Below are 112673 nucleotides of genomic sequence, written 5' to 3'. Positions count from 1 at the left end.
CTCGATCTCCGGCGCCACGCGGTTCGGGTGCGGGCCCCGAGCTCCAGGCAGTTTATCGAGCAGTCCTGCCGAGCCAAACGTCTGATAGTTGCGGCGAATCTCATAGAACTGTTGGCGGCTGTAACCCATGCCCTTGCATGCCTTGCTGACATTGCGCAGTTCCTGGGCCAAGTCCAACAGACTGAGTTTGCGACGTGCTACTTTTTCTTCCGTGGTCATACGTACTCTCCGGATCATGCAACAGGTAGGGGTACCCGTTTCATAACCCGGCTTGGGGTCGTATGACCACGCCCCAACGCGGTCAACTGTCAGGTGAATACTGTCTCAATTCACACTACAAGGGCGCGCGCGAGGAACTGGCGGGACGGCTGAACTATTGGAACGAACCGCTATACACCGAGATATTCCGATTTTCCGACGCCGATTCCGCCGCGGTGAAATAGCACGTCGTCAAGGCTCCTCGGTGTACTGCTCCGCGCGGATATGGAAGGTCGGTATGCGCGACCACTGCGCGCGCGCCGACAACAGCGTTTCCTCCGACGCGAACACTAGGTTCCAGGCATGGCCGTCATCCACCCAGGAATGCGGCGTCGACTCCCAACCGCAGCACACAAAGCGCAAAGGCTGGATGCCGTAGCGCCGGCGCAGGAAGTCCTCGGCTTCGGCCGCGTGGGTTCCGTCCAGCCGGTAACGCGCCACCAGCGGCTTGCCCTGCCCTTCGTATTCCGAGTGACAGCCCTGGTATTCGATGTAGGCGGGCTTGTCGCCCTGCTTGTCCAGGAAATCGCCGCAGGCGGGCGCGGACGTCGCCTTCGCCGTGACGCAGGCCGACAAGATCAGGCACAGGGGCGTCAGCAGCGCGGCCAGACGCAGAACAGCTTCGGGATGGATCACGGCTTGCCTCTATTTATCAGTGTTCCGGTCGCGCCCCGCGGCCGCCGGAAACGGATCAGCCTTATTGGCGGGTCGTGCGCTTGCGCGCCGGCGTGTCAGCCGATGTGGCGTCGGCGGGGACGCCGGCGTCGAGGTTGAGCACGCGGTCCTGATCCGGCTTGCCGACGTCGGCGACCTCGACGTAGGTGCCGGGCTCGAGGATGCGCGCGATGTCCTCGGCCGACTTGCCGCCGAAGCCCTGGCCCCCGCCGAACATGCGCAGGCCGGACGTGTCGATGGCGCCCTGCACCGTCACCACCGTCAGGACCCGGTCATCGACGCGGAACTCGACCCGCTTGCCGACGCGCGTGCGCGTGAACTCCGCCAGCGGACCACGGCTGCCCGGCGTGAAGGTCACGTCGACATACTCGCCCTGCCCCGCCTCGCCTTTGCCCGCCACGGCCTGCACGACCTGCAGGTAGGCGCTGTCGGCCTGCGCCAGCGGACTGAAAAACAAGGCCAGGGCCAATACCGACAGCCCCTTCGTCAATCGCGTCATGCGCTTTCTCCTTCTGTTCGTGGCGCCGGCGCCGCCGGCGCGCCAGGATCAGCCTGCTTCCTGCGCCAGATTCTGCCATGCCCCGGGACTGCGCCCTTCCTCGGCCAGGAATTCCACCAGCGCCGGCAGCGCCGCGTCCATCGGCCGGTTGGGCTGCATGCGCATCACATAGCCCCAGGATCCGGCCAGCTTCAGGCGCGGCATCAAGGGCACCAGCCTGCCGCTGGCCAGTTCCTCGTCGACCAGCGGCGCGCGGCCCAGCGCGATGCCCACCCCCGCCGCGGCGGCGGCCACCACGGTGCTCAATCCGCTCAGGACCAGCGGCTCCTGCCGCTCCGACGGATCCAGGCCCAGCCGGGCGCTCCAGGTGTCCCAGGACGTTTCGGGACTGTCGACGTGCTTTTCCTCCAGCCAGCGGTGGCGCGCGAAGACGCGCGGATCATCGCGCTCGCCGGGCGGCACCAGCGCCGGGCTGCACACCGGCACCACGGTCTCGCTCATCAGCCGGATGTCGCCGGGCTGCGGCAGGTGCGGGCCGTGCTCGCGCACGTGCAGGAAGGCCAGGTCGATGTCCTGGGCCTTCCAGGCCGGATCCTGGCTGGCGTGCAGGAATACCTGCACATCGATGTCCGGATGCAGCTCGATGAAGCGGCCGATGCGCGGCGCCAGCCACAGCGCGGCCAGCGAGGGGTTGACCGACAGGTTCAGGCTATGACGCCGCTTGCTGCGCACGGCCACGCGGACGTTGCGGCAGGCGGTCTCCAGCAGGGTCAAAGCCTGCTGTACGGATACAAGCAAAGTAGCGCCGGCCTCGGTCACCTGGGCCCGCCGCAGGGTACCGCCCCGGTGCAGCAGCGTGGCGCCCAGGTCCGATTCCAGCGCCCGCAACTGATGACTGACCGCGCTTTTGGTGACGTTCAGCTCGACCGCGGCGCGACTCAGGCTGCCGAGCCGGGCGACGGCCTCGAAGGCGCGTAGCGCCGCCAGCGGCGGGGTATGGGTGGGCAAGTCGGGCATGGGTTGAGTTTATCTCAACTGTGTATTGAAAAACCATCGCTTTCTCGTTCGCGCGCGATCGGGGACCATGAGCCGCATGGACCGTATCCTGGCACGCATCGCGCGGGCGATCCGGTCGCTCATACGAAGGACAACGAAGGAACATCGATATGTATTTCGACGCGAGACTCTGGCGCCTGACGCGCGGCCTGCGCGCCGGCATGGCGGGCGGCATCCTGCTGGGCCTGCTGGCGCTGGCGGCGGGCATTGCCCGCTATGTCTTCCTGGGCCTGATGCTGGCGCGCGTGTTCGACGGCGCGCCCTGGAACGACTGGGCCTGGCCGGCCGCCGGCGCGGCGCTCATGGTGTTGCTGCGCTCGCAGCTCGACCACTGGCGCACGGTGCAGGCGCAGCGCGCCTCGGCCGCCATCCAGCTGTCGCTGCGCGGCCGGCTGTACGACCGCATCGTGGCGCTGGGACCGGCCTGGTTCGCGCGCCAGCGCACCGGCGGGGTGATGCTGACCGTGGTGGACGGCGTCGAGCAATTGCAGACCTTCTTTGGTCAGTACCTGCCGCAGCTGGCCATCGCCGCCGCCGCGCCCTTCGCCATCTTCGCCGTGATCGCGTTCTGGGACGTGCCCACGGCGCTGGTGCTGCTGGCGGCGGCGCTGTTCGCGCTGGCCGGCCCCATGGCCGTGCACATGCTGGACCGCCGCGCCAGCCTGGCGCGCACCCGCTCGCTGAACGAGTTCGGCGAGGACTTCCTGGACGCCATGCAGGGCCTGCCCACGCTCAAGTCCTATGGCCAGGGCAAGGCCTGGGGCGAGCGCCTGGCCGAGCGCGCGCGCAAGCTCTCGGACAACACTTTCTGGGTGCTGTCGGTGAGCCTGCTGACGCGCGGCATCACCGACCTGGGCGTGGCCCTGGGCGCCGCGCTGGCGCTGACGCTGGGCGCCTGGCGCGTGGCCGCCGGCGACATGAGCGTGGAAGCGCTGCTGATCGTGCTGATGGCCGGCACCGAGATCTTCCGTCCGCTGCGCGACCTGCGCTCGGTGCTGCACCAGGGCATGCTGGGCCAGTCGGCCGCCGCCAGCATCCACATGCTGATGGACGCGCGGCCGCTGACCCCGCCGCTGTCCGCCGACAGGGCCACCCCCGCCACGCTCGCGCCCACCATCGAATTCGACAACGTCGCCTTCGCCTACACGCCCGAACGGCCCGCGCACCGGGGCCTGAGCTTTCGCATCGCCGCCGGCGAACGGGTCGGCGTGGTGGGTCCCAGCGGCGCCGGCAAGTCCACCATCGTGCGCCTGTTGCTGCGCGAGTGCGTGCCGCAGTCCGGCACGGTGCGCGTGGGCGGACATGACCTGAACCAGCTCGACGCCGACACGCTGCTGTCGCAGATCGCGCTGGTGAGCCAGGACATCATGCTGTTCCACGGCACCATCGAGGACAACCTGCGCCTGGGCCGCCCCGACGCCAGCCGCGAGCAGCTGCGCGCGGCCGCCAGCGCCGCCAACATCGACGACTTCATCATGGCGCTGCCCGACGGCTACGCCACCCGCATCGGTGAACGCGGGCTGCAACTGTCCGGCGGCCAGCGCCAGCGCCTGGCGATCGCCCGCGCGCTGCTGCGCGACGCGCCCATCCTGATCCTGGACGAGGCGTTGTCCTCGGTCGACGCCGAGAACGAAGCGCTGATCCAGCAGGCGCTGGACCGGCTGATGGAAGGCCGCAGCACGCTGATCCTGGCGCACCGGCTGGCCAGCGTGATCGGCGCCGACCGCTGCCTGGTGCTGGACCAGGGCCGCGTGGTCGAGTCCGGCAGCCATGCCGAACTGATGCGCCAGGGCGGCCTGTATCACCGGCTGATGCGCGAACAGGCTGCGACGCTGGCGCGTCCGGCCGACGCGCAAGCCGATGTGCAGGCCGATGCGCAGGCCGACGCGCGGACCGACATGGCGGACGCCGGCGTCGCGCGCGCCCAGACCTTGACCGGCCACGCCGGCGCCGCGCCCTCGCCCGCCGTCTCGGCGTCGACGCCTGTGTCCACCACTGTCACGCGTGACCCGCGCGAAGATGGCCGGGACGAGCCGGACCTGGACAATCCGCAAGCCCCCGACGCGCGCCCGCTCGACGCGGACGCCGCCCAGGTGGGCTGGCGCGACACGCTGGGCACGCTGCTGTCGGTGGTGCGGCCCTGGCGCGGCACGCTGGTCGCCACCATCCTGCTGGGCGTGGCGCGCGTGGCCGCCTTCATCGGCGTGGGCGTGCTGAGCGCGCTGGTCGTGGCCGCCATCCGCGACGGCCGCGAAATCCAGGCGCTGATCATCGCCCTGCTCGCCACCGCGCCGCTGGCCGCGCTGTTCCACTGGCTCGAATCCTGGCTGGCGCATGCGATGGCGTACCGGCTGCTGGCCGACATGCGCGTCAAGCTCTATGACAAGCTCGAACGGCTGGCGCCCGCCTACCTGCTGCAACGCCGCTCCGGCGACCTGGTGGCGCTGGCCACGCAGGACATCGAGATGGTCGAGTACTTCTACGCGCACACCATCGCCCCGGCCATCGTCTCGCTGGCGGTGCCGCTGTCGGTGCTGGGCTTCCTGGCGTTCTACAGTTGGCCGGTGGCGCTGGCCCTGCTGCCCTTCCTGGCCTATGCCTTGCTGTCGCCGGTGCGCGGCCGCCGCCGCATCGACGCGCTGGGCGACCGCGCCCGCCAGGCGCTGGGCGAGATGAGCGCCCACACCGCCGACACCATCCAGGGCCTGGCCGACCTGACGGCCTTCCAGGCTACCGGCCGCCGCCGCGACGAGTTCCTGCAGGCCGCCGACCGTTATCGCGAACGCCGGCTGTCCATGCAGCGCGACCTGTCGCGGCAGAACGCCAACTTCGAACTGGCCGCCGGCCTGGGCGGACTGGCCGTGGCCGTCACCGGCGGTCTGCAGGTCGCCGCCGGCACGCTGTCGGCCGGCATGCTGCCGCTGCTGGTGCTGATCGCGCTGGCCACCTTCCTGCCGGTATCGGAGATCTCGCAGGTCAGCCGCCAGCTGGCCGACACCATCGCCGCCACGCGCCGGCTGCACGTGGTCAGCCACGAACCGGTGCCGGTGAACGATGGGCCGGCGGACGCGCCGGTCTCGACGCAGGGCCTGTCGCTGGCCTTCGAGCACGTCAGCTTCGCCTATCCCGGCAAGCGCGACAACACGCTCAAGGACCTGAGTTTCACCGTGCCCGCCGGCGCCACGGTGGCCGTGGTGGGCGCGTCCGGCGCGGGCAAGAGCACCGTGGCCAGCCTGCTGCTGCGCTTCTGGGATCCGCAATCGGGCGCGGTCCGGCTGGACGGCGCCGACCTGCGCGGCCTGAAGCTGGACAGCCTGCGCGAGCGGGTCGCGCTGGTCACTCAGGACACCTACCTGTTCAACGACACGCTGGAGGGCAACATCCTGCTGGCCCGCCCCGAGGCCAGCCGCGAGGAACTCCAGCGGGCGCTGGAACAGGCCGCGCTGGCGGATTTCGTCAAGGCATTGCCCGACGGCCTGCGCACCCGCGTCGGCGAACGCGGCATGCAGCTGTCGGGCGGCCAGCGCCAGCGCATCTCGATCGCGCGGGCGTTCCTGAAGAACGCGCCGGTGCTGATCCTGGACGAGGCCACCTCGCAGCTGGACACGCTGTCCGAGATGCAGGTGCGCGGCGCGCTGGACACGCTGATGCGCCATCGCACCACGCTGGTGATCGCGCACCGGCTGTCCACCATCCGCGATGCGGACCTGATCCTGGTGCTGGACCAGGGCGCGCTGGCCGAGGCCGGCACGCACGAACAGCTGCTGCGCGGGCAGGGGCTGTACGCGCGGCTGGCCCGGCGCCAGGGCGGACAGGCGCTCAGTAGCGCAACGTCTCTGTCGACCTAGCGTGCTCACGGACCTCGGCGTCCGTGAACCACACCCGCTTGCTGCCGAAGCCCGTGTACAGGTCGAGCTGGTCGCGGGCGTGCGGCGACAGCGCGCCGTCCGGCGCCACGAAGCCGCTCTGCCCCGGCGCGACCACATCCACCGCGCGCACCGTCCTGCCGTCGAACACGGTCATGTTGTTCTCGGTGCCCCGGTTCTGCGCGACCGGATAGGTCAGCGTGGCCTTGGCATCGGCCTGGGGCACGCCCAGGAAGTTCTTGGGCGCGAAGACCATGGGGCCGGCGGGCACTTTCCAGGCCGCCTGGTCGGGCCCGTAGGCCTGCTTGAGCGCGGCCAGCGCATCGTCCAGCGCCGCCAGCGTGACCGTCTCGGGTCGCTGCCCGTTGAAGAAGTCGTAGCCTTGCGGCACGCCGGCGTCCGGCCCGGCCAGCGCATTGAACAGGACCTTCACGCCCACGGTCAGGTTGATCGAGCCCGTGGACGGCGCGGCCGTGGTGGGATAGCCGGTGGCGCTGTACCACTTGAAGAACTCGGCCGGCATCGCGTCGGCCAGCGTGCGCTTGAGCATGGCGCGCAGCCAGGCATCCATCACCGCCGGCCCCGCGTTGTCGTAGTAGCCCGGCGTGCGCTCGGCGGTGTTCATGCCGTCCCAGGCCGCCAGCCCGGCCACCAGCCGCGCGCGCTCGTCGCCGGCAGGCAGCCCCGCCACCGCGCGTTGCAGGAAGGGCAGGAAGTGGCGACGGTTGACGTCGGCGTAGCTGGTCGTGCGGATCAGGTCCCACATCTGTTGCGGGCTGACCCGGCCGCCCTGCGCGGTCATGGCCTTCAGGCGCGTCTCGATCTCGGCGTAGCGGTCGGCCTGGCCCCAGACGATGGCGAACAGGTCGGTGGACGGATAGCCGCGCATGGGCTGGTTGTTCCAGTTGGCGATGAAGCCCTGGCGCGGGTTGTACACCTGCGGATTGGTGGAGAACGGCAGCATGCCGTCCCAATCCATCTCGCCGGTGCCTGGCACCGGCAGGCGCGGATCGTGGCCGGGCTTGCGCTTGGGATAGAAGCCGGTGTGCGCGTAGCCGATATTGCCGCGATCGTCGGCGTAGTACCAGTTGATGGTCAGCGCGTGACGCGCCGCCTGGGTCTTCCACTGGTCCCAGTTGGCCGACTGCGTCTTGCGCACCCAGGCCAGCAGCGACTGCATCTCATAACCCTCCCAGGCACGCGCCTTGGCGTAGGCGACGTGCTGCGACTCATCGAACTTGACGATCAGGCCGTGCACGCTGCGGTACACATCCATCAGCACCGGCTCGCCGCCCTTGACCAGAATGAGTTCGCTGCGTTTCTCCATGCGTTTCCACTGGCCGTCGTGGAAGTAGCGCGTGCGGTCGGCGGGGTCCAGCTTCTCGGCGTAGATGTCGACGTCGTCGCCGAAACCCGCCGTCGACCCCCAGGCCACGTGCGCGTTGTGGCCGAACAGCACGCTCGGATAGGCGAAGGGCGTGTTGCCCACCACATCGAAGCCCGCGCCGTGCAGGCCGATACCGTAGGTGTAGGCGGGGTTCCACCAGCCGAACTGGGGCCCGTTCAGCAGGATGGCGCGCGCATCCCGGGCGTGGTCGCGCCCGACGAGCCAGATATTGCTGGTGGTGGGCCAGCCCGCGATGCCCGGCTGGCCGGACTCGGCGAACTGCGCCAGCAGCCGTTCGCGCAGCGCGTCCGGCGGGCCGTCCAGCACGCCGCGCGTCTGCGGATCGCGCGGCACGCGCTCCAGCATGGGCGGCGTGCCGTCGTAGCGCGGCAGCGCATAGGACAAGGCCGACGCGCCCGGGGCGGCGGCGCCCGATGTGGCGACGCCCGGCCGGTAGCTGCCCTCTTCCTCCGGCACGGTGACCGGCGCGCGGCTGTCCGTCATCCAGCGCAGCTGGTTGAAGATCTGCATGGCCCGCGCCTCGCCGTGCCGGTCCTTCAATGCGGTCAGCAGCGCCAGGTTGTCGATCTCGCTGTTGGCATCGGAAAAGCGGTTGGCCATGGTGCCCACGTACACCATCGCCACGTCATAGGCGGTCCAGTCCGACGGCTGGAATTCCAGGTCGTTGAATTCCTTGGGCATCAGGCGGCCGGGCTCGGCGCGCACCCGCGCGATCCAGGCATTCATGCCGGCGGCGTAGCCGTCCAGAATCTGGCGATCTTCCGGCGACATCGCGGCCAGCTGGCGCTGGATGCGCTCGGGCGAGAAGTTGCCGCGTATGGACTTGTCGAACGCCACCATCGACGGCCCCAGCACTTCCGCCGTCTTGCCCTGCGTGGCGCGGCGGGCCATTTCCATCTGGAACAGCCGGTCCTGGGCCACGGCGTAGCCGTAGCCGTAGAAGATGCCGTGCACCGTGGCGGCATAGACATGGGGCATGCCGTATTCATCGCGGCGGATGGTGACCTGGCCGCTGGCGGCGGGCCGCGAGGCGGAAACGGCGGCGGAAACGGGGGGCGACGATTGCGGTGCCGGCGCGGCGTGAACGCCCGCGTGCGCACAGGCCGCCAGGATGGCGGCCGACAGGAATTGCTGCTTCATTTGAATCTTGTCTCCATGAACAGTGACGCCGGGCCATGCCGGCCCCGCGCGCCGCGCGGCGCCTCTGCGGACGCCATCGCGGCTTCATGATACGGAGAGCCAATTTATAATTCCAATGCATTTATTTCATACATTTCATGCGTTCGAATTATGGATTTCCAGAAGCTCAAGCACCTGCTCGCCGTGGTCGAACACGGCACGTTCTCGCGCGCGGCGGAAGCGGTCAACCTGTCGCAGCCCGCGCTCAGCCGCAGCATCCAGGCCCTGGAAACCGAGCTGGGCCTGCCGCTGCTCGACCGCGGCACGCGCCGGCTACGCCTGACCGCTTACGGCGCCTGCGCCGTGGAGCGCGCGCGCCGCATGCGCCACGAAGAGACCGAGCTACAGCGCGAACTCAAGCGCATGCACGGCGGCGAATCCGGCAGCATCAACATCGGCCTGAGTCCCACTCCAGCTTCGTTGCTGCTGTCTCCCCTGCTGGCCCATATGACGGCGCGCCATCCGCAGGTGCGCGTCAGCGTGGAGCTGGGCGCGACCGATGCGCTGCTGGCGCTGCTGCGCGCCGAACGCATCGACGCGCTGGTCTGCGACGCGCGCCTGCTGCACGACGCGCCGGACATCGACGCGCAGCCGCTGGCGCCGTTGCGCGCCGGCCTGGTGTGCCGGGCCGGACATCCCATCCTGGCGCATCGGCGCGTCGGCGTCGCGCAGATCCGGCAATACCCGGTCGCGTCCACCTCGCTCAGTCCGGAAGTCTCGCTGCGGCTGGCCGAGACCCTGGGCCCCGGCGGCGCGCCCGAACAAATGGTGACCGTGCGCTGCGAGAACCTGGAAGCGCTGACGCGCCTGGCGCTGGACAGCGACGCGCTGCTGCTCGGCGTGATCAGCGTGACCCGCCGCGAGCAGGAAGCCGGCCTGCTGCGGGAAGTGCCCATCGCGCCGGACCGCGAGCGGCGCGGCCACTATGCGCTGGCGCGCCTGGCCGGCCGCACGCCGTCGACGGTGCTGGATGCGTTCCATGCCTACACGCGGCAGCGCTGGACCGACCTCGCGGCCTACGCGCAACGATCGCGTTGAAAAAAACCGACAGGGTCCACGCGCGCGGTTGATTCACATGTGTCCGTTCTATAGAATCATTCGTTCGGGCATTCGTCCTATTTTCTTTTCTTCATCCAACACACCACTGGGAGGCGCAAGATGATGAATCCGCATACCGCCATCCCGCGCGTGTCTCCGCGACGCTCCTAAGTCGTCGCCCGCGCGGACCCATCGCCTGACGCGTATCAGGCGACTGGTCCTCCGCGCCTGTCACCAACCCAAAACGCAATGCCCGCGCCCACCCGGCGCCGGGTCGTTTTTCCTCCTTTACACAAGGATTCCTGGCGCGTCCCGTGGCGTCAGGCCATTGCATATGGCTATCAAAAAATCGAATCAACGAGGACAGGCCTTCACGGATGTCCTGGGCTATACCTTCCGCCACTGGGCCCGGCAGCCCCTGCGCACGCCGCTCATCATGGCGCTGGCGCTGCTGGCCGCCGTCGCCGACGTGCTGACCCCGCTGTACGCCGGCAAGCTGATCGACGCCGTGGCTTCCGGCGCCGCCGGCGACGCGCAGGTCTGGCACGCGGCCATGACGGCATTCTGGCTGCTGGTCGCGTTGGGCCTGGGCGCCATGCTGCTGCGCCAGGCCGTGTACTACAGCATCATCGGCTTCACGCTGCGCATGATGAACGGCATGATGTCCAGCGCCTTCCACCGCGTGCAGCGCCTGTCCACCGACTGGCACGCCAACAGCTTCGCCGGTTCGACCGTGCGCAAGATCACGCGCGGCATGTGGGCGGTCGACCAGCTCAACGACACGCTGCTGATCGCCCTGCTGCCCTCGGTGGTGATGCTGGTGGGCGCCACCGCGCTGCTGGGCTGGCACTGGCCGCTGATGGGGCTGGTGGTGGGCCTGGGCTCGGTGATGTATATCGCGTTCACCGCGCTGCTGTCGCTGCGTTACGTGGCGCCGGCCGCGCGCCTGGGCAACGCCTGGGACACGCGCATGGGCGGCGCGCTGGCCGACGCCGTGACCTGCAACGCCGTGGTCAAGGCCTTCGGCGCCGAACGGCGCGAGGAAGCGCGGCTGGCGCGCGTGGTCGACAAGTGGCGCCGCCGCACCCGCCGCACCTGGATGCGCGGCACGCTGAACGCCGGCGTGCAGGGCGCCATGCTGGCGCTGATGCAGGTCGCCATGATCGGCGCATCGCTGTGGCTGTGGGCGCGCGGCCAGGCCAGCGTGGGCGACATCACCTTCGCGCTGACCATGTTCTTCATGCTGCAGGGCTATCTGCGCGAAGTGGGCACGGACATCCGCAACCTGCAACGCTCGATCAACGACATGGAGGAACTGGTGACGCTGGAACGCCAGCCCCTGGGCGTGGCCGACAAGCCGGGCGCGGGCGCGATCCGCATCACCGAGGGCGAGATCCGCTTCGACGACGTGACCTTCCGCTACGGCGCGCACGACACGCCACTGTACGAGCATTTCTCGGCGCGCATCGCGCCGGGCGAGCGCGTCGGGCTGGTGGGCCATTCGGGTTCGGGCAAGACCACGTTCATCAAGCTGATCCAGCGCCTGTACGACGTCAACGAAGGCCGCATCCTGATCGACGGACAGGACATCGCCCAGGCGCAGCAGGCCTCGCTGCGCCGTCAGATCGCGATCGTGCAGCAGGAGCCCATCCTGTTCCACCGCACGCTGGCCGAGAACATCGCCTACGGCCGGCCCGGCGCGACGCAGGCCGAGATCGAGCACGCGGCGCGGCAGGCCAGCGCGCACGACTTCATCATGCGCCTGCCCAAGGGCTATGACACGATGGTGGGCGAGCGCGGCGTGAAGCTGTCCGGCGGCGAGCGCCAACGCGTGGCGATCGCTCGCGCCTTCCTCGCGGACGCGCCCATCCTGATCCTGGATGAGGCCACGTCCAGCCTGGACAGCGAAAGCGAGGTGCTGATCCAGCAGGCCATGGAGCGCCTGATGGAAGGCCGCAGCACGCTGGTGGTGGCACACCGGCTGTCCACGGTGCGCGCGCTGGACCGGCTGCTGGTCATGGACCATGGCCGCGTGATCGAGGAAGGCAATCACGAGACGCTGATCCGTCGTCCCGGCGGCGTCTACCGCCGCCTGTTCGAGCGCCAGGCGTTGGAGCTGACCAAGGGGATGTCGCTGGAGGAGCTGCGCGGCGACGCGTCGCGCTTCGTCGACGAACCCGAGGACAGCGACCTGGCGCTGGATCCGCGCTGAGGCCGCGTGGCGCCGGCCGCCAGCGGCGGTCGGCGCCAGACGCCGCCAGCCGCTGGCGCGTACCGGGGGGCCGCTATCAAGCCGGCCGCTCGGCCAACGTCAGGCGCAGGCCGAAGCCGATCAGCGCGGTGCCAAAGACCAGGCTCTGGATCTTCTGCGCCTTCGGGCTGGCCGACAGCCAGCGCCCCATCGCGCCGCCCGCCAGCGCGCACAGCACATCGAACGCCAGCCCCAGGCTGACCAGGATCACGCCCAGCACGGCGAACTGCCGGCCCACCGGACCGCTCGCCGGCGACACGAACTGCGGCAGCAGCACCGAGCAGAACAGCAAGGCCTTGGGATTGAGCACATTGGTCAGTACGCCGGACATCAGCGCGCCGCGCCAGCTGGTCGTCTTCGCGGCGTCGGCCGCGCCCCCCGCCTCGTAGGACATGGGACCGGCGCGCAGCAGCTTCACCCCCAGCCACATCAGATAGCAGCCACCCGCCAGCCGGGCCGCGTCGAAGGCCCAGGGATGCGCGCGGAACAGCGCGGCCAGCCCCAGCGCCGCCAGCGTGACGTGCGCGGCGCGCGCGATCGCCAGCCCCAGCGCCACCGCCAGCGCGGGCGCCCGTCCGCGCAGCAGCCCGGTTTCGAGCAACAGGATCATGTCCGGACCCGGCACCACATAGACGATCACCAGTGCCCCTAGAAACAACGCCATATCGGCCATGACGGCCCTCCTTCGATCTTGCTGCGCAGGGCGTCATTCTAGGAAAATCGGGCTGGCATGTGCTTGCGATTCATGCCAATGAGACTATCATTATTGGCACGAATGACTATCGAAAAAACAGTTTCTTCAATTCCATGCCAAACCCATCGCCCAAGCATCAACTGGACGGCTACGACCGCCGCATCCTGGAAGCCCTGCAGAAGAACGGCAGGCTGAGCAATGTCGAGCTGGCCGAGCAGATCGGCCTGTCGCCCTCGCCCTGCCTGCGCCGGGTGCGCATGCTGGAGGACGCGGGCGTGATCCAGGGCTATGAGGCCCGGCTGGCGCCAGACGAGGTCGGCCTGGGACTGACCGTGTTCGTGGGCGTCAAGGTCGAGCGCCACCACGAGCGCGACGCCGCCCGCTTTCGCAAGGAGGTCAGCGCGCTGCCGGAAGTGATCGCCGCGCACCTGGTGTCAGGTGAGTCCGATTTCCTGTTGCAGGTGGTCGTGCCGGACCTGCGCGGCTACGAACGCTTCCTGCTGGACACGCTGCTCAAGCTGCCGGGCGTGAAGGACATACGCAGCAACTTCGCGATCCAGACCGTCAAGCCGCAAAGCCCGCTGCCGCTGGATCATCTGGCGCGCTGAGGCGCGCGGGGCGGCGCGCTGCCGCCCTTGCCCGCCGCCAGCGGCGGCCGTGCCGCGCCGTCAGCCCGGCATCGCCGCCGCGGCGCGCGCCACCTTCGCCGACCGGCTCTCGAAGCGCGCCTGCGATTGCGCCAGGTAGCGCTGCACGATGGCCGGGTCCGAGGTTTTCGGAGTGCCGCCGGGGAACGGCGGCTCGGGGTCGTACTCGACCTGCAGCTGGATCAGCTTGGCGACGTCCTCGCCGCACAGATCCGCGACCACCCTCAAACCCATGTCTATACCCGAGGTGACGCCGCCCGCCGTGTAGATATGGCCGTCCACGCACATTCGTTCGTCGCTCGGAATGGCGCCGAACCGCGACAGCAGTTCACGCGCGCGCCAATGGCTGGACGCGCGCCGGCCGCGCAGCAGACCCGCCGCGCCCAGCAGCAGCGAACCGGTGCAGATGCCGAACACATACCTGGCGGCCAGCCCCTGCCGGCGCGTGAAATCCACCCATTCGGCGTCGATGATGGCATCATCCGTGCCCGGCCCGCCGGGCGCCACCAGCAGGTCGCAGGGCGGCGCATCGGCCAGGGTGCGCGTCGGCACGAAGGCCAGTCCGTGGTCGGATCGCACCGGGTCCCGCGTTTTTGCGACAAAATCAACAGTGAAGCCCGGCGCGCTCGCCAGCACTTCGTAAGGCCCGGTCATGTCGAGCTGGGTCAGTCCTTCGAACAAGAGAATATTGACATGCATGACGATGCTCCATCGGAAAAGCCAGACCCGAGCTTATGCGGAGCAACCGGCCCGCGCGTGCCAATCATCGCGCCGATTGCGCCAAAACGCGTCGTCTTCGTGCTGTACGACGGCTTCCAGCCGCTGGATCTGGCCGGCCCCTGGCAGGCGTTCAGCTCCGCCAACGAGGAAGCCGAGGCCGCGCTGTACCAGCTGGGCACCGTGGCCGCCGAACCCGTGGTCGCCACCTGGGACCAGGGCCTGCGCATGCAGGTGGACTGCACCTTCTCGGAAGACGGGGATGGTCCGGTGGACATGATCGTGGTGCCCGGCGGCCCCGGCGTGGAGCGCGCCAGCGCCCATGGCGAGACGCGCGCCTGGCTGCGCCGGCGCGACGCCGGCACGCGCCGCACTTGCAGCGTCTGCACCGGCGCCTTCCTGCTGGCTTGCGCCGGCCTGCTCGACGGCCGCGTCGTCACCACGCACTGGCGCTCGGCCGACCGGCTGCGCCAGCTGTACCCCGCGCTGCGGGTGGAGGACGACCGCCTGTACGTGGACAGCGGCAAGTACTGGACCTCGGCCGGCGTCTCGGCCGGCATCGACCTGGCCCTGGCCCTGATCGAGCGCGACCACGGTCCCGAACTGTCGCAGCAGGTGGCGCGCCGGCTGGTGGTCTTCATGCGCCGCGGCGGCGACCAGCGCCAGTACAGCCAGACCCTGCGGCTGCAGGACCGCGCCGGCGCGCCGTTCCGCGAGCTGGTGCAGAAGATGGAGGCGCGACTGTCGGCCCGCTGGTCGATCGACGACATGGCCGACGCCTGCGGCATGTCGCGCCGCACCTTCCAACGCAAGTTCATCGCGCATTTCGGCGTGGCGCCCACGGAAGTGCTGCGCATGCTGCGGCGCGAGCGCGCCGGCGCCGTGCAGGCGACCGGCAAGATGTCGAAGAAGGAAATGGAAAGGCACCTGGGGCCGATGGGCTGACCGGCCCGCCGCGCTTGCCTGCCGGCGGCATGGCCGCCTTACCCCGCCACCCCCACCGACACCCCGCCGCACACATGGATCAGCTGCCCGGTCACGAAGGCGGCGCGCCGGTCCATGAACATGGCCACCACGTGCGCCACTTCTTCCGGCAGACCGCTGCGCCCCACCGGGATCGCGGCCTCCAGCGCGCGCGTGCGCGGATCGCCGGGGGGATTCGACGCGTTGAACAGTTCCGTCGCCACCGGCCCCGGCGCCACGGTGTTCACCGTGATGCCGTCGGCCGCCAGCTCCAGCGCCCAGGTCCGCGTCATGGCCGCCAGCGCGCCCTTGGACGCGCCATAGGCCGTGCGCCCAGGCTTGCCCAGCGCGGCGCGGCTGCCGATGTTGACCACTCGTCCGTGGCGGGCCGCGCGCATGCCCGGCAGCAGCGCCTGCAGCAGCACGACGGGCGCCACGAGGTTGACGGCCATGGTGCGCGCCAGCGCGTCCTGCGTGACGGCCTCGATGCCGGCGACCTCGATCATGCCGGCGTTGTTGACCAGATGCAGCACGGGGCGCGACGCGGCCAGTTCGCGCGCGGCCTCGCCCGCCGCCCGCGCGTCGGCCAGATCCACCGAGCGGAAGGTCTCGCCCGGCAACAGGGACTCGGGCGCGCCCCGGCTGAAATTGACGGCCTCGTAGCCGTCCTCGATCAGCCGCGCGACGATGGCGCGGCCGATGCCCCGGCTGCCGCCAGTGACCAAAACGGTGCCGTTTTTCATTGCGCGGTGATGCCCTTGTCCTTGACCAGCCCGCCCCATTTGCGCCGCTCGTCCTGCTCGAACGCGGCCAGTTCCGGGCCGAACAGCGCGCCGGGCTTGGCGCCCTGCGCGGCGAAGCGCGCGGCCAGATCAGGCGAGCGCAGCCCCTCGCGGGCCGCCTCGATCAATTGCCTGACGACGGGTTCGGGCGTGCCGCGCGGTGCGTACAGGGCAAACCAGGCGGTCACGTCGAAGCCCGGCAGCCCCGATTCCGCGACGGTCGGCAGCGCCGGCGCGGACGGATCGCGCGCCGCCGACGTCACGGCCACGCCGCGCACCAGTCCGCCGTCCTGGATCTGAGCCAGCGCGCCCGGCAGGTTGTCGAACAGCAGATCCACCTGGCCGCCGGCCACCGCCGGCAGGGAAGCGGAGGTGCCCTTGAACGGCACATGCAGCATCGAGATGCCGGCCATGGCCTCGAAATAGGCGCCGGTCAGGTGCACCGACGAACCGACGCCCGGCGAGGCGTAGGTCAGCTTGCGCTCCGGATTCTGGCGCGCGGCCTGGATGATGTCGGCCACCGTGCGGTACGGCGACCTGGCGCTGACGGCGATGACGTTGGGCGTGGTCGACACCAGCGCGATCGGCACGAAGTCGCGCGCCGGATCGAAGGTCATGTTGGCGTACAGGAAGGGATTGATGCTTTGCGTGCCGATGGTGCCAAGGCCCAGCGTGTAGCCGTCGGCCTTGGCCCGCGCCACGTAGGCCATGCCGATATTGCCGCCCGCCCCCGGCCGGTTCTCGACCAGCACGGTCTGTTTCAGGCCCGGCTCCAGCGCGCGGGCGATGGCGCGGCCGAACAGATCGGCCCCGCCGCCCGGCGGATAGGGCACGACCACGGTCACGGGATGTTCGGGATAGCCGGCCGCGGCGGCCGGCCCCGTCGCCACGGCCAGCGCCGCGATGGTGAAGGCGAATGCGGCCCGCAGGGCGCGCGCATGCTGTTGTTGCGTCATGAGTCTGTCTCCTTGAGGGCCTGTGGCCCTGCCCCCGCTTTGCCGCGGGTGTCTCATGCGCGCAGCCTGCCTGCGCGCCCGATACGCACATACAAAACCACTGCGAACCCACTTTGAACCAGGCCGGCCATGCCGCGTGACGCGCCCGCCGCCAGCCGCATGCCGTCGCGCGCCGGGGCGGCCCGGCGTCAGATGACGGCAATCGGAAGAATGCCGATGGATCAAAAGTACATAAATACGTACTATATTCATATAAACACGAAAAACCGACCGGAGACAAGCCCATGAAACGCTGGACCCGCCGGCCCGAGGGATCGACCTGGGGCGATTTCGGACCGGACGACGAGATCGGCCGCCTGAACCTGCTGACCGAAGAAAAAGTGCTGCAGGCCGTGCGCGAAGTGCGCGCCGGCAAGGTCTTCTGCCTGTCGCTGCCGCTGGACCTGCCGGGCGGCAACGTGCTCAATCCGCGCCGCCATCCGCCGGCGCTGGCGCCCACGCGCCGCGACGGCCAGCCTTACCTGAACTTCCAGATGTCGCGCCTGCAGGAAGGCGCGGTCGACGTGCTGTCGGACGACCAGGCCACGCTGTCGCTGCAATACTCCACGCAATGGGACGGCCTGAGCCACGTGGGCGCGCTGTTCGACGTGCAGGGCGACGGCCAGGCCCGGCGCGTGTACTACAACGGCTATGCCGCCGGCGTGGACGTGCTGGGCGGCGGCGATCCTGGCGCCGATGCCTGCTGCCCGCCCGGCGCCTCGTATGCGCGCCGGCTCAGCGTCAGCCGCTACGCGGAAAAAGGCATGCAGGGCCGTGGCGTGCTGCTGGACCTGGCGCGCGCCTTCGGCACCGGCCGCACGCCGGTCGGCCTGGCGCAGTTGCAGGCCGCGATGCACGAACAGCGGGTCGCGGTGGAACCCGGCGACATGCTGGTGCTGCGCACCGGCTTCGCCGAGGCGCTGGTGCAGATGGACGGCAAGCCCGACGCGCATCGCCTGGAACAGACGGGCGCGGTGCTGGACGGCGCCGACGCCGCATTGCTGGACTGGATCACCGACAGCGGCGTGGCCGCGATCTGCGCCGACAACTACGCGGTCGAGGCCTACCCCGCGCGCACGTCCGGCCCCGGCCATTCGATCCTGCCGCTGCATCATCACTGCCTGTTCAAGCTGGGCGTGCCGCTGGCCGAACTCTGGTACCTGAAGGATCTGGCCGACTGGCTGCACGCGCAGGGCCGCAACCGCTTCCTGCTCACCGCTCCGCCGCTGCGGCTGCCGGGCGCGGTCGGCTCGCCGGTGACGCCGATCGCCACAGTCTGATACCACCATCCTTCGAACCATCGCCGGCGGACTTCCGCCCCATCCGCCACCGCGCCAGCGCCCATCGAATCATTTCAATGAACACCGTGCCCGTATCCACCGCTATTGCCGACACCTTCGCCGCTCACCTGGATGCGCTGGCCGCCGCCGATCCCGCGCGCGCCCTGCTGATCGACCCGGACGGCGCCGTCAGCGCCGCCGAGCTGCGCGCGCGCGCCGCCGCGCTGGCCGCCGGCCTGAGCCGCCTGGGATTGCAGCCCGGCCAGCGCGTGGCCATCTGGCTGCCCAACTGCGCCGCCTGGGTCGAATCCTTCCTGGCCTGCGCGCGGCTGGGCGCGCTGGCGCTGGCGGTCAACACTCGTTTCCGCGCGCTGGAAGTGGCCGACATCCTGGGGCGCGGCAAGGCCGACTGGCTGATCTTCTGGCCGGGCTTCAAGGGCATCGACTTCCAGGGCGTCCTGGACGACGTGCCGGCCGAGGCCCTGGCGCGGCTGCGCGGCGTGATCGCCATCGACGCGCCTGACGCTGCGGCGGCCGGGTTGACGGCGCCAGAGGCGTCCACCGCCACCGGCGGCGGACATGCCCTGCCCCGACACCGCTACGCCGACCTGCGCGCCTGCGCCGACGCGCCGCCGCCCGCCCAGGCCAATGCCGGCGTGCTGTGCTTCACCACGTCCGGCACCACTTCCCGGCCCAAGTTCGTGCTGCACGACCAGCGCACCCTGCTGGCGCACGGCGCGGCGGTGGCGCGAGCCTTCGGCTACGGCCCGGCCACCCGCGTGCTGGCCAGCGCGCCGTTCTGCGGCGCATTCGGCTTCTCCACGCTGGTCAGCGGGCTGGCGCAAGGCGCGCCGGTGGTCTGCTCCCCGGTGTTCGACGCGGCGGCCTCGGCGCGCGAGATTCGCGAACACGCCATCACTCATACCTACGCCAACAACGAGGCCCTGACCGGCATCATGCGCGCGGCCGCGCCCGGCGACCTGGCGTCGGCGCGGCTGTTCGGCTTCGCCAGCTTCACCCCGGCGCTGGACGGCATGCTGGACCTGGCGCGGCAGCAGGACGTGCCGCTGACGGGCTTGTACGGATCGAGCGAACTCCAGGCGCTGGCCGCCGGCCAGCCGACGACGCCGGCCCGGGGCGATGTGTCGGCGCGCCTGCTGCCGGGCGGCGCGCTGGTCCATCCCGAGGCGCGGGTACGCGCGCGCGATCCGGAAAGCGGCGCCGTGCTGCCGCCGGGACAGTCGGGCGAATTGGAAATCCGTTCGCCCAGTCTGATGCTGGGCTACCTGGACAATCCCGAAGCCACCGCCCGCGCGTTCACGGACGACGGCTACTTCAAGACCGGCGACCTGGGCTATGCCTTGAGCGAGCAGCAGTTCGTGTTCCAGGCGCGCATGGGCGACTCGCTGCGGCTGGCGGGCTTCCTGGTCAATCCGGCCGAGATCGAGCAGGTGGTCGAGTCGCTGCCCGGCGTGCGCGCCTGCCAGGTGGTGGGCGCGACGCGCGCGGACAAGACCGTGCCCTACGCCTTCGTGCTGCTGCAACCGGGCGCGCGGGCCGACGCCGCGGGCTGGACCGCCGCCTGCAAGGGCGTGATGGCGGGCTTCAAGGTGCCCGCCGGCTTCACCGCGCTGGATGCCTTCCCGTCCATTGAAAGCGCCAACTCGGTGAAGATCCAGAAGCACAGGCTGCGCGAGATGGCCGAGGCCCTGCTCGCCGCCCCCTGATCCGAACCCGCCCACGACCGACGCCCATGCCCGCGCCCAAGCTCTTCTCGCACAGCCCGCAGCCGCTCTACCTGCAGGCGGCCGCCCTGTTCCGCAGCCATATCCAGAACCGCAGCTGGCGGCCCGGCCAGCAGATCCCGCCGCTCGAAGCGCTGGTGGAAACCTACGGCATCTCGCGCGCCACCATCCGCCAGGCGCTGGGCCAGCTGGAGCAGGACGGGCTGATCCGCCGCTCGCGCGGCTCGGGCACCTTCGTCAACGCCGAGCTGCCCGAAACGCCCACGCTGCTGATCCCCAAGACCTGGGCCGAGACGGTCGAGCTGAGCAACCAGCTGGGCACCGTGTCGCTGGTGGAGGCCGAGGCCGGCCTGCCCTTGCCCGACCCGCTGGGCATGCCCTGCGACGCCGGCCGCGACGGCAGCTTCCAGTACCTGCGTCGCGTGCACACCACCGAGGGCGGCCCCTTCTGCTACAGCGAAGTGTTCCTGGAAAGCGCGCTGTTCCGCAAGCACCGCGCGCAGATCAACAAAAGCACCGTGGCGCCGGTGCTGGACCGCTACTACGGCGCGCGCCTGACGCAGGCGCGCCAGGTGCTCAACGTGATCGAGGCGGGGCAGGAGTCGGCCGAGGCGCTGCAGATTCCCGTGTCCTCGCCGGTGGCCGAACTGCGCCGCTACGCCTGCATCGACGACAACGTGGTGTATTACGCGCGGCTGGAGTTTCCGTTCCGCAAGGTAAGGATGGAGTTCGACCTGCTGGCCGGCCGCTGAGACACACGAACGAATGAATAACAGAGCGCCGCAGCAATCAGCCCCAGGCGCCATACGAAGACCGACGACACCCGGCACCCAAGAGGAGACCCCTTCCATGAAGTCCCAACCGCAATTCCGTCCGGCCGCGATCCCGCGCCGGCCGCTCACCCGCCTGTGCGCCGCCCTGGCGCTGGCCGCCATCCCCGCCCTGCCCGCGCTGGCCCAGGCCCCCGCCATCTCCGACGATATCGTCCGGCTCGGCCTGATCCTGGACATGAGCGGCGTCTACGCCGACGTCACCGGCAAGGGCAGCGCCACCGCCGCCGAGATGGCCATCGCCGATTTCGGCGGCCAGGTGCTGGGCAAGAAGATCGACCTGCTGGTGGCCGACCACCAGAACAAGGCCGACATCGCCGCCGCCCGCGCGCGCGAGTGGTACGACACGCAGAAGGTGGATGCCATCATGGACGTGGCCGGCTCCGCGCCGGCGCTGGCGGTGCTGGAGGTGGCGCGCGAGAAAAAACGCATCGTGGTCTACAGCGGTCCCGGCACCGAGCGCATCACCAACGACCTGTGCTCGCCCTATTCGGTGCACTACACCTACGACACCTGGTCGCTGGCCAACACCACCGCGCGCGCCACGGTGGAGCAAGGCGGCAAGAGCTGGTATTTCCTGACGGCGGACTACGGCTTCGGCTATACGCTGCAAGCCTCGGCCACCGAAGTGGTCAAGGCCAATGGCGGCACCGTGCTGGGCGCGGCGCGCCATCCGCTGGGCTCGTCGGACTTCGCCTCTTATCTGCTTCAGGCCCAGGCCAGCCGCGCGCAGGTCATCGGGCTGGCCAACGCGGGCGGCGACACGGTCAACGCGATCAAGGCGGCCAGCGAATTCGGGCTGACCCGCGGCGGCCAGAAAATGGCCGGCCTGCTGCTGTACATCAACGACATCCACGCCATCGGCCTGGAAGCCGCCGCCGGCCTGACGCTGACCGAGGCCTTCTACTGGGACCTGAACGAGCAGACCCGCGCCTGGTCCAAGCGCTACTACGACAAACTTGGCAAAATGCCCAACATGAGCCAGGCGGGCACGTATTCCTCGGTCATGCACTACCTGAAGGCGGTGCAGGCCGCCGGCACCGACGACGCCGCCGCGGTCATGAAACAGATGAAGGCCATGCCCATCAACGACTTCTTCGCCACCAACGGCCGCATCCGCGAGGACGGCCGCATGGTGCATGACATGTACCTGTTCGAGGTCAAGAAGCCGTCCGAGTCGAAGCAGCCTTGGGACTACTACAAGCTGCTGGCCACGCTGCCGGGCGACCAGGCCTTCATGCCCCTGTCGAAATCCTCGTGCCCGCTGGTCAAGCAGGCCGGGGCAGCCAAGGACTGACCATGCACACCCAGCGCCCCATCCCCGCCACCATCGCCGCCGTCATCCGCGACGGCCAGGTGCTGCTGGTGCGCCGCGCCAATCCGCCGGACCAGGGGCGCTGGGCTTTTCCCGGCGGCAAGATCGAGATGGGCGAACGCATCGAGGACGCGGCCGCGCGCGAGCTGTTCGAGGAAACCGGCGTCACCGCCGAGCCGCTGACGGTGTTCGACGCGGTCGACGTGTTCGACCACGACGCCGACGGCCTGCTGCGCCGCCACTACATCCTGGTGGCCGTGCTGTGCCGCTGGATCTCGGGCGAGCCGGTGGCCGGCGACGACGCCAGCCAGGCGCGCTGGGTGCCGCTGGCCGAGCTGGACGCGCAGGCGCTGGCCCTGAGCTTCGGCGTGGCGGACGTGGCGCGCAAGGCGGCGGCGCTGGCGGGCTGAACCGCGCCGCGCCTCCCGTCGTCCCCGCCGCGCATTCCCCTATGATGGACGACCACGCCGCTCATCCCGCCCGCCCCATGTTCGACGCTTACCTGCAACGCTGGAACCTCGCGCCCGTCGGCGCCCCGATCACCACGCCGGCAGCCCGCCTGCTGCCCGTGCTGCACGAGGGCCAGCCCGCCATGCTGAAGATCTCGCACGAACAGGACGAAAGAGAAGGCGGCGTGCTGATGCGCTGGTGGGACGGCCAGGGCGCGGCGCGCGTGCTGGCGCATGACGACGACGCCATCCTGCTGGAACGCGCCACCGGCACACGCTCGCTGGCCGAGTACGCCCGCAACGGCCGCGACGACGAGGCCACGCGCATCATCTGCGATGTGCTGGCCCGCCTGCACGCGCCGCGCGCCAAGGCCCCGCCGCCGCTGCGCACGCTGGAATCCTGGTTCGTCGATCTGTGGCCCATGGCGCAGGCGCAAGGCGGCGTCCTGGCCGACTGCGCCCGCCACGCGCGCGCCCTGCTCGACGATCCGCGCGACCCGGCCGTGCTGCATGGCGACGTGCACCACGACAACATCCTGGACTTCGGCGAGCGCGGCTGGCTGGTGATCGACCCCAAGCGCCTGCATGGCGAGCGCGCCTTCGACTACGCCAACATCTTCTGCAATCCGGATCTGGCCGACCCCAGGCCGCCGGTCGCCATCGTGCCGGGCTGCTTCGACCGCCGCTTCGCGCTGATCGCGCACGCATCCGGCCTGGAACCCCGGCGCCTGCTGCAATGGATCGCGGCCTGGTGCGGCCTGTCGGCGGCCTGGTTCATGGGCGACGGCGACGACGCGGCCATCGACCTGAACATCGCCGGCCAGGCGCTGGCGCGGCTGGCGCGCTGAGCGCCGCCACGGCCGCCATTCGCGCGCTCGGGGCACGCTACCTGACCGGCATGTCCGCGCCAAAGGCCGCCTCGAATCGTTGCGCCAGCCATTGCGTGAACACGCGCACCCGCGCCGACACCTGCCGGTTCTGCGGATACAGCACCGACACCGGCATGGGCGCGGGCGGCAGGTGCGGCAACACGACCTTGAGCTGGCCGTCCGCCAGCTCCCGCGCCACGCGGTAGCGCGGCACCTGGATCAATCCCAGCCCGGCCAGGGCCGCGCCCGTGTACAGCTCGGCCCCGCTCACGCTGACCGCCGCGCGCGGCGCGGCCTGCACGCTGCGGCCATCGACCAGGAAATCCATGGTCATGGCGCGGCCCGTGGCGCTGGACTGGTAGTTCACCGCCCAATGCGCGTCCAGGTCCTCCAGTCCGGCCGGCTCGCCGTGCCGCGCCAGATAGGCCGGGCTGGCCACCGTCACCTGCGGCATCAGTGCGATGCGCCGCCCCGCCAGCGACGAGTCCTGCAGTTCGCCGGCGCGCAGCACGCAGTCCACGCCTTCACGCACCAGGTCCACGTAGCGGTCGTCCTCGCCCAGGTGCAGCGTGATGTCGGGGTAGCGCGCGAGGAAACCGGGCAGCCCCGGCATCACGAAATACCGCGCCAGCGTGCCTTGCGCGTTCACTCGCAGCAGGCCCTTGGGCGCCTTGTCCAGGAAGGCGCCGTCGGCTTCCTCCAGGTCGGCCAGCAGGCGCACGCAGCGCCGGTAGTAGATCTCGCCGTCGTGGGTCAGGCGGACCTGGCGCGTGGTGCGCTCCAGCAGCCGCGCGCCCAGGCGCTGTTCCAGGCGCTTGATCAGGTTGGTGACGGTGGCGGGCGGAATCCGCAGATCCTCGGCCGCCTTGGAGAAGCTGTGGCGCTCGGCGATGCGCGCGAACACCTGCATTTCCTGGAAACGGTCCATGGGGCTCGGCCTTTTATTTATGCAAATGAAATTATGTCTGCAAATATAGGCTGATTATTTTTCCAGTGGAATAGCGGATCATGGCAAGCATTCCCTCATGACACGGAGCATTTCCATGACCCAGCAGACTTCCCGGCGCGTCGCCCTCGTCACCGGCGGCTCACGCGGCATCGGCGCGGCGATCGCGCTGCGCCTGGCCCGCGACGGCCACGCCGTGGCCATCAACTACGCGTCCAGCAGCGCCGCCGCCGAAGCGCTGGCGGCGCAGATCCGCCAGGCCGGCGGCCAGGCCGCCGCGTTGCGCGCCGACGTGTCCGACCCCGCCCAGGCCAACGCCCTGTTCGAAGCGGCCGAAGCCGCGCTGGGCCGGGTGGACGTGCTGGTCAACAACGCCGGCGTGCTGCATGTGCAGCCGCTGGCGCAGACCAGCGACGAACAGTACGAGCAGATGTTCAACATCAACACGCGCGGCACCTTCAACATGCTGCGCGCCGCGGCGACCCGGTTGGCCGACGATGGTCGCGTGATCAACCTGTCCAGCACCACGATCGCGCTGAACCTGCCCGGCTATGCCGCCTACATCGGCAGCAAGGCGGCGGTGGAAGGCTTCACCCGCGTCTTCGCCAAGGAGCTGCGTGGCCGCCGCGTCACTGTCAACGCCGTGGCGCCCGGGCCGGTGGCCACCGAACTCTTCATGACGGGCAAGAGCGCGGAACTGGTCGAGCACTACGCCAAGCTGCCGCCGCTGGAGCGGCTGGGCCAGCCCGACGACATCGCCGGCGTGGTGGCGTTCCTGGCCGGACCGGACGGCGGCTGGGTCAACGGCCAGGTGCTGCGCGCCAACGGCGGCGTGGCCTGACGCGGCGCGGCGGGCGGATGGAAGCGCTCCCGTCCGCGTTTACGTTCAGGGACGGCGCGCCTGGCCGGATGCCGCGCCCGGCTCCGGCATGGCGTAACCCTGCGCGCGCAGGAAATCGCGCACCAGCGGCTTCCATTTCTCGGGCGCATGCGTGAACAGCGAATGGCCGTTGTCGCCGTCCGGCCCCAGGCGTTCGAATTGCGCATGGCCGCCGGCGGCGTTGTAGGCCTCGGCCCAGCGTTGCGGCCATTCCGGCCCCCAGTACAGGTCGTTCTCGGTATAGATCCAGAGCATGGGCATGCGGGTGGTCGCAGCGTAGCCGGCATAGGTTTCCTGCAAGCGCTCGGGCCCGCAGGGCTTGCCAGGCGATTTGACCGGATCCCCGCCCGAACCGCCCGCGAAATTGATGGCGGCGCGCACGCCGGCCGGCCCGGCCGCCGCCAGCGCCACGGTCGAGCCGCCGCCCACCGACTGGCCCAGCGCCACCACGTTGGCCGGATCCACGTCCGGCCGCCGCGCCATCGCCTCGATCACCTGCGCGATCTCGCTCGCGGCACGGTTGAACATGGGCGTGAAACGCCGGTCGCCGCAAGGGCCGCTGTTTTCCAGATCGGGGCCTCCAGTGGCGCCATAGCCCAGCCGCACCGGCACGGCCACGACGAAGCCAGCGTCGGTGAAATAGCGGGCCGCCGTCGCATAGCGCGCGCGGCCCAGCTTGGCGCGGCCGGCGGCGTCGCCGGCCCGGCCGTGGCTGATCACCATCAGCGGATGCCGGCCCTCGCCCTGGGGCGTGAACACGGTGACGACCAGCTCGCCCCTGGCCTGACCGCCGTTCTCCAGGTCGACCTGGACCGGCACGCGCACCACGCTTTCGTTGGGCAGCATCTCGGCCTCGGCCTTCGCGCCCTGTCCGGCGCAACCGGACAGCGCGGGCAGCGCCCCCGCCGCACAGGCCAGCAGGACAGCCTGGACCAACCCGCGCCGAAGGCGCGATGCCCGGAATGCGGGCCGGGATTCGGGTGTGTTCGACGGGTCGCGCGTGTCTCGCATGGCGAAAGCCTCCGGGCTGGCCGCGGCGGACGGCCCGCGCGCGACAGCAGAAGCCTACCCCTGCCCCTGCTGATTGCAAGCCGGGACTTGCCCGGCTTGGAACAGCGCCCCGCTCAGAACCGGTACTGCGCGGTCGCCACCACGGTGCGCGGTTCGCCGATGCGAATCTGGCCCGCGCTGGTGGCCGACGCGTAGTAGGTCTTGTCGGTCAGGTTGCGCACCGCCAGGCGCCAGTCCCACTGACCCGTGCGATAGCCGACCAGCGCGTCCCAGCGCGCATAGCCGGGCAGCACCGCCGTGTTGGCGTTGTCGGCATAGCGCTGGCCGACAAAGGTGACGCCGGTTTCGCCGTACAGGCCCTCGGCCGGCTTGTACGTGAGGAACACGCTGCCATTGCGGCGCGCCACGTTGCCGACGCGGTTGCCGGCCAGGCCGTTGTTGTCCTCGACGATCGACGCGTTCTGCAGGCCCAGCCCGCCGCGCAGATACCAGTTGCCCTGCAGGCGGCCTGCGGCGGTCAGCTCCACGCCGCGCGAGCGTTGCAGGCCGGTCAGCAGCACGATGCCGGGGTCGTTGGGATCGGTGGTGCGGCGGTTGTACAGCTCCAGGTTGTAGAACGCCAGCGTGGTGCTCAGGCGGCCGTCCAGCCAGTCGCTCTTGACGCCCACTTCGTACTGGCGGGTGCGCTCCGGGTCCAGCTCATTGGTGTTGCCGCGCGCGTTGGGCGTGATGCCGATGAGGCCGCCGCCGGTGGGCGAGAAGGTCTTGCTGTACGAAGCGTAGAAGGAATGGTCGCGCAGCGGCGTCCAGACCACGCCGGCGCGCGGGCTGACGCCGCTGCTGCTGCGCGAGGCCGAGGCGTCGAGCAGGCGGTTGGTCGAATCGATGTTGAAGCGGTCCAGCCGCAGGCCCAGCAGCACCAGCCAGGCCTCGTTCAGCTTGATCTGGTCCTGCACGTAGTAGCCCTGGGTGCGGACCTTGTGGCGCGCGTCGCTGTTGATCGTCATCGCGCCCTGGTGCTGGCGCGACAGGTCCGGGTCGTACAGGTCCAGCGTCGGCACGGGCTGCGCGCCGGGGCCGCGCGTGGCGGCGGTGTACAGCCTGGGCGAGCGGTCCTGGTTGGCGAATTCCATGCCGAACAGCACGCGGTGTTCGATGGCGCCGGTATGGAACAGGCCCTCGGCCTCGAAGTTGTTGCTGATGTTGCGCGTGCGCAGGTCCTGCTGCCAGCGCGTGCGGCTGACCTTGCCGGTGGCGGCGTTGTAGCCGGTCAGGTAGGTGTTGTCGAACTCGCTGTCCAGCGCGAACACGCCCAGCGTGTGGCGCAGCTGCCAGCCCGGCGCCACCGTGTAGGCCAGGCGCGAGCGGAAGGACTGGGCGCGATCGTCGATGTAGTCGCGGTCCGGGTCGCCATAGACGGTACGGCGGCCCACGTCGGCCGGACGGCCGTTGACGCTGGGGATGCCGCGATCCGGCGTGCGGTCGTAGCGGCTGTATTCATACTGCACCAGCCAGTCCAGGTCCGGCGTGATGCGCCAGTTCAGCGATGGCGCCAGCAGCTGGCGCTTGCCGCCGATCTTGTGGCTGAAGCTGTCGGCGTCTTCCTGGCCCACGTTCAGGCGCACGCTGACCTTGTCGCTGGGGTCCGCGCTCAGATCGCCGTAGAAGCTGCGCAGGTCCCAGCTGCCGCCTTGCGCTTCCAGCGTGGACTCGCGGCCCGGCTGCGGCGCCTTGCTGACGCGGTTGACGATGCCGCCCTGGCTGCCGCGACCGTACAGCACGGCGGCCGGGCCCTTGAGCACCTCGATGCGCTCGATATTGTGCAGGTCGCGCACGTACTGGCTGTCGTCGCGGATGCCGTCCAGGTAGAAGTCGTTGCTGGCGTCGAAGCCGCGGATGCGCAGCGAATCGAAGCGCGTGTCCTGCGCGCTGGAGACGTTGGGAATGCCCGAGAGCGCCTCGCCCAGCGTGCTGACGCCGTAGCTCTGGACGTTCTCGACCTTGACGCTGTCGATGGCCTGCGGCACGTAACGGGCCGGCGTCTGGGTACGGGTGGCGGTGGTGACCTGCGGCACGCGCGGATCGTCGACGCTCTGGCCTTCGACGCTGATGGGCTGCAATTGCGCGGTCTGCGCGTGGACGGAAACAAAGGGGATGGCGTGCAGAGCCAGGGCCACGCCCAGGGTCAGGGCGCGCGGCTTGAAGAGAACGTGCATGGTGCGAGCTGCGGTGGTGAGTAGGTCTTATCGAGACGGAATATTATCGAGAATCACTTTCATTCGTAAATAAGAACCTTCTCATAACCAATACCCGCGCGCGCCTCGTTGCGGATGGACAACAGCCGTCCATCCTCCTCCCGGCCGTCGATCGTCGGGCGCGGCGCGGCACTCCCCCATCCGCACGAGTGCGCCGCCGATGCCCGCCGCGCCCTTCGATACCCGCAAACTCGCGAGGGCCCTCATCCCTTGCGCCCAGGCCGTCCTCGTCCGATCGGCCGAGCCTGGACGCAACGAGGCCGGCACGCGCCGATGCACTCGGGTCTTTGGCCTACACGCAAGCATGGCCACACGGAGGAGCGAAGCATGAGGCGGGCGGGAAAGGCTCTGTATTAGGCTGGCCCCGCAGTACTCCGACTCACCTTCATCGATTGGACGACAGCAATGAATCAACTCATGCATCCGGACTGCCATCCTTTTGCCCAAGCTGGCAACCTGAAACAGATCTCCGCCTACTACGAGGAGGGACGACGCGTCATATGGATGATGCTGCGGGCCCAGCCGCGGCCCTGCTTCAACCATGAATTGATAGACGAGATCATGACGCTGGCCCGCGCCGCCAAGGACTCCGGGCTGCCCATCGACTTCTGGGTAACGGGCTCACTGATCCCGCAGATCTACAACGTGGGCGGCGACCTGAACTTCTTTTCCGAAGCGATCCGGGGCGGCCGGCGCGAGGCTTTGCGCGCCTACGCGCGCGCCTGCGTCGATTGCGTGCACGCCGCCAGCCGCGGCTTCGACACCGGCGCGATCTCGCTGGCCATGATCGAGGGCACCGCGCTGGGCGGCGGCTTCGAGGCCGCGCTGGCGCACCATTTCGTGCTGGCGCAGAACAATGCCCGCATGGGCTTTCCCGAAATGGCCTTCAACCTCTTCCCCGGCATGGGCGGCTATTCGCTGGTGGCGCGGCGCTCGGGCATGCGACTGGCCGAAGAACTGATCGGCACCGGCGAGTCGCACACGGCCGAGTGGTTCCAGGCGCGCGGCCTGGTCGACGTGCTGTTCGAGCCGGGCGACGCCTACAAGGCCACGCGCACCTTCATCGACGTGCTGCGGCCCAAGCTCAACGGCACGCGCGCCATGTTGCGCGCGCGCCAGCGCGTGCTGCGGCTGTCGCGCTCGGAACTGATGGACATCACCGAGGATTGGGTCGAGGCCGCCTTCTCCATCGACCCGAAGGACCGCGCCTACATGGAGCGGCTGGTCATTGCGCAGAACCGGCGCAGCGCCGCCGGGCCGGAGGCCGGCATGGAAGCCACCATGCATTGAGCGCCCGCGCGGCGGCGGGCGCGTGCAGGCGCCGGGGCGACCCGGCGCACGCGCTCAGGCGATCAGGTGCAGCCGACGCCGCCGCGCCAGCCATTCGGTGAACTCGGCCGCCGGCATGGGCTTGGTACAGATAGCCCTGCTTTGCATCCACGCCCAGGGTGTCGAGGAAGGCGGTTTCCTCGGACGTCTCGACGCCCTCGGCGATCACCTTCAGCTCCAGCGTGCGCGCCACCGCCACGATGGCGCGCGCCAGCGCCTGCGAGACCGGGTTCTCGTTGACCCCGCGCACGAAGCTGGCGTCCAGCTTGATCGCGTCCAGCGGGATGCGCGCCAGCTGCGACAGCGAGGAATAGCCGGTGCCGAAGTCGTCAAGGTGCACCCGCGCGCCCAGCTTGCGGAACTGCTTGATCAGCTCGATGGCCGAATGCTCGTCCTCGATCAGGCAGCTCTCGGTGAGTTCGATGTCCAGCATGCAGGGATCCAGGCCGGCGTCGGACAGCGCGCTCATGAACTCGCTGACCAGGCCCTTGTCCTCGAGCTGGCGCGCCGAGACGTTGACCGCGACGCGGATGTTCAGGCCCTCGCGCTTCCAGGCGGCCGCCTGGCGCGCGGCCTCGCGCATGACCCACACGCCCAGCGGCGCGATCAACCCCGAATCCTCGGCGTAGGGAATGAAGGCGCCGGGGCCGACCATGCCGCGCTCGGGCGACTTCCAGCGCAGCAGGGCCTCGACCCCGTCCAGCTCGCCGGTGCGGCCGGACAGCTTGGGCTGGTAGTGCAGCATCAGGTGGCCGTCGGCCATGGCCTTGCGCAGATTGGTGTCCAGCCACACGTAATCGGCGTTGCGGCGGTCCATCTCGGGCAGGAACACGCGATAGGTGTGGCGCCCCGATTCCTTGGCCACGTACATGGCGATGTCGGCGCTGCGCACCACGCTGTCCAGGTCGGCGCCATGTTCGGGATACATGGCGATGCCGATCGAGCAGCTGGTGTAGACCTCGATCAGCCCCTGGCGGAACGGCTCGCGCAGCCGCTCGATGATGCGTTGCGAGGTCGCCTCCAGCTCGTGGACTTCGGCGCCCTCCTGCAGCACGATGAACTCGTCGCCGCCCAGCCGCGCCAGCGTCTGTCCTTCGGCCAGGCAGCCGGAAATGGCCAGCGCCACCGCCTTGAGCAGCTGGTCGCCGAAGCCATGGCCGTAGTGGTCGTTGATGCGCTTGAAGTTGTCCAGGTCCAGGAACAGCACGCCGCCGCGCCCGCCCTCGCCCGCCGACAGCGCCGCCTGCAGCTGCGCGGTGATGGCATGGCGGTTGGGCAGATTGGTCAGCACGTCGGTGTTGGCCAGCACGCGCAGGCGTTCCTGGGCCTGCCGCTCCTCGGTGATGTCGGTGCCCGAACAGATCAGATAGACGCGCTTTTCGCCGCTGCCGCTGGTGACGAACTTGTTGCGGAACAGAAACAGCCTCGGGCCCTTGACCGTGTTGATCAGGCGCTCGACCTCGTAGGACTGGCCGTTGCGGTAGAAGGCGGCGATGTTGCGGCGGGAGGCCGAGGCCTCCTCGCGGGTCATGAACATGTCGAACACGCTGCGCCCGACGATGTCCTGCTCGCGCTTGCCGGTGTATTCCTCGCTCAGCTTGTTGAAGCGCTGCACCCGGCCGTGCTGGTCAACGATGACGATGACCGAGTTGGCCTGCGACACCACGGTCTCGGCGAAGGACAGGCCCTCGACCAGGTCCTTGGCCACCGATTCGGTGTCCGAGTAGGCCGACGCGGTGCCGGCCCATTCCTTGGGATTGATCTTGCGCCCGACCAGGTGCAGGCCGATGGGCTCGCCATACAGCTTGACCTCGATGCGCAGGCTGGAGGTGATGCCGGTCAGGTCGCGGATGGCGGCGGCCTGCTCCGGGCTCAGCGCCGTGGCGATATTGGCCGCGCCCTTGATCGCGGACAGCTCGAAGGCATCGCTATCGCTCGCCAGCCGCCAATATGGGCTGTGCGTGCCGAAGTATTGGTACAGGAGCGACCTGTCGTCCTGATTGTCGTCCTGGAAATCGGCCATTGTCTTCCCCCGCGCCGTCTTGGAATGGCTCGCAAAATACATTACGGCCTAGCCAAGCCGGGGTCAACCACTATATGAGAAAGCAACGCTTCCGGCCAGCCTCGAGGGGGGTGCGCGAGAGCCGGCCCGGGCTTGCGCCTAACACGAACGTGTTGCAAGCCTTTGCTGGCGGACGCCGCCGGAAGCCCCGGAAGCACCCGCCGCGATCCGCCTATTCCGGCTTGACGCCGGCTTCGTCGATCACCTTGGTCCAGCGCGCCACTTCGGCCGACACCCGGGCGCCGGCGTCGGCCGGCGTGGTCCAGGTGGCGATCGCGCCCTGGTTCAGCAGCGAGGCCTTCACGTCCGGCTTGGCCAGGATCTTCTTGAGCTCGCCGTTCAGGCGCTCGACGACCGGCGCCGGGGTGCCGGCGGGCGCGACGATGCCGAACATGGAGCTGACTTCGAAATCCTTGAGCCCGGCCTCGGCGGCGGTGGGCGTGTCGGGCAGCGCCGGCACGCGCTCGGCCGAGGTCACCGCCAGCGCGCGCAGCTTGCCGGCCTTGATGCTGCCCTGGGCGGCGGGCACGGTTTCGATCATGCTCAGCACCTGGCCGCCCATCAGGTCGGTCATGGCCGGGCCGCTGCCCTTGTACGGCACGTGCAGGATGTCCACGCCGGCGGCGCGCTTGAACATCTCGCCGGCCAGGTGCTGGGGCGAGCCGTTGCCGGCCGAGCCCATGGTGATGTAGCCCGGCTTGGACTTGGCCAGGGCGATCAGCTGCGACAGGCTGGTGGCCTGCACGGAAGGATTGACCACGAACACCAGCGGCACGGTGCCGACGATGGACACCGGCGCGAAGCTCTTCTCGACGTCGTAGGTGACGCGGCCGCGATACAGGGCGGCATTGATGGAATGACTGGTCAGCGCGCCCATCAGCAGGGTGTAGCCGTCGGCCGGCGCCTTGGCGACCTGATCGGCGCCGATATTGCCGGCCGCGCCCGCGCGGTTCTCCACGACCACCGTCTGTCCCAGCGCGCCGGTCAGCTCCTGGGCCAGCACGCGGCCGATCACGTCGGTGGCGCCGCCGGGGGGATAGGGCACGATCAGCCGTATCGGCTTGTCCGGGTAGGCGTCGGCGGCCAGGGCCGGGACGGACGCGCCGGCGCACACGGCCAGCAGGGAAAGCAGCACGGCGCGGCGCGCGCCGCTGGCGATAACGGGCATGTAGGTCTCCTGCCGGGATGGGTATAAGAATTGGAACGGACGCCCGGCTCGTCAACCGCGCCAGTGTAGGGGCCGTGACCTGATTGAAGAATCAGAATTTTTCTATCGACTGATCTACCAATCAAATCAATAAAAAGACCGCATCAAAGCGCTTGCGGCCTGGTTTCCCAGGTGGCTATGATCTCGGACTCAGATTATCAATAATATTATTGAGATCAAAACTCCGGCCTGACAGAGAACGACGATGACGGACAAGACCAAGGGAACGACCACGCCGGCGCAGGCGCAAGCCGCCGGACAAACGCCCGCGCAAGGCCCCCAGGGCGTGGCGCGCGGCCTGACGAACTACGGCGACACGGGCTTTTCCCTGTTCCTGCGCAAGGCCTTCATCAAGGGCGCCGGCTATACCGACGACGCGCTGTCGCGCCCCATCATCGGCATCGTCAACACCGGCAGCAGCTACAACCCCTGCCACGGCAACGCGCCGCAGCTGATCGAGGCAGTCAAGCGCGGCGTGATGCTGGCCGGCGGACTGCCGATGGACTTCCCCACCATCTCGGTGCACGAGAGCTTCTCGCAGCCGACCAGCATGTACCTGCGCAACCTCATGTCCATGGACACCGAGGAAATGATCCGCGCGCAGCCCATGGACGCCGTGGTGCTGATCGGCGGCTGCGACAAGACGGTGCCGGCCCAGCTCATGGGCGCGGCCTCGGCCGGCGTGCCGGCGATCCAGCTGGTGACCGGCTCGATGCTGACCGGATCGCATCGCGGCGAGCGCGTCGGCGCCTGCACCGACTGCCGGCGCTACTGGGGCCGCTACCGCGCCGAGGAGATCGACGCCGAGGAAATCGCCGACGTCAACAACCAGCTGGTGGCCAGCGTGGGCACCTGTTCGGTGATGGGCACGGCCAGCACCATGGCCTGCCTGACCGAGGCGCTGGGCATGATGGTGGCCGGCGGCGCGTCGGCCCCGGCCGTCACCGCCGACCGCGTGCGCGTGGCCGAGCACACCGGCGCCAGCGCCGTGGCGCTGGCCCGATCACGCCTGACGCCCGACCGCATCATCACCGGCAAGTCCATCGAGAACGCGCTGCGCGTGCTGCTGGCCATCGGCGGCTCGACCAATGGCATCGTCCACCTGACCGCCATCGCCGGCCGACTGGGCATCGACATCGACCTGGCCGGCCTGGACCGCATGAGCCGCGAGACGCCGGTGCTGGTGGACCTGAAGCCCTCGGGCCAGCACTACATGGAAGACTTCCACCACGCCGGCGGCATGCCCGCGCTGCTGCGCGAGCTGCGGCCGCTGCTGCACCTGGACGCGCTGACGGTCTCGGGCCGCACGCTGGGCGAGGAACTGGACGACGCGCCGGCGCCCTTCCCCCAGGACGTGATCCGCAGCCCGGCCGCGCCCATCTATCCGGTGGGCGGCCTGGCGGTGCTGCGCGGCAACCTGGCGCCAGGCGGCGCCATCATCAAGCAGTCGGCCGCCAACCCGGCGCTGATGGAACACGAAGGCCGCGCGGTGGTGTTCGAGGACGCCGAGGACATGGCCCGCCGCATCGACGACGACGCGCTGGACGTGACCGCCCAGGACATCCTGGTGCTCAAGCGCATCGGTCCGACCGGCGCCCCCGGCATGCCCGAGGCCGGCTACATGCCAATCCCCAGGAAGCTGGCGCGGGCCGGCGTCAAGGACATGGTGCGCATCTCCGACGGCCGCATGAGCGGCACGGCGGCCGGCACCATCGTGCTGCACGTCACGCCCGAGGCCGCCATCGGCGGGCCGCTGGCCTATGTGCAGAATGGCGACCGCATCCGCCTGTCGGTGGCGCGTCGCGAGATCGCGCTGCTGGTGGACGACGCCGAGCTGGCGCGCCGCATGGCGGCCGCGCCCGTCACGCGTCCCACGGCCGAGCGCGGCTACCGCAAACTCTTCATGCAGACCGTGACGCAGGCCGATCAGGGTGTGGATTTCGACTTCCTGCGCGCCGGCGCCACCCGGGATACCGTACCCAAGCCCTGACGTCCGGCGCGCGCCGGCAAGCCCCGCGCAACCGGTAAGATCATATCCCCGCAGCCCGACCGCCGATCATGAACGCCATCTCCCCCGACGACCACGCAGAACCCGCCGCCGACGCGCTCGCGGACGCCCAGGCCGAACTGGAAGAGGACATCGTCTTCGGACGCCTGCACCCGCGCCAGCGCCTGACCGAGGACGAGCTGATGGAGCGCTTCGGCCTCAAGCGCCACGCGGTGCGCCAGATCCTGGCCGAGCTGGAAGCGCTGGGCGCGGTGGAGAAAAAGCGCAATATCGGCGCGGTGGTGCGCGCCTTCTCGGCGCGCGAGGTCATGGAGCTGTACGCGCTGCGGCAAGTGCTGGAGGTGCATGCCGCCAGCCAGATCCCGCTGCCCGTGCCGCAGGCGCGGCTGGCGGCGCTGGTGGCCGTACAGCGCGAACACGATGCGGCGGTCGCCGACGGCGACGCGCGCCGCGTGTTCCGCAGCAACCAGCGCTTTCATCGCGAGCTTTTCGGCTTGCTGGACAACACGGTGCTGGGCCAGGCCATCGAGGAATACGCGCGCCGCACCCATCCCATCCGCTTCGGCTCGCTGGCATCGCCCGGCTATCGCGAACGCGCGCGCCAGGAGCACTGGGCCATGATCCACGCCCTGCGCGATGGCGACCGCGACGCCTTGATGGCGCTCTGCCGCGACCACCTGCTGCCATCGCGGGACGCCTATCTGGCGTCGGAACGGGCCCGGCTCGGCGCCTAGTGTGCTGTCCCGCAGATACGCCCGCACGAAATCCACCCCTAGCCGCCATGGCGTCGTTGCAAATCCTCGCGATACCTACGGGTATCGCTGCGGTTTGCGCCTAGCCCTGACGTCTATGGATGAATTTCGTCATGCGGACGTACCTACGGGACAGCACACTAGCCCGCCCCTGCCCTGTTACTTGAACGGACTGGCGTCCGTCCCATAGGCGCTGGCGCCATCGCCGCCGCCCACTTCCAGCGACACGGAATTCGGATCGACGATGGCGGCGTCGGCCTTGTAGTGCATCACCATGCCCGGGAACGCCATCACCGCGCCCACCATGAGCAGCTGGATCACGATGAACGGCACCGAACCCCAATAGATCTGCCCGGTGGTGACAGGCTCGATCATCTTGCCCGTCACCCTGTCCTTGTAGCGTTCGCGGGGCGCCACCGAACGCAGGTAGAACAGCGCGAAGCCGAACGGCGGATGCATGAAGGACGTCTGCATGTTGACGGCCAGGATCACGCCGAACCAGATCAGGTCTATGCCCAGCTTGTCGGCGACCGGCCCCAGCAAGGGCACGATGATGAACGCCAGCTCGAAGAAGTCCAGGAAGAAGGCCAGCACGAAGGTCAGGATGCTGACCACGATCAGGAAGCCCCACTGCCCGCCGGGCAGGCCCGTCAGCAGATGCTCGACCCACAGATCGCCATTGACGGCGCGAAAGGTCAGGCCGAACACGGTGGAGCCCACCAGGATGAACACCACGAAGCAGGACAGCTTGGTGGTCGTGTCCATGGCCTGCCGCAACAGGTCCAGCGACAGCCGGCGGCGCGCCACCGCCATCAGGATGGCGCCCACCGCACCCATGGCGCCGCCCTCGGTCGGCGTGGCCACGCCGATGAAGATGGTGCCCAGCACCAGGAAGATCAGCGCCAGCGGAGGGATCATCACGAAGGTCACGCGCTCAGCCAGGGCGGACAGCAGCCCCAGCCCCAACGCCTTGTTGACCAGCGCGATGACGAAGGCGGTCGCGCCCCAGAACAGCAGCGCCACCACGATGCGCTCGTACAACGGCGCGGTGTTGTTTTCGACCCAGAGGCCCAGGAAGTACGCCGACACGGCGGAGATCGCCATCAGCACCAGCAGCGAGCGCCCGCCCCGGCCGCCATTCGGAGCCTGGAAACGACGCGCCTCTTCGGGCAGCGCCGGCGCCGAGTCCGGCTTGAGCAGGCTCATGATGACGATGTAGACGATATACAGCCCCGCCAGGATGAAACCCGGCACCATCGCCGCGCGGTAGATGTCGCCGATGGAACGGCCGAGCTGGTCCGCCAGGATGATAAGCACCAGCGAGGGCGGGATGATCTGCGATAGCGTGCCAGAAGCCGCGATGATGCCGCTGGCCAGCCGGCGGTCATAGCCATAGCGCAGCATGATGGGCAGGGAGATAAGGCCCATCGAGATCACCGAGGCCGACACCACGCCGGTCGTGGCGGCCAGCATGGCGCCCACGAACACGACCGCGATCGCCAGGCCGCCGCGCAGCGTGCCGAAGAGCTGGCCGATGGTCTCCAGCAGGTCCTCGGCCATGCCTGAGCGCTCCAGCACCAGACCCATCAGCGTGAAAAACGGCACCGCCAGCAGCGTGTCGTTGGAAATGATGCCGAACACCCGCTGAGGCAGCGCCTGGAACAGCGAGGAGTTGAGCAGGCCCAGCTCCATGCCGACCAGGCCGAACAATATGCCGTTGGCCGCCAGCGCGAACGCCACCGGAAAGCCCAGCAGCAGGAAACCGATCAGGGTCGCGAACATGATCGGCGCCAGATTGGCGATGAGGAATTCCATGGTCAGCGGCCCTTCTCGTTCAGTTCGTTCTGTGCGGCGGCTTCGCGCGCCTGCGCTTCGCGGGCAATTTCCTCGGCCAGTTCTTCCTCGGCGCTCTTCGCGCCCTCGCGCTCGCGCGGGTCGCGGCAGCGCCCGGCCAGGAAGCCCACGCACTTGATCAGGTGCGACAGGCCGGCCAGCGCCAGCAGCGCGAAACCGACGGGAATCAGCAGCTTGACCGGCCAGCGGATCAGCCCGCCGGAGTTGGATGAATACTCGTTGCTGAGATACGAATCCATGAACACCGGCCAGGACAGATACATGATCAGCAGGCAGGCCGGCATCAGGAAGAACAGCACGCCGAAGATCTCGATGCCGATCTGCGCCCGGCGCGACAGCTTCGAGGCGATGATGTCCACCCGGACATGGTCGTTCTTCAGCAGCGTGTAGCCCGCGGTCAGCAGGAACATGGCGCCGAACATGTACCACTGCAGCTCCAGCCAGGCATTGGAGCTGTCGTGAAAGAACTTGCGCATGATGGCGTTGCCGGTGCTGACCAGGACCACCAGCAGCGTGACCCAGGACACGGCCCGGCCCACGCGCAGATTGACCGCGTCTATGCCACGCGACAAGGCGAGTAGTGCTTGCATCTGTTTTCCCCTGTATCGATTCCAATCAGGCGCCTGCCCTGCGGGCTTCCCGGAGCGCCCCGGGTTTGCATCTTTCAGCCGTCTTCCCGGTGATGCCGCAGCCACGGCGTCAGCCGCCGCTCCAGCCACACCAGCAAGGAGAACAGCGCCATGCCCATGAGCGCCAGCACGAAGATCGCCGCGAACACCCGGACCGTGTCGAAGGTGCCCTGGGCGCTCATGATCACGTAGCCCAGGCCGCGCTGCGAGGACACGAACTCGCCGACGATGGCGCCGACCAGGGCCAGTGAGATCGAGACCTTCATGCCGGCCAGGATCGAGGGCAGCGCGCTGGGCAGCCGCACCTTGAAGAAGAAATCGCGGCGCGAGCCCTTCAGCACGCGCCCCAGATCCAGCACGTCCTGCGGCACCGAGCGCAGACCGTGGACGGTGTCCACGATCATCGCGAACACCGCGATCAGAAAGGCGATGGCGATCTTCGGCTCGGCGCCGGTGCCCATCCAGATCACGAACAAGGGCGCGATGGCGACCTTGGGCACGCTGTTCAAGGCCACGATCAAGGGGTAGATGAAGCGCTCGAACCAGCGCGATCCCACCAGCATCACGGCGGTCAGCACGCCGAACACCACCGCCAGCGCGAAACCCGCCAGCGTGGTCATCAGCGTGTACGCGGCGTGGCCGGCGTACCAGGCCCACTCGGACGCCAGCTCCAGCGCCACCTGGCCCGGCAGCGGCAGCATGATGGCGCGCACCTGGAACAGCCGGGCGGCCGCCTCCCACAGCAGCAGAAAGACCAGCACCGACGCCAGCCCGGCCATGCGCCGGCCCGCGCCTTTCAATAGCCTGATCATCGGATGGCCTCCGGACCCGGCGCGGCCGCGCCGCCCTCATCGATCAGGCCCATGCGCTGGAACATGCCACGGATGTGCCGCACGTATTCGCCGAACCGGGGTGTTTCGCGCAGCGCCAGCGGCCGTGGCCGGGGCAGGTCGATCTCCATGGTTTCCAGGATGCGGCCCGGACGCGGCGAGAACACCATGACCACGTCGCCCAGGAAAACCGCCTCGGCGATGCCGTGCGTGACGAACAGCACCGTATTGCGCGTTTCCATCCAGATCCGCTGCAGCTCCACGTTCATCTGGTCGCGCGTCAGCGCGTCCAGCGCGCCGAAGGGCTCGTCCATCAACAGCAGCCTGGGATCGTCCACCAGGGCCCGGCAGATCGCGACCCGCTGGCGCATGCCGCCGGACAGTTCGCGCGGGTAGCTGCCGGCGAACTTTTCCAGGCCCGTCAGGGCCAGCAGCGCGCTCACCTTGTCCGCGTAGGCCGCCGCCGGCTTGTGCGCGAATTCGACGGGCAGCAGGATATTGCGGCGCACATCGCGCCATTCCAGCAGCGCATCGCGCTGGAACACCATGCCCATGCCGTCCGGCGGTCCCTGCACCGGCACGCCCTCGACCCGCAGGTCGCCGGCGGAAATGGTCTCCAATCCCGCCACGCAGCGCAGGAACGTGCTCTTGCCGCAGCCGCTGGGTCCCAGGATGCTGACGAAGCGCCCGCGCGGCACCTCGACCGACACCGAGGCCAGCGCCTCCACGCCCGCCGAGCCGGGGTAGCGCTTGCGCACGCCGTTCGCCGCCACGGCCCATTGCGTCATGGCTGCACCAGGCTGTCGTAGCGTTCCGCGTGCACCAAGCCGGGCTCGTAGAACGAAGCGGCCTGGGCGTCGGCGCCGATCAGCCCCACGGTCGACAGGGTCGCGACGGCCTGCGTCCAATCCTGCGGCACGATGGCGCCCAGGCGCGCGTCGGCCGCCGGCTGGCCGAAGTACGGCTGCAAGGCGTCGATCTGGCCGCGCAGCACCTTCCTGTCCAGCCTGGACTGCGGACGCTGCGCCAGGATGGCGGCGACCGCCTCGTCCTGATGCCCCGCATAGATGTACTCCCAGGCCCGCGCGCTCACGCTGGCGAAGCGCGCGATGGCGTCGCGCCGCTGAGCCAGCTTGGACTCGTTGGCGAACAGGCCGAAGCTGGGCATGTTCAGGCCGAAGTCGGCGAAGCGCACCGCGTTCGACGGCCGGGTCTGCGACACCACCGGCAGGAAGAACGGGATGGTGGAGAACGCCGCGTCCGCCCGCCCCACCGCATAGGTGGATGCCTTGCTGGCGGCGTCGACATTGATCAGCTCCAGATCGCTTTTCTTGAGCTTGCCCGCCGCCAGGAAGGCGGCGATGAAAGGCGCTTCCAGCGAACCGGCGGTGTAGGCGACCTTCTTGCCTTTCAGCTGCGCGGGCCCGCTGATGCCGGCGTCGGCCGGCACCAGCAGCCCGATGTCGCTCTGTCTGGCGAACACGGCCACCGCCTTGACCGGCATGCCCTTTTCACGGGCGATCATGGCCGAGGCCAGCGCCGCGTGTCCCAGGTCGAAGCTGTCGCCGGCGCCGACGATCTGCACCGTCGTCACCGAGCCGTTGCCGTCCTCCAGCGACACATCCAGGCCGGCCTGGCGGTACCAGCCTTTCTGCTGCGCCAGGTGGAAAGCGCCGTGCACGCCCCAGGGCGTCCAGTCCAGCCGCACACGCAAGGGCTCCAGCGCCTGCGACCAGGCGGGCGCGCCCAGCGCGACAGCGGCCAGGCCCAACAAGGCGTTGCGCCAGTATTTTGCGATCACCGCGAACATGGTTTTCCCCGTTATGTGTCGACGCCGGACGCCGCCGGCGCCTCTTCCCGCTCAGCCGCCCCGGCCGAACCACCGCTTGATGCGCGCCCACAGCACGCTGAAGAACATGGCCGTGGGATTGAAGCTGGCCTGGACCGGCGCCTCGCCCGCGGCGGCGGGCCGGCGCAGCCGGGCGGTGACGTTGTTGCCGAAGTCCGCGATCATGCGGCGCACGAAGTCCTGCACCAGCCCGGACCGCGAAAACTGCGCCAGGGGCCCCTGCAGCGAATACAGCAGGTTCACGTCCACCTGCGTCTCGCCGGGCGACAGCGCTTGCAACCGGTAAGTAATGTCGCCATTGGCGCGCGACTGGCTGAGCGAGTCCTGCCCGGCGCCACGGAACACCGCCTGCATGGCGGCGTCGTCGCGCTCCAGGCGGGCCGCACCGTTGAAGGCGGCGGACATGGGTCCGAACTTGATGGCGATCTTGCCCTTGACCCGGTCGCCTTCATGCTCCTCGATCGAAGCGCCGGGCAGACAGCTGGCCAGCGCCGGCAGGTCCACCATGAAGGCCCAGACCTCGGCCGCCGGAAAGGGCACGGTGAAGCCGCCATCGATCTGGCTGCCCCGGCCTTCCTTCTTGCCGGCCTGCGCGGCGGCGGGAACGGGCGCGGGCTTGGCCGCTGCCCCGGCGCCATCCGCCACCGGCGTGAATCCCGCGAATGCCGCCTGCCGCACGGCCTCGGGCGCGGCGCCCCGGCCCTGCGCCAGGGCGGCCCGCAGCGCATCCACGGCGGGATCCGGCTGCGCCCGCAGCTCCGCCAGCACGGACATTACGGCGGCCACGATGCCCATGTAGCCGGTACAGCGGCACAGATTGCCGGACAGTTCCACCCGCACCCTGCCCTCGTCCGCCTGCGGCAGCCGCAGCACGATGTCGCGCGACGTCGCCAGCATGCCGGGCGTGCAGTAGCCGCATTGCAGGGCGTGGTGCCGCGTGAAGGCGGCGCGCAACCGCTGCATGATCGGATCGGCGTCGTAGCCCTCGATGGTGGTCACCTGCCGTCCCTCGCAGGCCACCGCGAAGGAGATACAGGACCGCACCGGCGCGCCATCCACCAGCACCGTGCAGGCGCCGCAGACGCCGTGCTCGCAGCCGAGATGGGTACCGGTCAGGCGCGCCTGGTCCCGCAGGAAATCCCCCAGATGCATGCGCGCGGGCGCCTCGTGCGATACGCGCTTGCCGTTCACTTCCAATGTCACCTGAACCATGGCTATTCCCGTCAACCCAATGCCTGCGCCAGGCAGCGCGTCACCGCGGTCCCGTGCAGCTTGCGGTGGTGTTCATCCTTGCCCGGCATGACGCCGGCCAGCTCGTCGGCGAGCAGGACGGGGTCCAGGCCCGCCAGTCCTTGCCGCGCGATGCTCGCGGCCAGCCGGGGCAGCAATCCGGGCGCGCCGTCCAGCGCGCCCACCGCGATCCTCGCCGTCTTCGACGCGGCATCGAACCACGCGGCGCAGCTGGCCTCGGCGAATTCGCCGGTCTTGCGGCAAAACTTGTAATAGCCCCAGCGCGCCGCCGGACCCGCCTCGGGCACATGCACGGCGGCGATCAGCTCGTCCTCGCGCAACCCGGTGGTATAGGCGCCCTGCATGTAGTCCTGCGCCGGCAGCATGCGGACCCCGTCCGGGCCGGCGACCTCCAGCGTCGCGCCCAGGCCGACCATGGTCAGCACCCAGTCGGCCGCCGGATCGGCATGCGCCAGGCTGCCGCCCAGCGTGCCGCGATTGCGGATGGCGCGGTAGGCGATGCCCGGCGCCACCTGCTGCAACGGCGTGCCGCGCAGCAGTTCGTGCACGCCATCCTCGATCTCGGCGTGGGTCACGGCCGCGCCCACGCGCAGCCCGCCGTCCTGCCGCGTGACGGTGCGCAGTTCGGCCAGGCCGGAGATGTCGATGACGACGGGCGGACGCGCCAGCCGCAGGTTCAGCATGGGTCCCAGCGATTGTCCGCCAGCCATGAGCTTGGCGCGGCCTTCGTGCGCGCGCAGCGCCCGCAAAGCCTCCTGCAGCGAGCCCGGACGCGTGTATTCGAACGCGGCGGCCTTCATGCCGTCACCTCCGCGCTGGCGGACGCGGGCTGGCGGCTGCCCTGCGCGATGGCGGCGAGCACCCGCGTCGGCGACAGCGGCGTGCGCAGCAGCTCGGCCGCACCCAGCGGACGCAGCGCGTCGTTGACCGCGTTGAACAGCACCGCCGGCGGCGCGATGGCGCCGCCCTCGCCCATGCCCTTGGCGCCGAACTCGGTATGCGGTGATGGCGTCTCGAAGTGATGCAGGCGCATGTTCGGCACCTCGGTGGCGCCGGGCAGCATGTAGTCGGCCAGCGTCGACGCCAGCGGCTGGCCGTTGTCGTCGTAGGGCGTTTCCTCGTAGAAGGCGGTGCCGATGCCCTGGGCCACGCCGCCGATGGTCTGGCCTTCGACCACCATGGGATTGATCATGGTCCCGCAGTCCTCCACCACCACATAGTCCAGGATCTCCACGCCGCCGGTGCCGGGGTCCACCGCCACCACCGCCGCGTGGGTGGCGTAGGTAAAACAGCCGGTGTCGACCTTCGGCTTGTAGCCGACGGTGACTTCCAGTCCGGCGGGATCCACGTCGGGCGGCAGCAACTGCGGCCGCAGGTACCAGGCGTCGGCCACGTCCTTGACCGACACCGACTTGCCGCCCGCTTCCAGCCGGTCGCCGTTCCAGGCCACGCTGGCGGCATCGGCCTGCAGCAGGTGCGCGCCGATATGCGTGAGCCTGGGCAGCAGGCGCTTGCAGGCCTGCGACACCGCGCCGCCCGACATCACCAGCGAGCGCGAGGCATAGGTGCCGGTGGAAAATGGCGTCTGCCCGGTATCGCCATGCAGCAGCTTGATGCTGGCCACGTCCACGCCCAGGATCTCGTTGGCGATCTGGGCAAAGGTCGTTTCCATGCCCTGCCCGTGCGAATGCACGCCGACCCGCAGCTCCAGCCCGCCATCGGGCGTGACCCGGGCTGTGGCCTGGTCGAAGCCCGGAATGACGGGCGTGCCCCAGGCGGCGAACACCGAGGTGCCGTGCGCGGCCTGCTCCGTATAGGTGGCCAGGCCCACGCCGATGAGGCGGCCGTCGGCCTCGCCGCGCCGCTGGCGCTCGCGGATAGCGTCCACGCCGATCATGTCCATGGCCTGCCGCAGGCTGGCCGGATAATCGCCGCTGTCCAGGTGCTTGCCGGTGACGTTGACGTAGGGCATCTGTTCGCCCTGCACAAGGTTCTCCTGGCGGATTTCCCAGGGTTCGCGTCCGACCTCGCGGGCGATCGCGTCCATCGTCAGCTCCATGGCGAAACAGACGCCGGTGCGCGCCACGCCCCGGTACGGCACGAAGCCCGGCTTGTTGGTGGCCACCGCCTTGGTCTCGCAGCGATAGCCCTTGAACGCATACGGCCCCGGCAGGTTGCCGATGGCCTGGCCCGGCTCCAGGCCGATGGTGAACGGCCAGACCGAATAGGCGCCGCCGTCGATGCTGATCCTGGCGTCCAGCGCCAGCAGCTTGCCGCGACGGTCGGCGTAGGCCACCATTTCATAATGGTGCTCGCGCGAGTTCGCGCCCGCCGTCAGGTGCTCGCGGCGGTCCTCGATGAAGCGGAACGGCCGCTTGAAGGTCTTGGCCAGCCAGGCCACGCACAGTTCTTCCTGCTGCAGCACGCACTTGTAGCCGAAGGCGCCGCCCACGTCCGGCGACACCACCCGCACCCGACCCTGTTCCAGGTCCAGGCACTGGGCCAGCACGCTGCGGATCATGTGCGGCACCTGCGTGGCGCTGACCACCACCAGCTGGTCAGCCTGATGGTCCCAGTAGGCCAGCACCGCCTTGCCCTCCATCGGCACCATGCATTGCCGCGCCAGGTCGATCTTGCGCCGCACCACCACGTCCGCCTGCGCCGCCAGTTCGTCGAACTGCTTGTCGACATTGAGCGTGACGAAGACGTTGTCGCGCCATTGCTCGTGCACGAAATCGCCTTGCGCCGCCTGGGCGCTGGCAACGTCCGCGTACACCGGCAGGTCGTCGTAGTCGACCTCGATCAGTTCGGCGTAGTCCTCGGCCTCGGCGCGGGTCGGCGCGACCACCATGGCGACGGGTTCGCCCACGAACCGCACCTTGCCCGATGCCAGCGGCGGCTGGGCCGAGACCTGGTAGCTCGGCAGCGTCGAGTCCGCCACGATGTCGCGCGCGTCCGCCATCGCCTGGCGCACGAACGCCTTGTCGGCGATCTGGCTGGCCACGCGCACCGAGGCGATGCGCGCATGCGCCAGCGGGCTGCGCAGGAAAGCGACCTCGCTCAGTCCGGGCATGGCCATGTCGGCCACGAAGTTGCCCTTGCCATGCAGGTGGCGCGCGTCCTCCTTGCGCGGAACCCGCGCGCCCACCCCCTGCGGCTTGCCCGGCCGGCCGTGCGTATCGGCGTCTGCTGTCGTCATGACTCCCCTCTGTCCGGAGTGGCTCACTTGGCCTGGGCCTTCGCCACGGCGGCGAAGGTGTAGTTGTCCAGCGGGCTTTCGGCCACCCGGAACCAGCCCGCCTGCTCGGCCTGGAATTTCTTCCAGTCGGGGAAGATCGCCGCGAAATCCGGATTCTTGGCAGAGAGCTCGGCCCACAGTTCCTGCGAGGCGTTGTACGCCGCGTCCATCACTTCCTTGGGAAAGAAGCTGACCTTGGCGCCGCCGGCGATCAGCTTGCGCAGCGCCAGCGGATTGCGCGCGTCGTAGTGGGCCAGCATGCGCATGGTCTGTTCGCCCGCCGCGGCCTCGAACGCGGCCTGATAGGCCGGCGGCAGGGCCTCCCAGGCCTTGTCGTGCACCATGCTGGTGATGGACGCGCTGCCCTCGAACCAGCCCGGTGAATAGTAGTAAGGCGCCACCTTGTTGAAGCCCAGCTTCTCGTCGTCGTAGGGCCCGATCCATTCGGCCGCGTCGATGGTGCCTTTCTCCAGCGCCGGGTAGATGTCGCCCGGAGGAATCTGTTGCGGCACCGCGCCCAGCTTGGACAGCACCATGCCGCCGATGCCGCCGATGCGCATGTTCAGGCCCTTCAGGTCGGCGACCGACTTGATTTCCTTGCGGTACCAGCCGCCCATCTGCACGCCCACGTTGCCACAGACGTGATTGACGATGTTGTACTTCTTATAGAGCGCGCGCAGCATCGCCATGCCACCGCCGTAGTGGATCCAGGCGTTGTGCTGGCGGGCGCTCAGCCCGAAGGACAGACCGGTATCGAAGGTCAGCGCCGTGTTCTTGCCGATGTAGGCGGTGCTCAGCACGTGATTGCATTCGACCGTGCCATTGCTGACCGCGTCCATGTTCTGCGCCGCCGGCACCAGCTCGCCGCCCGGAAAGGCGCGGATCTCGAACCTGCCCTCGGTCAGCTGCGCCACGCGCTTGCAGAAGTCTTCGGCCGAACCGTAGATGGTGTCCAGGCTCTTGGGCCAGCTGGTGGACATGCGCCAGCGCACCGCCGGCGCGGATTGCGCGACGGCTGGCATGCCCACGGCGGCAAGGCCGGCGCCGGCTGCGCCGGCGGCTTGTGCGAGGAAACGGCGTCGTTGCATTGATTGCTCCCGATCTGGTTCGATTGAGTCCCCTTGGACCCGTTTCTACTCGTGCCAACGCCGCGCTCGCGCAACCAAAAAAACGTTAGCACACTGAATTTTTGGTCAGCATACTGACAGTAATTTTGAGTGTCAACAAGGTAAACCCCCACTGCTGTCAGCCGCGAAACGCCTGGGTTTTCACCGATTCCGCCGAAATTTCGGCAGCGTCTTCCAGGCAATTTGCGGGTACTCCTTTCATATAGCGGGCACCCAAAGACGCAGGCGGCAAGCCACCACCACAACGCTCCCGCGACGCCGTACCGCTGCTGCCTGAAAGTCGGGGAAATCCCTAGCTCCTGGCTTGATTTTTTAACCAGTACACTGACGACAATTACTCAGCATACTGACTAGCGAGTTGATATGAACTGGATCCGCATCGCCTCCACCAACCAACTGACCGACGACGACGAGGTGATCCCCGTCGCGGCCGGCGACAAGCAGCTTGCGCTGTATCGCAGCGAGGGCGAGTTCTATGCCTCCGACAACGTCTGTACGCACGCCTACGCGCTGCTGTCCGACGGCTACCTCGAAGACGGCTGCATCGAATGCCCGCTGCACCAGGCCCGCTTCGACATCCGCACCGGCAAGGCCATGTGCGCGCCCGCCACCACCGGCATCCGCGTCTACCCCGTCAAGGTCGAAGGCCAGGACATCTACGCCGATCTGCAGGGCTGACCATGGCCGACGCGGATACGATCCTCATCATCGGCGCCGGCCAGGCCGGCGCGGTGGCGGCGGCGACGCTGCGCGAGCTGGGCCACGAAGGCGCCATCACGCTGGTCGGCCAGGAAGCGCACGCGCCCTATGAACGCCCGCCCCTGTCCAAGGATGCGCTGCAGACGGTCGACGCAAGCGGCCGGACCCCGGTGCATCCCGACGACTTCTACGAACGCCAGCGCATCACGCTGCTGACCGGCGCCGAGGTCGTGCGCATCGACGCCGGCCGCCGCATTGCCCGACTGGCCGACGGCCGCGATCTGCCCTACAGCCGCTGCCTGCTGGCGACCGGCGGGCGGGCGCGCGAACTGCCCGGCCTGCCGCGCGGCACGCCCGGCGTGCATTACATCCGCACGCTGGACGACGCCGCCGCGCTGCGCGCGGGCCTCGCGCCCCAGACACGCGTCGCCGTCATCGGCGGCGGCTTCCTGGGCCTGGAAGTGGCGTCCACCGCGCGTGCGCTGGGGGCCGAAGTCACCGTCCTGGAAAGCGCGCCGCGCCTGCTGGAGCGCGTGCTGCCCGAGGCATTGTCGGACTGGCTGGCCGAACGCGCCCGCCACGCCGGCGTGGACCTGCGCCTGGGCGCGCGCATTGCCGGCTGCGACCGCCAGCCGCAAGCGGACGCCGCCGTCCGGCGCCAGGCGCGCTTTCTCATCACCTTGCAGGATGCCGCCACCGTGGCGGCCGACATCGTGGTGGTGGCCATCGGCCTGACGCCCGAGGTGTCGCTGGCAGTCCAGGCCGGCCTGGCGCTGGACCCCGCCAACGGCGGCATCGCGGTGAATGCCGCCTGCCGCAGCAGCGATGCTCATCTGTACGCCGCCGGCGATTGCGCCAGCCAGCATCGCTCCCGCCTCGGCATCGCGTTGCGGCTGGAATCCTGGCAGAACGCCAATGAACAGGCGCGCGCCGCCGCCGCGGGCATGCTGGGCCAGCCCGCTCCCGCCGAACCCTATCCCTGGTTCTGGACGGATCAGTATGGCTGCAACGTGCAGATGCTGGGCCTGCCCCAGCCCGGCCTGGTCTATGCCTGCCGCGGCGTGCCGCAAGCACAGGCCGAGACGCCCCGATTCATCTGGCTCGGCCACCGCGACGGCGTGCCGGTGCACGCCATCGCGGTGAACGCCGGCGGCGACCTGCGCCAGCTGCGCGTGCTGTTCGAGCAAGCCATCGCCATCGACCCGCAGCGCTATGCCGACGAAACCGTGGCGCTCAAGCCGCTGGTGAAGGCATGCCAGCAGCGCGCCGCCACGACCTGAAACCGATTGCCGCCCCGTATCGACTGGAGCTAGTCATGTATCAATCACAAACCGTCATCGGCCTCACGATGGCATCCAAGAACACCGCGCTGACCGACTGTGTCTGGCCGCAGGACGCGCTGCATTACATCCCGGACTGGGTCTACACCAGCCGCGCCGTCTATGACCAGGAAATCGAGAAGATATTCCACGGCAAGACCTGGAACTACGTGGCCCTGGAAGCCGAGCTGCCCAACCCGGGCGACTACAAGCGGTCCTATGTCGGACCGACCCCGGTGGTGGTCTCGCGCGCCGAGGACGGCTCGGTCAATGTCTTCGAGAACCGCTGCGCCCACCGTGGCGCGGAGTTCTGCCGCAACAGCCAGGGCAACGCCAAGGAATTCGTCTGCCCCTACCACCAGTGGTCCTACGACCTGAAAGGCAATCTGCAAGGCATCCCGTTCAAGCGCGGTGTGAACCGCGAGGGCGGCATGCCCAAGGACTTCAAGAACGAGGAACACGGCCTGCGCAAGTTGCGCGTCGCCACCCGCAACGGCGTGATCTTCGCGTCCTACAGCGACGAGGTCGAGGCCCTGGAGGAATACCTGACGCCCGCTATCCTGGCCGATTTCGACACCGTCTTCCCCGGCAAGAAGCTCAAGATCCACGGCTACTACCGCAATGAGCTGCCCTGCAACTGGAAGATGTATCACGAGAACCTGAAGGATCCCTACCACGCCACCCTGCTGCATTCGTTCCTGGTGGTGTTCGGCCTGCTGGTGGCGGGCAACAAGTCCGCCATGCTGGTCGACACGGTGCATGGCCGCCACGGCACCATGGCCTCGGCCAAGAGCGAGGACAAATACGCCAGCGTCAGCGAAGAAAACAAGAAGGAAATGCGCTCGTTCCATGATGGCCTGCATCTGCAGGACGACCGCTTCCTCGAATTCGTCAAGGAGTTCGATTCGCCCTGGTCCGTCACCATGCAGACCATCTGGCCCAACCTGATCGTGCAACGCGAGATGAACACGCTGGGCGTGCGCCAGATCGTGCCCAACGGGCCCGACAGCATGATCATGCAATGGACCATGTTCGGCTACGAGGACGACACGCCCGAGATGGAACGCCATCGCCTGCGCCAGGGCAACCTGATGGGCCCGGCGGGATTCCTGGGCCTGGAGGACAACGAAGCCATGAAGTTCGTGCAGGAAGGCGTGCGCCGCGCCAGCACCGACGTCAACGTGCTCAAGCTGGAATCCGGCAAGCAGGGCACGTCCAACACGCTGATCTCGGAAGCCGCCATCCGCTCCATGTACAGCTACTACCGCGGCGTGATGGGCTTCTGAGGCAGGAACACCAAGACATGAGAACCCGATTCGAATTTTCCCCCCGACAGATCGATCCCGCCCGCGCCATCGCGCTGCGTCTGGAGATCGAGGAATTCCACGCTGACTACTGCGCCGCCCTGGACGCGGGCCAGGTCGAATCCTGGCCGGATTTCTTCACCGAGGATGGCCTGTACCGCGTCACCGCGCGCGAGAACGCCGACCTGGGCTTGCCGGTCGGCCTGGTCTATTCCGAGGGCCGCGCCATGATGCATGACCGGGCCGTGGCCATTTCCCGCACCCAGATGTTCGCCCCGCGCTACATGCTGCACATGGTCAGCAATACCCGCGTCATCAGCGAATCCGCCGACGGCGAGATCCAGGCGCAGGCCGCGTTCCTGCTGATGCAGACGCTGGTGGAAGGCCCCACCACGCTGCACCTGGCCGGCGCCTACTACGACCGCTACACCCGGCAGGACGGCGTGCTCAAGCTGAAGGAACGCCAGGTGGTGTATGACACCACCATCCTCGCCAACGACCTGGTCTATCCCGTCTAGGCCCGTCCCGCCCCGGCAAGGAAAAGGGGTTGCGCCTCGCGGCGCAACCCCTTTTTTCTCACCGCGAACCGACTAGGCCCGCGTCGCCCGCAAGGCTTCGTCCCGCGTCAGCACGGTGGCGTACTTCTGCCGCATGTCGAAGAGATTGGCCTCGTGCGGGCCGATGGCGCGGTCGCCCACGCAGTCCGACACCACCAGCGGGCGAAAGCCGTACTGCATGGCGTCCACCACGCTGGCCCGCACGCAGCCGCTGGTGACCGCGCCGGCGACCAGCAGCGTCTGCACCCCGCGCTGTGACAGCCAGGCGGCCAGGCTGGTGCCGAAGAACGCGGAAGGCACCGTCTTGCGCACCACCAGCTCCCCGGAAGCGGGCGCGAGCTGCGGCACGATGGCGCTGTTGTGGTCCGCTTCCTTCAAGGTCAGCATGCCTGGCACCTTGAGCGTGAAGATGTTGTGGTCGGCGTCGTCGTCGGCGAACACGATGCGGCTGTGGGCCACCGGCCAGCCCTGCTGGCGCGCGTGCGCCAGCAGGCCCACCGTCCGCGCGATGGCCTCGGGGATATTGCCGCCGCCGAACACCGCCGGATCGGCGAAGCCATTGACCAGATCCACGATCAGCAGACCGTAGGGCGCCTTGGGCGCCATGGCCGCGCCGAAGCCTTGCCGTTCATAGGCGGAGATATCGTCATTCATGTGCGGAATTCCTGTAGCGGTCATGGATTGAGCCCTGGACTAGTCCCTCGGGCCGGCGCCATCCAGCACCCTGCCCTGGCGCACCACGTCCTCTCCGTCCAGCCGCACGGTGCAGCCGCGCAGCGGGATGTCGATGTGGCAGGTGGTGCAGCGGCTGCCGCCGGCTTCGTTGTTCGGTCCCAGCGAGAACAGGAAATTGCCCTCGTAGGCCCGCGCGTCCATGCCGATGGTGGCTTCGCGGTCGTACAGGCCCAGCGTGGTCCAGTGCGCGCGCGGCTGCAGACCCCAGCCGATGTGCGAAATCGCGTAGGCTTCCGGATCCTTGAACGACGCCATGTACTCGCGCAGCAGTTCCGCGTCCACGCCGCCGTCGATGCGCGTGGCGTAGCCGTTCTCGACGGTCAGCTCGATGGCCGAGCGCACATAGAGTTTCTGCGGCAGCAGGATGTCGCCCACATCGATCACGATCTTGCCCCGCGCGCCACCTTCGTTCGGCCAGGTCAGCACGAAGCCGCTGGGCCAGTGGTCCCAGCGCCCGGGTTCATCGACGAAACCGTATTCGCTGATGGCCGGGAATTCGCCCAGCGGGCAGCGCAGGTCCGTGCCCGCCTCCGACACGACGCTCATCTCGCGCGCCGCGCCGATGCGCGCGGCGGCCGCCTTGACCCGGGCGCGGTCGGCCTCGGTCGGCACCAGCCGCGCCAGCACCTCCGGCGGCTCCACCGCCAGCAGGATCTTGGTTCCCGAGGCCAGGATCTCGTGCTGTTCCGGCGAGAACAGCAGCGTCATCAGGTCCAGCACCAGATCGCTTTCCTTCAAGGCCGCGATCGCGGCCTTGTTGCCGGTCAGCGGAGTCGTGCCCAGATAGGCCAGCGCGTCCCGGCTCAACGCGCGCTCGCCATTGACGGGCGGCAGGTCCAGCCGGTTGACCACGGCGCCCATGGCCTGCGTCGCGATCAGCGCCGTGGCCAGCGTTTGCGGATGGGTGGCCGCGCTGGTCAGCACCGTGACCGTCTGCCCCGCCTGCAGCCTGGACAGGGTCAGCACCTGCTGCCAGGCCTTCACCATTTCATAGTCACTGATAGGCATGATGCCCTCCTTGCTTGGCGAACCCCGCCTCAGGCGCGCGCCAGCGGCGCGCCCAGGAAGTCGCCGAAGGCCGCGTAGAAGCCTTCCTCGTTGTCCCACGGAATCATGTGGCCGGCGGCGGGCACCCGGTGATGCCGAGTGCCTGGCGCCAGCCGCTGGATCTCTTTCACGTCGGCGTCCAGCACCACGTCGCCGCGTTCCGCCGTGATCAGCAGGACCGCCGCGTCCAGCAGCGACAGGTCCGCATGGATGTCGTCGTTATGGAAGTCATCGAAGCTCTGGATGATGGCGCGCTCGTCGCACGTATGCAGCCACTCGGCGCGCAGCTGGCGCTGCGCATCGGTCCAGCTGGGGCAGAACGCGCGCATGGCTTCGGCGTCCATGCCCTGGCGCGCCTGCGCCATGGAGTCCACGTACCAGGGCAGCTTGGCCGGATACGGCCGGCGGCCAGGGCCCGACACCGGCGGGTCGGCCAGGACGAGACGCCGCAGGCCGGCCGGCTTGCTCCGCCCGGCGCGCACGCCGATGCGGCCGCCCATGGAATGACCGACCACGCTGTATTGCTCCAGGCCCAGCGCCTGCGCGAACGCCAGCACGTCGGCGGCCTGCGCGTCCAGGCCATAGTTCAGCGCCGCGCCGGCCTCGGACAAGCCCCGGCCGCGCACATCCAGGATGTAGGTATCGAAGGACTCGCCGAAGCGCTCGCCCACGAAGCCCCAGGTGATCGCCGGACTGGTGATGCCCGGCACGATGATGACCGGATCGCGCCCCGCACCGCGCGCGCCGCCGTAGCGCAGATAGTGCTGGCGGATGCCGTTGGCGTGGACATTGCCGCCGTACAGGAAATTGCTCATGTCAGTCTCGCACGCTGGATTCAGAGTTTGAACAGGCGCCGCGCGTTGCCGTGGCAGATCAGTGCGCGGGTCTCCTCATCCATCGGCGTCTGCTCGATGAACTCGACGGCGAGCGCGGTCGACTCGTAGGGATAGTCCACCGAGAACATCACCGCCTCGCGCCCCATTTCGGCGATGGCGGCGGTCAAGGTCGGCGGCGAACAGACGCCCGAGGTAGTGATGACGATGTTGCTGCCCAGGTAGGCCGAGGGCGCGCGCTCCAGCTTGATGCCATGCGAGTAAACCGCGAAACGGCTGTCGAAGCGCCAGCGCAGGAATGGCAGGCCCTCGCCCATGTGCCCGAGTATCAGCTTGACGCCGGGATAGCGGTCGAACACGCCGCCGAACAGCAGGCGCAGCGCGTGGGTGGCGGTCTCGACGCCCCATCCCCAGCACGCGCCGACCAGCTCAGGGTGGCCGGAGTACGCCTGCGGAACCACATGGGGATCGGACGGATGCAGATAGACGGGCACATCCAGCTCCTGCACCTTTTCCCAGAACGTGTCATAGGCGCGCCCGTCGTAGTACACGCCGTTGGTGTGGCCGTTGATCAGCGCGCCCTTGAAGCCCAGCTGCCTGACGCAGCGTTCCAGTTCGGCGGCGGCGACCCGGGGATCGTGCATGGGTATGGTGGCGAAGGCGCCGTAGCGCGTCGGATGGCGGGCCACCTGCTGGACCAGGAAATCGTTGTTCTCGCGGGCGCGGCGCAACGCCACGGCGGCGTCGGGCTCGGCCTGCACGCCCGGCCCGGTCTGCGACAGGATGACGTAGTCGATGCCGCCCCGGTCCATCTCGCCCAACCGGACTTCGTCGAAGTCCACCAGCCGCGCGGCCAGGTCGGCCAGCACCGTTGGATCGATGTGCTGCGCGAAGCTCTTTGAATAGTCCTTGAATCCGACCGCGGTGTAGTGTTCCTCGAACGCGATCTTGCGTACTTTGCTCATTCCCCTGCTCCCAGTTTGGTGTCCCGGGCCCTGCCCGGCCACGGCGCGTCAGCATTATTTATCAGCACACTGACTATTAATCCGGAAAAACCGGAATCACGCGCAACTGCCTTCTCATAGGGAAAAGCGCCGCGACGGCTTCCGGATTTAGGTCAGTATACTGATTTTATAGTCAGCGCACTGACAAATAGGGGAAATCCCGGAGCCCGAAAAATTGGCCGCCACGGCGGCCTCGCGGGCGGGCGGCGCTCAGCCTGCCCTGTCCAGGTCGGCGGGCGTGTCGATATCGAGCAACACGCCTGGATCATCCACCTGGACCAGGCGCAGACCCGGCTGCCCGAGCAGTCGCCGCGCGCCCTCGTCCGCGTTCAACAGCGCCAGCCGAGGCAGCAGGTCCGCGCGAAATCCCACGGGATGGCCGCGCTGTCCCCGATGCGACGGCGCCGCCATCGGCGCATGTTGCAGCGCATCCAGCACGCCCGCCATGCTGGCGTGGCGAATCCAGGGCATATCCGCCAGCGCCACCAGCACCGCGCGCGGCGTGCCGGGCAGGGCCAGCAAATGCCGCGCCGCCGTCGCCAGGCTGGTCCCCATGCCCTCGCCCGCCGGATCCGCCTCGATCACCCGGCAATCTTCCGCCCGCAGCAGCGCCGCCAGCGCCGCGTTGCCCGGGCGCACCACGGCGACGACGCTGTCCACGGCCGCCCGAAGCCGGCGCGCGCTGGCCACGGCCACGCACGGGCCCTGTGGCAAGGATGCCAGCAGCTTGTCGGCGCCCGGCCGCTGCGCGGCGTAGCGCGAGCCCTGCCCCGCCGCCAGCAGGATGCCGGCACTTGGGGACGCCAGGTAGGGATAGACACTAGGGACATTCGACATAATCATCAGTATAGTGAATATAAGCCGGGGCAACGCCACGGCCCTTGCCTGCGAGAAGCCGATGAACGCTCTGGATCTGGACGTATTGCAACATGCCCGCGACTGGGTGGCCGCTGGCCGCCGCGCGCACCTGGTGACGGTAGTGCAGACCTGGGGCTCGGCGCCCCGCCAGGCGGGCGCCATGCTGGCCTTGCGCGACGACGGCCGCATGGTCGGCTCGGTGTCCGGCGGCTGTATCGAGGACGACCTGATGCGCCGCGCTCGCGAAGGCGCGCTCGCGGACGCCCCCGCCCGCCTGACCTACGGCGTCACCCGCGACGAGGCCGCGCGCTTCGGCCTGCCTTGCGGCGGCACGCTGCGCCTGATCAGCGAACCGTTGCGCGACACGCAATGGCTCGACCTCGTGCTGGAATCGATCCGCGGCCATCGCTTGATCCAGCGCACGGTGGACCTGCACGATGGCGCCAGCTCGGTGTCGCCCGCCGGTCCGGCCGACGGCCCGGATTTCGACGGACGCATCTTTCGCAGCGTGTACGGGCCGCGCTGGCGGCTGCTGATCATCGGCGCCAACCAGACCGCCCAGGTGCTCGCCAGCGTGGCCGCCACGCTCGATTTCCACGTCACGGTATGCGACCCGCGCGAGGAGTTCCACGGCGACTGGAACCAATCCCAGGCGACCCTGCTCGCCAGCATGCCCGATGACGCGGTGCTGGAGATCGGCACGGACGAACGCACCGCCATCGTGGCCGTCACCCATGACCCCAAGCTCGACGACATGGCCCTGCTGGAAGCGCTGAAATCCCCCGCGTTCTACGTGGGCGCGCTGGGGTCGCGCGCCAACCAGCAAAAGCGCCGCGAGCGGCTGCGGCTATTCGACCTGGACGAGAGCCAGATCGAACGCCTGCATGGCCCGGTGGGCCTGCGCATCGCGAGCAAAACGCCGGCCGAGATCGCGGTGGCGATCGCCGCCGAACTGATCTGGGTCCGCAACACGCTGGGCGGCGCCGAAGCCGCCTACAAGCCCTCGCAAGCCAGCGCGCGCCAGGGCTGAGCAGGGCTGCCGGCCCCCGCCCCGCGCGGGCCCGGCCTACATGGGCTTGAGCGTGGTGCGGCTGTACTGATTGTTGGCCTCCACCAGGGTGGACAGCAGCTTCATGAAGATTTCCTGGTTGCGCGTGGACAGCGGCTCCAGCAGGCGCTGCTGGGCGCGCGCCATGCCTTCCTGCAGCAACCCCATGATGCGCAGCCCTTCCTGGGTGATGACCGCCTGGCGCGAACGCTTGTCGTTGGGATTGGTGCGCCGCTCCACCAAGCCGCGTTCCTGCAGGCGCTTGACCACGTCAGCCGTGGTGGTGCGGTCCAGTCCCAGCTCCATGCCGATGGCGGTCTGGTCCAGCCAGGGGCTGAGCGACAGCGCGGTCAGCACGCCGTATTGCACCGGCGTCACGTTCTGCGTCTTGCATTCCTCGTAGAACATGGCGTAGTGGATCTGGTTCAGGCGTCGCACCAGATAGCCGGGGCGCGACCACAGCACCTGTTTGGCCGGATCGAAAATCTTGCTGTCTGTCTTCTGAGTTGCGACGCGCTTCTGGGACGTCGTCTTTTTCTGTACATCCGGCACGTTGAGGCAGCTCCAATTTAGTTAGTGCACTGAGGATAATACCACCGGCCATCGCCTGTCGAGCGCCGCGAGCCGGACGCTTGTGCCAGATCAACGCCTGCCCGCGCAGGGCAAGAGAAGCCTAGCGCGCCTGCTTCGCCAGATATTCCTTCAGGACCTGCACCAGCGCCATCGCCGCCGGCGACAGGCTGCGGCTGCGCGAGGTGACCAGCCCGATCGAGCGCTCGGCCACCGGCCCGATCAGCGGACGCTGCACGATGCCGTTCTGCGCCACCGCGCCGGCCGCGATCTCGGGCAACGCCGCCACGCCGAAACCGCGCTCCACCATGGAAACGATGGTGGTCAGGTGCTCGGCCTCGAAAGCTGGCGTGAAGCGGATGCGGTTCTGCAGGAAAGCCCATTCGGTGTACTGGCGCACGCTGCTCGGATGCACCATGGACACGTGCTCGGCGCCGGCCGTGTCGGCCCAGCGCAGCGGGCCGCGCGCCTTGGCCAGCGGATGCGCCTCGGGGATCAGCAGCAGGAAGCTGTCGGACATCAGCGGCACGTAGTGCAGGTCGGCCTGCTGCGGGTCGGCCGCCGTCAGCGCGAAGTCCACCTCGCCGGCGCGCACCAGGTCAAAGGCCGGGCCGGACAGCGTGTCGCGCACTTTCAACGCCACCTGCGGATGGGCCTGGCGATACGCCATCAGCACGCGCGGCAGCAGGCGCGCGGCCAGCGACGGCAGCGCCGCCACCGACACCTGCCCCTGCTCCACGCTGGCGATGCCGCTGACGGCGGCGATGGCGTCGCGGAACGCCGCCTGCAGCGAGGCGGCCTGCTGCATGAAGACCTCGCCCGCCGCCGTCAGGCGCACGGTGCGCGTGGTGCGGTCGAACAGGCGCACGCCCAGCGCGTCCTCGATGCGCTGCACCTGGGTCGACAGCGCCGACTGCGACAGGTGCAGCTGCGCTGCCGCCTGCCGGAAGTTCAGCGTGCGCCCCAGCACCAGCGTGGTGTCGATGTCGCGCATCGACAGGTTGATCTGCATGTCCGCCCTCGCCCAGCCCATTGATCGAATATAAAGATCATTCTATCCAAAAAATCTGATTCATCAATCAAACAAGCTTCTCTACACTCGGCCCCCATCGCAGTGGCGCAAACGGCGCCAGGACAGACCAGGAGCAAACCATGCAGACAGACGCCAAGGCGCTGCCCAATCCGGGCGCGGCGCATGCGGTGGTGGTGGGCGGCGGCACCATGGGGGCCGACGTGGCCGTGGTGCTGACACGCGCGTCGTGCCGCACGACAGTGATCGAATCCAACCCGGACCGCGCCGCCGCGCTGCCGCAACGGGTCGGCGAGAACCTGGCCCAGATCGGCCGCGAGGCCAACCTGCCGCGCCTGGCCGTGGCGGCCAGCCTGGACCAAGTGGACTGGGCCAGCGTCGACCTGGTGATCGAGTGCATTCCCGAACGGCTCGACATCAAGCAGGCCCTGTTCGCCGACCTGGCGCGCCGCGCGCGCCCCGACGCCATCCTGGCCAGCAACAGCTCCAGCTTCCCGATCAGCGCCATCGGCCAGGGACTGGACACGCGCGAGCGCATGCTGGGCCTGCACTTCTTCATGCCGGCGCACCTGGTGCCGCTGGTGGAAGTGGTGATGGCCGACACCAGCGACGAAGCCCGCGCCGACGCGCTGATCGCCTTCATGAAGCGCTGCGGCAGCGTGCCGGTGAAGGTGCGGCAGGACCTGCCGGGCTTCCTGGCCAACCGCCTGCAGCACGCGCTGTCGCGCGAGGCCTTCGACCTGATCGATCGCGGCATCGCCTCGCCCGAGGACGTGGACGCGGCGGTGCGCTTCGGCTTCGGCTTCCGCTTCCTGGCGGCCGGCCCGGTCATGCAGCGCGACCATGCCGGTATCGAAGTGCACGCGGCCGCCGGCGCCACCATGTACCCCACGTTCTGCAACGCGGACCGCCCCGCGCGCTGCCTGGCCGAACGCGCCGCCGATGGCCGCCACGGCATGAAGACCGGCAAAGGCTTCTACGCCTGGACGCCCGAGACCATCGCCGCCGAGCGCGCGCGCTACGACCGGCTGCTGCGCGCCGGCCTGGACCTGATCGCGCCCGAACTGCCGGAGATCCAGCCATGACCCACGCCGCCGATCCCAGGCCGCAGGCGCCGCGCCTGCCGCTGGCCGAATCCCCCGTCATCATCACCGTGGCGCCCAACGGCGCCTACAAGCAGGCCGCCGACCATCCCGCCGTGCCGCTGACGGCCGAGGCGCTGGGCCGCGAGGCGCGCGCCTGCCTGGACGCCGGCGCGGCCATGATGCACATGCACGTGCGCCGCCCGGACGGACGCCACCTGCTGGACGCCCAGGCCTATCGCGACGCGCTGGCCGCCGTGCGCAAGGCGGTGGGCGACGAGCTGCTGGTGCAGGTGACCAGCGAGGCCGCCGGCGTCTACCGCGCCGCCGAGCAAATGGCGATGGTGCGCGAACTGGCGCCCGAGGCCGTCTCCGTCGGCCTGCGCGAGATCGCCGTGCCCGAGATCCCGGAAAGCGAACTGGCGGCCTTCCTGGCATGGCTGGCCGAGCGCCGCGTGCTGACCCAGATCATCCTGTACGACGAGGCCGACGTGCGCCGCTGGCAGGCGCTGCGCCAGCGCGGACTGGCGCCGGCCGGCGCCTGGTCGGTGCTGTTCGTGCTGGGCCGCTACAGCGCGGGACAGACCTCGTCCGCCCACGACCTGCTGCCCTTCCTGGCCGCCAGCGACCATGCGCTGCCCTGGGCCGTCTGCGCCTTCGGACCGGAAGAAAACGCCTGCGTCACGACCGCGGCGGCCTTCGGCGGCCACATGCGCGTAGGCTTCGAGAACAACCTGAAGCTGCGCGACGGCGCCATCGCGCCGGACAACGCCGCGCTGGTGCGGCAGGCGGCCGAAGGCGCGCGCGCCCTGGGCCGTCCGCTGGCCAACGCGGCCGACGCGCGCCGGATCTACGGCGCCATCGCCTGATCAAGCGCCGGCGCGGCGAGGCCGGATCGCGGTTTCGCCGTGCCGCAACATTGACGGCCTGAAAAAGCTTCTGCCCAAAACTTCGACATCCGCACGTTCAACGTCCTCTGGCTCCACCCGCTTTTCACCGGTATCCCGGGCAGTTGATGGCGTCCACTGCCATGCCGGCAACAACGATCGCCCCAGGAAGGAACCGCGATGACCGTCTGCGTTACTCAAAGTTCAACGGCGCCCGTCATCCGGCTTGCCGCGAACACTCGAACGCGCCATCGCGCGCATGGAGAACGGGCATGACCCTGACGGCCGACGCGTCTGCCTTGAGCTACTGGTACACGCTCGCCCGCGCCTGCGACGAGGGCGATGGCGCGAAGCACATCGGCATTGGCGCGAACGGCCTGCCATGCCTGGCCCCCAGCCCGCCCCCCAGGGTGGACAAGCATGCCAATGCGGGTGCCGTGACTCCATATCAGCAGTTCCTGACGCTGATCACGGGCGCTTCGCACGGCGTGGCCAGACTGATGTTGGAACGCGACATCGACCCGGAAGAAAAGCTGGCGCCCAGCCTGCGCCTGTCCACGGTGAAAACCTGCCTGCAGCATGCGGGATTCTGGGAGGGTCATCGGCTGCCAGACGACTGGCCGGCGCTGCCGGACTCGCTGCAGGGCGCGCGCGTGTTGCCGGATCGCGAGTCGAATCTTCCCCAGGCCTTCGATCAGATCCAGGCCGCGGTGCAAAAGAGAATCTCCGAAGCCTATGCGCGGTTGCCCGCCGGCGCCGGCACGCCGGCGAAGCTGGCGGCGATCATGCAGCTGCTCTGCGACGCCAGCGCGTTGCGCGAGAGGCTCGGCAAGGAATATGTCGATGCGATCCGCAACCTGCTGAGCCTGGAGGCCGCACAGCTACGCTTTGCCTCGGCCCTGCGCGACAGCGGATTTCCCTGCTTCGCGCAGATGCGCAATCCGCTGCGCGACGGCTACCGCCTGTTGATGGACGGCGACGATGCCGACTTCTGCAATCCCGCCCTGTACGAAGATGAGAGAGGCTACATGGCCGCGATGATGACCGCATTCACCAATATGCTGGGCGTGGTCAGGGAAAATCGACGGCTGGATGGCGCTCTCTTCGAGCAATACCACCGTTGGGCGGTGGAAGGCGTGAAGCACGACAATGGAACGGACCTTCCCCGGAACTATCGCGACAACGCATGGGTCACGTATGGCGCGGACTTCGGTGATGGCGATCTTGGCGTGAACCGCAAGCTCGAGTGGTTTGAGCGTCGGGAAAAATACTCGCCCCGTCAGCTATGGAGCGAGCTGAAAGGCGCCGGCGGCCATATGCGCGTGCACGCGTTCCCTCGGTCAGAGGAACAGTGCCGCGCGAAGGCCGACCAGATCATCAACGCACACTACGAGCGGATGGCGCTGTTGCAAGACACGCCGGGCCACGAACGCGAGGCCCTTGTGCTGGCATCGATCGCCGAATGCTGCCAGACCCTGGAGCAACACCACCTGTTCCCGGATGGGAACATACGCACCATTGCATTCCTGGTCCTGAATCACATGCTGCTCGAAGAGAACATGCTGCCCGTGACGCCGCATGATCCCAACCGGCTCGACGATCGCACCGGCGCGGAAATGGTCGAGCTGATCCGGCAGTGGCAGAACCGCTTCAAGGCATTGCAGGCAACCGACGCGCAATAGCCGGCAACGGCATCAGCGCGCCGCCAGGAACTGCCGCATGCGCTGCAATTCCTCGTCCAGCGCGCCCCGGAAGTCCGCGCCCCTGGGCGCCGCGCCGGCCACGTAGCCGAACGCCGGCTCCACGCTGCCGTCGCGCGCCGGCAGATTGGCCCAGCCGATCACGCGGCCCTGCCAGAGCATCGGCAGCGCGTAGTAGCCGAACTGACGCCGGGCCGGCGGCGTGTAGGCCTCGAACTTGTACGTCCAGTCCCAGAACAGCGTGAAGCGGCGCCGGTCCCAGACCACGGGATCGAAGGGAGCCAGGAGCCGCAGCCGCTCGTCGAACGCGTAGCGGCGCGAGCGCGGGTTCTCGTCGGCGGGCCAGTACCAGACGGTGCCGTCGATGCGGCAGCTCGCCAGCTGTTCGCGCGCGCGCCGCAACGCCGCCTGGATCGGCGCCGCCATGTGCGGCGCGCCATAGCCGAGCAGGCGCGCCAGATAAGTCAGGCTGGCCGCCGGCAAGGGCGCGTACTTGCGCACGACCAGATCGATCAGGGCCTGCGCGCGCCGGGCGCTGGCGGCCGGGCCGCCCTCGGCCGGCGGATGCGCCACCGCCTCGTAGACGCGCGTGCCGCTATCGCGCCGCTTCACCCGCAACAAGCCGCGATAGTGCATGTCGTCGAGCAGCTGCGTGCTGGCGTTGCTCGAGCCGCCCCAGTAGTTCTTCACGCGCCCATGCGCGAAGTGCTGATCGACCTCGCGCGGATGCACCGCGCCGCGCGCCCGCACGAAGTCCAGAACGTCGGCCGCCTTGCGCCGCGTCTCGGCGCTCCAGGCCTTGCGCGCCTGGCGCGGATGCATCAGGGCCAGGTGCTCGCGCGGCAGGAAACCGTAGTTGACCAGGCAGTCCTCATCGATCGCCAGGCGCGCGTAGCGGCTTTCCAGATCGCCGGCGCGGTAGTCCTTGACGCGGTGGCGCAGCGTCAGGTCCTGCGCCCGCGCCGGGGCGCGGATCGGATCGGCCTGCACGAAGCCCAGGCGGCGGATCGCCGCCGGCAGCGTGGTCGGGGTGAACAGGCTGCGGGCGACGGCGTAGCGGCGCAGGTCTTCGAGGCTGGGGTCCATGGTCAGATTCCGCCGCTCACGTCGAGGATGGCGCCGTTGGCGTAGGTCGCTTCGTCCGAGCAGAGCCACAGCACCGCGGCGGCGATTTCCTCGACGCGTCCACCCCGACCCATCGGCACGCGCGCGGCCACGCGGTCGACGCGGTCCGGCTCGCCGCCGCTGGCGTGGATCTCCGTGTATATAGACCCGGGGCGCACGGCGTTGACGCGTATGCCCTCGGCGCCAACCTCCTTGGCCAGCCCGATGGTCATGGTGTCGAGCGCGCCCTTGGACGCCGCATAGTCCACGTATTCACCAGGAGAACCCAGGCGCGCGGCGGCCGAGGACACATTGACGATGACGCCGCCCGCGCCGCCGTGCCGCGTGGACATCCGGCGCACCGCCTCGCGGGCGCACAGGAAGGGGCCGACCACATTGGCCTGCATGATGCGCTGCAGCCGCGCGGCGTCCATCTGCTCCACCCGCATCTGGGTCTCCAGGATGCCGGCGTTGTTCACCAGCGCGGCGACCGGTCCCAGCTCGCGGTCTGTGGCGCTGAACAGGGCCAGGATGCCGGCTTCGGTCGACACATCCGCGCCCACGGCGACGGCGGTGCCGCCCTGCGCACGGATCGCGTCGACCACCGCCTGCGCGCGATCGGCGCGCGACTTGTAGTTCACGCACACGGCGTAACCACGCGTGGCCGCGAGCGCGGCGACGGCGGCGCCGATGCCCCGGCTGGCGCCGGTCACGATCATGACTTGCTTCATTGCTGTGTTTCCTGCCCGTGGGAATGAGTAGGGATGGAAGAACCGTGCAGGGTTGATAATAGCCATCCATTCAAGCAGCGGAAAGAAAAGCCATATGGGCAGCATGATCATTGCGGGCGTTCTTATCGGCCTGATCGCCACGGCCTTGTCGGATCTTTGGGCAGTGTTCCTCGAAAAGGCATTCAAGGTGCCGAACTACGGCTTCGACGTCGTCGGCCGCTGGATCGGCCACATGGCGCACGGGCAGTTCCTGCACAAGCCGATCTTCGCCTCGCCGCCGATTCCCGGCGAGAAGATCATCGGCTGGATCGCGCACTACGCGCTGGGCGCTGCGTTCGGCTTCCTGCCCATCCTGCTCGGCGGCGGCGCGGGCTGGGCTGCCGATCCGACGTTGCTGGCCGCGATCGGAGCGGGCCTGCTCACGCTCGCGGTGCCCTTCTTCATCGTGGTTCCCGCGTTCGGCATGGGCGTGCTCTGTGCGCGCGCGCCGGATCCCTGGGCGGCGCGCCGCCAGGGCGTCATCGCGCACCTGTACTACGGCGTCGCGCTGTACATCGCCGCGGTACTCGTGGCGATGCTGATGCGCTAGGCAACTCTCGACGTGAACGCGCCCTGGGCCGCCGCCCTGGCGTGCCTGGATCTGCACGCGGCGGCCTTGAGCAGGCGCTGAAATGTCGGGCATTGCGCGTGGTTGGCGGCCGGACATTCGGCGGCATGACGCAGCCCCTGGCTCATCGCGCGCAGGCGCTTGATGGTCGCGTCGATCTGGTTCGCCTTGGCCAGCAACACCTGTCTGTCCACCCGAGGACTCCCGTCGACTGGCAGCATGGCGCTGATCTCGTCCAGCGACAGCCCTCCGGCCTGCCCCAGCGCAATCAAGGCCAGCTGATCCAGCACGTCGGGCGCGAAACGCCGTCGCTCGCCCGCCTGGCTGACCGCCGTGATCAGGCCTTTCTTCTCGTAGAACCGCAAGGTGGAGGCGGGCAGGCCCGTGCGCCGGGCAACGTCCGAGATATCCATGAGGCGTCGCTTGACTTAAAGTTGACTTCAACTTCTATCATGCCTGCGCATTCGGATCTCCGCAATCGAAAGGAAGGGAAATGATATCGACGGACGCAACGGCAAGGCAGGCCCGGACAGGGACCGGCGCGGCGCGGGCCATCCCGCTATCGGTCCATCTGCTTGCCCTCAGCCTGTTTGCAATGGGCAGCGCCGAGTTTCTGATGGGAGGCATACTCCCGATGATCGCGGCCGATCTGCGCATCACGCTGCCGGCCGCGGGCGCATTGATCTCAGCGTTCGCGGTGGGCGCGCTGATTGGCGGGCCTGCATTTGCCATTCTGGCGCTGCGCTGGCCCGGCCGCCGCACCCTGTTCCTCAGCCAGATGGCCTTCATGGCCGCGACGGTAGTCAGCCTGCTTGCGCAAGGCTATTGGTCCATCCTGACCGCGCGTTTCGCGATGGGCCTGGCCTATGCCTGCTTCTGGGCGGTCGCGGCGGCAATGGCCGTGCAGCTCTCGCCGCCCGATCGGCGCGCCAAGGCGCTTGCCATCGTCGTAAGCGGCTTGACCGCCGCGATGGTCATCGGCGGACCCGTCGGCACATTCATCAGCGATGCGGCCGGCTGGCGCGGCGGCTTCTGGGCGGTGGTGGCGGTGACGGCGATATCCGCGATGGCCGGCCTGGCGGCGCTGCCGGCAAAGACGCCCGGCCAGGCTGCCGTGCCGGACCTGGGCACGGAACTGCGTGCCATGAAGCGTCCCGCTCTTTGGGTGGCCTATGCCACGACCATGGTCACCACGGCGGCCTACATGGGAACGTTCGGCTACCTGGGCGCCCTGCTGCTGGACGTGAGCGGTGTCGCCGCCGCCTGGCTGCCCGCCGTGCTGACCCTGTTCGGGGTCGGCGCCTTCGTCGGACTGACGATTGGAGGCCGAACCGCCGATCACCACCCGTTCCGCACGCTCGTCACGGGAACCGTCGGCCTGATCCTCGCGTCCGCTGCCATGGCGCTGTTTGCCTCGCATCGGGAAACCGCCATCGCACTGGTATTCCTGCTCGGCCTGGCGGGCTTCCTGCTGAACCCGGCGGTCTGGGTTCGCGTCTACACCTTGGCGCCAGATGCGCCGATGCTCGCGGGAGCCACGAACTCATCCGCCTTTCAGGCCGGCCTGACGCTTGCGCCCCTGCTCGCGGGCCTGCCGCTCAGCCTGGGCCACGGCTTGCCCTCGGTGGGCTGGATCGGCGTGGCGCTGGGCGTGGCCGCGCTTGGCTTGGCAGTCCTGGACAGACGGTTGAGCGGCCAGGGAACTCGCAACAGGTCGCGATAGATCTGTCCGAGGGCCGCCGAACGACGCGTTGCATCGGGAAATCGGTCCAGGCATGCGACAGGCCGGGAAACAAGCGCGACCTGCCTGATACGGTTCTCAGCGCTGTTCCACCGGAACTGAACCCGCAATCGGCGGCGGGGCGGCAACGCTGTGCGCCTGCACGATGCCCGCCCCGACCAGGATCAACCCCACGCCCACCAGACGCCCCAGCGCGATGGGCTTGGGCGCCAATCCCATCAGACCAAAATGGTCGATCACCAGCGACGCCAGCATCTGCCCCGCATCACGCTGACGATGAAGCTGGCCGCGCCCAGCTTGGGCGTCAACACCAGCGCCGCCGTCAGATAGGCCACGCCGGCGACGCCGCCCAGCCAGAGCCAGGCCGGCCCCTGGACCGCCGCGCCGACCGTGGGCGCCGGCACGCGCATGACGAACAGCAGCGGCAGGACCACCACGATGCTGACGAGCAGCGACGTGAGTGTGGCCCATAGCGGATGACCCAGCATGCGTCCCAGGGCGGCATTGCTGCCGCCCTGGAAGGGCACGGCGGCGCCGGCCAGCAAGGCAACGGCCATGGATAAAAGACTGGAAAGAGACAAAGACCCGTTCATGGCAGGCGCTCCAATGAAATCAGCAAGGACTTCATCGTGATTCATTCGCATGCGGAATGGAAATTCTAATTCCGCACATATACTATTCGTCGTATGCATGATCTTCGCCGCATCGACCTCAACCTGCTGTTGACGCTCCAGGCGCTCCTGGCGGAAAAGCATGTCACCCGCGCCGCCTTGCGCCTGTACAAAAGCCAGCCGGCGGTGAGCCACGCGCTGGCGCAGCTGCGCGACATCTTCCAGGATCCGCTGCTGACCCGCCAGGGCGGCGGCATGGCCCTGACGCCGCGCGCGCGGGGGCTGCAGCAACCGCTGGAAGCGGCGCTCGGGCAACTCAACGCGCTGTTGCACAAGGGCGAATTCGACGCCTCGCGAGCCGTGCGCCGCTTTCGCGTGGCGCTGTCCGACTATGCGGCCCACCTGCTGCTGCCGCCGCTGCTGCGGCAACTGCGCGCCCAGGCGCCGGGGATAGACCTGGCCATCAGCCAGGCCAGCCGCGAGGCCATGCTGGCGCAACTGGCCGACGGGGAAATCGACCTGGCGCTGGGCGTCTTTCCGGACGCGCCCGGCGACATCAAGCGCGAGACGCTGTTCGAGGAACACTTCGTCAGCGTTGCCGACCGGCGATCGCTGCCCCCCAGGGGCGGCCTGCCGTTGCCGCAATGGCTGGAGCGCCCCCACGTATTGGTCGCGATGCGGCCCGACGCCGAAAACGAGATCGACGCCGCGCTGAAGGCGCAGGGCCTGCGCCGGCATGTCGCCCTGACGCTGCCGCACTGGAGCGCGTCGACGGAAGTGCTGGCCGGCACCGACCTGATCCTGACGGTTGCCAGCAGGGCCCTGGCGAACGTCGCCTCAGGCAAGGCCTTGAGACAGTTCAAGCCGCCCTTCGACCTGCCGCCATTCTCATTCCAGCAGGCATGGCACGGCAGGCGCGATTCCGATCCAGCGCTTTGCTGGCTGAGAAGCGTCGTGATCAGCTGCTGTTAGCGCGGATTGGCGCGGGCCAGCGCCGCCAGGAAACCAGGCGCGAACGAAAACAGGCGCCGCCCACGCGGGCGGCGCCTGTACTCACGGACGAACCGACGGATCCGTCTAGACGCGCTCGATCCTGGCCGGCAAGCCCTGCCGCACCGCCGCGCCCGATACCCAGTCGATCCACACATTGGCATGCGCCCCGCGCGTGGGATCGCCGAAGCCCAGGTCGTTCAGGTTCACGCCTGCGGCCAGCGCCGGATTGTGCGGCATGGCCTTGCCGTCGACCACGTGCTCGCGCGCGCCCAGCTCGGTATGCCCGTAGCCATGCTCGATGCCCACCGCGCCCGGCTGGATGCCGTCGCGCAGCAGCGCCAGCCCGATCACCGACCCGCCCGGCGTGACGATGCGGACCTTGTCACCGTTGCGCAGCCCCAGCCGCTCGCCATCCTGGCGGTTGATCGACACGGGGTTGTGCGGATGCACCTGGCGCAGCCGGTCCACGCCGATCGAGATCGAGCTCATCAGGTTGGACTTGAAGGAGCTGAGCAGGAAGGGCCAGTCCTGGCGCGGATATTCGGCGCGCACGTCGCGGCCGTCGGCCAGGCGCGCCGGATACCAGGTCGGGCAGCCGCTGTAGCGCTCGCCGGTCATGGCATGCCGAAAGCCCGCCAGCTCCTCGCTCCAGACCTGCAGCGGCTTGGCCCAGGCCTGGCGCGTCTGCCCGGCCTCGGTCCAGGCGTCCTGCATGCGGTCGAAGCGCCCGCCCCGGCTCATCAGCATCGCCACCTGGCGCCACTCGCCCGGCTTGAGCTTGGCCTGCAGCAGCGCGGCGTAGCGGTCCACGCCAGTCAGCGCCATGTCGTCGTCGCTGGCCTCTGGCACGGGCTTGCCGGCGGCGTAGGCGATGTTGGCCATGCCGCGCAGGAAGAAGTCCTCGGGTGTGTCCAGCGCGTACTTGGCGCCGTCCTTGTCCGTGATGGCGCCGGCGCCGAAGCCCGGCATGCCCAGGCGCTTGGCGCAGGCGATCAGGAAGGTTTCCAGGCACACCGGCTCGTCCGTGGCGGTGCGTGCCACGCGCGGCTGCACGGCGGGCCAGCGCACGGTGGAGGCCTTGGCGATCACGTCCGCCCAGGGCGCGGACATGCCCCAGCTTTCATAGGTCACAGTGTCCGGCACGATGTAGTCGGCCAGCGCGCTGGTCTCGTTGATGAACGGATTGATCGAGACGGCCAGCGGCAGCGCGCGCGGATCCTTGAGCTTGTCGGCCAGGGCCTGGCGAAAGCCCGCGATGCCGTAGACCGGATTGCTCATGTGGTTGAACCAGACCTTGGCGCGGTACGGGTAGCCCGCCAGCGCCGAGGCCAGCATTTCCGAGCTGAGTCCGCCGGTGGCCGGATACCAGGGCGCGGCGGCCGGATAGGCCGGCTGGCCCGCCGCCTTCTTGCGCTTGAATTCGCTCGACTTCTCGTAGGGGAAGCGATTGCGCGACAGGCCCACGCCCTTGGGCGTGGCGCGGTTGGCGAAGCCGGCGATGTTGTAGCGTGGGCCCGCGCCATAGGGCGGAAACGGACCGGCGTCCAGCACCAGCCCGCCCTCCACGTTCAGGTTGCCGACCAGCGTGTTCAGCATGGCGATGGCATAGGCGGTGTAGAAGCCCGCGCCGCTCATCGTGCCGCCGTGGGCATCGGCCACGGCGCGCTTGCCGTAGCTGGTGAAGCGCCGGGCCAGTTCGGCGATCTTGTCCGCCGGCACGCCGCAGAGCGCGGCGTACTCATCCAGCGTCTTGCGGCGCGCTTCCTCGCGCAGCAGCCACAGGGCGCTGCGCACGGCCAGCGCGCCGGGCGCGCCGTCCAGGCCGGGCGTCGCCACGGCGTCCTCGACGTACAGCTGCGCCTCGGCCGCGACGGTGTGCGGCGCCAGCGTGCCGTCGGCCAGGCGCACCACGTACACGTCTTCCCATTTCTCGTCGGCGTCGGCCGGCTTGGCCCAGCCCAGGTCGGCGCCGCGCAGGAAGCTGCCCATGCGCGGATGACCGGGTTCGGCCACCACCAGATGGGTGGCGTTGGTCCAGGCCGCCTCGCCGGCCGCCTTCATGGCCTGCGGGCCGGGCTGGGCCAGCGCGCGCGCGTCGTGGCGCTCGTTATCCAGGATCCAACGGATCAGGCCCATCGCCAGCGCCAGGTCGCTGGCCGGGTTGACCGGCACCCATTCATTGCCCGAACCGGCCGACAGGCTGGACGAGGCCGGCAGCACGGGCGACACCACCACATACTGGAAGCCCTCTTCCTGCGGCCGCGTGCGCGCCTCGGCCAGCTGCCGCGCCTGGCGCTGGAACGGGTTGCCGGCCTGGGCCGGCGCCGCGCCGATGAACAGGCCGAAGCGCGCGTTGTCCCAATCCGGCTTGCCGTGCGGCATGCCTTTCAGGTCGCCCAGCGCGGCGCCCGCGCCCACGCGGAAGCTCTGTCCGCAGTATGAACCGTGGTTGCCGAAATTGACCGTGCCGAAGGACTGGCCCGCGAAGCGCTGGATCAGCGGCGTGCGGCCCTCGTTCGACGCGTCGGTGAACAGGAACTGGTTGACCTTGGCGCCGTACTCCGGGTTGGCCGGATCCAGCGGCGTCTCGCGGTCGTAGATCGCGCGCAGGCCGTCCACATGGCCCTCGCCGAACAGGTCGCCGCCCTCGCACACTTCCTGCACCAGCTGTTCGAAGGAAATGGTCTGCCACTTGCCGGCGCCGCGCGGACCGACGCGCTTGAGCGGCTGCAGCACGCGATACGGGCTGTGCAGCTGCTCCAGCATGGCCGAGCCGCGCGCACAGGACGTGGCGCGGCCTTCCAGGCCGTTGTCGCCGCCCAGCTGCGCGTAGACTTCACGCACCGGCGTCTCCATGGCGGCCGGGCGCGTAGTGGCCAGCGGATGATACGGATTGCCGGCCACGCGCAGGATGCGGTTTTCCTTGACGTCCACGCGCAGGCGTACGCCGCACTGCGTCCAGCAGCCCAGGCAGCTCGACGGGCTGACCGTCTGTCCCGGCTGGGCGCTCAGCACGCCGGAGACCGGATCGATGCGGAACTCGGGCGTCAACGAATTGCCTCGCACCGCATGCGCCGTGGGCGCGCCGGCCGTGCCTTGCGCCAGGCCCTTGACGGCCTTGACCACGGTCTCGCCGTAGCCGGCGGCGAACGCGGCCATGCCGCCCGCCACCACGCCGCCGCGCAGCATCAGCTTGCGCCGGGCTTCGTCGCGCGGCTGTTCCGGCGCCGCGTCCTGTCTTGATTCCTGCGCCGATTGCCGCGCGTCCCGCGCCATGCCGGGCGTGCCGGTCTTGTCGTCTTCGTGTTGCTTGTCCATAGCTACTCTTTCCTCAATCCTTTCTGCCGCCGGCTCAGGCCGACACGCCGCGGTCACGGGCCGGGAACAGGTCCAGCGCGTAAGTCACCGCCGCGACCAGCGCCACGCACAGACCCAGCACGCCCGCCATGCCCAGCAGCCCGTCGCTGCCCCAGGGCATGTCGTACAGGTACAGGCCGGCGCCATACTTCGGCACGCCCTGCACGCTCATGAACACCACCCAGCGGAAGATCCAGGCCGCCGCCAGCATGGTCAGCGCCAGCGCGCCCGAGGCCAGCGGCGTGGCCAGCGCGCGGGCCGGCTTCTGCAGCAGGCCGACGATGCAGAAGCCCGTGGCGACCGCGCCGGCCAGGCTGATGCGCCAGATCGGGAATTCGCGGAACAGGCGCAGCGCGGCCTCGAACGACGGGTCCACGCCCAGCAGGCCCAGCACGGCCCAGGCCCCCGCGCCCAGCGCCATCAGCACCACCGCGCTCAGGCTGAGCTGGCGCAGCATGTCCACCGGCAGCGCCTTGAGCCCGCCGGGCAGCCAGCGCGCCACCAGGAACATGGCGCCCAGCGCGCCCAGCCAGGCGGTCAGCGCGAAGTTCACCGGCAGGAACACCGTGTGCCACAGCGGCCGCGAGCGCAGCACCATGACCTCGGCGCCGGTGTAGACCAGGATGGACACGGCCGACAGGGCCAGCGCCACGCCCAGCAGGCGCATCAGGCCCGTGCGGCCCCACCACCAGGCCGCGCCGAACAGCACGGCCAGCCCCACGAAGCAGGGCAGCAGCAAGGCGCCCAGCCACATCCACGACCAGGGCGTGGCATGCGCGTAGAAATGCCAGAAGCGGCCCGGCTGGTGCAGGTCGGCCAGCAGCGAGATGGGCGCGGCGATGGCGCTGACCAGCAGCACCGCCACCGCCGACGGCAACAGCCGCCGCGCCGGCGAGCCGGGCCGGCCAAAGGCCGCGAAGGCCGCCGTCAGCGCCGTCGTGGCGCTGATGCCGACCAGGAAGAAATACTGCACGGCCCAGGGCAGCCAGGCGGCGTCGTAGACCGGCGTGAGCAATTCAGAAATCTGCATGAAAATCCCCTTCCCGTCTCAATGTCCGCCGGCCAGCCGCACGCCGCCCTGGCCGTCCACCTGATGCACGAACGCGTCGGGCAATCCGATGTAATAGACGTGCGGATCGGTCTTCATCTCGGGCTTGAGCACCTTGATGTCGGCCTTGTTCTCGGCCATCAGGCGCGAGATCGCGCTGTCCGGATCGTTCAGGTCGCCGATGATGCGCGCGCCGCCCACGCAACTTTCCACGCAGGCCGGCAGCAGGCCGACCTCGAGCCGGTGCTCGCAGAACGTGCACTTGTCGGCGGTCTGGGTCTCGTGGTTGATGAAGCGCGCGTCATACGGACAGGCCTGCACGCAGTAGGCGCAACCCACGCAGCGTTCGTTGTCGACCAGCACGATGCCGTCCTCGCGCTGGAAGGTGGCCTGCACCGGACAGACCGGCACGCAGGGCGGGTTGTCGCAGTGGTTGCACAGGCGCGGCAGCATGACCATGGCGGCCTGGCCCTGGTCGGGCACGACCTCGTACTGCAGCACGGTGGTGCGGAACTGCCCCACTGGCGGCTGGTTCTCCAGCGAACAGCTGACCGTACAGGACTGGCAGCCGATGCACTTGCGCATGTCCACCAGCATGCCGTAGCGCTTGCCAGCCATGCCCGGCCGCCGTGGCGGCTGGCCGTTGATGCCGGGCATGGCCTCGGCGTGTATCGGTATGACGGTGGCCGCGGCCCCCAGCCCGAGCAATCCCTTCAGGAAGCCTCGCTTGCCCGGGAGAGGGGTTTCCGGGGGGCTTGGGGGGGTACGCATATGCTTCTCCGTGCTTTCAGCTAGTTGTTGGAATTAACTTATCACCCGGAGTTATATAGAGCGTTGACCTGGATCAATTAGGGGACGGAATAGTGGGAAAATCGCGGTCCGGCCGCGCCTGGACGCACATGGACGCGCGCGAATGCCCGGCGGCGGGCGACGGATGACGTCTGACGGCCACAGGCGACAGACGGCGGCGGGCGGCGGCATCCGCCGGCCGGAAAGGCAACGGGCGTGGGCGCTCAGCCCTGCCCGGCGGGCAGGCTCAAGCCAGACCGCCAGGCGGCCAGCTTCTGTTCATAGCTGATGGCGGCATGCGCCGGGCTGGTCGACGGCAGGTCCAGGCAGACGAGCGGGTCGGCCAGCGCAGCCGGCAGCGACGGCAGCACCTGGCGCCGGAACAGGCTGGCGGCCTTGCCGCCGTTCAGGCAAACGCGGCGCAGCCGCGGATGCGCGCGCAGGAAGCCGGCGAAGTCGTTGGGCACCGCATTGCGGATGTCGGCGTCCAGGCTGCCTTCGCGCTCGCACCCTTGCAGCACGTCCCACAAGGCCACGCCGGCCTGCGTCAAGCGCTCCAGCCGCAAGGCATAGTCCAGCGCCGGATCGAAACCCAGGATCTCGGCCGCGATCGGCCAGAAGGCGTTGCGCGGATGCGCATAGTAGCGGCCCTGGCGCAGCGAGATGGCGCCGGGCATGGAGCCCAGCACCAGCACCCGGGCCTGCGGCGTCGTCACCGGGGCGAAGCCCTGCAGGACCGGCGCGTCCGCCGGCGCCGCCCCGTCCCGCGCGTGGCGCGCGGCCTGGCTGGCGGGCCGCCCGGCGGCAGGAGCGCTGTCTGTCTTTTTCATGCCGCAAGGATAGCGCGCCGTTCGCGGACGTCGATTGCCGGACGGCGCAAGCCCGATGCGCGATGCCGGCCCGTGATCGTCCGATGGATGGAACGGTGCTTGCCAGCGGCGGCACTACCGCTATGGCCGGGCCGCCCTTATCTTCTTACTCATGACGAACGGCCCCGCAGGGGCCGCGCAACAGGAACTGACGCCATGAAGAAGATCCTCGGCCTGCACGCCAGCCCCCGTCCCCACTGGGTGGGCGACGGCTTTCCGGTGCGCTCGCTGTTCTCGTACAACGACAGGGACAAGGACACCAGCCCCTTCCTGCTGCTGGACTACGCCGGCCCGGCGCATTTCGAGCCGGCCGGGCGTCCGCGCGGCGTGGGCCAGCACCCGCATCGCGGCTTCGAGACCGTGACCATCGTCTACAGCGGCGAGGTCGCGCACCGCGACTCCGCCGGCAATGGCGGCGTCATCGGTCCCGGCGACGTGCAGTGGATGACGGCGGCCTCGGGCATCGTGCACGAGGAATTCCATTCCGACGCGTTCACCCGCCAGGGCGGCGAGCTGGAAATGGTGCAGCTGTGGGTCAACCTGCCCGCCAAGGACAAGATGGGGCCGGCCGGCTACCAGGGCATCCAGGCCGCCGACATCCCGTCCGTGGATCTGCCCGACGGCGCCGGCACGCTGCGCGTGATCGCCGGCAGCTATGCGGGCCACGCGGGGCCGGCGCGCACCCATACGCCGATGGATGTCTGGGACGTGCGGTTGGCGGCCGGCAAGTCGGCGCGCTTTCCGATCGCATCGGGCCGCAACAGCATGCTGGTGGCGCTGCGCGGCACGCTGTTGGTGAACGGCGAGTCGGTGGCGCGCGATGCGCAGCTGGCGCTGTTCTCGCGGGACGGCGAGGACATTACGGTCGAAGCCAACAACGACGCCGTCTTCCTGGTGCTGTCGGGCGAGCCGATCGACGAGCCTGTGGTGGGTTACGGCCCGTTCGTGATGAACACGCAGGCGGAAATCGTGCAGGCCTTCGCCGATTTCAGGTAGACGGCCACCCCCGAGGCGCTCACGCGCCTCCCACTCATGGGGGCGCCGCTGCGGACCGGCAAAGCCGGCTCCGCGCGGCCCCGGTCACAGCGTTCTTGCAGTGGTCGGCGATGCCAGACTTGCAGCCTCTCTTGCTGGCGAGGATCCGCATCAACCCGGATACCGTACTTCCAGGATATCCAGTTCCTCGATGCCGCCCGGCGTGCGCAGCACCACGGTGTCGCCTTCCCTGGCCTTGATCAGCGCGCGCGCCACGGGCGAGATCCAGCTGATCTTGCCGGCCAGCGGCTCGGCCTCGTCCACGCCGACGATGGTGACGGTGTGGTCCTCGCCGGCCTTGTCCGAGTACAGCACGGTGGCGCCGAAAAAGACCTGGTCGCGGTTGGGCTGGATGGCGGGATCGACCACTTCGGCGATGTCCAGGCGCTTGGTCAGGAAGCGCATGCGGCGGTCGATCTCGCGCAGACGTTTCTTGCCGTAGAGATAATCGCCGTTCTCGGAACGGTCGCCATTGGACGCCGCCCAGGACACCACCTGCACCACCGAGGGCCGCTCCACGTTCATCAGGTGCGCGAGTTCGCCGCGCAGCCGCTCGTAGCCTTCGGGCGTCATGTAATTCTTGGTGCCCGCCGGCAGGGCCTGGGCCTGTGGCAGGTCATCGTCGTCATCGTTGTCGGATTCTTTGACAAAGGCTTTGTTCATGGCGGCGGCGCCGCGTGGGCGCGATCAGGATCAATGGCGTGGCGGAGCGGACGCGGGGCGTCCGCTAGAACCAGTCGTGCCAGACTGGCTTCAGGTCCGGCGGCAGCGCGGGCAGGCGCCCGAGATCCATCCGGCTTTCCGTGGGGCTGTGGAAGTCCGAGCCGCGCGAGGCCAGGAAGCCGTAGCGACGCGCCACGTCGGCGTACTTGCGGGCCTCGTCGGCCGTATGGCTGCCGGTGTTCACTTCGATGCCCTCGCCGCCCAGCTCGATGAACTCATCGAACAGCGCGGCGAATTGCAGCGGCGTGTACTTGTAGCGGCCCGGGTGCGCGATGACGGCGCGCCCGCCGGCGCCGCGTATCCAGCCCACGGCCTCGGCCAGCGTGGCCCATTGCATCGGCACGTGGCCGGCGCAATCGTCGCCCAGATACTTGTTGAAGACGGTCTGCACATCCGGGCAATAGCCGGCCTCGACCAGGTAGCGGGCGAAGTGGGTGCGGCTGATCAGCTCGGGATTGCCGGCGAAGGGCAGCGCGCCCTCGTAGGCGCCGGGCATGCCCATGCCAGCCAGCCGCTCGCCGATGCGCTTGGCGCGCTCGGCGCGGCCGGCGCGGGTCTTGCGCAGGCCCTCGGCCAGCGCCACGTTGGACGGGTCGAACCGCAGGCCCACGACATGCACCGTCAGGCCGGCCCAGGTGACAGAGATCTCGACCCCGGTGGCGAAGCGCATGCCCAGTTCCCGGGCGGCCCCGGCGGCCTCGGCCAGTCCGCCGATCTCGTCGTGATCGGTCAGGGCCCAGACATCCACGCCGTTGGCATGCGCCCGCGCCGCCACCTCGCGCGGCGCGAGCGCGCCGTCCGAAACGGTGGAATGGCAATGCAGGTCGATGTTCAGAATGGGCGAGGTCATGGGCCTATTGTAGAGAAGCGGGAAATTGCTGCACAGCGCCGCGACCGCGCCACTGCCCGCCCCACGGGGCCGGCCGGCGTCCCCGTTTCCCCGCCAGCAGCGTCAGTCCAGCAGGAAGGCGGCCACAGGCTCTATCTGCGCGTCCGACATCAGCGTGGGCGCATGGCCCACGCCCGGTATCACGACCGCGCGCGCCCGCGGATTGCGCTGAAGCATTTCGTCCACGGTGACGGTTGTCAGCAAATCGGACTGTTCGCCGCGCACGATCAGCACCGGGCAATCCGTGCCCACATAGCATTGCCACAACAGCTGCTCCCCCGCCGCCAGTTCCTGCGGGGTCTGCGCGGCCAGCGGCTGCGCCAGCGCCAGGTCGTAATGCTTGACCCAGCGCCCGTCCTGCTCGGGATAGACGTAGCGGGCCAGCTGCGCCCATTGCTCGTCGCTGTGCGGCCCGAACGGCAGCGAATCGGCGCGCATCGCCGCGACCGCCTGCTCGAAGGAATCGAACTCGCGCGGCATGCCCACGTACTGGCCGATGCGGGCCAGCGCGCCCAGCTCCAGCCGGGGGCCGACGTCGTTCAGCACCATGCGATCGAAATGCAGCCCTTCCTGCGCCGGCGGCATGCCCGGATGCGGTCGCATGGCCGCCGCGGCCCGCGAAAACGCCGCCGAGCCCGACAGCGCCATGCCGATCAAGCCGCCCATCGACGTGCCGACCCACGCCAGCCGCGCCGGCTTCAGGCGCGCGATCAGCGTGACCATGTCCGCCGCGTACTGCGGCACGGTGTAGAACGCGGGATTGGCCAGCCAGTCGGAACGGCCGCGTCCGACCACGTCGGGGCAGACCACGCGATAACGCCCGGCCAGCCGTCGCGCCAGCGCGTCGAAATCGCGGCCGGTGCGCGTCAGGCCGTGCACGCAGACCAATACCTGGTCGTTGGCCGGATCGCCCCATTCCCAGTAGGCCATGCGGTGCAGGCCGGCCGGACTGGCGCAGGTGACATATTCCAGGCAGGGTTCCAGGCTGGCTTGCCGCATCGAGACGCTCCAAATCGCGAAGATGGCCGGTATCTTATCGGATGCGCCGCAGGCGCGCGCGGCCCGCCCGCCCCTTTTTCCCGACGCGGCGTCAGGGACTTTCAGATTCCTGTGAGGCTTGTGTTGCAGGATATAGTGGTTAAGATTGGTTCAGCCTATCGCCGCCATTCAATCATTGCATTGGATGCGCGCGCGCTTTGGGGCCAAAGTAGCCAGCTTCACGCCTTGCCAGATCAGTCATCCCCGAATTGATATGGAGTCCACATGGAGCAAAGCAGTCCCTCCTCCGTCGATCACGATCGTCATGCTTCCCCGCCGGGAGCCGCCCAGCATGCCTCCCCGCCTCCCGAACCGCCCCGCGTGCTGCAGGACCTGCTGGCCCGCGCCGACGTGCAGCTCAACGGCTCGCGTCCCTGGGACATCCAGGTACATGACAAGCACATGTACGAACGCGTCTTCACCAGCTGGTCGCTGGGCCTGGGCGAGTCCTACATGGACGGCGAGTGGGACTGCGACGCGCTTGACGAGCTGTTCACCCGCCTCCTGCGCGCCGACCTGGGATCGGCCGCCATGGGTATCGCGCGCGTCAAGCTGATCGCCGAGCATCTGCGCCACAAGCTGTTCAACCTGCAGTCCAAGAGTCGCGCCTTCGAAGTCGGCGAACAGCACTACGACGCCGGCAACGACGTGTTCGAAGCCATGCTCGACAGCCGCATGATCTATTCCTGCGCCTATTGGGAAAACGCCGCGACGCTGGAAGAAGCCCAGTACGCCAAGCTCGACATGATCTGCCGCAAGCTGCGTCTCAAGCCCGGCGAGACGCTGCTGGACATCGGCTGCGGCTGGGGCGGGCTGGCCAAGTTCGCCGCCGAGAACTACGGCGTGAAAGTCACCGGCGTGACCGTATCCAAGGAACAGCTGGCGCTGGCGCAGCAGCGCGTGCAGGGCCTGCCGGTGGAACTGCTGCTGCAGGACTACCGCGACCTGCAGGGCAGCTTCGACAAGGTCGTCTCGGTAGGCATGTTCGAGCACGTGGGTCCGAAGAACTACGACACCTACTTCACCAACGTGCAGCGGCTGATGGCCCCCGAAGGCATCTTCCTGCTGCACACCATCGGCATCGCCGCCACCAGCCAGAGCACCGATCCCTGGATCGACCGCTACGTGTTCCCCAACGGCAAGCTGCCCTCGGCGGTGGAAATATCCACCGCCGTCGAAGGCCGCTTCATCATCGAGGACTGGCACAACTTCGGCGCCGACTACGATCGCACGCTGATGGCCTGGTGGGACCGGTTCCAGCGCGCCTGGCCGCAGCTGGAGGCACGCTACGGCAAGCGCTTCTACCGCATGTGGCAGTACTACCTGATGTGCTGCGCCGGCTTCTTCCGCTCGCGCGAAGGCCAGCTCTGGCAGGTGATCCTGACCCATCCGCAACGCGGCGACACCTATCGTTCGCTGCGCTAGAGGGGGGAAGGCCCACCCCCGAGCGCTACGCGCCCCCCTCAAGGGGGCGCCGCTGCGGACCGGCAGAGCCGGATCCGCGGGCCCCGCTTGGAATGGCTACGGCCTACGTTTGGGATAGCTACCGTCAACACTTGCGGCGGCCGCCGCGCAGGATGCCGGGGACCTTACGAGCCCGCTGCATCCTCGCGGATCATGTCGGCCGCCCGCTCCGCGATCATGATGGTCGGCGAATTGGTGTTGCCCGAGGTGATCAGGGGCATGATCGAGGCGTCGGCGATGCGCAATCCTTCCAGCCCGTGCACGCGCAGGCGCGCGTCCACCACCGCGCCCTGGTCCGGTCGCCGGCCCATCGCGCAGGTGCCCACCGGATGGAAGATGGTGGTGCCGATCTTGCCGGCCGCCTGGCGCAGCTCGTCCTCGCTGCGGTAGGCCGGACCGGGCAGCCATTCCTCGGGCCGGTAGCGGCTCAACGCGGGCGAGGCCGCGATGCGCCGCGCCAGCCGTATCGAATCGGCCGCCACCTTCAGGTCTTCATCCGTGCTCAGGTAGTTGGGCCGGATCAGCGGCGCCGCCTGCGCATCGGCCCCCTGCGTGTGCACGCTGCCGCGCGACGTGGGCCGCAGGTTGCACACGCTGGCCGTGAAGGCGTCGAAGCTGTGCAACGGTTCGCCGAAAGCGCCCAGCGACAGCGGCTGCACGTGGAATTCCACGTTGGCGCGGGCCTGGCCTTCGTCCGAGCGGGCGAACAGGCCCAGCTGCGACGGCGCCATGCTCATCGGACCGCTGCGCTTGAGCAGGTATTCCAGGCCGATGCCGGCCTTGCCCCACCAGGTGGCGGCCAGCCGGTTCAGCGTCTTGACGCCCTGCACCTTGATGATGACGCGCAGTTGCAGATGATCCTGCAGGTTCTCGCCCACGCCGGGCAGCGCGTGGCGGATATCGATGCCGGCCTCGCGCAGGCGCGCCGGCTCGCCCACGCCGGACAGTTCCAACAGCTGGGGCGTATTGACCGCGCCGGCGGCCAGCACCACCTCGCGCCGCGCGCGCACGGTCTGCTCGCGGCCGTCGCGCAGCAGGCGCAGGCCGACACAGCGCATGCCCTCGAACAGCAGCTCGCGCGCATGGGCGCCGGTCAGCACCTGCAGATTGGCGCGCTGGCGCACCGGCCTCAGGAAGGCCTTGGAGGTGTTCCAGCGCCAGCCGCCGCGCTGGTTCACTTCGAAGTAGCCGCTGCCGAAGTTGTCGCCGCGATTGAAATCGTCCACCGGCGGGATGCCGGCCTGGTCCGCCGCCTGGGCGAAGGCTTCCAGGATGTCCCAGCGCAGCCGCTGCGACTCCACCCGCCACTCGCCGCCCGCGCCATGATGCTCGGACGCGCCGCGATGATGGTCCTCGCTGCGCTTGAACACGGGCAGCACCCGGTCCCAGCTCCAGGCTTCGTCACCGCTCAGCGCGGCCCACTGGTCGTAGTCCTCGCGCTGACCGCGCATGTAGATCATGCCGTTGATGGACGAGCAGCCGCCCAGCACGCGGCCGCGCGGATAGATCAGCGAGCGTCCGCCCAGGCCGGGCTCGCTGGCCGTGCGGTACATCCAGTCGGTGCGCGGATTGCCGATGCAATGCAGATAGCCGACGGGAATGTGGATCCAGTGGTAGTTGTCGCGCCCGCCGGCCTCCAGCAGCAGCACCCGCGTTGCCGGATCGCGGCTCAGCCGGTTGGCCAGCACGCAGCCGGCCGACCCCGCGCCCACGATGATGTAGTCGTATGTCTCCATATGCGCTTCTTATGGTTGTTGCCCCGGTTTTGCAGGCCGGGAAAACCGCCCGGGCCTTACCGTCCCGGGGGCGTCCGCTGTTTTGCCGTCACTTTCGCCCAGGCGTCCACGGCTGTCCAATGATTTGTTGAAAAGCGCTTCATAAGCATCTCTAATAAAGCTCAGCCCACTTTCCGGATCCGGCCATGGACCTGAAGCACATCCGCAGCTTTGCCGCCGTGGCGCGCGAAGGCAACCTGACGCGCGCCGCCGAGCACCTGCACCTGACCCAGCCCGCGCTCAGCCTGCAGCTCAAGAACTTCCAGGAATCGCTGGACCTGACGCTGTTCTCGCGCAGCGCGCAGGGTCTGTCGCCCAACGCCGACGGCCGCGCGCTGCTGCCGCCGGCGCTGCGCGTGCTGGACGCGCTGGACGATTTCCAGCGCGCCATCGCCACGCTGCGCGACACGCTGCAGGGCGAATTGAGGCTGGGCACCATCCTCGATCCGGAGTTCCTGCGCCTGGGCGCCGCCTTGCGGCACCTGATGGCGCGCTATCCCAAGCTGCGGCCCATGCTGCGCCACGGCATGTCCGGCTCGGCGGCGCGGCTGGTGCGCGCGGGCGAGCTGGACGCGGGATACTTCCTCGGCCCGCTGGACGCGCCGCGCGCCCAGCCGGCGCTGCACGCGCAGCCGCTGGCCGCTTTCTCCTACTACGTGGTCGCGCCCAAGGGCTGGGGTCAGATGGTCAGCGGCCGGGGCTGGAAGGAGATCGCCGCCCTGCCCTGGATCTGGACGCCGCCGGACTCGGTCCACCATCGCCTGCTGGCGCGCAAGTTCGCCGAGCTGGATGCCGTGCCCAACGCGGTGGCCGAGGTCGACCAGGAGGCATCCATGCTGGATCTGGTGCGCTCGGGCGTGGGCCTGTCGCTGGCGCGCGACTCGCTGGCCCTGCGCGAATCGCAGACGCACGGCCTGCTGCTGGTGCAGGGACTGGAGATCCGCACCGAGCTGTCCTTCGTCTGCCTGGCCTCGCGCAGCGGGGAACCGCTGGTGGCGGCCGCCTTCGACGCGGTGCGCGCGGCCTTCTCCTGATATGGCAGCCGCGCGTCTGCACGCAGCGGACAACGCGCGCGCTATCCGGACAGCCGACATGACGCCGCGTAAATAAACACGCAATACCGGCATTGCGCGGATAGCAGGCGCAGGTCCCGGCTATGTCCGCGCGCCCCCCCGGCCACACCATGCGTCTCAATGAAACCGCGGCGCCAGGCGCAAGCGCCCGCCGCGAACGAGGCCAACTCAAAAGGGGAAATCGCATGAAGGATCTGGAAGGCAAGGTCGCCATCGTCACCGGCGGCGCCACCCTGATCGGCGCGGGCGTGGTGCGCGCGCTGCGCGGCTACGGCGTACGCGTCGCCGTGCTGGACGTGGACGGCGCGGGCGGCGAGAAGGTCGCCGCCGCAGACCCGCAAGGCTGCCGCGCCTGGCAGGTCGACATCACCGACGACGCGCGACTGGAACAGTGCGTGGCCGAGGCCGCCAGGCACTTCGGCCGGCTGGACTTCCTGGTCAACCTGGCCGCCACCTACCTGGACGACGGCGCGGCATCGGGCCGCGCGGACTGGCTGCGCGCGCTGGACATCAACCTGGTCAGCGCGGTCATGGCCGCGCGCGCCGCGCGCCCCCACCTGGTGGCGGCCGGCGGCGGCGCCATCGTCAACTTCACCAGCATCTCGGCCAAGGCCGCGCAGACGGGCCGCTGGCTCTATCCGGTGTCCAAGGCCGCGCTGGTGCAGCTCACACGCAACATGGCGATGGACTTCGCCGGCGACCGCATCCGCGTCAATTCGGTGTCGCCAGGCTGGACCTGGTCGCGCGTGATGGACGAGATCACCGGCGGCGACCGCGCCAAGACCGACCGCGTGGCCGCCGACTACCACCTGCTCGGCCGCGTCGGCGATCCGCGCGAAGTCGCCGACGTGGTGGCCTTCCTGCTGTCGGGACACGCGTCCTTCGTCACCGGCGCCGACTACGCGGTCGACGGCGGCTATTCGGCCATGGGTCCCGAGCAGGCCAAGCCCGCCATTCCGCGCCTGGCCGAGTAAGGCCCGCGCCATCCTTCGCCGCAATCCGGACATTCCATTCAGGAGAACTTGATGACTCGAATCGCAATCGTGGGCGGCGGCCAGGCGGGCATGCCGCTGGCCCTGGGCCTGCTGGACAAAGGCTATGACGTCACCGTGGCCACCAACCGCAAGCCCGACGAGGTGCGCGCCGGCCAGGTCATGTCCAGCCAGTGCATCTTCGACCCGGCGCTGCGGATCGAGCGCGACCTGGGCATCGACGAATGGGGCGATGCCTGTCCGCCTGTCCAGGGCATCGGCTTCGCCGTGCCGCATCCCGAGCAGGCCGGCGCCAAGGCCATCGACTGGGCCGCGCCGCTGGACCGCCCGGCCCAGGCCGTGGACCAGCGCCTGAAGATGCCAGTGTGGCTGGAGCGCTTCGCCGCCCGCGGCGGCAATCTGCTGATCCAGGACGTGGGCGTGGCCGAGCTGGAAGCGCTGGCGCAAAGCCACGACCTGGTCATCCTGGCCGCCGGCAAGGGCGAGGTGGTCAAGCTGTTCGAGCGCGACGCCGCGCGCTCGCAGTTCGACAAGCCGCAACGCGCGCTGGCGCTGACCTATGTGCACGGCCTGGCGCCCACGCCAGACCATTCGCGCGTGTCCTTCAACCTGGTGCCCGGCGTCGGCGAGTACTTCGTGTTCCCCGCGCTGACGCTCAGCGGCCCCTGCGACATCATGGTGTTCGAGGGCGTGCCCGGCGGCCCGCTGGACTGCTGGCGCGACCTCAAATCGCCAGCCGAGCACCTGGCCGCGAGCAAGCGTTTCCTGGACACCTACCTGCCCTGGGAAGGCGCGCGCGCCGCCAAGGTGGAACTGACCGACGCCAAGGGCATCCTGGCCGGCGCCTTCGCGCCCACCATCCGCAAGCCGGTGATGACGCTGCCATCCGGCAAGCTGGTGTTCGGCCTGGGCGACGCGGTGGTGGTCAACGATCCGGTCACCGGCCAGGGTTCGAACAACGCCACCAAAGCGGCCAAGGTCTACCTGGACGCGATCCTGGCGCACGGCGACGCGCCTTACACGCGCGCATGGATGGAACAGACCTTCGAGCGCTATTGGGACTACGCCAAGTGGGTGGTGCAATGGACCAACTCGCTGCTGCTGCCGCCCCCGCCGCACATCCTGCAGGTGCTGGGCGCGGCGCAGCAGTCGCCGGGGCTGGCCGGCCTCATCGCCAACGGCTTCAATCATCCGCCCAGCTACTTCCCCTGGTGGAGCGACGCCGCCGAGGCCGGCGAGCTGCTCAAGCGCCACCAGGCCGTGGCGCGCGCCGCCTGACCGCCCGTGCATGAGGAACGCAGCATGAGCACGCTCCTGGCCGTCCGGCAATGCCATGAAGCCCCCGCCTGCTCCGCCTGGGGCAGCGTCGACCTGGCGCCCCGGGCGCTGCGCGACCTGCTGGGCAGCTACCCGACCGGCGTGGCCATCGTCACGACGCGCGCCGCCGACGGCCGCAACGTGGGGCTGACCATCAATTCCTTCGCCTCGCTGTCGCTGGATCCGCCGCTGGTGCTGTGGAGCCTGGTGAACCGCTCGCCCAACCTGGCGGTGTTCCGCGACAGCGCGCATTTCGCGATCAACATCCTGGCCAGCGGACATGAAGCATTGGCGCGGCGCTTCGCCGATCCGGCGGTGCCGGACAAGTTCGCCGACGTGACGGTGCGCGAGACGCCGGAGGGCGTGGCTGCCATCGACGGCGCGTTGGCCACCCTGGTCTGCGTCCACGACCACTGCCGCACGGTGGGCGACCATCTGCTGCTGGTCGGCCAGGTGGTGCGCGTGGCCAGCCAGCCCAGCGAACCGCTGGTGTTCCATGCCGGCCGCTTCACCTCGGTGCCGGCCCGCGCCCCGGCCGTCCCGCCATCCCAACCCGGAGATTCCCAGCCATGAGCGCCCCGGCCCTCCTGCCCGAACTGGCCCTGCGCATGGCGCGGGGCGCCGTCCGCGTGGTCGACCTGACCCAGACCCTGTCACCCTCGTTCCCGGCGCTGCAGCTGCCGCCGCAATTCGGTCAGGTGCAGGCCTTCAAGATCGAACGCATCTCGCACTACGACGAAGCCGGCCCCGGCTGGTACTGGAACAACTTCTCCTGTGGCGAGCACACCGGCACGCACTTCGACGCCCCGGTCCACTGGATCAGCGGCCGCGACCATCCCGCCAACAGCGTCGACACCATCGCGCCCGAGCACTTCATCGCGCCGGCCGTGGTGCTGGACGCCAGCGCCGAGGTCGCGCAGGACGAAGACTGGCTGCTGACCGTGGAATTCATCCAGGACTGGGAACGTCGCCACGGCCGCATCCCGCCGCGTGCCTGGGTGCTGCTGCGCAGCGACTGGTCGCGACGCGCGCAGGACCCGGCCGCCTTCCTCAACCTGCGCGAGGACGGCGCACACACGCCCGGTCCGACGCAGGAAGCCGTGCAATGGCTGATCCGCGAGCGCGACGCGCACGGCTTCGGCGTGGAGACCATCAACACCGATGCCGGTCAATCCTATGCCTGGCCGCTGCCCTATCCCTGCCACACGCTGATGCACGGCGCCAACCGCTACGGCCTGCAATGCCTGAAGAACCTGGATCAGCTGCCGCCGCAGGGCGCCATGATCCTGGCCGCGCCGCTGAAGATCGAGGGCGGCTCGGGCAGCCCCTTGCGCGTGCTGGCGCTGGTGGAGCAGGCATGAGCGCGCCAAGCGAAACCCAGGTGGTGTTCGTCGGCAGCGGCATCAATTCGCTGGTCGGCGCGGCGCTGCTGGCCGTGCGCGGCAAGCGCGTGCTGGTGCTGGAACGCAACGACCGGCTCGGCGGCTGCATCCGCACCGAGGAACTGTTCCCCGGCTACCGGCACGAGGTGTTCTCGTCCTGGCATCCGCTATTCGTCGGCAGCCCGGGCTATGCCGAACTCAAGTCCGAGCTGGAACAGGCCGGGCTGGAAGTGCTGTGCGGCGACTATTCGACCGGCCTGGTCGGCCCCGACGGCCGGGGCCTGGCGCTCAGGCAGGACATGGCCGACGCCGCCCGGCGGCTGGACGCGTTGTCGCCCGGCGACGGCCAGGCCCTGCAGGACATGGCCGCGCGCATGTTCGGCGAGGACGCCGCGCTGACCTTCGGCCTGCTGGGCAAGAACCCCTACAGCTGGGACCTGCTCAAGCTGCTGTACAGCGAATGGCGCAAGCGCGGCCTGGACGGCATGACCGCCTTCGCCGCCGGCGCGCTGGAGAATTTCCGCCGCTGGTCCGAGCGCACGCTGCGCTCGGACGCGGCGCGCGCGCTGATCGCGCCCTGGACCCTGCATTCCGGCCTGGGGCCGGACGATGCCGGTTCGGCGCTGATCGGCAAGCTGACCTTTGCCGCCGTGGTCAGCGGCGGCATGCCCGTGATCAAGGGCGGCGGCAGCCGGCTGGTCGAGGCGCTGGCCCGCGTCATCGAGAATCGCGGCGGCCAGCTGCTGACCAACGCGCAGGTGGACCGCGTGCTGGTCGAGGGCCAGGGACGGCGCGCCCGCGCCGCCGGCGTGCAACTGGCAGATGGCCACCGCGTGCGCGCCCGCGACGCCGTGGTCTGCAACGTCACGCCGCAACAACTCTACGGCCAGCTGCTGCCCGACGCGCCGCCGCCGGCGCGCGAGCGCGCGCAAGCCTATCGCTACGGCCGTGGCTGCATGCAGCTGCATTTCGCGCTGAACGCGCCGCCAGCCTGGATGGAGCCCGAGCTGGTCAAGGTGCCGCTGGTGCACCTGACCGAAAGCCTGGAGCAGGTCTGCGCCTCGGTCACCGAGGCCAACAACGGCCTCTTGCCCGCGTGTCCGACGCTGGCCATCGGCCAGCCCGTGGCGGTGGACCCGTCGCGCGCGCCTGACGGCGGCTGGATTCTTTGGATCCAGATGCAGGAGATGCCCGCGCGCCTGAAGGGCGACGCCGCCGGCCAGATCGACACGCCCGCCGACGGCCGCTGGAACGAGGCCGTGCGCGAGGCCTATGCCGACCGCGTGCAGGCCCGCCTGGAACGCGTCATGCCCGGACTGGCCGAGCGCATCGTCGGCCGCCGCGCCTACTCGCCGGCCGACCTGGAGGCGCTGAACTGCAACCTGGTCGGCGGCGATCCGTACTCGGGCATCTGCTCGCCCGACCAGTTCTTCTGGCTGCGCCCCTTCGCCAGCGGCGGCGGCGCGCGCGGCCACCGCACGCCGGTCGCCGGCCTGTATCACATCGGCGCGTCCACCCACCCCGGTCCCGGACTGGGCGCGGGCTCGGGCACGCTGGTCGCCCGGGAGATCGCGCGGAAATAGCGGCCCGACGCCCCGGGCCTTGCCACACCTTCCGGCGCGCGGATCCGTCCGCGCGCCCGGGACGGCCGCGCGCGTCGTCCGCCCATCAAGGGCGGCGCGCGCCACGCCAGCCAGTTGCCGTACCAACAACAACACACCGTGGTTAGGAGACAAAGCTATGCGCAAATCCATGCCCGCCTGGGCACTACTGCTGGCGTCGGCCCTGGGGCCGTCCGCGGCGCTGGCCATCGAGGGCGGCGCCCTGCCGATCTATCCCGACGGCCTGGAAAACTACATGGTCGGCGCCCTGCCCCCGCCGGGCGTGCACTTCCTGACCTATGGCGGCGCGCTGCGCTACGACACGCTGCGCGGCAACAGCGGCGAGTCGCTGGTGCGCGACTTCAAGGTCAATGTCAATATGCTGGCGCCGCGCCTCATCTGGGTCGCGCCCCAGCCGGTGCTGGGCGGCAGCCTGGCGCTGCACACCGTGGTGCCGCTGCTGGACGTGGACTTCCGCGCCAACGGCGCGCGCTTCAAGAGCTCGGGCCTGGGCGACATCGCCGTCGGCGCGGCGCTGGGCTATCACGCCTCGCCGGCGCTGCACTATCTGTTCGGCGTCGATGTCTACGCGCCCACGGGCAAGTACGACGCCAAGGATCCGTCCAGCCTGGGCAAGAACTACTGGACCATCCAGCCCCTGGCCGCGCTGACCTACACGCAGCCCACCGGCCTGAACGCCGACCTGAAGGTCATGTACGACTTCAACCAGCGCAACAGCGACACGCGCACCCGTTCGGGCCAGGCGATCCACGCCGACTACAGCCTGGGCTGGGGCCTGGGCGGGGGCTGGGTGGCGGGCGTAGGCGGCTATGTCTACCAGCAGGTCACGGACGACAAGGGTCCGAACAGCGCGATGGGCAAGGCGCGCGCCCTGGGCGTCGGTCCGTCGATCCGCTACGCCAGCCAGGGCGGCTGGCTGTTCACGCTGAAGTGGCAGAAGGACTTCGAGGTGCGCAACCGGCCCGAGGGCAACCAGCTGCTGGCCAAGCTGGTGATTCCGTTCTGAGGGAAAGGCGCCGGGACCGCCTGCGGTTCCGGCGCTGAATCGCGCGCGGACTCAGTGCCGCCGCAGCGTCTGGCTGGGCGTTTCCAGGTAGCGGGCCTTGTAGTCGTTGCTGAAACGGCCCATATGCGCGAAGCCCCAGCGCAGCGCCACGCCGGCGACGCTGGCGGCCTCGCCGCTCAGCAGCTCGGTGCGCGCGCGTTCCATGCGCAGGTCGCGCAGATAGTGCATGGGGCTGACGCCCAGGAATTCCTTGAAACCGCTGTAGAGGCTGCGCACGCTGACGCCGGCCACCTGCGCCAGCTGCTCGACGCTGAGCGGCTCGTGCGCGTGCGCCTGCAGGTAATCCTGCGCCCGCCGCACGTGGCGCGGCAGGATCGAACTGCGCCGCGCCGGGGCGGTCTCGCTGTAGTTGTGCAGATGCGAGGTCAGCAGGATCGAGGCGGCCAGCTGCTCGACCTGCGACAGCACCAGCTTGTGCTGCTCCAGGTCGGGATAATGGGTGGCGCAATCGACCAGATAGGACAGCAGGCAGCTCCAGGGTGCGCAGTCGCGCCAGCGAAAGCCCAGCTCGAAATGCAGCGGCTTGTCCAGCGGATGGCCCAGATAGCCGACCAGCGTGCGCTCGACCAGCGAGCGCGAGATGCGCAGCATGACCTGGTCGTTGCCGGCCTCCCAGCACATGCGCGTATCGCATTCAGGGCTGAGCACCGAGGCCAGCTCCGGCGAGGAATCGATGCGCTGCCCGCCCCTCTCGATGGCGGCCGTGCCGCACAGCGGCATCTGCACCAGGAAGAAGCTTTCCAGCGGCCCCGGCTCGATGCGCACGGTAGCGCCGTAGCGCAGCCGGCTCAGCGACAGGTCGCCCAACCCCGTGTAGTGCATGCGTGCGTCCAGCCGCTCGCCGCCGGCGGTGCGGGTCAGCTGGTGAGGCTTCATGACGCGCCCGACCATCGAGCGCACCTCATCCAGGTCGGTGGAGGCGAACAGCAGCTTTTCCGGCGCGTTGAGCAGCCGGTCGATGGGCGTGCCGGTGGCGGAGGTGCCGGTAGCGGACGCGCGCGACGGCGCGGCCGAGGACGGGGACATCGGGATCAACGTAGTGGGCATGGTTGCTGCCTCCCTTGGGGCCTGGCTGTCAGCCTGATCTTGTCTGGGCATCCGGTTGCCCGCCGGCTGCGCCCTGTGCGCCGCAACATCCGCGCAACGCCTAGTCCCACGCCGCCACGACCCTGCGGCAGCGCGGGACTTGCACAGATCCTACTACGCAGGCCGGCGCGACGCGCCACAGGAAAACCCGCCTTGGGCGGGGCCAGCTATCCGGTTCGTGCTTACATTATCCGAATAGTGCTTGAAGCATAAACATATGAAACCTGCGAGTTTGGCGCAAGTGCCGGTTGAAGAAATACTGACGGCCAGTTGAGCGCGTGGCCTCGCTCTGGCCTTGCTGCGCCGCTTCCCCGCGCTCGCCTCGCCCTCGCCCCACACGTCGCCCGGCAAGTCGCGCCGGCTTCAGCGGCCCTGCCAGTAGCGCCCGTTGCGCTGTCTCTCTCCACGCACCCGCAATTCGGCAGGCAGGGATTCCGCCACCACCGCGCCATCCCGGTCGCTGCGCCAGAAGCGCACGCCGGCCGCCGTCCAGCGGTGCTCCACCGCCGGCGCCGGATGGCGGAAGCGGTTCAGCATGCCGGCCTGGGCGATGACGTGCCCCGCGCGCGTGGCGGCGATCAGTTCAAGGCTCGACGAGGTGGCCGAGCCATGGTGCGGCGCCATCACCACGTCCGTCGGCGGCAGCGCGGGCGCGAGCGCGCGTTCCTGGGCCACGCCGATATCGCCGGTCAGCAGCAAGGAATGCCGCGCGCCCTGCACCCGCAGCACGCAGCTATCGGCGTTGGGATCCGCCGGATCCTTCTCGGCCGCCAGCGGATGCAGGAACGCGAAACGCAGGCCATCGGCTTCCCAGGCCTGCCCTCGCGCGCAGCGCAACCGTGCGACAGGCGGCACATAAGCGCCGGCATCCGCCCGCCCCTCCGAAATCCGTGCCTCGCGCGCGTCCCGCGCCAGAAAAGCGTCCAGGTCAAAGGACGCATGGCTGCGCCCCACCGCCACCGCGTTCAGCACCGCCCGCGTTCCGCCGACATGGTCCATGTGCACGTGCGAAAGCACCAGATCATCCAGCATGCGGATGCCGCGCGCGCGCAGGTAGGGCGCCACCACCCACTCGCCGACATCGGATCCCCCACGGTGACGCGGCCCGGCATCGAACAGCAGCGCGCGCGTGGCGGTTTCCAGCAGCACCGCGCCGCCCTGCCCCACGTCCAGCGCCGTCACCCGCCAGTATCCCGGCTCGGGCCGCTCGGGACGCCAGCACAGCAACGGCAGCATCCAGAGCCACCCCCAATGGCGCCCCGGCCAGCCTCGCGCCTGCAAGGCCCAGGCCATGCCCGCCAGCGCCAGCAGCAGCCAGGGCCAGGGCGCGGCCGCCACGTCGAAGCTGGCCCAGGATGCCTCGCCCACCCAGGCGACGGGCATCATGGTCAGGTCGAATACCGCCAGCCCCGCCTGCCCCGCCCCGGCAGCCAGGCGTTCCGCGCCCGGAATCGCCGCGAACAACGCGCACAGCAGGGACAGGGGCGTGACCAGGAAACTCACCGCCGGTATCGCCACCGCGTTCGCCAGCGGCGAGCCCGCCGACACCTGGCCCACCCAGAAGGCCAGCAGGGGCGTCAGCCCTAGCGTCACCAGCAATTGCAGATGGCTGGCCTGCCCCAGCCTCGCCGCCACGCGGCGGCCCAGGCCGGCTGACGGATCCACCGGCGCCGCGACGATGCGCAGCAGGATGGCGACCGCGCCGAACGACAGCCAGAAGCCCGGCGCCATCGGCGCCCAGGGGTCCAGCGCAGTCACCAAGGCGGCGGCGACGGCCAGCACCCGCCCGCCCGTCAAGGGCAGGCGCGACATGGCCGCCGCCAGCACCGTCGCCAGCATGAAGAAGGTGCGCCGGGCCGGCACGCCCCAGCCCGCGAGCAGGCAATACAGCAACGCGACCCAGGCGGCCGCCATGCCGCCCACGATGCGCGACGGCGCGCGCTCGGCCAATCCGATGCCGCGCCAACGCGCGCGCCGCCACAGGAACGCGGCCAGCATGCCCGCCACGCCGGCGATCGAGGTGACGTGCATACCGCTGATGGACACCAGATGCGTGATGCCGCTGCGGTTGAACAGCCGCCAGTCCTCGCGCGCGACCCCGGCCTGGTCGCCGATCGCCAGTGCGATCAGGACCGGCGCGTAGCGATACCCGTCCAACGCCCGGCGCATGCCCGCGCGGATGCGGTGACGCGCGCGTTCGATCACCACGCCGGGCCCGGCCCAGGGATGGTCGGCTACGAATTTGGGCTGGCCGCGCACCGTGCCGGTGGCCCGCAGGCCCAGCGCGAACATCCGGCCTTCCGCATCCGGCAGGCCCGCGTTGAGCAGTCCCGCCGGGCGGCGCAGCACCAGCGCCATGCGCCAGACCTGCCCCGGCGCCAGCGCCGGCAGGTCCGGTCCGTCCGGTGACGCATGCCATGTGACCAGCAGGCGGGAGGGGATGCCGGGCGGCGCGGGTTCCAGCGTATCCGCGACGAAGCGCCAGCGACGGGCGTCGCCGTCCGGCAGTCCTGTCACTTGCAGCATCAGGCGCGCCACCTGATCGTGGTGCGCGTCGGACAGACCATCATCGAGGCGAGCCTGGGCCTGCCAGCTGGCGTTGAACAAGCCGGCGGACAGGCCCAATGCGAGCGCGGCGGTCAACTTCCAGGCGGCGCGTCGCGGCCGTCGCAGCGCCAGCGCCGCCAGCAGAATCGCGGCCACCAGCGCGGCGCGCGCCACCGGCCCCGGCAGCTCCGCCAGGGTCTGCGTCAGCGCCGCGCCGGCGACGAATGCGAAGCAGAAGAATCGGCCAGTGATAAGCGCCCCTTGCCGACACGGAATGCAAGCCACGAGACCATGCCGCGGGCCGGTGTCGAAGGGGATCAGCGTAGGCCGCGCGCAGACGGCCGAAGCAGGAAATGAATGGCTTCGTCACTGCGTGGCGACCGCAGCGCGAACATGTACGCGGGCGCAGCGACACGGCGCGGCCGAGTCTCGCGCGCCGCACGCCCATCCCCGTGCTACCGGAACCGCAGATTCGCCCGCCCCAATTCCCTCACCGACTTGCACCCCATCAACCGCAACGCCCGCTCGATCTCCACCCGCATCAGATCCAGCGCGCGCTCCACTCCCGGCTGGCCGGCAGCCGCCAGCGGGAACAGGTAATAGCGTCCCAGCCCCACGGCCTTGGCGCCCAGCGACAGCGCCTTCAGCACATGCGTGCCGCGTTGCACGCCGCCGTCCATCATCACGTCGATGCGGTCGCCCACCGCGTCGACGATCTCGGCCAACTGGTCGAAGGCGCTGCGCGAGCCATCGAGCTGGCGGCCACCGTGGTTCGACAGCACGATGCCGGTGCAGCCGATGTCGGCGGCCCGACGCGCGTCCTCCACCGACATCACGCCCTTCAGGCAGAACTGGCCGCCCCAGTGCGCGACCATCTCGGCCACGTCGTCCCAGGTCATGGACGGATCCAGCATCTCGGTGAAATAGCGGCTGATGGACATGACGCCGCCGCCCATGTCCACGTGGCCGTCCAGCTGAGGCAGACGGAAGCGCTCGTGCGTGAAGTAGTTCAGCGCCCAGCCGGGCTTGGCCATGAACTGGGCGATGCCGGCCAGGTTGAGCCGGAACGGGATGGCGAAGCCGGTGCGCTTGTCGCGCTCGCGGTTGCCGCCGGTGATGCTGTCCACCGTCAGCATCATCACCTGCACGCCGGCCTCCTTGGCGCGCGCCATCATGTCGCGGTTCAGGCCCCGGTCCTTGTGGAAATAGAACTGGTAGACCTGGGGGCCGCCACTGATCCGGCGCGCTTCCTCCAGGCTGACCGTGCCCAACGACGAAACGCCGAACAGGGTGCCGTGCCGGCCGGCGGCGGCGGCCACGGCGCGCTCGCCATCGTGATGGAACAGGCGCTGCAGGGCCGTGGGCGAGCAATAGACCGGCAGCGCCAGCTTCTGGCCCATCACGGTCACGGACAGGTCCACGTCGGCCACGCCGCGAAGCACGTTGGGCACCAGGTCGCAGTCCTCGAAGGCGGCGGTGTTGCGCGCGTAGGTGGTTTCATCGTCGGCCGCGCCGTCGATGTAGTTGAAGATCGGCCCGGGCAGGCGCCGGCGCGCCATGGCGCGGAAATCGTGGAAGTTGTGGCACTGGTTCAGGCGCATCGCGAGACCTTGGGACGGGCGTGGACGACGAAGGCGAAACCGGCGTGCAGCCATGCCGGGCGGACACATAGTGTAGGGGCTGCGCTCACCGGACGGCCCGGACACGGCTGCGCGCCCGCCAACTTGACAAGCGCAGCCCCCGCTCGGAACATACCCTCCCAGTTCCGCCGCGCCGCCGCCCTCGCCTACGCTGTCGCGCCCGCTCCGCGCGCGGCCTCGCATCCGCGGCCCGGCGCCCCCGGCCAGCCGCGCAAACCAGGATCCGCCGGCATGGCTGACGCACGCAACGATCTCGACTCCCTCGCCCACACCTCCCGCGACCTCCACGCCGCGCTGCACCGCGACGCGCCGCTGGTGCAGTGCCTGACCAACTTCGTCTCCATGAACTACGCGGCCAACGTGCTGCTGGCTGCCGGCGCCTCGCCGGCGATGGTGCACGCGGCCGAGGAAGCGCCCGAGTTCTCGCGCATCAGCGGCGCGGTGGTCATCAACATCGGCACGCTGTCGCAGCCCTGGCTGCACAGCATGCTGCTGACCGCGCAGGCGGCGTCGCAGGCCTCGGTGCCCTGGGTGCTGGACCCGGTCGCCCACCATGCCACCGCCTTCCGCCGCGACGCGGTGCGCCGGCTGCTGGCGCTGAAACCGGCCATCATCCGCGGCAACGCGTCCGAGATCATCGCGCTGGCCGGCGGCGCCAGCGCCGGACGCGGCGTGGATGCGGGCGATCCGGTGGCGCAGGCCGAGCAATCGGCGCGCGAGCTGGCGCTGGCGCAGGAGACCGTGGTGGCCGTCACCGGCGAAGTGGACTATGTCACCGACGGACACCGCGCCGTGCGCATCGCCGGCGGCGACGCGCTGATGCCGCGCGTCACGGCGACGGGCTGCGCGCTGACCGCGCTGACGGGCGCCTTCGCCGCCGTGGCCGGGCAGGCCGCCGACAGCGCGGGATCGCGGCAGGCGCCCCGCGCCGCCGGTTCCCGGCACGCGGCCTATGCGGCGGCGGTCGCCGCCCTGTCCTGCTTCGCCATCGCCGGCCGCCGCGCCGGCGCGCTGGCCGACGGGCCGGGCTCGTTCGCGTGGCGCTTCCTGGACGCGCTGGCCGCCTTGCGTCCGGACGACCTGGTCGCGGAATCGCCACTGCGCCCGTGAGCCTGCCTCAGCACCCATGACCGCCTGATGACGACCGCAAGACCGCAGGTCGCGGTTGCAACCGGGTCTTCCGTGTCATGGATGGGTCACACGGCGTCCCCAGAATTCGTCTCCTTCATATCCGGAGGAATGACGATGAAGCCCGCCCTGCGCAAGATCTTCGCCCTGTCGGCCAGCGCCGCCCTGCTGGCCAGCCTGTCCGCCTGCGGCGGCAGCGACGACGATGACGACGCGCCGCCGTCCAACGCGCTCAAGGGCGCCACGCTAGATGTCGCCATCCTGGGGACGACCGACCTGCACGCCAACGTGCTGGGCTACGACTACTACAAGCTGGCCGAGGACAAGAGCTACGGCGTGGACCGCACGGCCACGCTGATCGCCGAGGCCCGCAAGCAGAATCCGAACACGCTGCTGTTCGACAACGGCGACACCATCCAGGGCACGGCGCTGTCCGACTACCAGGCGCTGGTCAAGCCGGTGCAGTGCACGGACATGATCGCCATCTACAAGCAGATGAAGCTGCTGGCCTATGACGCGGCCACGATGGGCAACCACGAGTTCAACTACGGCCTGCCCTATCTGTCGCAGATCACCAACGTGGACTTCGGCTTGAAGGGCATCGCCAAGGGCACGCCGCAGACCAATCCCGCCGGCGCCAAGGATTGCGCGGCGCCGGGCTTTCCCTTCGTGTCGGCCAACGTGGTGTCGGCCCAGAGCAAGCAACCCATCTTCAAGCCCTGGGTGGTGCTGAACAAGAATTTCAAGGCCACCGACGCCGGCGGCAAGGCGGTCGACGTGACGCTGAAGGTGGGCGTGATCGGCTTCGCGCCGCCGCCCATCCTGCAATGGGACAAGGCCAACCTGGAAGGCCACGTCGAGGTGACGGGCTGGAAGGAAACGGCCGCGCGCTATGTGCCGGAAATGAAGGCGGCCGGCGCCGACCTGATCGTGGCGCTGGCGCATGGCGGCATCGACCTGAAGACGCCCTACAGCGCGTCCATGGAGAACGGCGCGGCTTATCTTACCCAGGTGCCGGGCATCGACGCGCTGATCACCGGCCACCAACATCTGCTGTTCCCGGACACCAACCCCAAGTCGCAGTTCGCCGGCCAGCCCGGCATCGACCTGGCCAAGGGCCTGATCAACGGCGTGCCGGCGGTGCAGGCCGGCCAGTGGGGCAACAACCTGGGCCAGATCAAGCTCAGGCTCGCCTATGACAAGGGCTGGAGCGTGCAGAAGGACGCCACCCAGGTGCAGCGGATCTCCACGCGCCTGACCGCGCAGAGCGGCAACACGCCCGCCACCTACGTCGCGCCCGACGCGGCGACGCAGCAGCTGGTGCAGGTCGAGCACGCCGCCACCATAGCCTACGTCAAGACGCCGATCGGCGCGGCGCAGTTCGACATGTCGACCTACTACGCCATGGCCGGCGACGTGTCTGCGCTGCAGATCGTCAACATGGCGCAGATCGACTACCTGAAGGACTACATCGCCCGCAACAACCCGTCCTATGCCGCCCTGCCCATCCTGTCGGCGGCGGCGCCATTCAAGGGCGGGCGCAATGGTCCCGGCGACTTCACCTTCGTCAAGCAGGGCAACATCGCGATCAACAACGCGGCCGACCTGTACCTGTATCCCAACACGCTGCAGGTGGTGCGCGTCAGCGGCGACATCGTGCGCCAGTGGCTGGAAAAGACGGCCGAGCAGTTCCGGCGCATCGACCCCGCCCAAGTCGCGCCGCAGGATCTGGTCGACACGACCTTCGCGACCTTCAACTTCGACGTGCTGTATGCCGAGGGCAATGCGTTGCGCTACGAGATAGACGTCACCCAGCCGGTGGGCTCGCGCATCGTCAACCTGACCTACAAGGGCGCCCCGCTCAATCCCGCCACCCAGTTCCTGGTCGTCACCAACAACTACCGCGCCAGCGGCGGCGGCGACTTCCCGGGCCTGGCCGGCGGCAAGGGCGACATCGTGCTGCAGGCGCCGGACGCCAGCCGCGACGTGCTGATCAGCTACATCAAGCGCCATCCCTCGCTGGACCTGGCCACCTATGGCCTGGACCGCAGCTGGCGCTTCGTCAAACTGGCTGGCCAGGCCGGACCGGTGGTGTTCGCATCGGTGCCGGGCACACTGGCGATGGCCACGGCGCATGGCGTGGGCAATGTGTCCGTGCATGACGCCACGCCGGACCCGGTGACGCAGCTGTCGCGCTACAGGATCGACCTGACGCAATAAGCGCGGACCGACGGCGGACATCCGCCGCCACGGTCGGAACCGCCGGCTCCCATTCCCTGGGAGCCGGCGGCCTTCAACGGTAGTAGACGCAGATGCGCCGCCCGTCGATCTCGTGCACCGCGATCGGCAGCGCGTACAGTGCGCTCAGCACCTCGGCGCGCACCAGCTCGGCCGGCGCGCCCTGACAGGCCACGCGGCCCTGCTTCAAGGCCACGATACGGTCGGCATAGCAGGACGCGAAGTTGATGTCGTGCAGCACCAGCACCACGGTCTTGCCCAGCTCGTCCGCCGCCCGGCGCAGCGTGCCCATCATGGCGACGGCGTGCTTCATGTCCAGGCTGTTCAGCGGCTCGTCCAGCAGCACGTAGCGCGTGTCCTGGCACAGCACCATCGCCACGAAGGCGCGCTGGCGCTGGCCGCCGGACATCTCGTCCAGGTAGCGGTCGGCCAGGGGCTCCAGCTCCAGGTAGTCGATGGCGCGGTCGACGTGTTCCTTGTCCTGCAGCGTGAGCCGGCCGCCGCTGTGCGGATAGCGGCCAAAGGCAACCAAGTCCCTGACCGTCAAGCGCAGCGGCAGATGATTGTCCTGCCGCAGGATGGCCTGGCGGCGCGCCAGCTCGCGGCTGTCGGCGCGGGCCACGTCCAGGCCTTCCACCAGGACGCGCCCCTCGGACAGCGGCAGCAGGCGGCTGATCATGGACAGCAGCGTGGACTTGCCGGCCCCATTCGGGCCGATGATGGCGGTGACGCCGCCGGCCGGCAGCGCCAGCGTCACGCCGTCGACCACCACGCTGTCGCCGTAGCGCTTGCTGACGTTCTGGATATCGATCACCGGCGCCCCCTGCGCAATATCAGGGTCAGGAACACGATCCCGCCCAGGAATTCAATCACCACGCTCACCGTGGTGTTCAAGCGCAACACGCGTTCCAGCAGCGTCTGTCCGCCCACCAGGAACACCACCGCCAGCAGCATCGCGGCCGGCAGGGCATGCCGATGCCGGTCCGATCCCATCAGCTGATAGGCCAGGTTGCTGACCAGCAGGCCGAAGAACGTGACCGGCCCCACCAGCGCGGTCGACACGGACACCAGCGCGGCGATGGCCGCCAGCGTCGCCAACAGCGTGCGACGGTAATCCACGCCCAGGTTCACGGCGATGTCGCGGCCCAGCGCCAGCACGTCGTAGCGGCTGCGCATGCGCCACAGCATCAGCGACACCGCGCCCATGACGGCCAGCGCCACCGGCAGCAGCTCAAGGCGCACCGAATTGAAGTTGGCGAACATGCGGTCCTGCAGCACCAGGAATTCGTTCGGATCGATCAGCCGGATCACGAAGCTGGACAGGCTGCGGAACAGCAGTCCGAAGATGATGCCCACCAGCATCATCAGGTGCAGGCTGCGCACGGCGTCCGCGAACAGCCAGCGGAACAGCAGGCAGGCGAAGGCCGTCATGACGCCGACTTCCAGCAGGAACGCCGCCACCGGATGGCCCGTGGCCACGGCCGCCTGTCCGAAGACATACACCACCAGCGCCTGGATCAACAGGTAGAGCGCGTCGAAGCCCATGATGGCGGGCGTCAGGATGCGGTTGTGCGTGATGGTCTGGAACAGCACCGAGGACACCGCCACCGCATAGGCCACGGCCAGCATGGCCAGCAGCTTGCCGCCACGGAATGGCAGGATGAAGGACCAGCCGCCCTGCGCGCCCAGCGTCATGAAGGCCGCGATGCAGGCGACGGCGGCGGCCGCCAGCAGCCACAGCCGCCTCGCCTGGGGCGAGGCGCGCAGCGCGGCGGCCTGCGCCGGACGCGGCGCGGCGATGGCGGCGCGGGCCTCAGGCATGACGGTTCCTCCGTCCATGCAGCAGCCACAGGAACAGCACGCTGCCGACCACGCCGACCACCGTGCCCAGGGGAATCTCATACGGATGGATCAGCAGCCGGCCGACGATGTCGCAGGCCAGCACGAACACGCCGCCCAGGATCGCCACCCAGGGAATGGCGCGGCGCATGTTGTCACCCAGCAGCAGGCTGACGGCATTGGGCACGATCAGGCCCAGGAACGGGATGCTGCCGGCCGTCACCACCACGACGGCGGAAATCGCCGACACGATGAGCAGGCCCGCCAGCATCAGGCGCGCATGGTTCAGGCCCAGGTTGGCGGCGAATTCCCGGCCCATGCCGGCCACGGTGTATCGGTCCGCCGCCAGGTAGGCGGCAAGGGTCAGGCCCAGGCCGATCCACAGCAGCTCGTAGCGGCCGCGCAGCACGCCCGAGAAATCGCCCGTGGTCCAGGCGTGCAGCGATTGCAGCAGGTCATAACGGACCGCGACGAAGGTGGTGGCCGCGTGGATCACGCCGCCCAGGATCAGCCCGATCAGCGGCACGATGAAGGGCGTGCGCAGCGGCACGCGCCGCAGCAGCGCCAGGAACAGCAGCGTGCCGGCCAGGGCGAAGGCGGTGGCCGTGAGCATCTTGCCGATGACGGGCGTATCGGGCGCCACCAGCGTCACCACCAGAATGCCCAGCGTGGCCGATTCCACGGTGCCGGCCGTGCTCGGTTCCACATAGCGGTTGCGCACCAGCATCTGCATGATGAGCCCGGCCACCGCCAGCGACATGCCGGCCAGCAGCAGCGCCAGCGTGCGCGGCACCCGGCTGACCAACAACAGGCGCCAGGCGCGCTCGGCCTCGGGGCCGCCGCGCAGCGCGTCGAACGACAGCTGTCCGGCGCCCAGGCTGACGCTGGCCGCGCACAGGACCAGCAACAGGCCCAGCAAGGCCGCCAGCCCGGCCCAGCCGCCGGCGGGTTTCACCTGCATCCGCAAAGCGCCCAGCTCCCGGCCATGCCGCTACTTCGCCCCGGCCAGCGCGCGGGCGACCTCGTCCACGCTCTGCTGCATGGCATACAGGCCGGCGCTGCCCAGCAGGTACCAGTTGTAGTTGTTCAGGTAGACCACGCGGCCGTTCTTCCAGGCCTTGGTCGGGCGGATCAGCGCGTTGTCCAGCATGCTGCGGGCCGGGCTGCCTTCGCGGCCGATGGCGGCGTCGCGGTCGATCACGAACAGCCAGTCGGGATCGGTCTGGGCGATGAACTCATACGAGATCGCCTGGCCGTGGTTGGACACGCTCAGCCCGGCCGCGGCCGGCTTCACGCCAAAGGCGTCGTGGATCACGCCGAAGCGCGAGCCCGGGCCATAGGCGCTCATCTTGCCGCCCGTGGTCAGCACGATCAGGCCGGTGCCTGCGGCGCCGGCCTTGCCGTGCAGCGCGGCGATCGAGGCGCGCAGGGCGTCGATCTTTTCCCTGGCCTGCGCCTGCTTGCCGTAGATCGCGGCCAGCAGCTCGGCGTTGCGGATCACGCTACCCACCAGGTCCTTGGCGTCGACCGTCAGGTCCACGGTGGGCGCCAGCCTGGACAGCTCGTCGTATTTGGGCGCGGAACGGCCGGCCACGAAGATCACTTGCGGCGCGGCGGCGTGGATCACTTCATAGTTCGGCTCGAACATGCTGCCGACCTTCAGATAGCGCTTGTCCGCGTACTGTTCCAGCTGCGGCGGCAGCTTGGCGGCGGCGGGCACGCCGGTGACGTCCACGCCCAGCGTGTGCAGCGTGTCCAGCACGGCCAGGTCCAGCACGACTGTCTTGGTCGGATTGGCCGGCACTGCGGTCTCGCCGCGCGCATGCTTGACGGGGATGGACGCGGCGCTGGCGGCGGCCGCCATGCCCAGGCCCAGGGCCAGTCCGGCGGCGGCGCGCGCCAGCAGGCGGCGGGTAGATGTTTGCTTGGTGTGCATCGATGGCTCCTGGTTCAGAACTTCACGCCTACGCCCAGCCAGTAACGGCGGCCGTCCTCGACATAGCCGTAGTCGTCATAGCCGACCTGCTTGTCGAACAGGTTGTAGATGCCGGCGTAGACCGACACGCGCTTGTTGACCGCGTAGGACCCGCCCAGGTCCACGAAGGTGTAGGACGGCGCCACCACCGACGACGCGGACGGGCCGGTGATGGGCTGGCTTTCCTTGCCGCGGAAGTTGATGCGGGTCCAGGCCTGCAGCGCGTCCGACGCCTGCCAATTCACGGTCGTGGTGAACAGGTGCCTGGGCAGCTGGTTCAGCGGCTGCCCCTGGTACTGGCCGGTCTTCTGCTCGGACTTGGTGAACGTGTAGCTGCTGGTCATGGACCAATCGTCCGCCAGCGGCAGCTTCATGCTCGCTTCCACGCCACGGGAATAGGCCTTGTCCACGTTCATATAGGTCGTGGGATTGGCCCCGAACTGGTTCGGCCCGTCGGTGCATTGCGACGCCGAGCACGCCACGCGCGTGATCTTGTCCTTGAAGTCGTTGTTGAAGATGGTCAGGCCGGCATTGAAGCCCGCGCCGTCGTCGTACAGGATGCCCAGTTCCTCGGTCACCGATTTCTCGGGCGTCAGATTGGGGTTGCCGTACATATTGCCGCCACGGCTGACCTGGCCCCAGCCCGCCACCGTCTGGCGCAGGTCGGGCGAACGGAAGCCGGTGGACACGCCGCCCTTCAGGGTCCAGCGCTCGGCCATGTGCCACACGCCGTACAGCCGGGGGCTGAAGTGGGTACCGAAGTTCTCGTCCTTGTCCATGCGCAGCCCGCCGGTGACGGCGAAGCGCTCGGTCAGGCGCCACTCGTCCTCGGCGAACAGCGCCCACTGGTAGCGCTCGACCTTGTTGGGGCCATTGGCCAGCTGATTGCCGGTCTGGTCCTTCAGGCGCTGGTTCAGGTAGCTGCCGCCCAGCGTGAGCGTGTGCGAACCCAGCGGCAGGGTCCAGCTGGTCTGCAGGTCCAGGTTCTTGATCTTCATCTGCCGCGAGCGGTTGTCGAACTCTTCCTGCTGCACATAACTGTCCGACACGCCCCAGCCCCAGCGGCCGGTGTGCGACAGCGCCCACTTGTTGCTGCGGTAGTCGGTCTCGGACGAGGCCGGGCAGCCCGTGCGCGGGCAGCGCTCGCCCGGCGCCAGCGGCGCGACGGTCTTGCCCAGCGTGTTCTGGATCTTCTGGCGGGCCGTGGTGGCCTCCAGCACGATGTCGTGGTCGCGGTTGGGCGTGAGCGCCAGCTTGGCCGTCACGCTGTTGGTGTTGCGCTTGCGGAAGCCGTCGTAGATGTTGTCTTCATCGCGCTGCGTGGCGCGGCCATAGATCTGCAGGCCCAGCAGGTCGTTCTTGATCGGCCCGGCCAGGTAGAAATTGCCCTGGTAGATGTCGCCCGACTTGCTGCTTTCCTGGATGGTCGAGTCCATGCGGATCTCGCCGCCCCATTCGCTGGGCACCTTGCGCGTGATGATGTTGATCACGCCGCCCATCGCGTCCGAGCCGTACAGCGAGGACATCGGGCCGCGCACCACCTCGATGCGCTCGATGGCCGACAGCGGCGGCGTCCAGCCGCCCTCCACGCCCGAGGAATCGGAGTTGGTGCGGGTCTCGCGGGAGTTCTGGCGCTTGCCGTCGATCAGGATCAGCGTGTACTTGGCGCCCATGCCGCGCAGGCTGATGTCCTGGCGATCGGCGCCGCCGGTGACCACCACGCCGGGCACTTCCACCAGCGCGTCGGTCACGTCGCGGTAGAACTTCTTTTCCAGGTCCTGGCGCGTGATCACGCTGATCGAGGCCGGCGCGTCCTGGATCTGCTGCTCGAAGCCGCTGGCGGTGACCACCACCGTATCCATGACCCTGGCGCGGTCCTCGCCGTCAGCCCAGGCGGAGGCCGAAACGCCCGCTCCGGCCGCGCATAGCGCGACCGCCAGGCGGGTGCGCAAATGCGTAGGCGTGCCAATGGCGCGACGCGACGCCGCGACGTGTGTGCTGCTCATATTCCTGATGCTCCCGTCCCAGGTGGACCGCCGCGCCACGCGCGCCGGCTGCCCCTGCTTCTTACGATTCATAATGAAAACTATTCTCATATTAAAATGGGAGGGATCCGATGGCGGCAACCCGCTTTCTGCAACTTTTATGTTCTTTGCACTTCTTGACGCTGCGGCATGGGGCCATGCGCCACACTGCCGGGTGCGAGAAGCACAACGCCCATGGCTACATTCCTTACCCCGACAGCGCGTCGCATCCTGCTGATCGACGACGACGCCGAACTCGCGCAGATGCTGCGCGAATACCTAGAACCCGCCCATTTCCAGCTCGCACTGGCCCACACTTGCGAACAAGGCCTGCACCTGGCCAGCCAGCAGGATTTCGACCTGCTGCTGCTGGACCTGATGCTGCCAGACGGCAACGGGCTGGACCTGCTCAAGCAGTACCGGCAGCGCTCGCGCCGGCCCGTCATCATGTTCACCGCGCACGGCGGCGAGACGGACCGCGTGCTGGGCCTGGAATTCGGCGCCGACGACTACCTAACCAAACCCTTCAGCCCGCGCGAGCTGAAGGCGCGCATCACCGCCGTGCTGCGCCGCTTCGACGAAATCCCCGAGGCCGCCCCGTCCGGTCTGGCGGTCGGCGCACTGAGCCTGGACCCGGCTTCCGGCCGGGCCCGCCTGGGCGCCGACGAGGTGGTGCTGACCGGCGCCGAGCAGCGCATCCTGGAAATCCTGATGCGCACGGCCGGGCAGGTGGTCGCGCGCGACCAGATCGGCATGTATGCGCTGGGCCGCGTGCCCGACCGCTACGATCGCAGCATCGACACACACATCAGCAGCCTGCGCCGCAAGCTGCGACTGGACAGCGGCGGCGCGCCCGCCATCCGCAATCTGCGCGGGCTGGGCTACGTGCTCGCCGCCGCGTGACCATGCCATTGCTGCCCGTGCGCTCGCTGTTCTGGCGAGCCTTCCTGACCTTCTGGAGCGCGATGGCGCTGATCCTGGTCTGCGGCATGCTGTTCACGGCGGCGGTCGCCTGGTATCGCGTGAACTCGCTCGATGGCCTGAATCCGGGCAGCCTGGCGCACGACGCCGCCCAGATCGCGCGCGAGGACGGCGCGGACGGGCTGGAACGCTGGGTCGCGGCCATGGATGCGCGCTACAGCGCGCTGAACATCTATCTGGTGGACGCCTCCGACCACGACATCCTGGGCCGCGCCCTGCCCGCGCGCCTGCGCGACTGGCTCAAGGACTATCGCGCCGCGCCGCCCGACCCATTCCCCGCCTCGTCCGCGCCGTCGCCCAGCGTGCGCGTGTCCTGGTGGGATCCGCAGCTGCTGACGCTGCCCGACGGTCGCGAACTGCTGATGCTGTTCCTGCCCTTCGATTCCTCACACTGGGAATTGCTGGGCCTGGCGCCCGTCGCGCTCGTCATCGTGCTGTTCGCCCTGGCCGTCACGGCGCCGCTGTGCTGGGCCCTGACGCGCAACGTCACCGCGCCGCTGGGCGCCCTGCGGCTGGCAACGCAGGCCCTGTCGGCCGGCCAACTGGACGCGCGCACGCCGGCCCGGCTGACGCGGCGCAAGGATGAGCTGGGCCTGCTGGCGCAGGACTTCGACGCCATGGCCGGCCGCCTGCAGGCGCTGGTCGGCACGCGCGAACAGCTGCTGCGCACCATCGCCCACGAGCTGCGCTCGCCGCTGGCGCGGCTGCAGCTGGCCGTGGAACTGGCGCGGCGCAAGGACGAACGGCTGGACCTGCAGCTGGACCGCATCGAACGCGAGGGCGAACGGCTCGACGCGCTGGTGGGCAATACGCTGGCGCTGGCGAAGATGGGCGCCCTGCCCGAGCCGGCCGACATGCTCGACCTGGCCGAAGTCGTGGACGCCGTGGTCGAGGACGCGCGCTTTGAAGCGGGCGACCGCAACGTCGGCATCGCCTGGGAACGGCCCGCCCCCCTGCGCATCCAGGGCGACCGCGAGAGCCTGGCCAGCGCGATCGAGAACGTGCTGCGCAATGCGCTGCGCTTCGCCCCGACGGGCAGCAGCATCCGCCTGCGCCTGCTGGCGGGCCTGCGCGACGTGCAATTGGAAATCGAGGATCGCGGCCCGGGCGTGCCGGAGCAGGAACTGGGCTATCTGTTCGAGCCCTTCTACCGCAGCGCCTCGGGCGCGGCCATGGCGGGCAGCGGCGCCGGCCTGGGCCTGAGCATCGCGCGGGCGGCGGTGGCCGCCCACAAGGGCCGCATCTCGGCCAGCAATGTGCTGCCTCAGGGATTGAGCATGCGCATCGAGCTGCCGCTGGCCGCGACTTGAAACGTCCCGCCGGCGAGACCTCGGGTCCGGCCGGCGGCCCGGCGAGCGCCGGGCCCCGCCCGCGTTCCGATCAGAACGTGATGTTCGCCGACACCCACAGGCGCCGGCCTTCCAGCACCTGACGGTACGAGTTGGACCAGTTGGTGGCGGCGGTCGGCGCGCTGGCGCCGGTCTTGGTCGGCCCGTAGTTCTCGAAGTTCTTGTCGAACAGGTTGTAGACCGAGGCCGACAGGGTCACGTTCTTGCTGACCGCGTACGAGCCGCCAAGGCTGGCCAGCCAGTACGGGCTGTAGAACACCTGTTCCTTTTCCCAGTTCATGTCGTTGAACTGCTTGGCGCGGTATTCGCCGCGCACCCAGGTGCTGAACTTGTCGTTGACCTGCCACTTCAGGCCCAGGTTCAAGGCATGGCGCGGCTGCGATCCCAGCGGCTGGCCCTGCTTGGCGCCGGACGTGACCTCGCTGGCGGTCAGCGTGTAGTTGGCGTTGAACGACCAGCCCTCGAACAGCGGCACGCGGCCGCCCAGCTCGAAACCCTTGATGGTCGCCGAATCCACATTCACGCGCTGCGAGAAATTGTCCACCGGCACGCCGTTGCGCTCCCACACGCCCAGGTCCAGGCAACCCGGAACGGGGCCGCCGCTGGCGCGGCAATTGGCCACGTTCTGGTTGTCGAGCTTGTCCTTGAAGCGGGTGTGGAACGCCGTCAGGTTGCCGGTCAGGCCTGCGCCGTCGTCGTAAACCACGCCCAGCTCCGACGAGGTGCTGGTTTCGGGACGCAGTTGCGAATTGCCCAGCAGCGGCCGGGTGCCCTGCGCGCCCAGGCCGATGATGCCGTCGGTCATCAGGTTGATGTCCGGCGTCTTGTAGCCCTTGCTCACGCCGCCCTTGAAAGTCCACGCCGGCGTGGCGTTCCAGACCAGGTAGCCGCGCGGGCTCCACTTGCCGCCGAACTGCTCGTTGCGGTCGTAGCGCGCGCCCAGGGTCAGCGCCAGGTCGTCCACGATGCGCCACTCGTTCTCGGCGAACAGCGCCCACTGGTACTGGCTCAGATTCAGCGGCGCCGAGACCAGGGTGTCCTTGAACTTCTGCTCGCGCCACTGGCCGCCCATGGTGAGGCTGTGGCGCTCGTTGAACAACGGCATGGTCCACTTGGTGTCGAAGACCCAGTTGTCGTATTCCAGGTCGCGCTTGGCGCCGTCGGTCGGCTGACGCGGCGCGTTCATGGGATTGGTCCGGCCGATGGTCTCGGTGGTGTCGTACACCAGGCTGGTGTCGGAGCTGACCGAGCCGCCGTAGCGGCCCAGATGCGTCAGCGCGTAGCGCTGGCGGTTGAAGCGCATCTCGGGCTCGTAGCCGCCACCCTGCCGGTTCCTGGCCACGCTGCTGTTGAGCGTGCCCAGCTCGCCATTGGCGTTGTCGAAAACCTGCCAGTTGCTGTCGATGTCGAACAGGATGTCGTGGTTGCGGTTGGGCGTGAGTGCCAGGCGCAGGCCCAGGTTGCGCTGCAGGCTGTCGCCCAGCCCGCTGAAGCCGGCGATGTCGCCGGTGTAGTTGCCGCTGTTGTATTCCGCCTGATTGACCGGATAGCTGCCGTTGGCGCTCAGGCGCCGGTACAGGCCGCCGCGCACGGTCAGGCCCAGCTTGTCGGTGGCGATGGGGCCGCTCAGGTAGAAGGCGGAGCCGTAGTTGTTGCCATAGCGGTTATCGCCCTGGGCGGTGCCGTCCAGCGTGATCTGGCCCATCCATTCCTGGCTGACCTTGCGGGTGATGATGTTGATGACGCCGCCCATGGCATCCGAGCCGTAGAGCGTGGACATCGGGCCACGCACCACCTCGATGCGCTCGATCGCCGCCATCGGCGGAATGAAGTTGGTGTCGACGTCACCAAAGCCGTTGGGACGCGCGCCGGAGCTGTTCTGGTTCAGCCGCTTGCCGTCGACCAGCACCAGCGTGTAGTCGCTGGGCAGACCGCGGATGCTGATGTTCATGCCGCCGGCCTTGCCGCCGCGCTCGACCGTCACGCCCTCGACATCGGCCACCGCGTCGGCCAGGTTGTGAAAGGGCTTGGTTTCGAGTTCCTCGCGCGTGATGACCGAGATGGACGCGGGCGCTTCCTTGATCTGCTGCTCGAAGCCCGACGCCGTGACCACGACGGAATCGAGCTGGTGGGTCACGCCATCCTGCGCGCCCTGGGCGTGGACGGCGCCCGATGCGGCGAGGGCCAGCGCCAGGGGAATCTGGCGCAGCGCAAGGACGGGGATGGAACGGGCTCGCCTGGAGCCGCTGGAACGGATGTGCGTGGACATGGGAGTAACCAGAAGAACCGTTCCCGAAGGAACGGCGCGCAAGGCGCTGGGCTTGGGTTCATATAGAGAACGCCAATGGTATTTATTCCCATTAACTGATTCAATTATTTGTCAGGTTTTATTCAGACAAATGACAGATTTCAGAAAAATCTGATCAAAATGACGTATTTACACGACAATTTTCACGATCTCGTCCCAACAAATCGGGACAAAAGATCTCAGGCGGGCGTCAGTCCGACAACCCCGGCCAACCTGGGCAGCACCCGCAAGGCATTGGCGCTGGTCACCCGCGCCACCTGTTCCGGCGTCAGCCCGCGCAGCGTCGCCAGCGTGTCCGCGATACGCGCCAGCTCGCCTGGCCGGTTGCGCCGGTCGGGCGGATGCAGCCAGGCGGGCGGAATGTCCGGCGCGTCGGTTTCCAGCACCAGGTGCTCCAGCGCCACCTCGGTGGCGTGGCGGCGGATCTGCAGCGCCCGCTCGTAGGTCATGGCCCCGCCCATGCCCAGCGCGAAGCCCAGGTCGACGAAGGCTTGCGCCTGTTGCGCGCTGCCGTTGAAGGCATGGGCGATGCCGCCGATGCGGCCATGACGGCGCAGGTGCTTGAGCAGGATGTCCTGGGACTTGCGCACATGCAGCAGCACCGGCAGGCCGAATTCGGCGGCCAGCGCCAGCTGGGCCGCGTAGAAATGTTCCTGGCGCTCGCGCGGCGCGCCGGCGGCGATCTCAGGCACGAAGAAATCCAACCCGATCTCGCCGATGGCGACGAAGCGCGGATCATCAAGGGCCTGCTGAACAGCCTCGCGCAGCGCCTGCAAGTCGCCCTCGCCCGCGCGCTCGACATACAGCGGATGGATGCCCAGCGCATAGGCGCCGCCGGCGGTGCGCCGTGCCAGGTCGCGCACCACGCCGAAGTTGGCGCGTTCGACAGCCGGGATCACGATGGCGGTAACGCCGGCCCGCAGCGCATGCGCGGCCACCTCGGGCCGGTCGGCGTCGAATTCTGCGGCGTCTAGATGGCAATGGGTGTCGATCAGCATCGCGGGCTCCTGGTGGGCATTATGCGCCCGCGCCTGCCCGGAGGGCGCGCCGGCAAGTCCAGCGGACGCGCAGGCGGCATCCGCCCGGACCCACGGCGCGAAAACGATCAGCCTGACACCAGGCGGCCGTTTTCCATCAGCAGCTGGCGGTCGGCGCGCGCCGCCAGTTCCGGATCGTGCGTGACGATGGCGAAGGCCGTGCCGGATTCCCGGTTCACGCGCGACAGCAGCTCGAACATATTGTGCGCGGTATGGCGGTCGAGGTTGCCGGTGGGCTCGTCGGCCAGCACGCAGGCCGGCCGCGTCACCAGTGCGCGCGCCAGCGCCACGCGCTGGCGTTCGCCGCCGGACAGCTGGCCGGGATAGTGCTCTTCGCGCGCGGCCAGACCCACCATGCCCAGCACCTCGCGCGCGGCCGCGCGGGCCTGCTCGCGATCCTGGCGCCGCACGATCAGCGGCATGGCCACGTTGTCCAGCGCCGAGAATTCCGGCAGCAGATGGTGGAACTGGTAGACGAAGCCCAGGCTCTGGTTGCGCAGCGCGCTCTTGCGCGCCTCGGACAGACCGACGGCCAGCTTGCCGTCCACCGTGACCGAACCGCTGGACGGCACGTCCAACAGGCCCAGGATGTGCAGCAGCGTGCTCTTGCCCGAGCCCGAGGCGCCGACGATGGCGACCATCTCGCCACGCGCCACGGTCAGGCTGACGTTGTTCAGCACGTCGATGCGCGTCGGCCCTTCGTCGTAGAACTTGACCAGCTGATCGGCCTGCAGCGCGGGGGTGGCGGAATCAATCATGACGCAGCACCTGTGCGGGTTGCAGGCGCGAGGCGCGCCAGCTGGGATACAGCGTCGCCAGCAGCGACAGCACCAGCGAGGTCAGGCCGATGGTGACGATGTCGCTGACCTGCGGGTCGGACGGCAGCGCGCTGATGAAATACACCTCGCGCGGCAGGAACTGCACACCCAGCAGGCGTTCGATGAAGGGCACGATCACGTCCACGTTGTAGGCGATCGCGATGCCGCCGGCCACGCCCAGCAATGTGCCGATGACGCCGATCAGCGCGCCCTGCACCAGGAAGATGCGCGCCACTTCGCCCGGCCCGGCGCCCAGCGTGCGCAGGATGGCGATGTCGGATTGCTTGTCCTTGACGGCCATCACCAGCGAGGACAGCAGGTTGAACGCGGCCACGGCCACGATCAGCGCCAGGATCAGGAACATCATGCGCTTTTCGGTCTTGACCGCGGCGAACCAGGTGCGGTTGTTGCGCGACCAGTCGCTGGCCATCATGTAGGGCGGCAGCACCTGGGCCAGCTCGGCGGCCACCTCGGGCGCCCTCTGCATGTCGGCCACGCGCAGTCGCACGCCGGCCGTGCCGCTGTCGCGGAACACGCGGGCGGCGTCCTCGTCGTCGACGAAGGCCAACGAGGAATCGTATTCGTAGTGGCCGGAAGAGAACACGCCCACCACGGTGAACTGGCGCATGCGCGGCGCGAAGCCGGCGGGGCTGATCGAGCCTTGCGGCGCCATCATCATCAGCGTGTCGCCGACCTTCACGCCCATGCCGTCGGCCAGCTCGTTGCCCAGCACCACGCCAAAGCCGCCGGGCTTCAGGTCGGACAGCTTGCCCGTGACCATCTGCCTGGGCAGGTCGGACACGCCGCCCTCGGTGGCGGGATCGATGCCGCGCACCTGCACGCCGCGCAGCGCCTGCCCGCGCACCAGCATGCCCTGCGCCGCCACGAAGGGCGCGCCGGCCTTGACGGCGGGATTCTTCTTGGCGGCGTCGGCGTACTGCTGCCACTGGTCCAGCACGCGCTCGGGCGCGGCGCCGGGTATGTAGAGTTCGATGTGCGGCAGCACCGACAGCATGCGGTCGCGCACTTCCTTCTGGAAGCCGTTCATGACCGACAGCACCACGATCAGGGCGGCGACGCCCAACGCGATGCCCGCCATCGAACTCGCGGCGACGAAGGAGATGAAGCGATCGCGGCGGCCGCGTCGCTGGCGGATCCGGGCCAGCCCGGCATAGCGGGCGCCGATCCAGAATTCGTAGGGTATTTTCAGCACGAGCGCATTATGGCATTAACGGCCAGGAAATCGGGGCCGCGGATGTGCGGTTCCAAGACCAGGCGTATCCACCTATGGCAGATGGCGGCGGGCCTTAGTTCCCGCCATCGCCAGACTACAATCCCGCCCATGCTGATCGTGATACCGGGCGCCCTGCCCGCCCTCCCCGTGGCCGCCGAGCTGGCCAAGCTGCTGCCCGAGCGCGCCCCCGCGCTGCACGTCTGGCTGCAGGCCGGCGCCGCGCGCGCCGAACCCTACGACCTGCGCGCGCACGGCTGCACCGCCTTCGAAGCCTGGCAGCTGCGCCGCGCCGGCCACCGGCCCGAGGCCGGCCTGCCCCTGGGCGCCGGCCTGGGCCCCTTGCTGACGCAGGACCAGCCGCAGGACGGCGAGCCGGTCTGGCTGGCAGAACTGGCGCACCTGGCGCTGGGCGCGGACCAGGCCATGCTGGCCGATCCGGACCAGATGGACCTGCGCGCCGAGGAAAGCGCCGCGCTGTACGACACCGTGCGGCCGCTGTTCGACGGCACCGGCTTCGCGGCCGAGCCGCTGGACGCGCGCCGCTGGCGCCTGCGCCTGCCCGAAGGCTTGCGGCCGGCCACCGCCAGCCCGTTGGCCGTGGCCGGCCGCCGGCTGAACGACTGGTGGAAGCAGGACGCCGAAACCCGTCCGTGGCGCCGGCTGCTCAATGAAATACAGATGGCCTGGCACGACCATCCGGTCAACGAGGCGCGCGCCGCGCGCGGCGTGGCGCCGGTCAACGCGCTTTGGCTGTACGGCGGCGCCCGCCCCTGGCGCATCGCGCCGCCCGGACAGGCGCTGATCCTGGACGGCCTGGACGCGCCGCAACGCGCGGGCGACTGGGCCGCCTGGCTGGACGCGCTGCCCGCGCTGGACGCGCAGCTGCGCGCCCGGTCCGGCAAGCAGGGCCTGCCCGGCGCCCCGACCGAACTGCTGCTGCTGGGCGACGACCGCAGCGTCGCCCTCACCCTGAAACCGCGCGGCAGCCTGCTAGGCTGGCTGCCCGCGCCCAAGAAGAACTGGAGCGCCTGGTGGTCTCACCCCGCTTGACCGTACGCCCCGCCAACCAGGACGCGCTGCGCGCCCTGCAGGCCTCGGGCATCCATCCCCTGCTGGCGCGGCTGTGGGCCGCGCGCGGCGTCACCCATCCCGACCAGACCAAGCTGGCCTGGCCCGCGCTGCTGCCGCCGGCCGGCCTGACCCATTCCGCGCACGCCGCCGGCGTGCTGGCCGACGCCATCCAGGCCGGCCGCCGCCTGCTCATCGTGGCCGACTACGACTGCGATGGCGCCACCGCCTGCGCGGTCGGGCTGCGCGCGCTGTCGGCCATGGGCGCGGACGTGGACTTCCTGGTGCCCAACCGCTTCGAGACCGGCTACGGCCTGTCGCCGGCCGTGGTCGACCTGGCCGTGGCCCACCGCAACGGCAAGCCCGACATCATCATCACCGTCGACAACGGCATCGCCAGCGTCGACGGCGTGGCCGCCGCCAATGCCGCCGGCATCGGCGTGGTCATCACCGACCACCACCTGCCGGGCGACACGCTGCCCGACGCGCTGGCCATCGTGAACCCCAACCAGCCCGGCTGCGGCTTTCCGTCGAAGAACCTGGCCGGCGTGGGCGTGATCTTCTACATGATGCTGGCGCTACGCGCCGAGCTGCGCCGGCGCGGCGTCTACGCGGCCGACGGCGGCCCCAGGCTGGACGCGCTGTCCGACCTGGTGGCGCTAGGCACCGTGGCCGACGTGGTCAAGCTGGACGCCAACAATCGCCTGCTGGTCACGCAGGGCCTGCAGCGCATGCGCGCCGGCCGCCTGCAACCGGGCCTGCGCGCCCTGTTCGCCGTGGCCGGCCGCGAGCCGCGCAGCGCCAATGGCTTCGACCTGGGCTTCGCGCTGGGTCCGCGCATCAACGCCGCCGGACGCCTGGCCGACATGAGCCTGGGCATCGCCTGCCTGACCACCGACGACGAGGCCCAGGCGCTGGAGATGGCGCGCGAGCTGGACAACATCAACCGCGAGCGGCGCACCATCGAGGCCGAGATGCGCGAACAGGCGCTGGCCGCGATGGAAGAGCCCAACGCCGCCGCCGGCGCCACCGTCTGCGTGTTCGACCCGGGCTGGCACCAGGGCGTGGTCGGCCTGGTGGCCTCGCGCCTGAAGGAGAAATTCTGGCGTCCCACGCTGGCCTTCGCGCCGGCCGGCGACGACGAGATCCGCGGCTCGGGCCGCTCGATTCCCGACGTGCACCTGCGCGACGCGCTGGACCTGGTATCCAAGCGCAACCCCAACCTGATCCGCAAGTTCGGCGGCCACGCCATGGCGGCCGGCCTGACGCTGGGCCGCAACGATTTCGCCGCCTTCGCCCCGGCCTTCGACGCCGCGGTGCGCGAGCTGACCGGCCGCGATTCGTTCGAGCCGGTCATCGAGACCGACGGCTCGCTCGAATCGGGCTACGCCAACGCGGAAGTGGCCGGTCTGCTCCAGCAACAGGTCTGGGGCGCCGGCTTCGCCGCGCCGCTGTTCCTGGACGAGTTCACCGTGCGCAACCAGCGCCTGGTCGGCGAAAAGCACCTGAAGCTGTCGCTGGAACGCGGCCAGCAACGCTTCGACGCCATCTGGTTTGGCCACGACCAGTCGCTGCCCGAACGCATCCAGGCGGCCTACCGGCTGGAGCAGAACGTGTGGAACGGGATGGTGTCGGTGCAACTGGTCATCGAACACGCTGAATGAAGGGGCCCACCCCCGAAGCGCCTATGGCGCTTCCCCCTCAAGGGGGCGCCGCTGCGGACCGGAAGGACCGGCCCACCCCCGAGCGCTACGCGCT

At 69.2% G+C, this 112673-nt stretch carries 93 protein-coding genes and 2 pseudogenes; 41 read left to right on the top strand and 54 right to left on the bottom strand.

Annotation, left to right across the window (positions count from 1 at the left end; genetic code table 11):
- The 4 genes from ACEU5R_RS06205 to ACEU5R_RS06190 form a co-directional block, all read right to left on the bottom strand.
- Positions 1–219: helix-turn-helix domain-containing protein (locus ACEU5R_RS06205; RefSeq protein WP_392409507.1), on the bottom strand; the 219-nt coding region annotated here is incomplete at its 3' end.
- Between the two features lie 231 nt (positions 220–450).
- Positions 451–894: a DUF4952 domain-containing protein gene (locus ACEU5R_RS06200; RefSeq protein WP_392409505.1), complete on the bottom strand. Its 444-nt coding sequence runs from the start codon at positions 892–894 to the stop codon at positions 451–453.
- Positions 895–955: 61 nt separating this feature from the next.
- A complete protein-coding gene (locus tag ACEU5R_RS06195; RefSeq protein WP_392409504.1) occupies positions 956–1432 on the bottom strand; it encodes a hypothetical protein in 477 nt (158 codons plus the stop codon).
- A 48-nt stretch (positions 1433–1480) separates the two neighbouring features.
- Positions 1481–2449: a LysR substrate-binding domain-containing protein gene (locus ACEU5R_RS06190; RefSeq protein ID WP_392409502.1), complete on the bottom strand. Its 969-nt coding sequence runs from the start codon at positions 2447–2449 to the stop codon at positions 1481–1483.
- Between the two features lie 149 nt (positions 2450–2598).
- Here ACEU5R_RS06190 and cydC point away from each other — a divergent pair, with 149 nt between their 5' ends.
- Positions 2599–6336, top strand: a complete 3738-nt coding sequence (gene cydC, locus ACEU5R_RS06185) for a thiol reductant ABC exporter subunit CydC (protein ID WP_392409500.1) — start codon at positions 2599–2601, stop codon at positions 6334–6336.
- Here the strand turns inward: cydC and ACEU5R_RS06180 are convergent.
- Positions 6308–8902 (bottom strand): penicillin G acylase, encoded by a 2595-nt coding sequence (locus tag ACEU5R_RS06180; protein ID WP_392409498.1) that lies wholly within the window; start codon positions 8900–8902, stop codon positions 6308–6310. The two genes, cydC and ACEU5R_RS06180, sit on opposite strands and share 29 nt — an antisense overlap.
- A gap of 150 nt (positions 8903–9052) precedes the next feature.
- Between ACEU5R_RS06180 and ACEU5R_RS06175 the strand changes: the two genes are divergently transcribed.
- On the top strand, positions 9053–9979 hold the full coding sequence (locus ACEU5R_RS06175) for a LysR family transcriptional regulator (protein ID WP_392409496.1): 927 nt from the start codon (positions 9053–9055) through the stop codon (positions 9977–9979).
- A gap of 334 nt (positions 9980–10313) precedes the next feature.
- The gene (locus ACEU5R_RS06170) at positions 10314–12191 is read left to right on the top strand and encodes an ABC transporter ATP-binding protein (protein WP_103274941.1); all 1878 of its coding nucleotides are present in this window, start codon (positions 10314–10316) and stop codon (positions 12189–12191) included.
- A gap of 76 nt (positions 12192–12267) precedes the next feature.
- Here ACEU5R_RS06170 and ACEU5R_RS06165 read toward each other — a convergent pair whose 3' ends face one another.
- Positions 12268–12903, bottom strand: a complete 636-nt coding sequence (locus tag ACEU5R_RS06165) for a LysE family translocator (protein WP_103274943.1) — start codon at positions 12901–12903, stop codon at positions 12268–12270.
- Positions 12904–13037: 134 nt separating this feature from the next.
- Between ACEU5R_RS06165 and ACEU5R_RS06160 the strand changes: the two genes are divergently transcribed.
- On the top strand, positions 13038–13532 hold the full coding sequence (locus ACEU5R_RS06160; RefSeq protein ID WP_103274944.1) for an Lrp/AsnC family transcriptional regulator: 495 nt from the start codon (positions 13038–13040) through the stop codon (positions 13530–13532).
- Between the two features lie 60 nt (positions 13533–13592).
- Here ACEU5R_RS06160 and ACEU5R_RS06155 read toward each other — a convergent pair whose 3' ends face one another.
- The gene (locus ACEU5R_RS06155; RefSeq protein WP_103274945.1) at positions 13593–14270 is read right to left on the bottom strand and encodes a DJ-1/PfpI family protein; all 678 of its coding nucleotides are present in this window, start codon (positions 14268–14270) and stop codon (positions 13593–13595) included.
- Between the two features lie 66 nt (positions 14271–14336).
- On the opposite strand from ACEU5R_RS06155, the gene ACEU5R_RS06150 reads away from it, so the two are divergent.
- A complete protein-coding gene (locus tag ACEU5R_RS06150; RefSeq protein WP_233772908.1) occupies positions 14337–15233 on the top strand; it encodes a GlxA family transcriptional regulator in 897 nt (298 codons plus the stop codon).
- A 38-nt stretch (positions 15234–15271) separates the two neighbouring features.
- On the opposite strand, the gene ACEU5R_RS06145 is transcribed toward ACEU5R_RS06150, so the two are convergent.
- On the bottom strand, positions 15272–15994 hold the full coding sequence (locus ACEU5R_RS06145) for an SDR family oxidoreductase (protein ID WP_103274947.1): 723 nt from the start codon (positions 15992–15994) through the stop codon (positions 15272–15274).
- The gene (locus ACEU5R_RS06140; RefSeq protein ID WP_392409492.1) at positions 15991–16989 is read right to left on the bottom strand and encodes a Bug family tripartite tricarboxylate transporter substrate binding protein; all 999 of its coding nucleotides are present in this window, start codon (positions 16987–16989) and stop codon (positions 15991–15993) included. Before ACEU5R_RS06140 ends, ACEU5R_RS06145 begins: the two co-directional genes overlap by 4 nt.
- 284 nt (positions 16990–17273) lie before the next feature.
- Here ACEU5R_RS06140 and ACEU5R_RS06135 point away from each other — a divergent pair, with 284 nt between their 5' ends.
- The 6 genes from ACEU5R_RS06135 (at position 17274) to ACEU5R_RS06110 (ending at position 23495) form a co-directional block, all read left to right on the top strand.
- Positions 17274–18308 carry a cyclase family protein gene (locus tag ACEU5R_RS06135; protein ID WP_392409490.1) on the top strand — a complete coding sequence of 345 codons (1035 nt, stop codon included), beginning with the start codon at positions 17274–17276 and terminating at the stop codon, positions 18306–18308.
- 77 nt (positions 18309–18385) lie between these two features.
- Entirely contained in the window at positions 18386–20035 is a 1650-nt protein-coding gene (locus ACEU5R_RS06130) for an AMP-binding protein (RefSeq protein WP_392409488.1), read from the top strand.
- Positions 20036–20061: 26 nt separating this feature from the next.
- The gene (locus ACEU5R_RS06125; RefSeq protein ID WP_103274954.1) at positions 20062–20805 is read left to right on the top strand and encodes a GntR family transcriptional regulator; all 744 of its coding nucleotides are present in this window, start codon (positions 20062–20064) and stop codon (positions 20803–20805) included.
- A 97-nt stretch (positions 20806–20902) separates the two neighbouring features.
- Positions 20903–22180, top strand: coding sequence for an ABC transporter substrate-binding protein (locus ACEU5R_RS06120; RefSeq protein ID WP_103274955.1), 1278 nt, complete (start codon positions 20903–20905; stop codon positions 22178–22180).
- A 2-nt stretch (positions 22181–22182) separates the two neighbouring features.
- Positions 22183–22608: an NUDIX hydrolase gene (locus tag ACEU5R_RS06115; RefSeq protein ID WP_103274956.1), complete on the top strand. Its 426-nt coding sequence runs from the start codon at positions 22183–22185 to the stop codon at positions 22606–22608.
- 77 nt (positions 22609–22685) lie between these two features.
- The gene (locus ACEU5R_RS06110) at positions 22686–23495 is read left to right on the top strand and encodes an aminoglycoside phosphotransferase family protein (protein ID WP_392409513.1); all 810 of its coding nucleotides are present in this window, start codon (positions 22686–22688) and stop codon (positions 23493–23495) included.
- Positions 23496–23532: 37 nt separating this feature from the next.
- Here the strand turns inward: ACEU5R_RS06110 and ACEU5R_RS06105 are convergent, their stop codons facing one another.
- Complete coding sequence (locus ACEU5R_RS06105) at positions 23533–24444, bottom strand: LysR family transcriptional regulator (protein ID WP_103274958.1); 912 nt, start codon at positions 24442–24444, stop codon at positions 23533–23535.
- Between the two features lie 115 nt (positions 24445–24559).
- Between ACEU5R_RS06105 and ACEU5R_RS06100 the strand changes: the two genes are divergently transcribed.
- Positions 24560–25303 (top strand): SDR family oxidoreductase, encoded by a 744-nt coding sequence (locus ACEU5R_RS06100; RefSeq protein ID WP_392409486.1) that lies wholly within the window; start codon positions 24560–24562, stop codon positions 25301–25303.
- 45 nt (positions 25304–25348) lie between these two features.
- Here the strand turns inward: ACEU5R_RS06100 and ACEU5R_RS06095 are convergent, their stop codons facing one another.
- Positions 25349–26353, bottom strand: a complete 1005-nt coding sequence (locus ACEU5R_RS06095; RefSeq protein WP_392409484.1) for a dienelactone hydrolase family protein — start codon at positions 26351–26353, stop codon at positions 25349–25351.
- 113 nt (positions 26354–26466) lie between these two features.
- A complete protein-coding gene (locus ACEU5R_RS06090) occupies positions 26467–28569 on the bottom strand; it encodes a TonB-dependent receptor (RefSeq protein WP_392409482.1) in 2103 nt (700 codons plus the stop codon).
- 444 nt (positions 28570–29013) lie between these two features.
- On the opposite strand from ACEU5R_RS06090, the gene ACEU5R_RS06085 reads away from it, so the two are divergent.
- A complete protein-coding gene (locus ACEU5R_RS06085) occupies positions 29014–29898 on the top strand; it encodes a crotonase/enoyl-CoA hydratase family protein (RefSeq protein WP_103274962.1) in 885 nt (294 codons plus the stop codon).
- A 54-nt stretch (positions 29899–29952) separates the two neighbouring features.
- Here the strand turns inward: ACEU5R_RS06085 and pdeR are convergent.
- Both pdeR and ACEU5R_RS06075 read right to left on the bottom strand, forming a co-directional pair.
- Positions 29953–31960: pseudogene (pdeR, locus tag ACEU5R_RS06080) on the bottom strand (cyclic di-GMP phosphodiesterase).
- Between the two features lie 211 nt (positions 31961–32171).
- Positions 32172–33167 carry a tripartite tricarboxylate transporter substrate binding protein gene (locus ACEU5R_RS06075; protein WP_103274964.1) on the bottom strand — a complete coding sequence of 332 codons (996 nt, stop codon included), beginning with the start codon at positions 33165–33167 and terminating at the stop codon, positions 32172–32174.
- 244 nt (positions 33168–33411) lie between these two features.
- Between ACEU5R_RS06075 and ACEU5R_RS06070 the strand changes: the two genes are divergently transcribed.
- Complete coding sequence (locus tag ACEU5R_RS06070; protein WP_392409479.1) at positions 33412–35196, top strand: IlvD/Edd family dehydratase; 1785 nt, start codon at positions 33412–33414, stop codon at positions 35194–35196.
- Between the two features lie 68 nt (positions 35197–35264).
- On the top strand, positions 35265–35948 hold the full coding sequence (locus ACEU5R_RS06065; RefSeq protein WP_392409477.1) for a GntR family transcriptional regulator: 684 nt from the start codon (positions 35265–35267) through the stop codon (positions 35946–35948).
- Positions 35949–36125: 177 nt separating this feature from the next.
- Here the strand turns inward: ACEU5R_RS06065 and ACEU5R_RS06060 are convergent, their stop codons facing one another.
- The 9 genes from ACEU5R_RS06060 to ACEU5R_RS06020 all read right to left on the bottom strand — a co-directional run bounded on the left by ACEU5R_RS06060 (position 36126) and on the right by ACEU5R_RS06020 (position 46705).
- Positions 36126–37781, bottom strand: a complete 1656-nt coding sequence (locus ACEU5R_RS06060) for a TRAP transporter large permease subunit (RefSeq protein WP_392409475.1) — start codon at positions 37779–37781, stop codon at positions 36126–36128.
- Positions 37782–37783: 2 nt separating this feature from the next.
- Entirely contained in the window at positions 37784–38410 is a 627-nt protein-coding gene (locus ACEU5R_RS06055) for a TRAP transporter small permease subunit (RefSeq protein ID WP_103274967.1), read from the bottom strand.
- Between the two features lie 74 nt (positions 38411–38484).
- The gene (locus ACEU5R_RS06050) at positions 38485–39261 is read right to left on the bottom strand and encodes an ABC transporter permease (RefSeq protein ID WP_392409473.1); all 777 of its coding nucleotides are present in this window, start codon (positions 39259–39261) and stop codon (positions 38485–38487) included.
- The gene (locus ACEU5R_RS06045; RefSeq protein WP_392409471.1) at positions 39258–40067 is read right to left on the bottom strand and encodes an ABC transporter ATP-binding protein; all 810 of its coding nucleotides are present in this window, start codon (positions 40065–40067) and stop codon (positions 39258–39260) included. The genes ACEU5R_RS06050 and ACEU5R_RS06045 overlap by 4 nt, the downstream gene beginning before the upstream one ends.
- Positions 40064–41089, bottom strand: coding sequence for an ABC transporter substrate-binding protein (locus tag ACEU5R_RS06040; protein ID WP_392409469.1), 1026 nt, complete (start codon positions 41087–41089; stop codon positions 40064–40066). Before ACEU5R_RS06040 ends, ACEU5R_RS06045 begins: the two co-directional genes overlap by 4 nt.
- 51 nt (positions 41090–41140) lie before the next feature.
- Complete coding sequence (locus tag ACEU5R_RS06035) at positions 41141–42346, bottom strand: 2Fe-2S iron-sulfur cluster-binding protein (protein WP_392409512.1); 1206 nt, start codon at positions 42344–42346, stop codon at positions 41141–41143.
- 5 nt (positions 42347–42351) lie between these two features.
- Positions 42352–43179, bottom strand: a complete 828-nt coding sequence (locus ACEU5R_RS06030; protein WP_392409467.1) for an FAD binding domain-containing protein — start codon at positions 43177–43179, stop codon at positions 42352–42354.
- Entirely contained in the window at positions 43176–45578 is a 2403-nt protein-coding gene (locus tag ACEU5R_RS06025) for a xanthine dehydrogenase family protein molybdopterin-binding subunit (RefSeq protein ID WP_392409465.1), read from the bottom strand. Before ACEU5R_RS06025 ends, ACEU5R_RS06030 begins: the two co-directional genes overlap by 4 nt.
- 23 nt (positions 45579–45601) lie before the next feature.
- Positions 45602–46705, bottom strand: a complete 1104-nt coding sequence (locus tag ACEU5R_RS06020) for a TRAP transporter substrate-binding protein (RefSeq protein ID WP_392409463.1) — start codon at positions 46703–46705, stop codon at positions 45602–45604.
- A 402-nt stretch (positions 46706–47107) separates the two neighbouring features.
- Here ACEU5R_RS06020 and ACEU5R_RS06015 point away from each other — a divergent pair, with 402 nt between their 5' ends.
- Genes ACEU5R_RS06015 through ACEU5R_RS06000 form a run of 4 tightly spaced genes read left to right on the top strand, consistent with a single transcriptional unit; the run spans position 47108 to position 50584 of the window.
- Entirely contained in the window at positions 47108–47422 is a 315-nt protein-coding gene (locus ACEU5R_RS06015; protein WP_392409461.1) for a non-heme iron oxygenase ferredoxin subunit, read from the top strand.
- A 2-nt stretch (positions 47423–47424) separates the two neighbouring features.
- On the top strand, positions 47425–48723 hold the full coding sequence (locus tag ACEU5R_RS06010) for an NAD(P)/FAD-dependent oxidoreductase (protein ID WP_392409460.1): 1299 nt from the start codon (positions 47425–47427) through the stop codon (positions 48721–48723).
- Between the two features lie 35 nt (positions 48724–48758).
- Positions 48759–50048: an aromatic ring-hydroxylating dioxygenase subunit alpha gene (locus ACEU5R_RS06005; protein WP_103274978.1), complete on the top strand. Its 1290-nt coding sequence runs from the start codon at positions 48759–48761 to the stop codon at positions 50046–50048.
- A gap of 17 nt (positions 50049–50065) precedes the next feature.
- The gene (locus ACEU5R_RS06000) at positions 50066–50584 is read left to right on the top strand and encodes a nuclear transport factor 2 family protein (protein ID WP_103274979.1); all 519 of its coding nucleotides are present in this window, start codon (positions 50066–50068) and stop codon (positions 50582–50584) included.
- 72 nt (positions 50585–50656) lie between these two features.
- Here ACEU5R_RS06000 and ACEU5R_RS05995 read toward each other — a convergent pair whose 3' ends face one another.
- The 5 genes from ACEU5R_RS05995 to ACEU5R_RS05975 form a co-directional block, all read right to left on the bottom strand.
- Positions 50657–51277: an N-carbamoylsarcosine amidohydrolase gene (locus tag ACEU5R_RS05995; protein ID WP_103274980.1), complete on the bottom strand. Its 621-nt coding sequence runs from the start codon at positions 51275–51277 to the stop codon at positions 50657–50659.
- A 39-nt stretch (positions 51278–51316) separates the two neighbouring features.
- Positions 51317–52366 (bottom strand): 2,5-dihydroxypyridine 5,6-dioxygenase, encoded by a 1050-nt coding sequence (locus tag ACEU5R_RS05990; protein WP_392409458.1) that lies wholly within the window; start codon positions 52364–52366, stop codon positions 51317–51319.
- Positions 52367–52395: 29 nt separating this feature from the next.
- Positions 52396–53220, bottom strand: coding sequence for an alpha/beta fold hydrolase (locus tag ACEU5R_RS05985; protein WP_392409456.1), 825 nt, complete (start codon positions 53218–53220; stop codon positions 52396–52398).
- 20 nt (positions 53221–53240) lie between these two features.
- Positions 53241–54203, bottom strand: a complete 963-nt coding sequence (locus tag ACEU5R_RS05980) for an amidohydrolase family protein (protein ID WP_392409454.1) — start codon at positions 54201–54203, stop codon at positions 53241–53243.
- Between the two features lie 249 nt (positions 54204–54452).
- Complete coding sequence (locus ACEU5R_RS05975) at positions 54453–55079, bottom strand: NTP transferase domain-containing protein (protein ID WP_392409453.1); 627 nt, start codon at positions 55077–55079, stop codon at positions 54453–54455.
- Between the two features lie 61 nt (positions 55080–55140).
- On the opposite strand from ACEU5R_RS05975, the gene ACEU5R_RS05970 reads away from it, so the two are divergent.
- Positions 55141–56130: an XdhC family protein gene (locus tag ACEU5R_RS05970; protein WP_392409451.1), complete on the top strand. Its 990-nt coding sequence runs from the start codon at positions 55141–55143 to the stop codon at positions 56128–56130.
- A 36-nt stretch (positions 56131–56166) separates the two neighbouring features.
- Here ACEU5R_RS05970 and ACEU5R_RS05965 read toward each other — a convergent pair whose 3' ends face one another.
- Positions 56167–56634, bottom strand: a complete 468-nt coding sequence (locus tag ACEU5R_RS05965) for a MarR family winged helix-turn-helix transcriptional regulator (protein ID WP_369869794.1) — start codon at positions 56632–56634, stop codon at positions 56167–56169.
- Positions 56635–56821: 187 nt separating this feature from the next.
- Positions 56822–57730, bottom strand: coding sequence for a LysR family transcriptional regulator (locus ACEU5R_RS05960; protein WP_392409450.1), 909 nt, complete (start codon positions 57728–57730; stop codon positions 56822–56824).
- 140 nt (positions 57731–57870) lie between these two features.
- Here ACEU5R_RS05960 and ACEU5R_RS05955 point away from each other — a divergent pair, with 140 nt between their 5' ends.
- The 3 genes from ACEU5R_RS05955 to ACEU5R_RS05945 all read left to right on the top strand — a co-directional run bounded on the left by ACEU5R_RS05955 (position 57871) and on the right by ACEU5R_RS05945 (position 61399).
- On the top strand, positions 57871–58833 hold the full coding sequence (locus tag ACEU5R_RS05955) for a 3-hydroxyacyl-CoA dehydrogenase family protein (RefSeq protein ID WP_392409448.1): 963 nt from the start codon (positions 57871–57873) through the stop codon (positions 58831–58833).
- Positions 58830–59699: a 3-keto-5-aminohexanoate cleavage protein gene (locus ACEU5R_RS05950; protein ID WP_392409446.1), complete on the top strand. Its 870-nt coding sequence runs from the start codon at positions 58830–58832 to the stop codon at positions 59697–59699. Before ACEU5R_RS05955 ends, ACEU5R_RS05950 begins: the two co-directional genes overlap by 4 nt.
- A 290-nt stretch (positions 59700–59989) precedes the next feature.
- Positions 59990–61399: a hypothetical protein gene (locus ACEU5R_RS05945; protein ID WP_392409444.1), complete on the top strand. Its 1410-nt coding sequence runs from the start codon at positions 59990–59992 to the stop codon at positions 61397–61399.
- Between the two features lie 12 nt (positions 61400–61411).
- Here ACEU5R_RS05945 and ACEU5R_RS05940 read toward each other — a convergent pair whose 3' ends face one another.
- Positions 61412–62509 carry a DNA glycosylase AlkZ-like family protein gene (locus tag ACEU5R_RS05940; RefSeq protein ID WP_392409510.1) on the bottom strand — a complete coding sequence of 366 codons (1098 nt, stop codon included), beginning with the start codon at positions 62507–62509 and terminating at the stop codon, positions 61412–61414.
- Positions 62506–63252, bottom strand: coding sequence for an SDR family oxidoreductase (locus tag ACEU5R_RS05935; RefSeq protein ID WP_392409443.1), 747 nt, complete (start codon positions 63250–63252; stop codon positions 62506–62508). The genes ACEU5R_RS05940 and ACEU5R_RS05935 overlap by 4 nt, the downstream gene beginning before the upstream one ends.
- Before the next feature lie 94 nt (positions 63253–63346).
- On the opposite strand from ACEU5R_RS05935, the gene ACEU5R_RS05930 reads away from it, so the two are divergent.
- Positions 63347–63841, top strand: a complete 495-nt coding sequence (locus tag ACEU5R_RS05930; RefSeq protein ID WP_392409441.1) for a DUF2938 family protein — start codon at positions 63347–63349, stop codon at positions 63839–63841.
- On the opposite strand, the gene ACEU5R_RS05925 is transcribed toward ACEU5R_RS05930, so the two are convergent.
- Positions 63838–64272, bottom strand: coding sequence for a helix-turn-helix domain-containing protein (locus tag ACEU5R_RS05925; protein WP_392409439.1), 435 nt, complete (start codon positions 64270–64272; stop codon positions 63838–63840). The genes ACEU5R_RS05930 and ACEU5R_RS05925 overlap by 4 nt on opposite strands.
- 80 nt (positions 64273–64352) lie before the next feature.
- Here ACEU5R_RS05925 and ACEU5R_RS05920 point away from each other — a divergent pair, with 80 nt between their 5' ends.
- Positions 64353–65582 (top strand): MFS transporter, encoded by a 1230-nt coding sequence (locus ACEU5R_RS05920; protein ID WP_392409437.1) that lies wholly within the window; start codon positions 64353–64355, stop codon positions 65580–65582.
- 96 nt (positions 65583–65678) lie between these two features.
- Here the strand turns inward: ACEU5R_RS05920 and ACEU5R_RS05915 are convergent.
- Positions 65679–66157: pseudogene (locus ACEU5R_RS05915) on the bottom strand (DMT family transporter).
- Positions 66158–66286: 129 nt separating this feature from the next.
- Between ACEU5R_RS05915 and ACEU5R_RS05910 the strand changes: the two are divergent.
- On the top strand, positions 66287–67183 hold the full coding sequence (locus ACEU5R_RS05910; protein WP_392409435.1) for a LysR family transcriptional regulator: 897 nt from the start codon (positions 66287–66289) through the stop codon (positions 67181–67183).
- A 105-nt stretch (positions 67184–67288) separates the two neighbouring features.
- Here the strand turns inward: ACEU5R_RS05910 and ACEU5R_RS05905 are convergent, their stop codons facing one another.
- From ACEU5R_RS05905 to ACEU5R_RS05890, 4 genes are all read right to left on the bottom strand, one after another.
- Positions 67289–70480 carry a tetrathionate reductase subunit A gene (locus tag ACEU5R_RS05905; RefSeq protein WP_392409509.1) on the bottom strand — a complete coding sequence of 1064 codons (3192 nt, stop codon included), beginning with the start codon at positions 70478–70480 and terminating at the stop codon, positions 67289–67291.
- Between the two features lie 76 nt (positions 70481–70556).
- Entirely contained in the window at positions 70557–71591 is a 1035-nt protein-coding gene (gene nrfD / locus ACEU5R_RS05900) for an NrfD/PsrC family molybdoenzyme membrane anchor subunit (RefSeq protein ID WP_392409433.1), read from the bottom strand.
- An 18-nt stretch (positions 71592–71609) separates the two neighbouring features.
- A complete protein-coding gene (dsrO, locus tag ACEU5R_RS05895; protein ID WP_392409431.1) occupies positions 71610–72380 on the bottom strand; it encodes a sulfate reduction electron transfer complex DsrMKJOP subunit DsrO in 771 nt (256 codons plus the stop codon).
- A gap of 242 nt (positions 72381–72622) precedes the next feature.
- Positions 72623–73228: a DNA-deoxyinosine glycosylase gene (locus ACEU5R_RS05890; protein ID WP_103275009.1), complete on the bottom strand. Its 606-nt coding sequence runs from the start codon at positions 73226–73228 to the stop codon at positions 72623–72625.
- Positions 73229–73423: 195 nt separating this feature from the next.
- Between ACEU5R_RS05890 and ACEU5R_RS05885 the strand changes: the two genes are divergently transcribed.
- On the top strand, positions 73424–74263 hold the full coding sequence (locus ACEU5R_RS05885) for a pirin family protein (protein WP_103275010.1): 840 nt from the start codon (positions 73424–73426) through the stop codon (positions 74261–74263).
- A gap of 150 nt (positions 74264–74413) precedes the next feature.
- Here ACEU5R_RS05885 and greB read toward each other — a convergent pair whose 3' ends face one another.
- From greB to ACEU5R_RS05870, 3 genes are all read right to left on the bottom strand, one after another.
- A complete protein-coding gene (gene greB, locus ACEU5R_RS05880; RefSeq protein ID WP_392409428.1) occupies positions 74414–74965 on the bottom strand; it encodes a transcription elongation factor GreB in 552 nt (183 codons plus the stop codon).
- Between the two features lie 64 nt (positions 74966–75029).
- Positions 75030–75875 (bottom strand): 3',5'-nucleoside bisphosphate phosphatase, encoded by an 846-nt coding sequence (locus ACEU5R_RS05875; protein WP_103275012.1) that lies wholly within the window; start codon positions 75873–75875, stop codon positions 75030–75032.
- A 102-nt stretch (positions 75876–75977) separates the two neighbouring features.
- Positions 75978–76913 (bottom strand): alpha/beta fold hydrolase, encoded by a 936-nt coding sequence (locus ACEU5R_RS05870; protein WP_392409426.1) that lies wholly within the window; start codon positions 76911–76913, stop codon positions 75978–75980.
- 264 nt (positions 76914–77177) lie between these two features.
- On the opposite strand from ACEU5R_RS05870, the gene cfa reads away from it, so the two are divergent.
- Positions 77178–78377, top strand: a complete 1200-nt coding sequence (cfa, locus tag ACEU5R_RS05865) for a cyclopropane fatty acyl phospholipid synthase (protein ID WP_103275014.1) — start codon at positions 77178–77180, stop codon at positions 78375–78377.
- A 164-nt stretch (positions 78378–78541) separates the two neighbouring features.
- On the opposite strand, the gene ACEU5R_RS05860 is transcribed toward cfa, so the two are convergent.
- A complete protein-coding gene (locus ACEU5R_RS05860; protein WP_103275015.1) occupies positions 78542–80152 on the bottom strand; it encodes a GMC family oxidoreductase in 1611 nt (536 codons plus the stop codon).
- Positions 80153–80337: 185 nt separating this feature from the next.
- Here ACEU5R_RS05860 and ACEU5R_RS05855 point away from each other — a divergent pair, with 185 nt between their 5' ends.
- The 7 genes from ACEU5R_RS05855 (at position 80338) to ACEU5R_RS05825 (ending at position 87583) form a co-directional block, all read left to right on the top strand.
- Positions 80338–81225: a LysR family transcriptional regulator gene (locus tag ACEU5R_RS05855; protein WP_103275016.1), complete on the top strand. Its 888-nt coding sequence runs from the start codon at positions 80338–80340 to the stop codon at positions 81223–81225.
- Positions 81226–81449: 224 nt separating this feature from the next.
- Entirely contained in the window at positions 81450–82238 is a 789-nt protein-coding gene (locus tag ACEU5R_RS05850; RefSeq protein WP_392409424.1) for an SDR family oxidoreductase, read from the top strand.
- A 51-nt stretch (positions 82239–82289) separates the two neighbouring features.
- On the top strand, positions 82290–83534 hold the full coding sequence (locus ACEU5R_RS05845) for a styrene monooxygenase/indole monooxygenase family protein (RefSeq protein WP_392409422.1): 1245 nt from the start codon (positions 82290–82292) through the stop codon (positions 83532–83534).
- Positions 83535–83558: 24 nt separating this feature from the next.
- Positions 83559–84146: a flavin reductase family protein gene (locus tag ACEU5R_RS05840; protein ID WP_392409421.1), complete on the top strand. Its 588-nt coding sequence runs from the start codon at positions 83559–83561 to the stop codon at positions 84144–84146.
- Complete coding sequence (locus ACEU5R_RS05835) at positions 84143–84934, top strand: cyclase family protein (protein ID WP_392409420.1); 792 nt, start codon at positions 84143–84145, stop codon at positions 84932–84934. The genes ACEU5R_RS05840 and ACEU5R_RS05835 overlap by 4 nt, the downstream gene beginning before the upstream one ends.
- Positions 84931–86538 carry a phytoene desaturase family protein gene (locus ACEU5R_RS05830; protein WP_392409419.1) on the top strand — a complete coding sequence of 536 codons (1608 nt, stop codon included), beginning with the start codon at positions 84931–84933 and terminating at the stop codon, positions 86536–86538. Before ACEU5R_RS05835 ends, ACEU5R_RS05830 begins: the two co-directional genes overlap by 4 nt.
- A gap of 157 nt (positions 86539–86695) precedes the next feature.
- Positions 86696–87583, top strand: coding sequence for a transporter (locus ACEU5R_RS05825; protein WP_392409418.1), 888 nt, complete (start codon positions 86696–86698; stop codon positions 87581–87583).
- A 51-nt stretch (positions 87584–87634) separates the two neighbouring features.
- On the opposite strand, the gene ACEU5R_RS05820 is transcribed toward ACEU5R_RS05825, so the two are convergent.
- The 3 genes from ACEU5R_RS05820 to ACEU5R_RS05810 form a co-directional block, all read right to left on the bottom strand.
- Positions 87635–88690 (bottom strand): AraC family transcriptional regulator, encoded by a 1056-nt coding sequence (locus tag ACEU5R_RS05820; protein WP_392409417.1) that lies wholly within the window; start codon positions 88688–88690, stop codon positions 87635–87637.
- 402 nt (positions 88691–89092) lie between these two features.
- On the bottom strand, positions 89093–91561 hold the full coding sequence (locus ACEU5R_RS05815) for a DNA internalization-related competence protein ComEC/Rec2 (protein WP_392409416.1): 2469 nt from the start codon (positions 91559–91561) through the stop codon (positions 89093–89095).
- Positions 91562–91731: 170 nt separating this feature from the next.
- Complete coding sequence (locus tag ACEU5R_RS05810; RefSeq protein ID WP_392409415.1) at positions 91732–92877, bottom strand: alpha-hydroxy acid oxidase; 1146 nt, start codon at positions 92875–92877, stop codon at positions 91732–91734.
- A 270-nt stretch (positions 92878–93147) separates the two neighbouring features.
- On the opposite strand from ACEU5R_RS05810, the gene thiM reads away from it, so the two are divergent.
- Together thiM and ACEU5R_RS05800 are read left to right on the top strand one after the other, a co-directional pair.
- Complete coding sequence (thiM, locus tag ACEU5R_RS05805; RefSeq protein WP_392409414.1) at positions 93148–94026, top strand: hydroxyethylthiazole kinase; 879 nt, start codon at positions 93148–93150, stop codon at positions 94024–94026.
- 135 nt (positions 94027–94161) lie between these two features.
- Positions 94162–96264, top strand: coding sequence for a 5'-nucleotidase C-terminal domain-containing protein (locus tag ACEU5R_RS05800; protein WP_392409412.1), 2103 nt, complete (start codon positions 94162–94164; stop codon positions 96262–96264).
- A gap of 73 nt (positions 96265–96337) precedes the next feature.
- On the opposite strand, the gene ACEU5R_RS05795 is transcribed toward ACEU5R_RS05800, so the two are convergent.
- From ACEU5R_RS05795 to ACEU5R_RS05775, 5 genes are read right to left on the bottom strand one after another with little or no spacing between them, the layout of a single operon-like run.
- Positions 96338–97096, bottom strand: a complete 759-nt coding sequence (locus ACEU5R_RS05795) for an ABC transporter ATP-binding protein (RefSeq protein ID WP_392409411.1) — start codon at positions 97094–97096, stop codon at positions 96338–96340.
- Positions 97093–98103 (bottom strand): iron chelate uptake ABC transporter family permease subunit, encoded by a 1011-nt coding sequence (locus ACEU5R_RS05790; protein WP_392409410.1) that lies wholly within the window; start codon positions 98101–98103, stop codon positions 97093–97095. Before ACEU5R_RS05790 ends, ACEU5R_RS05795 begins: the two co-directional genes overlap by 4 nt.
- The gene (locus ACEU5R_RS05785) at positions 98096–99082 is read right to left on the bottom strand and encodes an ABC transporter permease (RefSeq protein WP_392409408.1); all 987 of its coding nucleotides are present in this window, start codon (positions 99080–99082) and stop codon (positions 98096–98098) included. The genes ACEU5R_RS05790 and ACEU5R_RS05785 overlap by 8 nt, the downstream gene beginning before the upstream one ends.
- 30 nt (positions 99083–99112) lie before the next feature.
- Positions 99113–100057 carry a siderophore ABC transporter substrate-binding protein gene (locus ACEU5R_RS05780; protein WP_392409406.1) on the bottom strand — a complete coding sequence of 315 codons (945 nt, stop codon included), beginning with the start codon at positions 100055–100057 and terminating at the stop codon, positions 99113–99115.
- Between the two features lie 14 nt (positions 100058–100071).
- Positions 100072–102102: a ligand-gated channel protein gene (locus ACEU5R_RS05775; protein ID WP_103275028.1), complete on the bottom strand. Its 2031-nt coding sequence runs from the start codon at positions 102100–102102 to the stop codon at positions 100072–100074.
- Positions 102103–102315: 213 nt separating this feature from the next.
- Between ACEU5R_RS05775 and ACEU5R_RS05770 the strand changes: the two genes are divergently transcribed.
- Positions 102316–103023: a response regulator transcription factor gene (locus ACEU5R_RS05770; RefSeq protein ID WP_103275029.1), complete on the top strand. Its 708-nt coding sequence runs from the start codon at positions 102316–102318 to the stop codon at positions 103021–103023.
- 2 nt (positions 103024–103025) lie between these two features.
- Positions 103026–104411, top strand: a complete 1386-nt coding sequence (locus ACEU5R_RS05765) for an ATP-binding protein (protein ID WP_392409404.1) — start codon at positions 103026–103028, stop codon at positions 104409–104411.
- 70 nt (positions 104412–104481) lie between these two features.
- On the opposite strand, the gene ACEU5R_RS05760 is transcribed toward ACEU5R_RS05765, so the two are convergent.
- From ACEU5R_RS05760 to ACEU5R_RS05745, 4 genes are all read right to left on the bottom strand, one after another.
- Positions 104482–106719, bottom strand: a complete 2238-nt coding sequence (locus ACEU5R_RS05760) for a TonB-dependent receptor domain-containing protein (protein ID WP_392409403.1) — start codon at positions 106717–106719, stop codon at positions 104482–104484.
- Positions 106720–106937: 218 nt separating this feature from the next.
- On the bottom strand, positions 106938–107756 hold the full coding sequence (locus tag ACEU5R_RS05755; RefSeq protein WP_392409401.1) for a TatD family hydrolase: 819 nt from the start codon (positions 107754–107756) through the stop codon (positions 106938–106940).
- A 107-nt stretch (positions 107757–107863) separates the two neighbouring features.
- Positions 107864–108553, bottom strand: coding sequence for a lipoprotein-releasing ABC transporter ATP-binding protein LolD (gene lolD / locus ACEU5R_RS05750; protein WP_103275033.1), 690 nt, complete (start codon positions 108551–108553; stop codon positions 107864–107866).
- On the bottom strand, positions 108546–109778 hold the full coding sequence (locus ACEU5R_RS05745; protein ID WP_233772911.1) for a lipoprotein-releasing ABC transporter permease subunit: 1233 nt from the start codon (positions 109776–109778) through the stop codon (positions 108546–108548). The genes lolD and ACEU5R_RS05745 overlap by 8 nt, the downstream gene beginning before the upstream one ends.
- A gap of 177 nt (positions 109779–109955) precedes the next feature.
- Between ACEU5R_RS05745 and ACEU5R_RS05740 the strand changes: the two genes are divergently transcribed.
- Together ACEU5R_RS05740 and recJ are read left to right on the top strand one after the other, a co-directional pair.
- A complete protein-coding gene (locus ACEU5R_RS05740; protein WP_392409399.1) occupies positions 109956–110897 on the top strand; it encodes a hypothetical protein in 942 nt (313 codons plus the stop codon).
- Entirely contained in the window at positions 110879–112579 is a 1701-nt protein-coding gene (gene recJ / locus ACEU5R_RS05735) for a single-stranded-DNA-specific exonuclease RecJ (RefSeq protein WP_392409398.1), read from the top strand. Before ACEU5R_RS05740 ends, recJ begins: the two co-directional genes overlap by 19 nt.
- The last annotated feature ends 94 nt before the right edge of the window (positions 112580–112673 follow it).

This window comes from Achromobacter sp. 413638 (genome assembly GCF_043119405.1).
Taxonomy (GTDB): domain Bacteria; phylum Pseudomonadota; class Gammaproteobacteria; order Burkholderiales; family Burkholderiaceae_B; genus Achromobacter.
This window is presented reverse-complemented; position numbering and strand designations above follow the sequence as displayed.

What these genes read in the sequence shown, in the direction of transcription:
- ACEU5R_RS06195 (WP_392409504.1), bottom strand. Translation starts at nt 1,432, where the DNA reads ATGACGCGATTGACGAAGGGGCTGTCGGTATTGGCCCTGGCCTTGTTT.
- ACEU5R_RS06190 (WP_392409502.1), bottom strand. Translation starts at nt 2,449, where the DNA reads ATGCCCGACTTGCCCACCCATACCCCGCCGCTGGCGGCGCTACGCGCC.
- cydC (WP_392409500.1), top strand. Translation starts at nt 2,599, where the DNA reads ATGTATTTCGACGCGAGACTCTGGCGCCTGACGCGCGGCCTGCGCGCC.
- ACEU5R_RS06180 (WP_392409498.1), bottom strand. Translation starts at nt 8,902, where the DNA reads ATGAAGCAGCAATTCCTGTCGGCCGCCATCCTGGCGGCCTGTGCGCAC.
- ACEU5R_RS06175 (WP_392409496.1), top strand. Translation starts at nt 9,053, where the DNA reads ATGGATTTCCAGAAGCTCAAGCACCTGCTCGCCGTGGTCGAACACGGC.
- ACEU5R_RS06170 (WP_103274941.1), top strand. Translation starts at nt 10,314, where the DNA reads ATGGCTATCAAAAAATCGAATCAACGAGGACAGGCCTTCACGGATGTC.
- ACEU5R_RS06165 (WP_103274943.1), bottom strand. Translation starts at nt 12,903, where the DNA reads ATGGCCGATATGGCGTTGTTTCTAGGGGCACTGGTGATCGTCTATGTG.
- ACEU5R_RS06160 (WP_103274944.1), top strand. Translation starts at nt 13,038, where the DNA reads ATGCCAAACCCATCGCCCAAGCATCAACTGGACGGCTACGACCGCCGC.
- ACEU5R_RS06155 (WP_103274945.1), bottom strand. Translation starts at nt 14,270, where the DNA reads ATGCATGTCAATATTCTCTTGTTCGAAGGACTGACCCAGCTCGACATG.
- ACEU5R_RS06145 (WP_103274947.1), bottom strand. Translation starts at nt 15,994, where the DNA reads ATGAAAAACGGCACCGTTTTGGTCACTGGCGGCAGCCGGGGCATCGGC.
- ACEU5R_RS06140 (WP_392409492.1), bottom strand. Translation starts at nt 16,989, where the DNA reads ATGACGCAACAACAGCATGCGCGCGCCCTGCGGGCCGCATTCGCCTTC.
- ACEU5R_RS06135 (WP_392409490.1), top strand. Translation starts at nt 17,274, where the DNA reads ATGAAACGCTGGACCCGCCGGCCCGAGGGATCGACCTGGGGCGATTTC.
- ACEU5R_RS06130 (WP_392409488.1), top strand. Translation starts at nt 18,386, where the DNA reads ATGAACACCGTGCCCGTATCCACCGCTATTGCCGACACCTTCGCCGCT.
- ACEU5R_RS06125 (WP_103274954.1), top strand. Translation starts at nt 20,062, where the DNA reads ATGCCCGCGCCCAAGCTCTTCTCGCACAGCCCGCAGCCGCTCTACCTG.
- ACEU5R_RS06120 (WP_103274955.1), top strand. Translation starts at nt 20,903, where the DNA reads ATGAAGTCCCAACCGCAATTCCGTCCGGCCGCGATCCCGCGCCGGCCG.
- ACEU5R_RS06115 (WP_103274956.1), top strand. Translation starts at nt 22,183, where the DNA reads ATGCACACCCAGCGCCCCATCCCCGCCACCATCGCCGCCGTCATCCGC.
- ACEU5R_RS06110 (WP_392409513.1), top strand. Translation starts at nt 22,686, where the DNA reads ATGTTCGACGCTTACCTGCAACGCTGGAACCTCGCGCCCGTCGGCGCC.
- ACEU5R_RS06105 (WP_103274958.1), bottom strand. Translation starts at nt 24,444, where the DNA reads ATGGACCGTTTCCAGGAAATGCAGGTGTTCGCGCGCATCGCCGAGCGC.
- ACEU5R_RS06100 (WP_392409486.1), top strand. Translation starts at nt 24,560, where the DNA reads ATGACCCAGCAGACTTCCCGGCGCGTCGCCCTCGTCACCGGCGGCTCA.
- ACEU5R_RS06095 (WP_392409484.1), bottom strand. Translation starts at nt 26,353, where the DNA reads ATGCGAGACACGCGCGACCCGTCGAACACACCCGAATCCCGGCCCGCA.
- ACEU5R_RS06090 (WP_392409482.1), bottom strand. Translation starts at nt 28,569, where the DNA reads ATGCACGTTCTCTTCAAGCCGCGCGCCCTGACCCTGGGCGTGGCCCTG.
- ACEU5R_RS06085 (WP_103274962.1), top strand. Translation starts at nt 29,014, where the DNA reads ATGAATCAACTCATGCATCCGGACTGCCATCCTTTTGCCCAAGCTGGC.
- ACEU5R_RS06075 (WP_103274964.1), bottom strand. Translation starts at nt 33,167, where the DNA reads ATGCCCGTTATCGCCAGCGGCGCGCGCCGCGCCGTGCTGCTTTCCCTG.
- ACEU5R_RS06070 (WP_392409479.1), top strand. Translation starts at nt 33,412, where the DNA reads ATGACGGACAAGACCAAGGGAACGACCACGCCGGCGCAGGCGCAAGCC.
- ACEU5R_RS06065 (WP_392409477.1), top strand. Translation starts at nt 35,265, where the DNA reads ATGAACGCCATCTCCCCCGACGACCACGCAGAACCCGCCGCCGACGCG.
- ACEU5R_RS06060 (WP_392409475.1), bottom strand. Translation starts at nt 37,781, where the DNA reads ATGGAATTCCTCATCGCCAATCTGGCGCCGATCATGTTCGCGACCCTG.
- ACEU5R_RS06055 (WP_103274967.1), bottom strand. Translation starts at nt 38,410, where the DNA reads ATGCAAGCACTACTCGCCTTGTCGCGTGGCATAGACGCGGTCAATCTG.
- ACEU5R_RS06050 (WP_392409473.1), bottom strand. Translation starts at nt 39,261, where the DNA reads ATGATCAGGCTATTGAAAGGCGCGGGCCGGCGCATGGCCGGGCTGGCG.
- ACEU5R_RS06045 (WP_392409471.1), bottom strand. Translation starts at nt 40,067, where the DNA reads ATGACGCAATGGGCCGTGGCGGCGAACGGCGTGCGCAAGCGCTACCCC.
- ACEU5R_RS06040 (WP_392409469.1), bottom strand. Translation starts at nt 41,089, where the DNA reads ATGTTCGCGGTGATCGCAAAATACTGGCGCAACGCCTTGTTGGGCCTG.
- ACEU5R_RS06030 (WP_392409467.1), bottom strand. Translation starts at nt 43,179, where the DNA reads ATGAAGGCCGCCGCGTTCGAATACACGCGTCCGGGCTCGCTGCAGGAG.
- ACEU5R_RS06025 (WP_392409465.1), bottom strand. Translation starts at nt 45,578, where the DNA reads ATGACGACAGCAGACGCCGATACGCACGGCCGGCCGGGCAAGCCGCAG.
- ACEU5R_RS06020 (WP_392409463.1), bottom strand. Translation starts at nt 46,705, where the DNA reads ATGCAACGACGCCGTTTCCTCGCACAAGCCGCCGGCGCAGCCGGCGCC.
- ACEU5R_RS06015 (WP_392409461.1), top strand. Translation starts at nt 47,108, where the DNA reads ATGAACTGGATCCGCATCGCCTCCACCAACCAACTGACCGACGACGAC.
- ACEU5R_RS06010 (WP_392409460.1), top strand. Translation starts at nt 47,425, where the DNA reads ATGGCCGACGCGGATACGATCCTCATCATCGGCGCCGGCCAGGCCGGC.
- ACEU5R_RS06005 (WP_103274978.1), top strand. Translation starts at nt 48,759, where the DNA reads ATGTATCAATCACAAACCGTCATCGGCCTCACGATGGCATCCAAGAAC.
- ACEU5R_RS06000 (WP_103274979.1), top strand. Translation starts at nt 50,066, where the DNA reads ATGAGAACCCGATTCGAATTTTCCCCCCGACAGATCGATCCCGCCCGC.
- ACEU5R_RS05995 (WP_103274980.1), bottom strand. Translation starts at nt 51,277, where the DNA reads ATGAATGACGATATCTCCGCCTATGAACGGCAAGGCTTCGGCGCGGCC.
- ACEU5R_RS05990 (WP_392409458.1), bottom strand. Translation starts at nt 52,366, where the DNA reads ATGCCTATCAGTGACTATGAAATGGTGAAGGCCTGGCAGCAGGTGCTG.
- ACEU5R_RS05985 (WP_392409456.1), bottom strand. Translation starts at nt 53,220, where the DNA reads ATGAGCAATTTCCTGTACGGCGGCAATGTCCACGCCAACGGCATCCGC.
- ACEU5R_RS05980 (WP_392409454.1), bottom strand. Translation starts at nt 54,203, where the DNA reads ATGAGCAAAGTACGCAAGATCGCGTTCGAGGAACACTACACCGCGGTC.
- ACEU5R_RS05975 (WP_392409453.1), bottom strand. Translation starts at nt 55,079, where the DNA reads ATGTCGAATGTCCCTAGTGTCTATCCCTACCTGGCGTCCCCAAGTGCC.
- ACEU5R_RS05970 (WP_392409451.1), top strand. Translation starts at nt 55,141, where the DNA reads ATGAACGCTCTGGATCTGGACGTATTGCAACATGCCCGCGACTGGGTG.
- ACEU5R_RS05960 (WP_392409450.1), bottom strand. Translation starts at nt 57,730, where the DNA reads ATGCAGATCAACCTGTCGATGCGCGACATCGACACCACGCTGGTGCTG.
- ACEU5R_RS05955 (WP_392409448.1), top strand. Translation starts at nt 57,871, where the DNA reads ATGCAGACAGACGCCAAGGCGCTGCCCAATCCGGGCGCGGCGCATGCG.
- ACEU5R_RS05950 (WP_392409446.1), top strand. Translation starts at nt 58,830, where the DNA reads ATGACCCACGCCGCCGATCCCAGGCCGCAGGCGCCGCGCCTGCCGCTG.
- ACEU5R_RS05945 (WP_392409444.1), top strand. Translation starts at nt 59,990, where the DNA reads ATGACCCTGACGGCCGACGCGTCTGCCTTGAGCTACTGGTACACGCTC.
- ACEU5R_RS05935 (WP_392409443.1), bottom strand. Translation starts at nt 63,252, where the DNA reads ATGAAGCAAGTCATGATCGTGACCGGCGCCAGCCGGGGCATCGGCGCC.
- ACEU5R_RS05930 (WP_392409441.1), top strand. Translation starts at nt 63,347, where the DNA reads ATGGGCAGCATGATCATTGCGGGCGTTCTTATCGGCCTGATCGCCACG.
- ACEU5R_RS05925 (WP_392409439.1), bottom strand. Translation starts at nt 64,272, where the DNA reads ATGGATATCTCGGACGTTGCCCGGCGCACGGGCCTGCCCGCCTCCACC.
- ACEU5R_RS05920 (WP_392409437.1), top strand. Translation starts at nt 64,353, where the DNA reads ATGATATCGACGGACGCAACGGCAAGGCAGGCCCGGACAGGGACCGGC.
- ACEU5R_RS05910 (WP_392409435.1), top strand. Translation starts at nt 66,287, where the DNA reads ATGCATGATCTTCGCCGCATCGACCTCAACCTGCTGTTGACGCTCCAG.
- ACEU5R_RS05905 (WP_392409509.1), bottom strand. Translation starts at nt 70,480, where the DNA reads ATGGCGCGGGACGCGCGGCAATCGGCGCAGGAATCAAGACAGGACGCG.
- nrfD (WP_392409433.1), bottom strand. Translation starts at nt 71,591, where the DNA reads ATGCAGATTTCTGAATTGCTCACGCCGGTCTACGACGCCGCCTGGCTG.
- dsrO (WP_392409431.1), bottom strand. Translation starts at nt 72,380, where the DNA reads ATGCGTACCCCCCCAAGCCCCCCGGAAACCCCTCTCCCGGGCAAGCGA.
- ACEU5R_RS05890 (WP_103275009.1), bottom strand. Translation starts at nt 73,228, where the DNA reads ATGAAAAAGACAGACAGCGCTCCTGCCGCCGGGCGGCCCGCCAGCCAG.
- ACEU5R_RS05885 (WP_103275010.1), top strand. Translation starts at nt 73,424, where the DNA reads ATGAAGAAGATCCTCGGCCTGCACGCCAGCCCCCGTCCCCACTGGGTG.
- greB (WP_392409428.1), bottom strand. Translation starts at nt 74,965, where the DNA reads ATGAACAAAGCCTTTGTCAAAGAATCCGACAACGATGACGACGATGAC.
- ACEU5R_RS05875 (WP_103275012.1), bottom strand. Translation starts at nt 75,875, where the DNA reads ATGACCTCGCCCATTCTGAACATCGACCTGCATTGCCATTCCACCGTT.
- ACEU5R_RS05870 (WP_392409426.1), bottom strand. Translation starts at nt 76,913, where the DNA reads ATGCGGCAAGCCAGCCTGGAACCCTGCCTGGAATATGTCACCTGCGCC.
- cfa (WP_103275014.1), top strand. Translation starts at nt 77,178, where the DNA reads ATGGAGCAAAGCAGTCCCTCCTCCGTCGATCACGATCGTCATGCTTCC.
- ACEU5R_RS05860 (WP_103275015.1), bottom strand. Translation starts at nt 80,152, where the DNA reads ATGGAGACATACGACTACATCATCGTGGGCGCGGGGTCGGCCGGCTGC.
- ACEU5R_RS05855 (WP_103275016.1), top strand. Translation starts at nt 80,338, where the DNA reads ATGGACCTGAAGCACATCCGCAGCTTTGCCGCCGTGGCGCGCGAAGGC.
- ACEU5R_RS05850 (WP_392409424.1), top strand. Translation starts at nt 81,450, where the DNA reads ATGAAGGATCTGGAAGGCAAGGTCGCCATCGTCACCGGCGGCGCCACC.
- ACEU5R_RS05845 (WP_392409422.1), top strand. Translation starts at nt 82,290, where the DNA reads ATGACTCGAATCGCAATCGTGGGCGGCGGCCAGGCGGGCATGCCGCTG.
- ACEU5R_RS05840 (WP_392409421.1), top strand. Translation starts at nt 83,559, where the DNA reads ATGAGCACGCTCCTGGCCGTCCGGCAATGCCATGAAGCCCCCGCCTGC.
- ACEU5R_RS05835 (WP_392409420.1), top strand. Translation starts at nt 84,143, where the DNA reads ATGAGCGCCCCGGCCCTCCTGCCCGAACTGGCCCTGCGCATGGCGCGG.
- ACEU5R_RS05830 (WP_392409419.1), top strand. Translation starts at nt 84,931, where the DNA reads ATGAGCGCGCCAAGCGAAACCCAGGTGGTGTTCGTCGGCAGCGGCATC.
- ACEU5R_RS05825 (WP_392409418.1), top strand. Translation starts at nt 86,696, where the DNA reads ATGCGCAAATCCATGCCCGCCTGGGCACTACTGCTGGCGTCGGCCCTG.
- ACEU5R_RS05820 (WP_392409417.1), bottom strand. Translation starts at nt 88,690, where the DNA reads ATGCCCACTACGTTGATCCCGATGTCCCCGTCCTCGGCCGCGCCGTCG.
- ACEU5R_RS05810 (WP_392409415.1), bottom strand. Translation starts at nt 92,877, where the DNA reads ATGCGCCTGAACCAGTGCCACAACTTCCACGATTTCCGCGCCATGGCG.
- thiM (WP_392409414.1), top strand. Translation starts at nt 93,148, where the DNA reads ATGGCTGACGCACGCAACGATCTCGACTCCCTCGCCCACACCTCCCGC.
- ACEU5R_RS05800 (WP_392409412.1), top strand. Translation starts at nt 94,162, where the DNA reads ATGAAGCCCGCCCTGCGCAAGATCTTCGCCCTGTCGGCCAGCGCCGCC.
- ACEU5R_RS05790 (WP_392409410.1), bottom strand. Translation starts at nt 98,103, where the DNA reads ATGCCTGAGGCCCGCGCCGCCATCGCCGCGCCGCGTCCGGCGCAGGCC.
- ACEU5R_RS05785 (WP_392409408.1), bottom strand. Translation starts at nt 99,082, where the DNA reads ATGCAGGTGAAACCCGCCGGCGGCTGGGCCGGGCTGGCGGCCTTGCTG.
- ACEU5R_RS05780 (WP_392409406.1), bottom strand. Translation starts at nt 100,057, where the DNA reads ATGCACACCAAGCAAACATCTACCCGCCGCCTGCTGGCGCGCGCCGCC.
- ACEU5R_RS05775 (WP_103275028.1), bottom strand. Translation starts at nt 102,102, where the DNA reads ATGAGCAGCACACACGTCGCGGCGTCGCGTCGCGCCATTGGCACGCCT.
- ACEU5R_RS05770 (WP_103275029.1), top strand. Translation starts at nt 102,316, where the DNA reads ATGGCTACATTCCTTACCCCGACAGCGCGTCGCATCCTGCTGATCGAC.
- ACEU5R_RS05765 (WP_392409404.1), top strand. Translation starts at nt 103,026, where the DNA reads ATGCCATTGCTGCCCGTGCGCTCGCTGTTCTGGCGAGCCTTCCTGACC.
- ACEU5R_RS05760 (WP_392409403.1), bottom strand. Translation starts at nt 106,719, where the DNA reads ATGTCCACGCACATCCGTTCCAGCGGCTCCAGGCGAGCCCGTTCCATC.
- ACEU5R_RS05755 (WP_392409401.1), bottom strand. Translation starts at nt 107,756, where the DNA reads ATGCTGATCGACACCCATTGCCATCTAGACGCCGCAGAATTCGACGCC.
- lolD (WP_103275033.1), bottom strand. Translation starts at nt 108,553, where the DNA reads ATGATTGATTCCGCCACCCCCGCGCTGCAGGCCGATCAGCTGGTCAAG.
- ACEU5R_RS05740 (WP_392409399.1), top strand. Translation starts at nt 109,956, where the DNA reads ATGCTGATCGTGATACCGGGCGCCCTGCCCGCCCTCCCCGTGGCCGCC.